The following is a 115343-nucleotide window of genomic DNA, read 5'->3' on the forward strand; positions in this document are numbered from 1 at the left end:
GCGTCGCGTCGAACTGAACGTGCGCCCGGTCTACAAGCGCGTCGACACGTGCGCGGCCGAGTTCGCGACGAAAACCGCCTACATGTACTCGACCTACGAGGAAGAGTGCGAGGCGCAGCCGACCACGAACAAGAAGATCATGGTGCTGGGCGGCGGCCCGAACCGGATCGGCCAGGGCATCGAGTTCGACTACTGCTGCGTGCACGCGGCGCTCGCGATGCGCGAGGACGGCTATGAAACGATCATGGTCAACTGCAACCCGGAAACGGTGTCGACCGACTACGACACGTCCGACCGCCTGTACTTCGAGCCGCTGACGCTCGAGGACGTGCTCGAGATCGTCGACAAGGAAAAGCCGGTCGGCGTGATCGTCCAGTACGGCGGCCAGACGCCGCTGAAGCTTGCGCTCGACCTCGAGGCGCACGGCGTGCCGATCGTCGGCACGTCCCCGGACATGATCGACGCGGCCGAAGACCGCGAACGCTTCCAGAAGCTGCTGCAGGACCTCGGCCTGCGCCAGCCGCCGAACCGCACCGCGCGCGCCGAAGACGAAGCGCTCGCGCTGGCCGACGAAATCGGCTACCCGCTGGTCGTGCGTCCGTCGTACGTGCTCGGCGGCCGCGCGATGGAAATCGTCCACGAGCCGCGCGACCTCGAGCGCTACATGCGCGAGGCCGTGAAGGTGTCGAACGATTCGCCGGTGCTGCTCGACCGCTTCCTGAACGATGCGATCGAGTGCGACGTCGACTGCATCTGCGACGGCGAAGCCGTGTTCATCGGCGGCGTGATGGAGCACATCGAGCAGGCGGGCGTCCACTCGGGCGATTCGGCATGCTCGCTGCCGCCGTACTCGCTGTCGAAGGAAACCGTGGCCGAGCTGAAGCGCCAGACGGGCGCGATGGCGAAGGCGCTGAACGTGGTCGGCCTGATGAACGTGCAGTTCGCGATCCAGCAGGTGCCGCAGGCGGACGGCTCGAAGCAGGACATCATCTACGTGCTGGAAGTGAACCCGCGCGCGTCGCGCACGGTGCCGTACGTGTCGAAGGCGACCAGCCTGCCGCTCGCGAAGATCGCGGCGCGCGCGATGGTCGGCCAGAAGCTCGCGCAGCAGGGCGTGACGAAGGAAGTCGAGCCGCCGTACTTCAGCGTGAAGGAAGCGGTGTTCCCGTTCGTCAAGTTCCCGACCGTCGATCCGGTCCTCGGGCCTGAAATGCGCTCGACCGGCGAAGTGATGGGCGTCGGCCAGACGTTCGGCGAAGCGCTGTTCAAGTCGCAGCTCGCCGCCGGTTCTCGCCTGCCGGAGTCGGGCACGGTGCTGCTGACCGTGATGGACGCGGACAAGCCGAAGGCCGTCGAAGTCGCGCGCATGCTGCACGACCTCGGCTACCCGATCGTCGCGACCAAGGGCACGGCTGCCGCGATCGAAGCGGCCGGCGTGCCGGTGAAGGTCGTGAACAAGGTGAAGGACGGCCGTCCGCACATCGTCGACATGATCAAGAACGGCGAGATCGCACTCGTGTTCACGACGGTCGACGAGACGCGCCAGGCGATCGCCGATTCGCGCTCGATCCGCATGAGCGCGCAGGCGCACAAGGTCACGTACTACACGACGATGTCGGGCGCGCGCGCGGCCGTTGAAGGCTTGCGCTACCTGAAGGATCTGGAAGTCTATGATTTACAAGGTCTTCACGCTCGCCTAAACTAAGCGGTCAGTTACCTGTCGAAGCAACACGTGCCGCGATTAGGCGGTGTTTCCAGTGCATCGGAAGCGCGCTTAATCGCGGTGATTTTTTTTATAGCCGTTTTTAGCGATTGAGCCGTTTATGAGCACCATTCCGTTGACAAAGCGTGGCGCAGAGCAACTGCGCGATGAATTGCAGCGCCTCAAGTCCGTCGAGCGGCCGGCCGTGATCAACGCGATCGCGGAGGCCCGCGCACAGGGCGATCTGTCCGAAAACGCCGAATACGACGCAGCGAAGGAAAAGCAGGGCTTTATCGAGGGCCGCATCGCGGAACTCGAATCCAAGCTGTCCGCCGCGCAAATCATCGATCCCACGGTGCTCGACGCCGATGGCCGCGTGGTGTTCGCCGCGACGGTCGAACTCGAGGATCTCGAGTCGGGCGACACCGTCAAGTACCAGATCGTCGGCGACGACGAAGCCGATATCGATCACGGCCTGATCTCGGTCAGCTCGCCGATCGCACGTGCGCTGATCGGCAAGTCCGAAGGCGACGTCGCGGCCGTGCAGGCGCCGAGCGGCGTGCGCGAGTACGAAATCATCTCGGTCAGCTACATCTGAAGCGGGGCGACGTGATGCCGCATCGCGTGTTCCGTCTGCTGTCGGCCGTATGGGTCGGCAGCCTGCTGACGATCGGGTATGCGGTCGCGCCCGTATTGTTCAAGACGCTGGAACGGATGACGGCCGGTTCGGTCGCCGCCCAGCTGTTCCGTATCGAGGCGATCCTCGGCGTCGTGTGCGGCGTGCTGCTGCTCGCGTTGTCGAATCAGCAGGTGCGGCGCGGCAGCAGCGAGTATCGCCGCGTGCGCTGGATCGTCGCCGCGATGGTCGTATGCGTGCTGGTCGGGTATTTTGCGCTGCAGCCGTTCATGAACGCGCTGCGCGTGGCCGCGATGGATGCGGGCACCGATATCGCGAATTCGCCGTATGCGAGCCGCTTCGGGATGCTGCACGGCGTCTCGAGCGTGTTCTATCTCGTCGAAAGCGTGCTGGGGCTGATGCTGATCTGGCGTCTACCGGCGCGCGACGCCTGAGCGCTCGTCGTTGCGCGTTGCGCAACGATGGGGCAGGGCGGCACGGGAATCCGTGCCGCACCGGCGGGTTACTTGTCCTGGAACGGCCGCTTGGTGCTGGCCTGGCGCTTTTTCGCGCGCTTCACGGTGCCGCCTGCCGTCACGCGTTCGTTGCCGCGCACCGTGACCTTCACCGGCCTCGGACGGCGCACGGGGCTCGCGTTCGGCGACACCTTGACGACCTTGACGGTGCGCGGAGCGCGGCCTTTCTTGTCGTCGGCGGCTTCTGCCGCGCTGGGCAGCGCACCGGCACGACGGCCGCGGGCCGGGGCCGCTGCGGCTTCGGGCCTCCAGATCACCAGCAGCTTGCCGATATGCTGAATCGGGGCCGCGTTCAAGCGGTCGCAGATATCGTCGTAGATCGCGATGCGATCGTCGCGCTCGTCGCCGAACACGCGGATCTTGATCAGCTGGTGTGCGTCGAGGTGCACCTTGATTTCCTTCAGCACGGCGTCGGTCAGCCCTTCGGCGCCGATCAGCACGACGGGCTTGAGCGCATGGGCCTGGGAGCGCAGCGCGGAGCGCTCGGCGGGAGAAAGCGAAAGGGCGGGCATGGAAATGTCGAAATCTAAATAAGGGCGCGCTGACTGAAAAGCGATCGCGGGACGTTCCCGCGTCAGCCGTGCGCCGAAACCACGTAAAATCGCGGCTTGGGCCTGAAAAGGGGCCGCAGCCGCGCGAAGAAGACGCGTATTATCCGCTAAAAGCGCGGCTTCACGAAGCAATTGGCAGCAATCTCTCTCTCGAATGGCAAAAAACCGCTTCAACCAGCACTGGCTGCACGACCACATCAACGACCCGTACGTCAAAATGGCGCAGCGGGAGGGCTATCGCGCGCGCGCCGCGTACAAGCTGAAGGAAATCGACGAACAGGACAAGCTGATCCGTCCCGGCCAGGTGATCGTCGACCTCGGCGCCACGCCGGGCAGCTGGAGCCAGTATGCCCGCAACAAGCTCGCGCAGGGCAAGAAGCGTGACGCGGAGCGCGAAGGCGGCATCGACGGCACGATCGTTGCGCTCGACATCCTGCCGATGGAGCCGATCGCCGACGTCCACTTCCTGCAGGGCGACTTCCGCGAGGACGACGTCCTTCACCAGCTCGAAGAAGTGCTCGAAGGCCGCGCGGTGGACCTTGTTATTTCCGACATGGCCCCCAACCTCTCCGGCGTGGCCTCGGCGGACGCGGCGCGCATCGAGCATCTCTGCGATCTGGCGCTCGAATTCGCGCAGAACCATCTGAAGCCGGACGGTGCGCTGCTCGTGAAGTGCTTTCACGGCAGCGGCTACAGCCAGATCGTCGAGAAGTTCAAACAGCAGTTTAAGGTTGTCGCGCCGCGCAAGCCCAAGGCATCCCGCGACAAATCGTCCGAAACGTTCATTTTGGGTCGGCAGCTGAAGCATCCGCGCTGATGCGGAGTGCGGTGCCGCAAACGGGCTCCGGCCCTTGCCAGACAAGCGAAGCGCTATCGCGGCGGTTGTCAATGCTTATGGCGGGGGTGGTCGGACTGGATTAGAATGATCGAGGGGCGCCGCAAGGAAAATGTAGGCGCTCGTCTACGAGTGAAGGAGTGGTGCTTTGAACAACAATATGTTTTCGAAGGCAGCGGTGTGGCTGGTGATCGCACTGGTGCTGTTTACGGTGTTCAAGCAGTTCGACAAGCCCCGCGTCCAGGAAGGCGTGTCCTATTCGCAGTTCATGGACGACGCCAAGAACGGCAAGGTCAAGAACGTCATCGTTCAGGGGCGCAACCTCACCGTCACTCCGGCTGATGGCCAGAAATACCAGATCGTGTCGCCCGGCGACATCTGGATGGTCGGCGATCTGATGAAGTACGGCGTGCAGGTCAGCGGCAAGGCCGACGACGAGCCGAACGCGCTGATGTCCGCGCTGTACTATCTCGGGCCGACGATCCTGATCATCGTGTTCTGGTTCTACATGATGAGGCAGATGCAGGGAGGCGGCAAAGGCGGCGCATTCTCGTTCGGGAAATCGCGTGCGCGGCTGATCGACGAGAACAACAACGCGGTGAACTTCTCCGACGTCGCGGGCTGCGACGAAGCGAAGGAAGAAGTGTCCGAGCTCGTCGACTTCCTGCGCGATCCGCAGAAATTCCAGAAGCTGGGCGGCCGCATTCCGCGCGGCGTGCTGCTGGTCGGCCCGCCGGGTACCGGCAAGACGCTGCTCGCCCGCGCGATCGCGGGTGAAGCGAAGGTGCCGTTCTTCAGCATCTCGGGTTCGGACTTCGTCGAAATGTTCGTCGGCGTCGGCGCGGCCCGTGTGCGCGACATGTTCGAGCAGGCGAAGAAGCATGCACCGTGCATCGTGTTCATCGACGAAATCGACGCGGTCGGCCGTCATCGCGGCGCCGGCATGGGCGGCGGCAACGACGAGCGCGAACAGACGCTGAACCAGATGCTCGTCGAGATGGACGGCTTCGAGGCGAATTCAGGCGTCATCGTGATCGCCGCGACCAACCGTTCCGACGTGCTCGACAAGGCGCTGCTGCGTCCGGGCCGTTTCGACCGCCAGGTCTATGTCGGCCTGCCGGACATCCGCGGCCGCGAGCAGATCATGCGCGTGCACCTGCGCAAGGTGCCGATCGCGAACGACGTCGACGCGGCGGTTATCGCACGCGGCACGCCGGGCTTCTCGGGCGCCGATCTCGCGAACCTCGTGAACGAGGCTGCGCTGTTCGCCGCCCGTCGCGGCAAGCGCATCGTCGAGATGCAGGATTTCGAGGACGCGAAGGACAAGATCTTCATGGGTCCGGAGCGCAAGTCGGCCGTGATCCGCGAGGAAGCGAAGCGCGCCACCGCTTATCACGAGTCGGGCCACGCGGTGATCGCGAAGCTGTTGCCGAAGGCCGACCCGGTGCACAAGGTCACGATCATCCCGCGCGGTCGCGCGCTGGGCGTCACGTGGCAGTTGCCGGAGCATGACAACGAGACGTATTCGAAGGACTACCTGCTGGACCGCCTCGCGATCCTGTTCGGTGGCCGGGTGGCCGAAGAGCTGTTCATGAACCTGGTCAGCACCGGCGCATCGGACGACTTCAACAAGGCCACGCAGACCGCGCGTGCGATGGTGGCCCGTTTCGGCATGACCGACGCACTGGGGCCGATGGTCTACGTCGACGACGAGAACGATGCGTCGCCGTTCGGCCGTGGCTTCACGCGTACGATCTCGGAAGCGACGCAGCAGAAGGTCGACTCGGAAATCCGCCGCGTGCTGGACGAACAGTACAACCTCGCACGCCGCCTGCTCGAAGACAACCGCGACAAGGTCGAGGCGATGACGGCCGCACTGATGGAGTGGGAGACGATCGACGCCGATCAGATCAACGACATCATGGAAGGCCGTCCGCCGCGCTCGCCGAAGAGCTCGCCGGCTGTCGGCGGCGATTCGTCGGGCGGCGGCAGCGCCGAGGTCAAGCCCGACAGCGCGCCGGCGCCGGCTACGCCGGCGGCATAATCTCCGCTTTAACGCCGTTCACGGGCTGGTGTGGCTTCACACCGGCCCGTTTTGCATTCATCCACGCCCGTTGCTCGTGTCCGATTCCGCTGTGTCCCCGTTCATTCCCGCGCCGCTCCAGTGCGGCCGCTTCGAACTGACGTTCGAACGCCCGCTCGTGATGGGCATCCTCAACGCCACGCCCGATTCGTTCTCCGACGGCGGCCGCTTCCTCGCGCGCGACGATGCGCTGCGCCAGGCCGAGCGGATGATCGCCGACGGCGCGGACCTGCTCGACATCGGCGGCGAATCGACGCGCCCCGGTGCGCCGCCGGTGCCGCTCGACGAGGAGCTCGCGCGCGTGGTTCCGCTCGTCGAGGCGCTGCGGCCGTTCAACGTGCCGCTGTCGATCGATACCTACAAGCCGGCCGTGATGCGCGCGGCGCTGGCCGCCGGCGCGGATCTGATCAACGACATATGGGGGTTCCGCCAGCCGGGCGCGATCGATGCGGTGCGCGACGGCAACAGCGGCCTGTGCGCGATGCACATGCTCGGCGAGCCGCAGACGATGCAGGTCGGCGAGCCCGACTACGGCGACGTCGTGACCGACGTCCGCGATTTTCTCGCTGCGCGCGCCGAGGCGCTGCGCGACGCGGGGGTGGCGGCGGAGCGCATCTGCGTCGACCCCGGCTTCGGGTTCGGCAAGGCGGTCGTCGACGACAACTATGCGCTGCTCGCCGCGTTGCCGGACACGGCGCCCGCGCGCCCCGACGGGAGCGCTTATCCGATTCTCGCGGGCATGTCGCGCAAGTCGATGCTCGGTGCGGTGATCGGCGGCAAGCCGCCGATGGAGCGCGTCGCGGCGAGCGTGGCGGCCGCGGTGTGCGCGGTCGAGCGGGGCGCCGCGATCGTGCGCGTGCACGACGTCGCGGCGACGGTCGATGCGCTAAAAGTATGGAATACCGTGCGCGCAGCCGCACGGCAACGATAAGCAAGTCAGAAAGACGAAGGAGGAAGGACTCATGGGACGTCGATATTTCGGCACGGACGGCATTCGCGGCACGGTGGGCGAAGCGCCCATCACGCCGGACTTCGTATTGCGCCTCGGCTACGCGGCCGGCAAGGTACTGGCCGGCTCGGCCGACGTCGCGGCAGGCTCGCGTCCGACGGTGCTGATCGGCAAGGACACGCGCGTGTCGGGCTACATGCTCGAAGCCGCGCTCGAGGCCGGCTTCTCGGCGGCCGGCGTCGACGTGATGCTGGCCGGCCCGATGCCGACGCCCGGCGTCGCGTACCTGACGCGTGCGCTGCGTCTGTCGGCCGGTGTGGTGATCAGCGCGTCGCACAATCCGTATCACGACAACGGGATCAAGTTTTTCTCGGCTGACGGCAACAAGCTGCCCGACGACACCGAAGCCGCGATCGAAGCGTGGCTCGACAAGCCGCTCGAATGCGCGCCGTCCGACGGGCTCGGCAAGGCGCGTCGCCTCGACGACGCGGCCGGCCGCTACATCGAGTTCTGCAAGAGCACGTTCCCGGCCGCGTTCGACCTGCGCGGCCTGAAGCTCGTGATCGATTGCGCGCACGGCGCCGCGTATCAAATTGCACCGCACGTGTTCCACGAACTCGGCGCTGACGTCATCCCGATCGGTGTCGCGCCGAACGGCTTCAACATCAACGACGGCGTCGGCGCGACCGCGCCGGACGCGCTGGTGCGCGCGGTGCGGGCGAACCATGCCGATCTCGGCATCGCGCTCGACGGCGACGCCGACCGCCTGCAGGTCGTCGACGCGACCGGCCGCCTGTACAACGGCGACGAACTGCTCTACGTGCTCGTGAAGGACCGGATCGCGACCGACGGCAAGGTCGACGGCGCGGTCGGCACGCTGATGACGAACCTCGCGGTCGAAGTCGCGCTGCAGCGCGAGGGCGTGAAGTTCGTCCGTGCGGCGGTCGGCGACCGCTACGTGCTCGAGCAGTTGCGCGAGCACGGCTGGCAGCTCGGCGCGGAAGGGTCGGGCCACATCCTGTCGCTCGACCGGCATTCGACCGGCGACGGCATCGTGTCGGCGCTGCTCGTGCTGGCCGCGCTCAAGCGCAGCGGCCGCACGCTCGCGCAGGTGCTCGACGGCGTCACGCTGTTCCCGCAGAAGCTGATCAACGTGCGGATGAAGCCGGGCGCCGACTGGAAGGGCAGCGCGTCGATTCGCGCCGCGATCGATGCCGCCGAAGCCGCGCTCGCCGGCAGCGGCCGCGTGCTGATCCGCGCATCGGGCACGGAGCCCGTGCTGCGCGTGATGGTCGAAGCGCAGCAGGCGGCCGATGCGGTGCGCCATGCGGAGACGATCGCCGACGCGGTGCGGGCGGCAACGACCTGACCCGCGGCAGGCGCGCGCGGCGGTCCGGCCGCCCGCGCGCCGGCTTTCGGCGAATTCGCATGCGGCGCCTTCGGGCGCCGTCGTTTTTGTCAGACGCAAAGGTTTGCCATACCTATAAGTAACGCACTTCGGCAAACGCATTATTCCGATCTCATCAGGTATCCGACCCCACAACTTCAGCGACCGCGAAACCGGCTTCCTGCCCAGCTGACGCTGCGCTACGATGCGTCAGCACGCCCTCGTAGGCAGGCGTCGTCCCCATCCCTCCGCGCCAGGCAATTCTTGCTGCCACCGCCGCTTCGGCGTCCCGACGCGCCGCCCGATATTCCCTTTCAACCAGTCATGTTACTGTCACGCCAGTTTCATCGATTGTCACATTACCGTCATGAGCAGCCCCTAACCTTCGCGGTGCCGTAGTCATCCGCTCACACACTGGAGGTCTCATGAAATTGATGCAAACCGCGATTGCCGGCCTGGCTGGCGCGCTTTTCGCCGTCGCCGCCCACGCTGCCGACATCACGGGCGCAGGTAGCACGTTCGCGATGCCGATCTATACGAAATGGGCTGCGGACTACCAGCAGTCCGGCGGTTCGAAGGTCAACTACCAGGGCATCGGCTCGTCGGGCGGCCTGAAGCAGATCGTCGCGAAGACGGTCGATTTTGCCGGTTCGGACGCTCCGCTGAAGGATGAAGAACTCGCGAAGGAAGGCCTGTTCCAGTTCCCGACGGTGGTCGGCGGCGTGGTGCCGGTCGTCAACGTGCCGGGCGTGAAGGCCGGCGAACTGACGCTGTCGGGCCCGGTGCTCGGCGACATCTACCTCGGCAAGATCAAGAAGTGGAACGATCCGGCGATCGCCGCGCTGAACCCGAAGGTCAAGCTGCCGGATACGGACATCGCCGTGGTCCGCCGCGCTGACGGCTCGGGCACGAGCTTCATCTGGACGAACTACCTGTCGAAGGTCAACGACGAGTGGAAGTCGAAGATCGGCGAAGGCACGACGGTCAACTGGCCGACGGGCACGGGCGGCAAGGGCAACGACGGCGTCGCGGCCTTCGTGCAGCGTCTGCCGGGCGCGATCGGCTACGTCGAGTGGGCGTACGCGAAGAAGAACAACATGACCTACACTGCGCTGAAGAATTCGACGGGCACGGTGGTCGAGCCGAAGACGGAAACGTTCAAGGCCGCAGCAGCAGGCGCGAACTGGTCGAAGTCGTTCTACCAGATCCTGACGAACCAGCCGGGCAAGGAAGCGTGGCCGGTCGTCGGCGCGACGTTCGTGCTGCTGCACGCGAAGCAGGACAAGCCGGAGCAGGGCGCGGAAACGCTGAAGTTCTTCAGCTGGGCGTTCAAGAACGGCGAGAAGGCTGCCGACAGCCTCGACTACATCTCGCTGCCGGCGACGGTCGAGACGGAAATCCGCAAGCAGTGGAAGACGAAGGTGACGGACGCTTCGGGCAAGCCGGTCGCCGCCGAGTAAGCCATCCAGCGGTTCGCTGCCCGGCCGTGCCGGTCGGGCAGTGTGTGCGGTAAAGCCGGGCGTTACGGCGCCCGGCGATCAAAAGCAGGCACCCATGTCTGATATTTCATACACGTCCTCCCGATCGCCCGACAGCGCGCAGCAGCGCGCGCCGAGCCGTCTCGGGGATGTCCTGTTCGGCGGCCTCGCACGGCTCGCCGCGATCGTGACCCTGCTGCTGCTTGGCGGGATCATCGTTTCCCTGATCATTGCGTCGTTGCCGACCATCCAGAAGTTCGGCCTCGGCTTCCTGTGGCAATCCGAGTGGGACCCCAACTCGGACATCTATGGCGCACTCGTGCCGATCTACGGCACGATCGTGACGTCGCTGATCGCACTCGTCATCGCGGTGCCGGTCAGTTTCGGCATCGCACTGTTCCTCACCGAATTGGCGCCCGTGTGGCTGCGCCGTCCGCTCGGCATCGCGATCGAGCTGCTCGCCGCGATTCCGTCGATCGTGTACGGCATGTGGGGCCTGCTCGTGTTCGCGCCGATCTTCGCCGAATACTTCCAGAAGCCGCTCGGCCGGCTGCTCAAGGACGTGTGGGTGCTCGGCCCGCTGACGTCCGGCGCGCCGATCGGTATCGGCATCCTCGCGGCCGGCGTGATCCTCGCGATCATGATCATCCCGTACATCGCATCGGTGATGCGCGACGTGTTCGAGGTCACGCCGGTGCTGCTGAAGGAATCGGCATACGGGATCGGCTGCACGACGTGGGAAGTGATGTGGAAGGTCGTGCTGCCCTACACGAAGACCGGCGTGATCGGCGGCGTGATGCTCGGCCTCGGCCGCGCGCTCGGCGAAACGATGGCCGTGACCTTCGTGATCGGCAACACCAACCTGCTCGACAGCGTGTCGCTGTTCGCGCCGGGCAACAGCATCACGTCGGCGCTCGCGAACGAATTCGCGGAAGCGCAGCCGGGCCTGCATACGTCCGCGCTGATGGAGCTCGGCCTGATCCTGTTCGTGATCACGTTCATCGTGCTGTCCATCTCCAAACTGTTGCTGCTTCGTCTCGAGAAGGGAGAGGGCAAGAAATGAGCGAGCCCATCATGAATTTCCCGGGGCCGGACGGCGCCGCGCTCGACGCGATGCGCAACCGCCTGCAGCGCAAGCGCAAGGCCGTCAACGCGATCGCGCTCACCGCGTCGCTCGGCGCGATGGCGTTCGGCCTGCTGTGGCTCGTGTGGATTCTCTACACGACGGTGCATCTCGGCGTCGGCGGCCTGTCGCTGCAACTGTTCACCGAATCGACGCCGGCGCCGAACACGGAAGGCGGCGGTCTCGCGAACGCGATCGTCGGCAGCCTGCTGCTGTGCGGCTTCGGCACGCTGGTCGGCACGCCGATCGGCATCCTCGCGGGCGTCTATCTCGCCGAATACGGCCAGAAGAACCTGCTGGCCAGCACGATCCGCTTCATCAACGACATCCTGCTGTCCGCGCCGTCGATCGTCATCGGCCTGTTCGTGTACGCGATCGTCGTCGCGAAGTCGGGGCGCTTTTCGGGCTGGGCCGGCGTGATCGCACTCGCGCTGCTGCAGATCCCGATCGTGATCCGCACGACCGAGAACATGCTGAAGCTCGTGCCGAATGCGCTGCGCGAGGCGGCCGTCGCGCTCGGCACGCCGAAGTGGCGCATGGTGCTGAAGATCACGCTGCGCGCGTCGGTCGGCGGGATCGTGACGGGCGTGCTGCTCGCGGTCGCGCGGATCGCCGGCGAAACGGCGCCGCTGCTGTTCACCGCGCTGTCGAACCAGTTCTTCTCGTGGGACATGAGCCAGCCGATGGCGAACCTGCCGGTCACGATCTACAAGTTCGCGATGAGCCCGTTCGCGGAATGGCAGTCGCTCGCGTGGGCGGGCGTGTTCCTGATTACGCTCGGGGTGCTCGGACTGAACGTCCTGGCGCGCTCGATCTTCTCGAAAAAGTAACGGCGGAGCAATCCGATGAATATGGCAGAAAGCCACCTGAATCCCGTCGAGCGCACCGCTGCGCCCGCCGGCACGCAAGACGCGGCGCACGGCCGTCCGCTCGCGCCGCTGAACGCGAAGATCGAGGTCAACAACCTCAACTTCTTCTACAACAAGTTCCACGCGCTGAAGAACATCAACCTGCGCATTCCCGAAGGGAAGGTGACGGCGTTCATCGGCCCGTCGGGCTGCGGCAAGTCGACGCTGCTGCGCACGTTCAACAAGATGTTCGCGCTCTATCCGGAGCAGCGCGCCGAAGGCGAAATCCTGATGGACGGCGAGAACCTGCTGACGACGAAGCGCGACATCTCGCTGCTGCGCGCGCGGATCGGCATGGTGTTCCAGAAGCCGACCCCGTTCCCGATGTCGATCTACGACAACATCGCGTTCGGCGTGAAGATGTTCGAAAAGCTCACGCGCTCGGAAATGGACGACCGCGTCGAGTGGGCACTCACGAAGGCCGCGCTGTGGAACGAAGTGAAGGACAAGCTGGGCCAGAGCGGCTACGGGCTGTCGGGCGGCCAGCAGCAGCGCCTGTGCATCGCGCGCGGCATCGCGATCCGTCCGGAAGTGCTGCTGCTCGACGAGCCGTGCTCGGCGCTCGACCCGATCTCGACGGGCCGCATCGAAGAGCTGATCGCGGAGCTGAAGAGCGACTACACGGTCGTGATCGTCACGCACAACATGCAGCAGGCCGCACGCTGCTCGGATTACACGGCCTATATGTACCTGGGCGAGCTGATCGAGTTCGGCGAGACCGAAAAGATCTTCATCAAGCCGGTGCGCAAGGAAACGGAAGACTACATCACCGGCCGCTTCGGCTGATGACGGAGAACAACAACCATGTCGGATAAACATCTGTCGAGCCAGTTCGACGCGGACCTGAATGCCGTGTCGTCGAAAGTGCTGGAAATGGGCGGACTCGTGGAGTCGCAGATCGTCGGCGCGATGCGCGCGCTGAACGAATTCGATCGCGATACGGCCGAGAAGGTGATCGCGGCCGAGGAAACGCTGAACGCGATGGAAGTGGACATCGACCAGGAATGCGGCAACATCATCGCGCGGAGACAGCCTGCCGCGCGTGACCTGCGTCTTTTGATGTCGATTTCGAAAACGATTACGAACCTCGAGCGCGCCGGCGACGAGGCCGAGAAGATCGCCAAACGCGTGCGCCGCCTGGTCGACGAGCCGGCCGCGCGTGCGGTCAACATCGCCGAGATCAAGGTGTCGGGCGAGATGGCCGTGACGATCCTGCGCCGCGCGCTCGACGCGTTCGCGCGCCTCGATACGGTGGCCGCCGCGCAGATCGTCAAGGACGACAAGGAAATCGACATGGAATTCCGCGCGTTCGTGCGCAAGCTCGTGTCGTACATGCAGGAAGATCCGCGCACGATCTCGGTCGGCCTCGACTACCTGTTCATCGCGAAGGCGATCGAACGGATCGGCGACCACGCGAAGAACATCGCCGAATTCATCATCTACATCGTGAAGGGCACCGACGTGCGGCACCAGCCGCGCGACACGCTCGATCGCGAAGCCAACAGTTAATCGACTCCATAGGAAGAACAGAGGTGCCGATGCCCAGCAACATTCTCGTCGTTGAAGATGAGCCCGCGATTTCCGAACTGATCTCGGTGAATCTCCAGCACGCCGGTCACTGCCCGATCCGCGCTTACAACGCCGAACAGGCGCAGAACCTGATCAGCGACGTGCTGCCCGATCTCGTGCTGCTCGACTGGATGCTGCCGGGCAAGTCCGGCATCGCGTTCGCGCGCGACCTGCGCAACAACGAACGGACCAAGCACATCCCGATCATCATGCTCACCGCCCGCGGCGACGAGCAGGACAAGGTGCTCGGCCTCGAAATCGGCGCGGACGACTACGTGACGAAGCCGTTCTCGCCGAAGGAGCTGATGGCGCGCATCAAGGCCGTGCTGCGCCGCCGCGCGCCGCAGCTGACCGAGGACGTCGTGTCGATCAACGGGCTGCGCCTCGACCCGGCCACGCATCGCGTCGCCGCGCACGGCGACGGCAGCGAGATCAAGCTCGATCTCGGCCCGACCGAGTTCCGCCTGCTGCATTTCTTCATGACGCATCCGGAGCGCGTGCACAGCCGCACGCAGCTGCTCGACCAGGTGTGGGGCGACCACGTGTTCGTCGAGGAGCGTACCGTCGACGTGCACATCAAACGATTGCGCGCGGCCTTGAAACCGGCCGGCTGCGATGCGATGATCGAAACCGTGCGCGGCAGCGGCTACCGCCTCGCCAAGCACGCGTAACGTATTCGGGCATGCCGCGTGCCGCGGCGTGCCGCTCCTTCTTTCGGACGCTGAATCATGAACATCATCTGGGCGCGCTTTCTGGTGTCGCTCGTGCTGCTCGTGCTGATCGGCGTATTGGTCGGCGTCTTCGCCGGCCCGACCGCGGGCCTCGTGTTCGTGGTCGTGATGCTGGTCGCGCAGGGCTTTTTCAGCACCTTCCATACGCAGCGTCTGTGGCGCCTGCTCGATGCGCCCGTCTACGGCGAGGTGCCGAGCGCGCCGGGCATCTGGGGCGAGATCTACTATCGGCTGCACAAGCTCGCGAAGCAGTGGCATGCGCAGGTGCGGCAGGTCGAACAGCAGCACTCGCGTTTCATCCAGGCGATCCAGGCCTCGCCGAACGGTGTCGCGATGCTCGATGATCACGACCAGATCGAGTGGTGCAATGCGATCGCCGAAGTCCATTTCGGCCTCGATGCGAAGCGCGACCTGCGCCAGCACATCACGAACCTGGTGCGCCATCCCGATTTCGTCCGCTACCTCAATGCGCAGCATTACGACGAGACGCTGTTGATGCGCGGCATGGGCGACTCGCGGCAGAACGTGCTGGCCGTGCAGGTGTTTCCGTACGGCGAGAACCGCAAGCTGCTGCTCACGCAGGACATCACCGAGCTCGAACGCACCGACGCGATGCGGCGTGACTTCGTCGCGAACGTGTCGCACGAGCTGAAGACGCCGCTCACCGTGCTGTCGGGTTTCCTGGAGACGATGCGCGAGCTGCCGCTGAACGAGGAGGACCGCGCGCGCTATCTCGACATGATGGAGCAGCAGGCGTCACGGATGCGGCACATCGTGACCGACCTGCTGGTGCTCGCGAAGCTGGAAGGCGAGAGCAAGCCGCCGGTCGATCATGCGATCGACATGCGGGCGGTGTTCGATCATCTGAAGGAGGATGCGCAGACGCTGTCGAACGGGCATCACGACATCGCGTTCTCGATCGACGAGACGCTCGGCGTCACGGGGGCGCAGACGGAGCTGTTCAGCGCGTTCGCGAATCTCGTCACGAACGCGATCCGCTATACGCCGGACGGCGGCAAGATCGTCGTGTCGTGGCGGCGCGAGGGCGCGCAGGGCGTGTTTTCGGTCACGGACAGCGGCTTCGGGATTCCGGCCGCCGATTTGCCGCGGCTCACCGAGCGCTTCTACCGTGTCGATCGCAGCCGCTCGCGCGATACGGGCGGCACGGGCCTCGGGCTCGCGATCGTCAAGCACGTGCTGCAGCGGCACGATGCGCATCTGTACGTGCAGAGCGAGGAAGGGCGCGGCAGTACGTTCACCGCGCGGTTCCCGGGCTCGCGCGTCATCGCGATCCGGCCGGCTGCTTACGAAGCATGATCGTGTAGCGGCTCGTCGGCGTTCAAAAAAGCAGCCCGCGGGCTGCTTTTTTTCATGGCGATGCGTCGGCGCGATCTGCATCGCGCCGACGGTTCACGAGCAGAACTTCGCGAGCAGCCCGAGCTGAGCGTTGCGGATCGTCTTGCCGGTGCGGCGCCGGCGATAATGGCCGTCGCTGTGCATCTGCCATGCCGACTGGTTGTCGCCGAGGCACACCGACAGCCCCTCGGCGATCACGCGCCGCTTCAGCTTGCGCTCGCGGATCGGGAACGCGACTTCGACGCGGCGGAACAGGTTGCGGTCCATCCAGTCGGCACTCGACAGATAGACGTCCTCGGCGCCGCCCGCATGGAAATAGTAGATGCGGTGGTGTTCGAGGAAGCGGCCGACGATCGAGCGCACCGTGATGTTTTCCGACAGCCCCGGCACACCGGGCTTCAGCGCGCAGACGCCGCGCACGATCAGATCGACCTTGACGCCGGCCTGCGACGCTTCGTACAGCGCGGCGATCACCGACGGCTCCAGCAGCGCGTTCATTTTCGCGACGATGCGCGCGCGCTTGCCGGCCTGCGCATTGTCGATCTCCGCGCGGATCGACTCGATGATGCGCGGATGCAGCGTGAACGGCGACTGCCACAGCTCGTGCAGCGTCAGTTCGCCGCCGATCCCGGTCAGTTGCTGGAACACGTGATGCACGTCCTCGCAGATCTTCTGGTCGGCCGTCATCAGCCCGAAGTCGGTGTAGAGGCGTGCGGTGCGCGGATGGTAGTTGCCGGTGCCGAGATGCACGTAGCGGCGCAGCGACGCCTTGCCGGCCTGCACGACGCGTCGCACGATCAGCATCATCTTCGCGTGGCACTTGTGGCCGACCACGCCGTACACGACATGCGCGCCGACGGCTTCGAGCTGCGACGCCCAGTTGATGTTGGTTTCCTCGTCGAAGCGCGCGAGCAGCTCGACGACGACGGTCACTTCCTTGCCGTTGCGCGCGGCTTCCATCAGCGCGTCCATCAGCGGCGAGTCGGTGCCGGTGCGATAGATCGTCTGCTTGATCGCGACGACGCTCGGGTCTCTCGCGGCCTGCTGCAGCAGTTCGAGCACGGGCTGGAAGCTCTCGTACGGGTGGTGCAGCAGGATGTCGCCGGCGTCGATCGCGTCGAACATCGTCGGCGCGTTGGCGATTACCGCGGGGGTTGATGCGGTGAACGGCGTGAACTTCAGGTCCGGGCGGTCGACGAGATCGGGAATCTGCATCAGGCGCACGAGGTTCACGGACCCGGCCACGCGGTAGCAGTCCTTGTCGCCGAGTTCGCTTTCCTCGAGCAGGCGCCGCACGATGTGCAGCGGCGTGTCGGCCGACACTTCGAGGCGCACCGCGTTGCCGAGGTGGCGCGCGGGCAGTTCGCCCTGCAGCGCGACACGCAGGTTCGTGATTTCGTCTTCGTCGACGAACAGCTCGCTGTTGCGCGTGATGCGGAACTGGTTGCAGCTCTTCACGACGAGTTGCGGGAAGAGTTCGCCGACGAAGCGCTGCATGAACGAGCTCAGCAGCACGAAGCCGTGCTCGAAACCCGACAGCGCATGCGGCATGCGCACGACGCGCGGCAGCGCGCGCGGCGCCTGCACGATGCCCATCACGGCCTGGCGGCCGAACGCGTCGCGGCCTTCGAGCTCGACGACGAAGTTCAGGCTCTTGTTCAGCACGCGCGGGAACGGGTGGGCCGGATCGAGGCCGATCGGCGTCAGCACCGGCAGCAGTTCGTCGAGGAAGTAGCGTCGCGCCCATTCGAGCTGCTCGTCGTTCCACGAGTCACTCGCGTGGAAGTAGATGCCTTCCTGTTCGAGCGCCGGCAGCACGGTTTCGTGCAGCATCGTGTACTGTCGATGCACGAGCCGCTGCGCGCGTTCGACGACGAGATCGTAAGCGTGCTGCAGCGACATGCCGTCGGGCGTCAGCGCGCCGGGGTTGTCGCGGATCTGTTCCTGCAGGCCGGCCATCCGGACTTCGAAGAATTCGTCGAGATTGCTGCTGGTGATGCAGATGAAGCGCAGGCGCTCGAGCAACGGGACTTGCGGATCGGCCGCCTGGGCCAGCACGCGCTCGTTGAAACCGAGGATGCCGAGTTCACGGTTGAGAAGCGGGTAACGGACGGACATCGGCAGAGTAGGAGGTAATTCAGGCGATGATTCGAAAGGACGCTCGGAAACTCTCACGGTACGATGACGTGCTGATGACAATAATGGTTTTATATCGGGAAATTCTACGCCGTAACCCTTTCGTCGCATAAATGTTTCGGCTATATGGAATCGAGCAGTGTGCATGCCCGTGAAGCGTGGCAACGGCAAGCGTTCCACGCTTAAAATGTCGCCTTTGATTGATCGCCCGCGGTTGCCGGAGGAACGGCTGCCGCGGAAGAACGCGCACGGAGCCCCCTTCTGATGGTTACAACTCCCCACTTGCTGGCTGCCGTGGATCTCGGCTCGAACAGCTTCCGGCTGATCGTCGGGCGCGTCGAGGAAACGCCGGCGGGCAGTCAGATCTATCCCGTCGACGCGCTGCGCGAGCCGGTGCGGCTGGCCGCGGGCCTGTCGAGCGACAAGATGCTCGATCGCGCGTCGCAGGAGCGTGGCTGGGAGGCGCTCAAGCGGTTCGGCGAGCGCCTGCGCGATTTCCATCCCGATCATGTGCGCGCGGTCGCGACCAACACGCTGCGCGTCGCGAAGAACGCCGCCGAATTCCTCGGCGAGGCCGAGGCGGCGCTCGGGTTCCCGATCGAAGTGATCGCGGGCCGCGAAGAGGCGCGCCTGATCTATGCGGGCGCCGCGCACTCGGTACCGGCGAGCGCCGGCAAGCGGCTCGTCGTCGACATCGGCGGCGGCTCGACCGAATTCATCATCGGCTCGCACTACACGCCGATCGTGATGGAGAGCCTCTATATCGGTTGCGTGAGCCATAGCCGCACCTTCTTTCCGGCCGGCAACGTCGACGAATACACGATGCGGCAGGCCGAACTCGCGGCCAAGCGCGAGATCCAGATCATTTCGAGCGAATACAAGAAGGCCGGCTGGGACCAGGCGATCGGCTCGTCCGGCACCGCACGCGCGCTCGCCGAGCTCGTCGAGGCGAACGGCTTCAACGATCCGGGCATCACGCACGGCATTTCGCGCGGCGGCCTCGAGCGGCTGAAGCGTGCGCTGATCAAGTCGGAGAACGTCAACCGGCTGAAGCTGATCGCGCTGAAGCCCGACCGCGTGCCGGTACTCGCGGGCGGCCTGGCGATCATGCTGGCGGTGTTCGAGGAACTGGGCGTCGACTACGTCGACACGACCGATGGCGCGCTGCGCCTCGGCGTGCTGTACGACCTGCTCGGCCGGACCCAGCACGAGGACATGCGCGCGGTGACCGTCGAGGGTTTCACACGCCGCTACGGCGTCGATCGCGCACAGGCCGAGCGGATCGGGGCGCTCGCCGCGCGTTTTTACGACGAGCTCGAGGAAGACGACGAGGAAGCGCGCGAGGAAGGGCGGATGTTCCTCGGCTGGGCGGCCGCATTGCACGAGATCGGCCTGTCGATCTCGCACAGCGCGTATCACAAGCATTCGGCCTATATCGCGAGCAATGCGGACATGCCGGGTTTTTCGCGTACCGACCAGGCGCGGCTTGCCGCGCTCGTGCTCGGCCATGCGGGCAAGCTCGGCAAGCTGTCGCAGGCGCGGGAGGTCGAATGGCCGCTGCTGTTCTGCCTGCGGCTCGCGGCGCTGCTGTGCCGGCGCCGGACCGATGCGGGGCTGCCCGACATTTCCGTTTCGCAGATGAAGAAGGGCGGGTACGAGGTGCGTCTGCCGAGTGCCTGGGTCGAGCAGAACCCGTTGACCGACTACAGCCTCAGCCAGGAGGCGGCGGAGTGGGAGAAGGTCGGTATCCCGTATCGCGTGGTTTATACCGGCGCGTGACGGGCCAATAGCGAGCCCGGGAGGTGCTCCGGGCGCCGGGTGGATGGATGTGCGGGTGAGGCGCTCGTCAGGTATCGCCCCGCACGATCGTCAAGGGCCACCCAACGCGGGTACCGACGGTCGGCTCAATCGGACGAGCAGACGATCGCGGTCAGGAACGGGAACGCCTGCTTGACGGTTGCATCGCTGCCGGCCTTGCGCACGGCTTCCTCGACCGCGCTCTTCGTGCCGCGCACGACGACGCCGTAGGCCCAGTCGCCGATCGGCGTGCCGTCGCCCGGCCGGAAGATCGGATCGTTCGCCTGGTAACCGAGCACGACGTAGACGCCGAAGCCGTAGGCCGTCAGCGAGCGGTTCGTGCGGAACGCGTTGACCGAATTCGATTCGACGTGCATCGGCTCGGACTGGATGTCGCCGGCGGCGAGCAGCGGCGCGACGAACTTGTGGCCGGTCGAATGACAGTCGAGCGCGTCGTCGAGCGCTTTCGCCGACGCGGTGCCGGCGGTGGTCGCGAGTACGAGCAGCGACGCGCAGAGGGCTGGCTTGAGAACGTTGTTTTTCATGCGCGGTTGCGGGTTGTTTCACACGTATTATCGCGTGTTCCAGCAAGTTTCGTGCGCGGGACTCGTGGTGGAGGCGTGGGTGCGTCGACGCGGCGGTTGAGCCGGGCTTGGCCCGCATCGCGGCGAGCCCGGAAAACGGCGGGGCGATTCAAGGGCCGGTAAAAAACACCCGTAAACGGAAAAAGGGGCTACGGTGTTCAACCGTAACCCCTTGATTCCTTGGTCGGAGCGATAGGATTCGAACCTACGACCCTCTGATCCCAAATCAGATGCGCTACCAGGCTGCGCTACGCTCCGACGAGCCAAAGATAATAACGTCGAACGGCCGCATCGGTCAATCACGATATGCGGGTAAATGCCGCGGCGGCGAGCGGTCCGCGATTTGCGACAATTCACAGGATGATCGGCCGCCCCCCACGCATGCGCGCGCGGGCGCTCGCCGAAGCAAGGAGAACATCATGATGAACCTGATCCTGTGGCGCCACGCCGAAGCCGAAGACTACGCGACGAGCGATCTCGCGCGCCAATTGACCGTGCGCGGCCGCAAGGATGCGCAGGCGATGGCCAAATGGCTGCGCGGCCGGCTCGAGACGAATACCGTGATTCTCGCGAGCCCGGCGGCGCGCACCGTGCAGACCGTCGAGGCGCTGACCGACCAGTACCGGACCGTCGACGCCCTCGCGCCAGGCGGCAGTGTCGACGACGTGCTGGCGGCGGCCGGTTGGCCGGACGGTATCGCACCGACGGTCGTGATCGTCGGCCATCAGCCGACGCTCGGCAGCGTGGCCGCGCAGCTGGTCGCCGGCGGCGACGACAACTGGAGCATCAAGAAGGGCGGAATCGTGTGGCTGGCGAGCCGCACGCGCGACGGCAGCCGGCAGGCCGTATTGCGGGCGGTTTTGACGCCGGAACTGGTGTAAAGCCCGCCTGAATTGGTTTGAAGGGATTGATCGTACGGTTTCGCAAGCTTTCTGCTAAAGTCAATTCGGCGACACGTCATTGAAAGGACACGGTCGTGCCACATAACGGTCACGGCCGGTTACTACATTGGCGGGCATGTCGTCCTATTCCTTACGACCAGGAAAGCCTAATGCGAGAACTGCCGACGCCTACGCTCCCTTTTGCCTCGCTGCCCCTCGACACGTCGCGACGCCACCTGCCGCGCGCCAGTGAAACCGTCACATCGGAGTATCGCCTGCGCGCCGCATGGGCGCGTACGGAAGACGAATTGCGCGAAGCCCAGCGCCTGCGCTACAGCGTGTTCGCCGAAGAGATGGGCGCGCAGGTCAGCGGCCCGTCCGGTCTCGATGTCGATCCGTTCGACGTGTATTGCGACCACCTGCTGGTCCGCGATCTCGACACGCTGAAAGTCGTCGGTACGTACCGCGTGCTGCCGCCGCACCAGGCGGCGCGTGTCGGCCGCCTGTACGCCGAAGGCGAATTCGACCTGTCGCGCCTCACGCACCTGCGCGGCAAGATGGTCGAGGTCGGCCGCTCGTGCGTGCACAGCGACTACCGCAGCGGCGCCGTCATCATGGCGCTGTGGGGCGGTCTGGGCGCGTACATGATGCAGAACGGCTACGAGACGATGCTCGGCTGCGCGAGCGTGTCGATGGCCGACGGCGGCCACTACGCGGCGAACCTGTACCAGTCGCTGTCGGCGAGCTCGCTGACGGCGCCCGAGTATCGCGCATTCCCGCACACGGCCCTGCCGGTCGATGAACTGCAGACGGGCACCGTCGTCGCACCGCCGCCGCTGATCAAGGGTTACCTGCGTCTCGGCGCGAAGATTTGCGGCGCCCCGGCCTGGGATCCCGACTTCAACTGCGCGGATTTCCTGACGCTGTTCCGTCTGTCGGACATCAACGCGCGCTACGCCCGCCACTTCCTGGGCTGAGCGATCCGAATCGCGCCGCACCTCCGAGGCGGGGCGCACGCAAGCAAACGCCGTCGCGCGGTAGCTGCCGCACGACGGCGTTCGTGTATCCGGTCCGTGTCTGCGTATCGGGCCCCGATAATTTCAGAGACACGCAACGACCACCGTGCCGCAGGGCGGCACGGCTGGGACGGCCCGTGGGAGGGCCGGACGACAGCGGCGCGCTCAGTGCTTGCGCCGCCAGTCGAGCAGGTGGTGTTCCGCCATCCAGTGGTGGATCATCCCTTCGCCTTCGTGGCTGCGCTTGTATTCGCGCGACTCGAAGTACGACAGTGCGACCAGCACCATCAGACCGATGAACAGGCCGATCAGGCCCGCAATTTCCTCAGACGACATGGCAGCCTCCTTTCAACGGCACAGCGCCATGCGTACATAGTAGGACATGCGCGGCGCAACCCCGAAACCGGATTTCCGCTAGACTCGGCGCGGTCCCGGCGTGCGATGGGCGCGCCGTTTTCCGGAGCCCTACGTGATGACCCGTTTCGTGCTGGCCGTGCTGGCCGCATCCCTTCTTGCCGCCTGCAGCAGCGATCCTCGTCAGGCCCGCCGCGGTCACCCGCCGGAAGATCCGGCCGACTATCACGGCGTGCCGACCGACATGACGCCGCCGTCGATGCTCGACGCGCCGCCCCCGAAACCCGTGCAGTAGCAGTAACGGTCGGCCGGGCCCGTAGTCACGCGCGGGCCGCGGGCGCGGCCTGCGGTTCGGCGCCAACGCGCCGCAACAGCGCCGGCAGGTAACGCGCGAGCGTCGCGCCGCGTGCCGCCATGAACAGCAGCAGCGCGAACCAGAGGCCATGATTGCCGAACGTGCCGACGGCGGCGAGCGTGGCCGCGACGAAGATCGACAACGACACGACCATCGCGCGCATCAGCGATTGCGTCTGCGTGGCGCCGATGAACACGCCGTCGAGCAGGAAACCCCAGACCGACACGATAGGCGAGATCGCGGCCCACGGCAGGTAGCGCAGCGCGACGGCGCGGATCTCGGCCTGGTCGGTCAGGCGCGCGACGATCCAGCCGCCCGCCGCCCAGTAAACGAGCGCGAACAGCAGGGCGCCGAGTGCCGACCAGAACAGCGTGACGCGCACGGCTTGCCGGAAGGCGCGGCGATCGCGCGCGCCGGCCGCCGCGCCGACGAGCGCCTCGGCCGCATGCGCGAAGCCATCGAGGCCATACGCCATGAAGGTCTGGAAATTCAGCAGTAGCGCATTCGCGGCGAGCGTCGCGTCGCCTTGTTTCGCGCCGAGATGCGCGAACCAGCCGAACGCGCCGAGCAGGCACAGCGTGCGCAGGAAGATGTCGCGATTGAGCGCGATCAGCCGCTTGAGCGCGACGCGGTCGGCAAGCGCGCGTACCGCGAGCGGTGCAAGGCCGCGCGGCCGCAGCCGCCACAGCATCCACGCACCGAGCGCGAAACCGCACGCGTCCGCGGTGGCGGTGGCGGCGCCGATGCCGGCGATGCCCCAGCCGAAGCCGTACACGTAAAGCAGCACGGCACCGATGTTCACCGCGTTGATGAACACCTGCGTGACGAGTGCGAGCCGGACGCGCTGCACGCCCAGCAGGTAGCCGAGCACCACGTAGTTCGCGAGCGCGAACGGTGCGCTCCAGATCCGTGCGTGGCTGTATGCGAGCGCCGTCGCGCGGACGGCATCGCTGCCGCCGAGCGCGGACAGCGCGAACGACAGCAGCGGCACCTGCAGCGCCAGCACCGCGACGCCGAGCGCGAACGCGACGATCAGCGCGCGCAGCAGGTTCAGGCGGATTCCGGCGGCGTCGCCGGCGCCATGCGCCTGCGCGACGAGGCCGGTCGTCCCCATCCGCAGGAAGCCGAAGCCCCAGAACACGAAATTGAAGAACAGCCCGCCGAGCGCGACACCGCCGAGATATTGCGTCCCGTCAAGGTGGCCGGCGACGGCCGTGTCGACGGCACCGAGGATCGGCTGGGTCAGGTTCGCAAGGACGATCGGGAATGCGAGCGCGAGGACGCGCCGATGCGTGACGGCGGCCGACACGCTGCCGGCCCCGAGCGGTAAGGCGGATTCGGACATGACGGATGCGTCAGGCGCGTTCCTGCACGCAGACCCACGGCGAGACGACGACCGCCCACAGCTCCGGATTGCGCGCCGCGTAGTCGGCGGCGGTTTCGGCCGGCATGCGCGCGACGAGGCCGGACGACAGCCAGCGCGTAACCTGTTCGGCATCGTCGCTGGCAACCGCTTCCGCGACGCTGACGAGATCGAGGTCGCGCGCGATCGACAGCAGCTTGCCCTGCGCGAAGAAGCGTTCGAGATCGCACCAGTCGATCTTGGCGGTTTCGCCGAGGAGTTTGGCGTAGAGCGGGCTGTGCGACGCGCCCGCGGCGGCGTGTTGATCAGAGGACATCGGTTTCTTGGAAAGACTGCGTGGCGCCACTATAAACCATCCGGCCGGGCGGGCCGAGCGGCAGCGGGGGGCGCTCACGCGTCGCGCAGCGCGCGCCGGATGATCTTGCCGGTCGCGGTCATCGGCAGGCCGTCGACGAACGCGATCGCGCGCGGGTACTCGTGGGCGGCGAGCCGCGTGCGCACATGTGCCTGCAGCGCGCCGACGAGCGCGGCGTCGCCGACGTGGCCGGGGTTCAGCACGACGAACGCCTTGACGATCTCGGTGCGCGTCGCGTCGGGCACGCCGACGACGGCGGCCATCCGCACCGCCGGATGCGTGAGCAGGCAGTCCTCGATCGGGCCGGGGCCGATCCGGTAACCGGCGCTCGTGATCACGTCGTCGTCGCGGCCGACGAAGCGCACGAAACCGTCGGCGTCGATCGTGCCCGTATCGCCGGTGAGCAGGTAGTCGCCCGCGAACTTGTCGCGCGTCGCGTCGGGGTTGCGCCAGTATTCGAGAAACATCACCGGGTCGGGGCGGCGCACCGCGATGCGGCCTTCGACGCCGGGCGGCAGCGGCGTGCCGTGCGCATCGACGATCGCGACTGCATGACCGGGCACCGCCTTACCGATCGCGCCGGGCTGCGCATCGAACAGCGCCGCGCACGACGACAGCACCATGTTGCATTCGGTTTGCCCGTAGAACTCGTTGATCGTCACGCCGAGCGCATCGCGGCCCCATGCCGTCAGTTCGGTGCCGAGCGATTCGCCGCCGCTCGCGACCGATTTCAGCGCCAGCGTGTAGCGTTCGCGCGGCGCCACGACGGCGCGCATCAGCTTCAGCGCGGTGGGCGGCAGAAAGGCGTGAGTGACGCCGTGCCGCGCCATCAGCGCGAATGCCGCTTCGCCGTCGAATTTCTCGAAGCGGTGCGCGAGCACCGGCACGCCGTGATGCCATGACGGCAGCAGCACGTCGAGCAAGCCGCCGATCCATGCCCAGTCGGCGGGCGTCCAGAACAGGCGCGCGTCGTGCGGGAAGCACTGCTGCGACATCTCGACGCCCGGCAGGTGGCCCAGCAGCACGCGATGCGCGTGCAGCGCGCCCTTCGGTTTGCCCGTCGTGCCGGACGTGTAGATGATCAGCGCCGGATCGTCGGCGGCCGTATCCACCGGCACGAAATCGGGCGCTTCGGCGGCGAGCGCCGCGTCGTAGCGCAGCACGCCGGGCGCGTCGGGCGCGTCGTCGCCGATGCAGTAGACGGTATGCAGCGCCGGCAGTTGCGCGCGCAGCGGCGCGATCTTCGCGTAACCGGCCGCGTCGGTGACGAGCGCGGCCGCCTCGCTGTTCGCGAGCCGGTACTCGAGTGCATCGACGCCGAACAGCGTGAAGAGCGGTACCGCGATCGCGCCGAACTTGTACGCGGCCAGGTGTGCGATCGCCGTTTCGGGGCCTTGCGCGAGAAAGATGCCGATCCGGTCGCCGCGCCGCAGGCCGGCACGCGCGAAGCTGTTCGCGAGCCGGTTAGAAGCATGCTTCAGGTCGTCGAACGTGAGGCGGGAAACGTTGCCTCGCGCCGTTTCGTGGATCAGCGCGACGCGTCCGCTGCCGTCGGCCCATTTGTCGCACACGTCCACGCCGATGTTGTAGCGCGCCGGAATGTCCCAGCGGAAGCGGGCGAGGAGGTGATCGTAGCGGTCGGCGGCGGGCAGCATCGCGAGGTCTCCTGGTGTCGAGCGTGGCGTCGGGTGAACGGCTTACATCAGGATTTCACGCAGACGAATCCACAATGGTGTTTGCTGATAGGGAATGTTCGGACTCGTCCAATAGGCGAGGCTCAGTGCACGATTCCACAATGACGCATAAGATCAAGACAAAACAGTGGTGTGACCATGGATTTGCTTCTGATAGCTGCGGGGTTCAGCCTGATCGGAATCGGGGTGCTGGTGGCGTTTGCTCGTCACGTCGATCCGTTGTCCGGCCGTTTCACCGGACGTCTGCGCAAGCGCTGACTTGATGTGTTCCGTTTTCGCCGCGACGGCACGCGATGCGTGCCGGCATCGCGTGCCGTCTGTCGTGCGCTCAGCGCGCCGGCAGGTAGCGTGACGGATCGATCGAGCGGCCGCCATAGCGCAGCTCGAAATGCAGCGCGACACGATCGCTGTCGCTGTTACCCATCTCGGCGATCGATTGCCCTTGCGTAACCGACTGGCCTTCCTTCACCAGGAGCGCTCGGTTGTGCGCGTAGGCCGTCAGGTAATCGGCGTTGTGCTTCAGGATGATCAGGTTGCCGTAGCCGCGCAGCCCGTTACCGGCATAGACCACGACACCCGGCGCGGCCGCGACCACCGGCGTGCCCGGCGAATTCGCGATGTCGATGCCCTTCGATTTCGAGCCGTCGAACGTGCGCACCACGTTGCCGGCCGCCGGCCAGATCAGCGCAATGCTCGTGGCCGGCTTCACGGCCGATTCGACCGGGGCGGAAGGCGCCGGGCGTGCACGGCCCGCGCTGCCGGTGCCGGTGGTCGACGGCGTCGATGCGGTGGTCGTGCCGGGCGGAGGCGCGACGCGCAGCACCTGGCCGACTTCGATCGCATCGGGGTTCGTCATCTGGTTCCAGCGCACGATGCTCTGTACCGACGTGCGGTTGTCGCGCGCGATCTTGTAGAGCGTGTCGCCACGCTCGACGCGATAGAACCCGGGGCCGACGGGCGCGGAGCCGCACGCGACGAGCAGCGCGGCGCAGGCGGCTGCGAAGAGTCGCTTCGTTGTTGTTCCGAACATTGAACCTCGCAAGACCCTGCCGCGCGCGACGCGGCAGGCAACACAAAACGTCCGATTTTAACGGGTTCGACCCGCGCACCGCAGTTTCGGCGCTGGCGCGGCTGTCGCGCCCCGCGTCGGTGTGTGTCGAATCAGCCGGCGAGCGGGATCACGCGGATTCGCAGCGTGGCCGTTTCGGTCGCGCCCGGCGCGAGCATGCGCAGGCCGAGGCCGTTGTGGATCGCATCGGGCAGGCCGAGCCACGGCTCGACGCAATAGAAATCCGAATCCGGTTTTTCGGTCCAGGTAGTGACCGCGTACCACGGGATCGAGCCCGGCACGTCCAGCGCGATCTCGATCGTGCGGCGGCGGCCCGGCATCACGATGCGCACCGGCGTGGACGGCGTGCCGTCGAGGCAGTGGAAGCGGTCGAGGATGTCCGGATCGTCGAGGCGGTAGCGGGCTTCACCCGGTTCGGGCGGGCTGATCGAGCCGTCCGCGCGCTGGTGGCAACGGCGGGTCGGCGGCAGCTCGAGGAGGGTGTCGGCCCGCTCGCCGTGCGGCAGCGCGAAGTAGAAGTGGTGGCCGGCGTAGTAGGGCAGCGGCGTGTCGCCGCGATTGGTCGTTGTCAGCGCGACGTCGAGCGTATGCGCGTCGGCCAGCCGGTACGTGGTTTCGAACCGGAAATCGAACGGGTAGCTCGCGCGCAGCGCGTCGTTCGCGTCGAGCGTCATCGACAGCGCGGCGCCATCGGCCGACGGGTGCGCGTCGAACGGCAGATCGCGCGCGAAGCCGTGCATCGGCAGGTCGCGGACCACGCCGGCGGCGTCGCGCCAGCGGCCGATCTCGCCGTCGACGCGGTGGCGGCCGAGGAACGGGAACAGCAGCGGATTGCCGCCGCGCACGCGGGCGAGGTTGCTCCAGTCGGCGGTTTCCGGCCAGAAGATCACCGGTTCGCCATCGACGTGCCAGGACAGCAGGCGGCCGCCGAATTGCGGGGCGACCCGGACGAGCGACGGGCCGGCGTGAAGTTCGTGAATGTCGTGTTGCTGGAAGATCGGCATGGCGAATCGGGTTGGGCGGGTGACGGGAGCAACGGGCGTTCCATTATCGGGCCGTGGCCGCTCGGGGAAAACCCTTCTCGGGAAATTGCGAGTTTTTAACACTGTCAATGGTCGGGATAATGCCTCTAAACCGGTGATGTTGCCGGGTCATGACACTTCGTGGAGGGGGCCATGGATCTGGCAATGGCAATGGGAATCGCACTGTTCGGCATGTTCACCGGCAGCACGGTATTATTTTTCTATCAGCTCGGCCGCTGACGGCAATTTCTGCCGAAGTCGACAGGCCCGCCATGCAAATGGCGGGCTTTTTGCTTTCCGGGTGCTTACAAATTGCAAGCGTTTGTGTGCAGCGCCGCAATATCCTGCCAAATGCCTTGGCGCAGTAATCCTGGCTCGGCATAATCGGGGCGCGTTTTCCAGGACGCGCATCGCGTCGTCCTCCTTCCTTCCCGCTTAATCTTCACTAAAAGGACCGACGCGTGAGCCTCTGGTTTCTGGTATTCCTGAGCGTCCTGCAGGGCGTCACCGAACTCTTCCCCGTCAGCAGCCTTGGCCATACGCTGCTCGTGCCGGCGCTGTTCGGCATGCACATCGACAAGCACGCGCCGCAACTGCTGCCGTTCCTCGTCGCGCTTCACCTCGGCACCGCGCTGGCATTGCTGTGGTACTTCCGCGCGCGCTGGATCGCGCTGATCGGCGGTTTCTTCGCGCAGCTCGGCGGCCGCAAGAACGACGACGGCCACCTGATGTGGGCGCTGATCATTGGCACGATCCCGACCGGCATCGTCGGGCTGCTGCTGGAAAAGCGCATCGAGCGCGTGTTTCACGATCTGCGGATCGTCGCGATCGCGCTGATCGTCAACGGCGTGTTGCTGTGGCTGGGTGATCGCATCCAGCGCAGCCGCGCGCATCAGGCGCCCGAGAAGATGACGTTCAAGCAGGCGTTCTTCGTGGGGCTCGCGCAGATCGGCGCGCTGATTCCGGGCTTCTCGCGCAGCGGGCTGACGATGATTGCCGGCAATGTGGCCGGGCTGACGGCGGAAAAGGCGGCGGAATTCTCGTTTCTGCTCGGCACGCCGATCATCTTTGCCGCGGGCGTGCTCGAACTGCCGAAGCTGTTCCATGCGCGCGACCAGCTCGCGGATGCGCTGCTCGGCGGCGTGCTGACGGCGATCGCCGCGTACCTGAGCGTGCGGTTCCTGATGCGCTATTTCGAAGGGCGCGGCCGGCTCGCGTCGTTCGGCGTGTATTGCGTGATCGCCGGCGTGTTCTGTCTCGGCTGGTTCATGCTGCATCCGCAGCCGGTTTGATGCGCCGGCGCCGGTCTCGCGTGATCTGGCGCGATGATCGGGTATAATTTCGGGCTCGGCTTCGTGTCGGGCCCGTTTTGTTTCGGGGCTTTGAGTTGTTGTTGCTCAAAACCCCGATGCCGAATGCGGTCCGTGTCAGGCCGTGTCTTTTCTCCCCCGACCGCCCTTAGCTCAGTTGGATAGAGCAACGGCCTTCTAAGCCGTAGGTCACACGTTCGAATCGTGTAGGGCGGGCCAGTTTGATCACTGGGCGATCTTCCCGGGGCCACCCCGGATGACGCGAGCGCATCACTCCACCGTCACCGATTTCGCCAGATTCCTCGGCTTGTCGATATCCGCGCCCCGCAAGCACGCGGCGTGATACGCGAGCAACTGCAACGGCACGACGTGCAGAATCGGCGACAACAACCCGTAGTAATCCGGCATTCGCAGCACCGACACGCCTTCGCCGTTGTCGATCCGCGTATCGGCATCCGCGAACACGTAAAGCTGCCCGCCGCGTGCCTGCACCTCCTGCATGTTCGACTTGAGCTTTTCGAGCAGCGCGTCGTTCGGTGCGATCGTGGCAACGGGCATCGTGTGCGTGACGAGCGCAAGCGGCCCGTGTTTCAGCTCGCCCGCCGGGTACGCTTCCGCGTGGATATACGAAATCTCCTTCAGCTTCAACGCGCCTTCGAGCGCGATCGGGTAGTGCAGCCCGCGCCCGAGAAACAGCGCGTTTTCATGCTGCGAGAACTCCGCCGCCCAGCGCGCGATCTGCGACTCCAGCCCCAGCACGTCTTCGAGCGCGCCGGGCAGGCGCCGCAACTGCGTCGTATAGCGCGCGAGTTGCGCATCGTCGACGTAGCCGCGCAGCCGCCCGAGCGTCACCGCGAGAATGAACAGCGCGACGAGCTGCGTCGTGAACGCCTTGGTCGACGCGACGCCGATTTCCGGGCCGGCCCGCGTCAGGAAGCGCAGGCCGGTCTGGCGCATCATCGCGCTGGTCGGCACGTTGCAGATCGCCAGCGTGTCGATGTGGCCGAGCGCCTGCGCGTACTTGAGGGCGGCGAGCGTGTCTGCGGTCTCGCCGGATTGCGACACGCTGACCACCAGCGTATTCGGCGTCGCGAGCGCGTCGCTGTAACGGTATTCGCTCGCGATCTCGACCTGCGCGGGGATGCGTGCGATCGTCTCGAGCCAGCGGCGTGCGGTCAGGCCGGAGTAGTGGCTCGTGCCGCACGCGAGGATCAGCACGTTGTCGATCTGCTCGAACGCGCGCGCGGCGTCCGGGCCGAATACGGCGGGATCGAACAGCCCGGCATCGGGGATCGTCGCGGCCACGGCCTGCGGCTGCTCGAAAATTTCCTTCTGCATGAAGTGCCGGTAGGGGCCGAGCTCGATCACGCCCTGCGCGGACGAAATGGTTTGTATCGCGCGTTCGATCGGCGCGCCGGTGCGATCGAGTACCCGCACGCCGCCCGGCGTCAGCTCCACGATGTCGCCTTCCTCGAGAAAGATGAAGCGGTCGGTGATGCCGGCGAGCGCGAGCGCATCGGACGCGAGAAAGCATTCGCCGTCCTTCACGCCGACGACGAGCGGCGAGCCGGCCCGCGCGCCGATCAGCCGCTGCGGCTCGTGCTTGCTGAACACCGCGATCGCGTAGGCGCCGTGCAGTTGCGAGGTCGCATCGCGCACGGCGGCAAGCAGGTCGCCGCGATACTTGCTGTGGATCAGATGCGCGACTACCTCGGTGTCGGTCTGGCCGTCGAATTCGTAGTGCTCGTCGGACAGTTGCTTGCGCAACGTTTCATGATTCTCGATGATGCCGTTGTGCACCAGCGCGATTTCGTCGCGCGAGAAGATCGGATGCGCGTTGCACGTCGCGGGCGCGCCGTGGGTTGCCCAGCGCGTGTGCGCGATGCCGGTGCTGCCGGCGAGGCCGGCGCTGCGCACGTGGGCGTCGAGATCGGCGACGCGCGACATGCTGCGCTCGCGGCGTGCCTGGCCGTCGACGACGGTCGCCACCCCGCATGAATCGTAGCCGCGATATTCGAGGCGGCGCAAACCTTCGATCAGAATCGGGACGATATCCCGTTGCGCGACCGCGCCGACGATGCCACACATGACACGTCTCCTTCCCTGTAGATTTCCCCGGACCGTGCGCACGCGTGGATCAGCGTGACGCGGTCTCCGTTGTCGCCGCCGTCGTGAAGCCGCATCGAGCGGGTGCGACCGGGTCGGCCATCCGGCTTTCGAATGCCAGGTAAAGCGCCTCCTCGAGTACATTCCAGTGCGCGCCGTGCCGGTAAGGCCCCGATCGTGCATGCCAGCACGCGACCGTGTTCATGTCGTTCATCTTGAATGCGACCAGTGCGATCAAGCCCCACGGATAATCGGAGCTGGCGAGTTGCAGCCAGGTCTTGCCGTACTTCTGCATCCACTGCGCATAGATCGTCTCGTTCGATTGCTGGGGAACCTGAATGCCGGAAAGAAGCGGAAAGACCTGCGCGACTTTCGCCGGATAGAACGTCGTGTCGCTGATGCGCTGCGTGCTCGCGCGAAAGCCGGACTGCGTGCCGCGCCAGAACACCTTCAGGATCGCGGACGCGAGCCGGTCGGCGCGCTGGCTCCACGGGCCGGCGCGCGTGGCGTCGCCATGCCGGACGTAATACGCGGCAAGCGCCTGGAACGCGCTGTGGACCTCGACGTTGTCCATCAGCAGCGCGACGTGCAGCGTCGACGAGATCTGATAGACGCCCGCGGGCTTGCTGAGCAGCGCGTCCAGATGCGCGGCCGCGCGATCGAGGCTGAGTTCCCATGCGGGGGGCAGGCCCTCGGGCGGTGCGAAGCGGGCGAGCAGTTCGATCCAGGTCGCCATCATTGCATCGTCGGCGTCGGCTTCGGCGCATGAGCTGTACTGGCCGCTCTTCACGCAGTAGCGATCGAACCCGCCGTCCGGACGCTGGCGCGGCAGCAGCCACGCGATCCAGGCGAGCGCGGCCTGATGGGCGTCGAGCCCGGCGTCGGCGGCGCCGAGCAGCGCCTTCGCCGCGAAATAAGGATCGATGCCGGCGCCGTTCAGGCGCACGGTGATCGCGCCGTCGGGGCGTTGGTAGAGTCCGTTGAGCTGGAGTTCGGCGGCGCTCGCCTGCAGTGCGACGCCGCACGCGGCGACACAGCAGGCGACGCACCAGAGGCGGCATAGCCGGGCGGTGGCCGCCACGCGTGCGCGTGCGGCCGGGAAAAGCGCGGGCCGGTTCATGATGGGGGGCTCCTGCGCGATGGTCCTGCGCAAATCCCGCCGCGCGCGGCGTTGGCCGCGCCGCGCGCCGGCGGGTGTGTCGATGTCGCGGCTCAGTGCACCTTGGCGCTGGTGAACTTGAGACTGGTGCCGCTGTTCGCGGTCACGAGCCAGTACGTCGAGTCGGTGATGACGACGCTGCCGAAGCCTTGCGTGATGACCGGCAGCGCGAAGCCCTTCTTCGGCAGCAGCCACGTCATGTTCGCGAGGCTGGTCGGATGGCTGGCGGCGAACGTCCAGCCGCTGCCCGTGTCGGTGGCCGACCACGTGACGTTCAGGCGTGCACGATCGAAGGTCGTGATGTCACTCATCGTGTACCACTTGAACTGACCCGTCAGTTTTAGCGTATTGGCTTGCGAGAAGATCGCGGACAACGTCGACGTGTAGGACGACGCGCCCAGCGGATGCGCATAGATCAGCCGGCTCGTGCGGTTCGCGACGACGAAGTTCATCAGGGATGCGTACCAGTTGTTGACGTCGGCCGTCGGCACCGCGTATTGCTGGAACTCCTCGAACGTCGCGTACTTGCCGAACGGCATCACGGGGTACGCCCACAGGCCGGGGTTCAGCAACGCGCCGTTGCGGTATGCGCGGGTCGGTGCCGAGCCGGTGTGGCCGGTGAAGTAGTAGCCGTTGAAGCCGTTGCTTTCGAGCCAGTTGACCGACCAGGTCGGCGTGTTGCCTTCCGGCGCCGCGTACTCGACGTCCGGCTGGCCGGTCGCGGCCTGGACGGCCTGATGGTTCATCACGAGGTACTGCGTGAACGTGCTCGCGTTCGTTTCGCTCGCATTCGCTCCCCAGTAATCGTGAATCCAGCCGCCGTGGCTGCCGACGCGATGGCCCTTGGACACGAAATACCTCAGGAGGCTCTGCGCGGTCGGGTTGTTCGCGAGATTGATGCCGTTGCCGTCGCCGAAGGTTGCTTCATCCGGCCCGGCCGTGATCACGAGCGAGAACGGCCCGTTGTTCCATACGCCGAGGTTCTTCAGTTGCAGCGCCGGCTGGATCTGGTCGCCCGCGCAGAAGTGCCAGTTGAACACGAGCCCGGCCATCGCCTTCGGCAGCGGCGACAGCGACGGCAGGTTCAGCATCTGCGTGCCGAAATAATGCAGGTAGCCGTGAATCAGCATGCCGTCGGTCTGGCCGTCGAGGTAGGCGAGCGGCAGGTTGACGAACAGCACGCCGCCGTTGCCGTACGTGTTGTAGCCGGACACCAGCCCGAAGGTCGGCGAGGTCAGGATCGTCGTGCCGGTGTACGTCCCCTGCGTGACGAAGCTCGGATAGGTGAGGAAGCCGTACACGTAGCCGGAGATGCCTTCGAGCGTGTCGCTGGTGGTGGCCAGCGTCGCCGCGAGCGTGTTGGCCGTCTTGCCGGTCGACGTGCTCAGGAGCGAATTGGCGGTATACGTCGTAGTCTTCTTCAGCTTGCCGGTCACGGTGCCGGTCAGCTTCGGCGTCGTCTGGTTCAGCACGCCGCTGCCCGTGGGCGGCGTCGTGTACTTGAACCATGCGTCGTGGTTGTAATTGGCGAGGCCGCCAGGGTTCGACGGGCTGGCGGCCAGAAACTGCGCGCTGCCCGACGACGTGTTCGTCGACGTGCCCGAGGTGCTCGTCGAGGCGAGCGCGGTCGCGGTCGTGGTGCTCGACGAAGCCGTGGTCCATGCCATCGACTTGCCGGGAGGCACCTGGAGCGTGCGCAGCCAGCTGCTCATGCCGGTCACGTTGCCGAGGCCGATCATGTTGCCGCCGTATTGGTCATACAGCACATAGTCCACACCGACCATGCTGCTGAAGCGCGATTTCGGGCTGACGTAGAAGCCGGCCGAATTCAGCACGCCGAAATCGTAGACGAGCATCACCTTGCCGCCGTTCAACGCGTAGTTCTGGATCGCCGTCACGAGCGCATCGGCGGCTGTCGTATGCACCTGGTCGGGCAGGATCAGGCCCGGATACTGCGACAGCGACGCGCCGGCCGCCATGAACTGGCTGTCGGTCATCACCTTGATCTGCAGCCCTTCTTCCTGCGCACTGTCGAGCCATGCGGACACGCGCGAATCGGGCAGCGTCAGCGTGTCGGGCACCAACAGGAGGAGCTGATTGGTGGCCGCCTGAACGCCGCCCGGACTGAATGCGAACGCGAGCGCGAACAGCGCGAACAGGATCCGCAAGAACTTGCCTGACTTTGCCAACATGGTGTGCTCCTCGCTCAAGGAATGGGGGCGTGCGGCAGCCGGAACGCGCGTGCCGCGAGGTCGACCAATCCAGCCCCGTAGGTGTGTGCGGCTGTCCGGTTCGTCGGGTATCGAGCGGTGCATGTCGACGGCGGACGGATTGCGCCAGGGCGCCGGGGCGCCGCGCAGCCTTCGCCGATGAGAGGACTCGATGCGACGTATTGAAAGAAGCGAACAACGTGCCATTGGCGCAGGAGGCCCGGTCCTGCTGGCTTCCTGTGATGCGGGCCGGGCGGCAGGGCCGGAAACGCGGCGGATTCGTTTCATCGCTGATACGGCGCGTTTGAACGCGCTATCAGCAGACGGAATCGCGATCGTGCGTCAGTGCGCCGGGCCAGCTTGCGCAGTAGGTATAGAGCGTGACCAGCAGGCCGATCAGCAGTGGCCCGCCGAGCAGGAAATAGCAGAACGGCAGGAACAGCAGCGAGCCGTGATGGATGATCGTCGCGTGCAGCAGCATCACGAACGGCAGCGCGAACACGAAGTAGCCGAGCACCAGCAGCGACGCGACGGCTTTTTGCAGCAGCGAGAAATCGAGCGGGTAGTACAGCGCGGCCATCACCAGCGGGATCACTGCGATCGCCGCGCCGTGCAGCACGAACATGTCGCGCAGGTGCAATTGCGGGACATACGGAAACGTGCCGGGCGCAAGCCAGAAGTATGCGCAGATCAGCAGTTGGGTGAAGCTCGCGATACGTAACAGATATGCAACAGGCAACCAGTTCGCCCGCCGGATGAACGATGCGGCGAAGCCGGTCGCGCAGAGCGCGGCGGTGGCGGCCAGCAGCATGCCGCCCGGCATGCGGGCCGCGACGTCGATCGACAGCAGCGGCACGCGCGGTGCGTCGGGCGGGTAACCGATCACGATCACGTGAAGCGCCGGATCGAGCTGGTGTGCGCCCCACGCCATGACCGAGCGCCAGTAGCGCCACGCCAGCGGCAAGCCGAACCACAGCGACGCGTACAGCGCGGGCGTCAGCAGCGCGATCGACGACAGCCAGCGCTGCGGGTACGCGTGGGTGCGCAGCGAACGATCGACGGGAGGACGGACGGGATGCGTGTGCATGGCGCCCGCCCGCTTACCAGCGATAGAAGACGCTGAGCTCGCCGCCGATTCGTGAGTAGTACGGGTTGTGGTAATAGTCGAATTCGAGCTGCGTACCCCACTTGCGCGTGAACCAGTAGCGCCATTTCGCGGTGATCTCGTGGCTGCGGAAATCCGCGATCTGCGTGCCGGACCCGGTGACCTGATACGCCTCGCGGCCGACGCCGCCGCGCAGCACGATCACGCTCTTGCCGACTTCGCCGTAGGTGACGGCGCCGTAGTACGCCGGCGCCTTCACCGATCCGGGTGAATCGACCGTATAGTTCGCGCCCGCCTCGAAAATCCACTTCGGCAATGCATACCAGATCACGCCGGCGTGATACAGCTGATCGCGGTGGCCGCTGCGGTTCCATGCGTAGCCGGCGCCGAGCGACACCACCAGCGAACGATCGGACAATAGCTTGCGGTTGATCGACACGTCGACGCGCGCACTCGGCAGGATCGTGCCCGATGTGGTCCCGGAAAAGCCGATCCCGCCGAACCAGTCGGGGCCGAGGTCCTGCACGTAGGTCAGCGCGCCGAGCTGCGTGTTCTCGCCGAAGCGGTGCAGTTGCGCCAATTCGCCGAGCACGGTGCGGCCGCCATCCTGGTAGACGCCGCGCAGATGCACGCCGTACCAGTCGCCGTAGCCGTGCGTCAGGTGTGCGTTCGAATAGCCGAGCGTCAATTCGGTGTGCGATTCCTGCGGCGCCTGCACATGCGTGACGACTGCATCGGGCAGCGGCGGGCGGTTCGTATCCTCGGGCGTGAACTCGGCGAGCGGCACGCCGTCCGGCAGGCCTTCGGCGTCCACGCGCACGAACATCGACTCGTCGCGCATCCGTGGCGTGATGACGGTCGCGGGGGCCGGAGGCTGCACGGCCGGCGTGGCGGCGGCATCGTCAGGCTGCTCCGCCAGCGCCGCGGGCGCGCCGAAGGCGACGCCGCACAGCATCGCGAGAGTGGCAACCGGCACGCGCGGGTCGCGATGGCTGGGGCGATCGGACATGAGGCGCTCCTTAACGGGATGTGTGGAACCAGCCGCTGCGCCACGCCACGAGATCGCCATGCACGCAGGCATGATTGATGATCGAGACGTCGCGCGCGCACGCGCTGACCGGATGGCCGGCGACGCCGATGCGCGCCCCCGTCAGTCGCAGCAGGCCGCCGGCCGACACGACGCCGTCGATGCAGCTCGCGTGGGCGAGCAACACGTCGTCGCGCGCGAATACCGCACCGTGCAGCAACGCATGACGTTCGAGTTCGACGCGATGCGCCTTGACGCTGCCGCGCAGCACGCAGCCTTCACCGAGGACGAGCGCGCCTTCGACGATCAGGTTGCCCTGCACGACCGTGTGTGCGGGCAGGCGAACGTCGCACGGCAGCAGGTAACGGCCGTGCACGAAGCGATGCGGCAGCGACGCGAAGTGGCGGGTGAGCGAGATCGCGCGGCGCGGGGCGGCCGGTGCGTCAGCGGGTCGCGGGCCGGGCGCCGCGCCGAAGACGAGCGGCTCGCCGTACAGGCACGCGAAGCCGCCGGCGCCGCGCAGGCGCACGGTGTCGCCGACCACGACGCCGCGCAGCACTGCGTCGTCGACGTCGATCAGCGGCGCATGCGCGAGCGTGCCGATCGTCGCGCCGGCATGGATGTCGATGTGCTCGTCGGCGAACGCGTACGCGGCCTGCGCGCCTTCGTCGAGCGTGATCGTGCGATCGGCGTAGAGCACGTCGTCGCGATGCGCGTCACGTGCGACGTGGATCGCGTCCGCGTGCTGCACGGCCAGCCCGAGCGTTTGCCACGGCGGCACGGCCGACGCATCCGCCGGCGGCGTGCCGGCCACGTGGGCACGCAGCGCGTCGTGCCAGCGCGCGGCGAGCAGCGCCTGATCGACGAACGGCCCGTCGCCGATCGGGAGTGCCGCGACGTCGCTGCGCCGGATCAGTTCATGCAGCATCGGCAGGAACGGCAGGGCGAGTACGCTGGCCACCGGCACCATCACATTGAAGGTCGTCATCGCTCATCGCTCCGGTTTCAACTGCCGGCGAAAACGCTCGGTCTTGTCCCATTTCAGTTCGCGGCGAAACGCGGCGTCGAGCGCGAGTCCCCAGAGCGCGGAGACGACCGCCGCGATCGTCACGCAAAAGCCGACGACGTTGACCGGCACGAGCCGCAGGCGCGTCGCGCGACCGTCGAGCCGCGCGGCGACGACGATCTCGAAGAACACGCCGAAGTTGCCGAAGGTGCTGAACGAGAACAGCGCGAACAGCGACAGGAGCAGGCCGAGCGCGGTCGAGTTGACGCCGTTGAACAGGTAGAGCGCGAGCGCGGCGCTCCACGCGATCGCGAGCAGCGCCGGCATCGTGAACACGCCGAGCAACAGTGCGCCGTCGAGCCGGCAGCGCCGCGAGATCAGCGGATTGCGCAGCACCGGCACCAGATAGCGCAGCATCGTCTGGTTGTGGCCCTTCGCCCAGCGGGTCAGTTGCCGGGCGCGGACGGCCCAGCGCTCCGGCACTTCCTCATAACATTCGGCGTGGTTCAGATAGACCGTGCGCCAGTCGCTCAGCAGCAGGCGGTAGGTCATGTCGGTATCTTCGGCGAGCGTGTCGTCGCACCAGCCGCCCACGGCGTCGAGCGCACCCTTGCGGATGCCGCCGACCGTGCCGCCGTACTGCGGCACCAGGTCGAGATTGTTGCGGGCTTGCTGGTTGACCTGATAGCCGCCGGCGCGCTCGAGATCGAGCAGCCGCGCGAGCAGGTTGCTGTCGGCGTTCTGCGGCACGACACGGCCCATCACCGCGCCGACTTCCGGATCGAAGAACGGCGCGACGAGTTCCTTCAGCAGCCCCGGTCGAGGCAGGTAGTCGGCGTCGAATACCACCATGATGTCGCCGCGGATGAACCGCAGCGCATCCTTCAGCGCGGCTGCCTTGCCCGGCTTGCCGGTTTCGCGGTGAAACGGCTGGATCAGCTCGGGCGCGAGTGCCCGGACCTCGTCGATCAACGCGCGCGTGTTGTCGGTCGAGCGGTCGTTGACCGGGATGATCGTGAGCCGGTCGCGCGGGTAGGTCGTGGCCAGCAGCGCCATCAGGCAATCGACGATGACCGTTTCCTCGTTGTGGGCGGCGACGAATACCGTGAGCCGCGGCCAATCGCCGTGGGTCATCGCCCGGTAAGGCGCGTGCTGCGGCTTGAACAGGCGATCGAGGCTGAATACGTAATGCCGCGCGGCATACGCGCACGTCAGCAGCGTGAACAGCCACAGGTACGCCACGCACGGCATCAGCAGCAACTCGGGATCGAACGTGATGCCCGACGTGGCGGCGGGCGGCGGTTCGAGCGACGCGTCCGTGTCGGTCGCGGCCTGTGCGGCGAGCGAAAGCGTCACGCTATCGAGCGCGGTGCGCTCCATCGAGATCGCGAGGTTCGCGGCGTTCGCGGCAGTCGTGATGTTGGCGGCGGGCACGCTGAAGCGGGCCGGTTCGGCGATCGCCCGCGATCCGGTGTCGCGCACGACCAGCGAGCAGGCCAGCACGATCAGCAGCAGGATGCCTTGCTCGCAGAGTGACGCCGTCCGCGTTTTCGTCATGTCCTGGTCCCCGTGCCCGCGACGACGACCGATGAGAGCTGAAGGCGCTCCGTGGATCGCGCGGATGTCAATGGAAGGCGGTGACGCGTTCGTTGCACAGGGGCGGTTGTCGGTTGCCCCGGACGGACGCGTCGCGTCGCCTCCCGGCTTCGTTGCTTTGGCGTCCCCGTCTGTTTGCTGCCGTGCGAGTGCTTCGGGACGCACCTGTCTGACATTAAGCAAGGCGTGCGCCATCTGCCGGCATGCCCCGCGCGACAAGGGGGCGAGCGCCGCAGGCGAATGCGGGCGGCGCGCGGGCGGCGTGTTTTGATTCACTGACGAATCAGCGTGTGCGCGCCGCATTCGACTCCGCAGGGGCGATCGCACGCATTCGAACACGTCGCGCGGCGACCGGGGTGGTCCAACTTGTCGTGCCGCATTGTCGGCGCAGCCTGGCATGGCTGACCGTCGTGTGTCGTGCGTCGTGTGCGAGACGGTCCGGCGCGCTGAACGAACGCCGTTTTCACATGAGACGAATGGACCGGACTCCGATGTATTTGCCGGTTTGGGCGTGGCGTTACACATTCGCAACATTTCCCGCGCACCGATTCGTGTGAGGCAAGCACCGTCGTGTGCGTGGGAAATCCGGTGCGCGCGAGGGTGGACGACGGTCGCGTGCGCGCTGCACGCTGCACAGACGAAAGCGTCGAATCGAGGCGACGCAACGCGCGTCGAAAGATGCATGCGATTCGCCGCGTCACGCGCGCTCGACATGCATGCACGATTCATCGGACGACGTCGTCAGACGGATCGCGCGCGCGTCCGGCTGTTTATCGTTGTCGTGTCGATCCGGCGATGCGTGTGCCCGTAGCAGTTGTGAAACATTCCGCGACGCGCTGTTCGCACGCGATGGTCGCGGAACGAAGCAGGCCGGGAGGCGGGCCGGCTGGTTTGAATATTGCTGTAGTGGGAGGACCTGATGCTCGACGCAGCGAGGAACGGCTCATGACGTGATCGATCCAGTACGACGGGACGCCGGTAGTACGACGATTCGCGCGGCTTCGACCGTGCGAACGAGGTGGCGCGCTCGCCCCGCGACACCGCCGCGTGTTGATCGCGTGCGAGTACGGGATGCGCCGCCCGAATACATGCTTCGCGCCACGTGCCGGATCGCCAGGCGCGAAGTGGCTAAACGAGGATAACGATGAAGAAGATCTTGCTTGTGTTCGGGACTCGGCCGGAGGCCATCAAGATGGCGCCGCTGGTGCGCGCGCTGAAGGCGCAGGCGGATGTCGACGCCCGGGTGTGCGTGACCGCACAGCATCGCGAAATGCTCGACCAGGTGCTGACGCTGTTCGACATCAAGCCCGACTACGATCTCAACCTGATGCGGCAAGGCCAGACGCTGACCGACGTGACGACCGGCATCCTCCAGGCGATCGGCATGGTCTTCGACGAATTGCGACCGGACATCGTGCTGGTGCACGGCGATACGACGACCACGCTCGCGGTGAGCCTGGCGGCGTTCTATCGCTATCTGCCGGTCGGTCACGTGGAAGCCGGCTTGCGCAGCGGCGACATCTGGTCGCCGTGGCCGGAGGAACTGAATCGCCGCGTGACCGATGCGGTGTCGTCATGGCATTTCGCCCCAACCGGGCAGGCGCGCGACAACCTGCTGAGCGAAGGCGTGCCGGGCGGGGCGGTCTCGCTGACCGGCAATACCGTGATCGATGCGTTGCACGAGGTCAAGCGCATGCTGGATCGCACCGCCGCGCTGTCGGACAGGATCGCCGCCTACTTCCCGTTCCTCGAACCGTCGCGGCGCGTCGTGCTGATCACCGGCCATCGCCGTGAAAGTTTCGGCGAACCGTTCCGGCATTTCTGCGACGCGCTGTGCACACTGGCGAGCCGCTATCGCGATGCGCAGTTCGTCTATCCGCTGCATCTGAACCCGAACGTGCGGGAGCCAGCACGCGCACGGCTCGGCGGCGTTCCCAACATCTACCTGATCGAGCCGCAGGAATATCTGTCGTTCGTATTCCTGATGTCGCGCGCGTATTTCATCATCACGGATTCGGGCGGCATTCAGGAAGAAGGGCCGGCGCTCGGCAAGCCGGTGCTCGTCACGCGCGAGACGACCGAGCGGCCCGAAGCGATTCAGGCCGGCACCGCGCGGCTCGTCGGCACCGACCAGGAGCGGATCGTGTGGGAGGCGTCGCGGCTGTTCGACAGCGAGAGCGCTTACGAGGAAATGTCGCGCGCGAGCAATCCGTACGGCGACGGCCATGCGAGCGAGCGGATCGTTCACGCGCTGATGCGCACGCCCGGCGTGCCGACGAAGACGACGAGTTTTGCGATGGGCGCCGCGGAAATGCCGTTCAACGCGCTCACGCTCGGATTGCAGGCGTTGCGCTCGCCGTGAAGAAGGACGCGCGGTAGCGCCTGCCGGCGCGTTCGACGCAGGCGTCAAACATCCGGTCCGGCCGCGAGGTCGGCCGGATGTTTGCCTGTATGCGACCCGGAACCCATTTTCCCGATGCATTCAAAAGTGTTTTCGCGGGAAGCCTCTTTCGCGGAACGGCACCGCGCACGGATACTTCTGCGGATATCCAACCCGCCTCTTCCGAAAATCGCATCGACGGGCGGAACTCCGATGCGGGGTCCGTTGCATTCGCACTTGCACGGGATCGCCGAGCGCCCGTCGCGTGTCACACCATGCCCATCCCCATGACTCAATTCATTCATCAAGCATCATTGCCGGCCCGCTATCGGGCGTGGACCTGGCAAGGCAGCGAGCATCCCGCGCAGTTGCGTCTCGAACAACGCGAAATGCCGGGGCTGAAGCCCGGCCAGGTGCTGGTCCGCAACCACGCGATCGGTCTCAATCCGGTCGACTGGAAAGTGCTTGGCGGCGCGCTCGTGAACTGGCGTCTCGGGCATGTGCCCGGCGTCGATGGCGCGGGCACGGTGGTCGCGGTTGCGGACGACGCGATGCGCTACCTGCTGGGCCGCCGCGTCGCCTATCATCAGGCGCTCGGCGAGCACGGGAGTTTCGCGGAATACACGCCGGTTGCGGCCGGCGTGCTGCTGACGGTGCCCGACACGCTCGATTTCGAAACGGCGGCGAGCGTCCCGTGCCCGGCGCTGACCGCATGGCAGGCGCTCGAGAAGGTACCGTACCGCGTGGCGAGGGAAATCCTCGTCAGCGGCGCGGGTGGCGCGGTCGGCAACTACCTGGTGCAGATCGCCGCCGATCGCGGGTTCGTGGTGTCGGTGTCGAGCCACGAACGACATTGGGAGCGCCTGCGCGAGCGAGGGGCAAGCCATTTCCTGCCGGGCGCCGTCGATGAAACGATCGGCGCGACGCCCGAACTGGCCCGGCGTTTCTATGCGGTGTTCGACAGCATCGATGCGCGGTATGCGGCCCGCTGGGCACCTGCAGTGGCCGCGAACGGGCATATCGTGTGCATCCAGGGGCGCTTCGACACGCCGCCGCTGCCGCCGTTCACGTCGAGCGCGTCGCTTCATGAAGTCGCGCTGAATGCGTTGCACACGTATGGCGACGATGCGGCGTGGCTCGAGACGACCACGGCGGGCAGCATGCTGCTCGCCGGTATCGCGAACGGCCGGATGCAACCCGAAGCACGCGTCACGGGCGACTTCGAGAAGTTGCCCGCACAGCTGGAAGGGCTCCGGCATCGGCGGTTCTCGGGCAAGCCCGTGGTGCTGGTCGACTGACGGGCGCGATCGGCCGTCGACGCATGCCGTTTCCGGCCGAATTCCCGTGCCGTTTGCCTAAAACTCCCGAACCGCGTCGATCCGACGTCAAATCCGAAATGGTTCGATAATGCGGACGGCGATCCATGCGGACGAGCGTCTGGCCGGCGTGACGTTGAAAGGTTGCGCAGGCAACCGGCCGACAGCATCGTTCGCAGCATCAGCCCGACCGTGCTGCACGCGACACGGTCGACGAAACGGTGCCACGCCTGCCTGATCGTTCGGAATGTGCGCCGCGCCGTTCGAATCCCCACCCGATGCCTGCCCGGCGGGCATCGCAACCAGGAGGTGAACGATGATCACGCTGACCGTCAACGGTAGCGAGCAGCATTTCGACGGCAATCCCGACATGCCGTTGCTCTGGTATCTGCGCGATGTGCTCGGCCACACCGGCACCAAGTTCGGCTGCGGGATGGCGCTGTGCGGCGCGTGCACCGTGCATCTCGACGGCGTGGCGATCCGCGCGTGCATCACGCCCGTCGCGGTCGCCGCCGGCAAGCGCGTGACGACGATCGAAGGCTTGTCGACGGACCTCACGCACCCGCTGCAGCAGGCGTGGCAGGAGCTGAACGTCGCGCAATGCGGCTACTGCCAGTCCGGGCAGATCATGCAGGCCGCGTCGCTGCTGAAGACCAATCCCCATCCGACCGACGCCGACATCGACGATGCGATGTCCGGCAACATCTGCCGTTGCGGCACCTATACGCGCATTCGCGCGGCGATCCGGCTGGCCGTGCGGCGCGGAGGTGCCGCATGAGCGCGTCCGAACTCTCCGTGCACAACGCAAGCCGTCGCGCGCTGCTGCTGGGCTTCGCATCGGGCGGGCTGTTGCTCGCGTTCGGCGTGCCGTCGCTCGCGCAGGCGGCCGCGCCGGTGCAGCCGCCCGTCAGCGCGAATCCGCAGTACGGCGGCGCAGGGATGCCGCACGGCTTGCGCGACGATCCGAACCTGTTCGTGGCGATCGCCCCGGACGGCACCGTCACGGTGACCTGCATCCGCTCCGAGATGGGGCAGGGCGTGCGCACGAGCGTGGCGCTCGTGGTGGCCGACGAGCTCGGCGCGGACTGGGCGCGCGTGAAGGTCGCGCAAGCGGTAGGCGACGAGCCGCGCTACGGCAACCAGAACACCGATGGTTCGCGCAGCCTGCGCCAGAGCTTCGCCGCGCTGCGCCGAGCGGGCGCGGCCGCGCGCACGATGCTCGAGCAAGCCGCGGCAGCGACGTGGGGCGTCGACGTGCGCCAGGTGAAGGCGACGGTGCACGAGGTCGTCGACACGAAAACCGGCCGCAAGCTCGGCTTCGGCGAACTGGCCGCGAAAGCCGCCGCGCTGCCGGTGCCCGATACGAAAAGCGTGGCGTTGAAGGCGCCGGCCGAATTCCGCTATATCGGCAAGGGCAAGACGGCGCTGATCGACGGACGCGACATCGTAGGCGGGCGGGCGCAGTACGGGATCGATACGCGGCTCGACGGCATGCTGTACGCGGTCGTCGCGCGCCCGCCGGTCTACGGCGATACGGTGGCGTCGTTCGATGCATCGGCTGCCGGGAAGCTGCCGGGTGTCGTGAAGGTCGTGCAACTGGCGTCGACGCCGCTGCCTTCCGGCTTCCAGCCGCTCGGCGGCGTGGCCGTGATTGCGCACGATACGTGGACGGCCATCCAGGCACGCGCGCAGTTGAAGATCGACTGGAAGCACGGACCCAACGCGGGCTACGACTCGGCCGAATATCGCAAGGCGCTCGAAGCGGCTGCCGCGCAGCCGGGCGACGTGATCCGCAGCGACGGCGACGCGGCGGCGGCACTCGCCGGTGCGGCGAAACGCGTGCGCGCGACGTACTACATTCCGCATCTCGCGCACGCGACGATGGAGCCGCCCGCGGCCGTCGTGCGGGTGGCCGACGGCCGCTGCGAAGTATGGACCTGCACGCAGGCGCCGCAGACCACGCGCGACGAAATCGCGAAGGCGCTCGGCTTGCCGACGGAGCGCGTGACGGTCAACGTGACGCTGCTCGGCGGCGGGTTCGGCCGCAAGTCCAAGCCCGATTACGTGGTGGAAGCCGCGCTGCTGTCGAAGGCGGTCGGCGCACCCGTGAAGCTGACCTTCACGCGCGAGGACGACATCGCGCACGACTACTTCCACGCGGTGTCGCTCGAAGCGTTCGACGGCGGGATCGATGCGTCGGGGAAGGTGGTCGCGTGGCAGCATCGCACGGTCGCGCCATCGATCCAGTCGACGTTCCGGCCCGGCGTCGTGCACGAGCAGCCGGGCGAGCTCGCGCAAGGCATCGCGGATCTGCCGTTCGCGATTCCGAACGTGCGGATCGAGAATCCGGCCGCGCAAGCGCACACGCGGATCGGCTGGTTCCGCTCGGTGTACAACATTCCGCATGCGTTCGGCATCCAGAGTTTCGTATCGGAGCTCGCGCATGCGGCCGGCCGCGATCCGAAGGATTTCCTGCTCGACCTGATCGGGCCCGCGCGGCGTTTCGAGCCGCACATCACGGTGAAAAACGTGAACTACGGCGAGGACCCCGCGCTGTATCCGGTCGATACGGGGCGGCTGCGGCGCGTGGTCGAGACGGTCGCGCGCGAAGCCGGGTGGGGGCGCAAGCTGCCGAAGGGGCACGGGCTCGGGATCGCCGCGCATCGCAGCTTCGTGTCGTACACGGCCGCGGTGTGCGAGGTGCAGGTCGATGCGGACGGCAGGATCTCGGTGCCGCGCGTCGACATCGCGATCGACTGCGGGCCGCAGGTCAATCCGGAGCGCGTGCGTTCGCAACTCGAGGGCGCGGTGGTGATGGGGCTCGGCATCGCGCTGCACGGCGAGATCACGTTCAAGGACGGCCGCCCGGAGCAGAGCAACTTCAACGGCTTCCAGGTGCTGAGAATGAACGAGGCGCCGCGCGAGATCCGCGTGCATCTCGTCGCGCCGGACGATTACGCGACGCCGCTCGGCGGTGTCGGCGAACCGGGCCTGCCGCCCGTCGCGCCGGCGCTGACCAACGCGATCTTCGCGGCGACCGGCACGCGTATCCGCAGCCTGCCGGTGGCCGATCAGCTCGCGAAACCGCAGGCCGGTTGACGCAGCATCTGTCCCGCGCCGGGCCGCATCGTGCGGCCCGGCTCACTTCGAGCCCTGAACAAGGAGCATGACGTGACCTCATCCGATGTCAGTGTGAAACAGACGGTTTCTCCCGCCGAATGGGATGCACGAGTCAACCTGGCGGCCGCGTATCGCCTCACCGCGCTGTTTGGCTGGGACGATCTCGTGTTCACCCATATTTCCGCGCGGGTGCCCGGCCCCGAGCACCACTTCCTGATCAACCCGTACGGGATGATGTTCGACGAGATCACGGCGTCGTCGCTGGTCAAGGTGGATCTCGACGGACGCAAGGTGTCCGAATCGCCGTACGAGATCAACCCGGCCGGCTTCACGATCCACAGCGCGGTGCATGCGGCCCGCGACGATGCGCAATGCGTGATGCACACGCATTCGATCAACGGCGTGGCCGTCTCGGCGCAGGAAGCGGGCTTGCTGCCGCTGTCGCAGCAGTCGCTCGGCGTGCTGGCGTCGCTCGGCTATCACGACTACGAGGGCATCGCGCTCAACGAGGGCGAGAAGGCGCGCCTCGTGCGCGACCTCGGCGGCAACACGAACCTGATGTTGCGCAACCACGGGTTGCTGACCGTCGGTGCGACGCCGGCCGATGCGTTCGTCGCGATGTACTTCTTCGAAGCGGCCTGCATGATCCAGGTGCGCGCGCAGGCGGGCGGCTCGACGCTGCTGCCGATCGCGCAGCCGATTCTCGACGGCATCAAGCAGCAGATCGCCGCGGTCACGCGCGGAATGGGCGCCGGGGCGCTCGTCTGGCCCGGATTGCTGCGCCAGCTCGATCGGCGTAATCCCGGATACGCGGACTAGCTTGCGCGTCGTTGTCGTTTGCGAACGACCGTGCTAAATTCCTGCCAGCGCTTGCAGTCACGCAACCCTTCATTCGGCTGACACGGCCGGCAACCCGGGAGGCAGCACGATGAGTCTGTTGATGTCGCGACGCGATCTCGCGTTCCTGCTGTATGACTGGCTCGACGCCGAAGCGCTCGTCGCGCTGCCGCGCTACGCGGAGCATAGTCGCGAGACCTTCGACGCGGTGCTCGACACCAGCGAGCGGATTGCCGAAGACCTGTTCGCGCCGCACGCGGCGCGCGGCGATCGCGAGGAGCCGCGGTTCGACGGCGAACGCGTGACGCTGATCCCGGAAGTCGAGCCGGCCGTGCGCGCGTTCGCGGACGCCGGGCTGATCGCCGCAGGTCACGACGAAGCGCTCGGCGGCATGCGCTTGCCGAAGCTCGTCGAAGCCGCGTCGTTCCTGTTCTTCCAGGCCGCGAACATCGCGACCGCCGCGTATCCGTTCCTGACCGTCGCCAACGCGAACCTGCTCGTCGCGCACGGCAGCGCCGCGCAGATCGACGCGTTCGCGCGCCCGGAGCTGGAAGGGCGTTTCCTCGGCACGATGTGCCTGTCCGAACCGCAAGCCGGCTCGTCGCTGTCCGACATCGCGACGCGCGCCGATTTCGAAGGCGCTTCCCCGCTCGGCCCGCGCTACCGGCTGACCGGCAACAAGATGTGGATTTCCGGCGGCGAGCACGAGCTGGCGGAAAACATCGTTCACCTCGTGCTCGCGAAGATCCCCGACGAACATGGCCGGCTGCAGCCCGGCACGCGCGGCATCTCGCTGTTCATCGTGCCGAAGTTCCTGACCGGCACCGATGGCGACGCGAGCGGTGAGCACAACGACGTCGTGCTCGCCGGGCTGAACCACAAGATGGGCTATCGCGGCACGACCAACTGTCTGCTGAATTTCGGCGAAGGGACGCGTTATCGGCCGGAAGGGCGCGCGGGTGCGATCGGTTATCTGGTCGGCCAGCCGAATCACGGCCTCGCCTACATGTTCCATATGATGAACGAGGCGCGTATCGGGGTCGGCGCGGGCGCGGTGGCGCTCGGCTACACCGGTTATCTGCACGCGCTCGACTACGCGCGCAACCGCCCGCAAGGCCGCCCGCTCGGGCCTGCGGCCAAGGATGCGGCCGCGCCGCAGGCACCGATCGTCGACCATCCGGACGTGCGGCGCATGCTGCTCGCGCAGAAGGCCTATGTCGAAGGCGGTCTCGCGTTGATCCTGTACTGCGCGAAACTGGTCGACGAAGCGCGCGCGCACGGCGATGCGACGGCGCGCGCCGAGGCTACGCGCCTGCTCGACATCCTGACGCCGATCGCGAAAAGCTGGCCGTCGCAGTGGTGTCTGGCCGCGAACGATCTCGCGATCCAGGTGCACGGCGGCTACGGCTACACGCGCGACTACGCGGTCGAACGGCTCTATCGCGACAACCGCCTGAATCCGATTCACGAAGGCACGCACGGCATCCAGGCGCTCGATCTGCTGGGCCGCAAGGTCACGCAGGACGACGGCGCGTCGCTGCGCGCGCTCGATGCGCGGATCGGCGCGACCGTCGAGCGCGCGCGGGCACTGGATGCCGGCACGCGCGAGCAGGCCGATGCGTTGGCGCAGCGTTGGGCGAGACTGTGCGACGTGACGCATCAGTTGAACGCGATCGGTGATCCGCGGACGCGGCTGGCGAACGCGAGCGTGTATCTCGAAGCGTTCGGCCATCTCGTCGTTGCGTGGCTGTGGCTCGACGTGACGCTCGCCGCGCACGGACACGACGGCGATTTCCACGACGGCAAGCGTGCGGCGGCCCGCTACTTCTTCCGCTGGGAACTGCCGAAGGTGGATGCGCAGCTCGACCTGCTGTCGAGCGTCGACACGACGACGCTCGACATGCGCGACGCGTGGTTCTGAACGTGGTTTCAACGACATTCCGGAATACCGACGATCTTGCCGATGCGATGGTCATCGCATGCACGTCGTGAACTGGCCGCGCGGGGCCATCCCGCACCCCGTACCGATGCCCGGCCACGCCGCGCAAGGAGACAGAAGCGCATGAAAGCCCTGTTGTGTTCCGCATTCGGCCCGATCGACCGCTTGCGTATCGAGGACGTCGCGATTCCCGAACCGGCTGCCGGGCAGGTCCGGATTCAGGTGAAGGCGGCCTCGCTCAATTTTCCCGACGCGCTGATCGTCCAGGGGTTGTATCAGGTGAAACCGGTGCTGCCGTTTTCGCCGGGCGCCGAATTTGCCGGCGTGATCGACGCGGTCGGCGAGGGCGTCACCGCGTGGCGGCCCGGCGATTCGGTGATGGCGTTTACCGGGCACGGCGGGTTCGCGCAGCAGTGCGTGGCCGATGCGCGGCAGCTCGCCGCGCTGCCGCCCGGCATGACGTTCGAGCAGGGCGCGGCGCTCGTGCTCGCCTACGGCACGTCGCTGCACGCGTTGCAGCAGCGTGCGCGCCTGCAGGCGGGCGAGACGCTGCTCGTGCTGGGCGCGGCCGGCGGCGTCGGGATCGCCGCGATCGAGATCGCGAAGGCGCTCGGTGCGCGCGTGATCGCGGCGGCGTCGAGCGCGGACAAGCTCGCGCTGTGCCGCGAAGCGGGCGCCGACGAGACGATCGACTATGCGACCGAAGACCTGCGCCGCCGCGTCGACGAACTGACCGGCGGGCGCGGCGCCGACGTCGTCTACGATCCGGTGGGCGGCGCGTACAGCGAAGCGGCGCTGCGCGCGACCGCGTGGCGCGGCCGGTTCCTCGTGGTCGGTTTCGCGGCCGGCGAGATTCCGAAGATTGCGTTGAACCTTGCGCTGCTGAAGGAGCGCGACATTCTCGGCGTGTTCTGGGGCGATGCGGTGCGGCGCGACCCGGCACAGCATGCCGCGAACATGCGGCTGCTCGCCGAATGGTTCGCAGCCGGCAAGGTGCGGCCCGCGATCACCGAGCGCGTGTCGCTGGACGGCGCGGCCGACGCGATCGCGCGGATGGCCAACCGGCAGGTGAAGGGCAAGGTGGTGATTTTTCCGGACGCTTGATCGGGGCTCGCCGCGCGGCAATTCAATGCTGGCCGGGCGGCGGATTTTTCACGACGTTGGGCGCGGCGCGCGACCTGCTGTAAAGCGCTGCGCTCCGCTACACCGGCGCGCGATTTCGATCGGCGGTGAAACGAACAACGCGCCTGCTTCGTCAGCCCCTTCAATCTTTCGGCAGGCGCAGCGTCTCGAGCGCATGCTGCGAAAACTCGACCCAGAACCGCTCGTTCGCGATGCCGGCCTGCAGCACCAGATGCTGCAGGCGCTTCGTGCGTGAATCGGCGGCCGCCGGATCGCCGGTCGCCGGATCGCCGGGCGCCACAAAATCACGCGCCTCGATCTGCAGATACAAGTCCAGCTTTTCCTGATGCAGCGCGATGCGCCGCCGGATCTCGTGCTCGAGGCCGGCCGGCCCGAGCACGGCTTCCGCGCGCAGGCGCACCATTAACGCTTCGCGCAGCGGCGTCGGATCTTCCGGCTCGGCGATCCAGCGGCGCAATTCCTTCTTGCCGGCCGGCAGGATCCGGTACGCGCGCTTGCGGCCGCGACCGGACTCGGCGGGCAGCGATTCGATCCAGCCCATTTCCTCGAGACGCCCGAGTTCGCGATAAATCTGCTGGTGCGTCGCCTGCCAGAAATAGCCGATCGAACGATCGAAGCGATCGGCGAGCTCGGACCCCGAACCGGGGCGTTCGGCGAGGGCGGTGAGAAGCGCGTGCGGCAGGGACATGTCGAATCGGCGAAGGCTGCGGAATGAACCGCATCTTGCCATATCGGGGCCGCAGCACAAACGACGCGGATGCTTTTATGCAACATGTTGCATAAAAAAACCCGGCGAGCTACTATCAATGCAACTTGTTGCATAAACATGGAGACACCCGATGGCTTCCCGTTATCCGCATTTGACGACCCCGCTCGAACTCGGCTTCACGTCGCTCCGGAACCGCGTGTTGATGGGGTCGATGCACGTCGGCCTCGAGGAGGCGCCGAACGGCTTCGATCGGATGGCCGCGTTCTATGCGGAGCGCGCGCGCGGCGAGGCCGGCCTGATCGTCACGGGCGGCTTCGCGCCGAACGAGCGCGGCCGTCCGGCGCCGGCCGGCGCGATGCTGACGACCGAAGCGGAAGCCGAACGCCATCGTGTCGTGACGCGCGCGGTGCACGCGGAGGGCGGCAGGATCGCGTTGCAGATCCTGCATTTCGGGCGTTATGCGTATCACCCGGCGCTCGCGGCGCCGAGCGCGCTGAAGGCGCCGATCAACCCGTTCACGCCGCATGCGTTGACGAGCGACGAGGTCGACGAGACGATCGCCGATTTCGTGCGATGCGCGGCGCTCGCGCAGCATGCGGGCTACGACGGCGTCGAGATCATGGGGTCCGAGGGCTACCTGATCAACGAATTCATCGCCGCACGCACGAACCATCGCGACGATGCATGGGGCGGCGCGTACGAGAACCGCATCCGCTTCGCGGTCGAGATCGTGCGGCGGGTGCGCGAGCGTGTCGGCACGAACTTCATCGTCATCTACCGGCTGTCGATGCTCGATCTCGTCGAAGGCGGCTCGACGCTCGACGAGGTGATCCGGCTCGCGCAGGCGATCGAGGCGGCCGGCGCGACGATCCTCAATACCGGCATCGGCTGGCACGAGGCGCGCATTCCGACCATCGCGACCAAGGTGCCGCGCGCCGCGTATGCGTGGGTGACGCGGCAACTGATGGGCAAGGTCGGGATCCCGCTTGTCGCGACCAACCGGATCAACACGCCGGAAGTCGCCGAGCAACTGCTCGCCGACGGCTATGGCGACATGGTGTCGATGGCGCGGCCGTTTCTCGCCGATGCCGAGTTCGTCCGCAAGGCGCGGGAAGGGCGCGCGGACGAAATCAACACGTGCATCGGTTGCAACCAGGCGTGCCTCGACCATACGTTCAGCGGCAGGATCACGTCGTGCCTCGTGAATCCGCGTGCGTGTCATGAAACCGAGCTCGTGATCCAGCCCGCGCCGCGCCGCAAGCGGATCGCGGTGGTCGGCGCCGGGCCGGCGGGCCTCGGCTTCGCGGTCACGGCGGCCGAACGCGGTCATGCGGTCACGCTGTACGAAGCGGGCGCCGAGATCGGCGGCCAGTTCAACATCGCGAAGAAGGTGCCGGGCAAGGAAGAGTTCAACGAGACGCTGCGCTATTTCCGCCGGCAGATCGAATTGCGCGGCATCGCGCTGCACGTCAACACGCGTGCGACCGCCGAGATGCTGCTGCAGGGCGAATTCGACGAGGTGGTGATCGCGACGGGCATCGTGCCGCGCACGCCGCCGATCGACGGCATCGGGCATCCGAAAGCGCTCGGCTATCTCGACGTGCTGCGCGACGACAAGGCCGTGGGCCGCAGCGTCGCGATCGTCGGCGCGGGCGGCATCGGCTTCGACGTCGCCGAATATCTCGTTCATCGCGACGCTGGCGAACGTGTCGACGCTGACCGGTTCTTCAGCGAATGGGGTGTCGACCGGTCGTATGCGAATGCCGGCGGGCTGGGTGTCGCGCGGCCCGAGCCGGCGGCGCGGCACGTACATCTGCTGCAGCGCAAGGCGTCGAAGGTCGGCGACGGGCTCGGCAAGACCACCGGATGGATTCACCGTACGGCGCTGAAGGCGCGCGGCGTCGGGATGTCGTCGGCGGTCACGTACCGGCGCATCGACGATGAAGGTCTTCACGTGACGATCGACGGCGTCGAGCAGATGCTGCCGGTGGACAACGTGGTGATCTGCGCGGGGCAGGAGCCGTCGCGCGAGCTGGCGGAGCAACTGCAGGCAGCCGGATGCCGCGTGCATCTGATCGGCGGCGCATGCGAGGCCGCCGAGCTCGATGCGAAGCGCGCGATTCACCAGGGCACGACGCTGGCCGCGACCCTTTGATACCGATTCGTTTCTTCCCCCGTCCAACCACGTTACTGGAGACTGCGATGACGCACTCGCCGCTGAATGTTCATCCTGCCGTCGCGAAATCGCTCGACGCATGGCACGCGATGGTCGAACGCAAGGATTTCGGCACGCTGGAATCGATCGTCCATCCGGACGCCACGTTCCGTTCGCCGATGGCGTTCAAGCCGTACGGGCCGGCACCCGCGCTGCTGATGGCGCTGCGCACGGTGATCACGATCCTCGAGAACTTCACGTATCACCGCCAGTTCGCGACCGACGACGGCAAGAGCGTCGTACTGGAGTTCGGCGCGACCATCGGCGACAAGGCGTTGAAGGGAATCGACATGATCCGCTTCGACGACGACGGCCGGATCGTCGACTTCGAGGTGATGATCCGGCCGTTCAATGCGCTGCAGGCGCTCGGCGCGGAGATGGGCGCGCGGCTCGGGCAGCAGTTGCCGGCGTTCAAGACCGGCGGTTGAGCGGGGTGGCGGCTAGCGTGCAACCGACTTGCGGCCGCGTTGCGGAGCCCCGCGCGCGAGGTTGTGCGCGGCCTCGACGAGGCGCGCGGCGAGCATGCGCGTGCGCGGATGCTCGCATTCGCGGCACGTAACCGGCCGTAGCGCGACAAGTTCGGCTTCCCGCTGTAGCCGCGCGGGGCGATAACTCAAGCTGTCGAAACCCTGACGGATCAAGTTGATATATTGTATCATCTGACGTTTTCGTCGCCGGCCGGCCGGGCTACCCGGGCCGGCCGCGTGCGGCGACACCAACGAAGATCGATACGACGTGACGAGAACCGGACATACCCCGGCGCGCGGGGAGCGGCGCCATGCCGCGCCGCGCCGGACCACGGGCGCCTGGCGCACTCGCGCGGCACGCAGGTGCACGACCTTGCTGGGCTGCGCGATGGCCACCACCGGCGCGCTGGCCGCCGAAGCTGCGGCGTCGGCGCCGGATGACCGGCACGCGCTGCCGGCGATCAACGTCACCGCGTCGTCCGCGCCGGCCGATCCGCTGACGCAACCGCTCGAAACGGGCTCGCGGCTCGGGCTTGCCAGTCTCGACACGCCCGCGAGCGTCGAAACCGTCACGGCCGACACGATCGACGCACGCGGCGATCGCACGGTGCTCGACGCGGTCACGCGCACGGCCGGCTTTGCGAGCGCGATCGCACCGGGCACCGGCGGCACCGCACTGAGCGTGCGCGGCTTCAGCGGGCAGGAATCGGTGATGACGCTGCTCGACGGCGTGCGGCTGATGCCGGCGGCCGGCACGATCACGTTTCCGTTCGACACGTGGTCGGTCGCGCGCATCGAGGTGCTGCGCGGCCCGGCATCGGTGCTGTACGGCGAAGGGGCGATCGGCGGAGTCGTGAACGTGGTGCCGAAGCGGCCGCAGCGCACGCGCGAGACGACGCTGCAGGCGGGCGTCGGCCCCGACGGCGCGAAGCGCTTCGCGTTCGATACGACGGGCGCGCTCGGCCCGCGGCTGTCGTACCGCTTCTACGCAAGCGATGCGCGTGCGAACGGTCTCGCCGAGCGGGCCGACACGCATACGACGGCCATCGGCGGCGCGCTGACGTTCGACGTGAGCCCGCAGCTCACGCTGACGCTCGACTACGACTACGGGCGCCAGATGCCGGCGACCTACTATGGCGTGCCGGCGCCGCACGGCGTGCTCGATCCGTCGCTGCGCAAGCTGAACTACACGGTCGGCGACGCGACGATTTCGTACTACGACCAGTGGACGCGCCTGTCGGCCAGCTACCGGCCCGCGCCCGGCGTGACGATCAGCAACCAGCTCTACTACCTGACATCGAACCGTCACTGGCGTAACGCCGAGTCATATGTGCTCGACCCCGCGACGGGACGCGTCACGCGCGGCGACTATCTCGACATCGGCCATCATCAGCGGCAGATCGGCGACCGGCTGAGCGCGCGTTTCGACGGGATGCTGTTCGGTCGCGCGAACCGTTTCGTCGTCGGCACGGAATTCAGCCAGATCACGTTCAGCGGCGTCAACAATTCGCCGTACGGCGGCGAAACGACGGTGCCCGCGCACGGCTTCGATCCTGGTGTGTTCACGAGCCCCGATCCGACCGTGCCGCAATTCAGCACGCGCGCACGGCAGGCGGCGGTATTCGCGGAGAACCGGCTCGAGGTGCTGCCGCGGCTCGCGTGGGTGAGTGGCCTGCGCTACGACCATATCGCGTTCAGTCGCGAGCAGGCGGAGACCGGCGCGGGCTTCGACAAGCGGTTCGCGAACGTCGGCTGGCGCACCGGTGTCGTGTTCGACATCGCGCCGACGTTCACCGCCTATGCGCAGTACACGACGGGCGCGGAGGGCGTCGGCTCGCTCGTGACGCTGTCCGCGTCGCAGATGAACGTCCGGCTCGCGACCGGCGAACAGTGGGAAGCCGGGCTCAAGCAGACGCTGCTCGACGGGCGCGCGTACTGGACGTTCGCGGTGTACGACATCACGAAGCGCAACCTGCTCAGCACCGATCCGTTCAATCCGGCGCTGCGCCAGCAGGTCGGCCGGCAGTCGTCGCGCGGCGTCGAGCTGACCGGCGGCGCGCGGCTGTCGCACGGCTGGACGATCGATGCGAACGTCGCGTTGCTGCGTGCGCGCTACGACGCATTCAACCAGACGGTCGGCGGCGCGACGGTGTCGCGGGCCGGCAACGTGCCGTCGGGCGTGCCGCAGCAGACCGCGAACCTGTGGCTCGGCTGGGCGTTCGCCGAGCGCTGGCACGTGAATGCGGGCGTGCGTTACGTCGGCGCGACCTACGGCGACGATGCGAATCGCGTGCAGGTGCCGTCGTATACGGTGTTCGATGCGTCGCTGCGCTGGCAGCCGACGTCGCGCACCGAGCTCGCGCTGTATCTGCGCAATCTCGCGAACCGCACGTACGCGGTGACGACGTCGAACGGCGGCGAGCAATGGCTGCTCGGCCCGTCGCGCTCGGCGGAGCTCGTCGCGACGATGCGCTTCTAGGGCGGCACGACATGCGTCCCGTCAAACACATGCTCGACATCGAACGCGTGAGCTGGTCTCCCGGCGGCGCGGTCGACGTGCTCGATTCGGTGACGCTGACGGTGGCCGAAGGCGAGTTCGTCGGGCTGGTCGGCCCGAACGGCAGCGGCAAGACGAGCCTGCTGCGCTGCGTGTTCCGCTACGCGCAGCCCGACGCGGGGCGCGTCGCGCTCGACGCGCAGGACGTGTGGCGCATGCGGCCGCGCGCAGTCGCACAGCGCATCGCGGTGCTGCAGCAGGAAGCGCCCGACGATTTCGGGTTGACGGTCGACGAGCTGGTCGGCATGGGCCGCACGCCGCACAAGCGGGCGTTCGATGCGGAGTCGGCCGACGACCGCCGGATCGTCGAATCCGCGCTGCACGATGTGGGCCTCGTCGAGCGTCGCGCGCAGCGTTTTGCGTCGCTGTCGGGCGGCGAGAAGCAGCGCGCGCTGCTGGCCCGCGCACTCGCGCAGCAACCCGAGCTGCTGTTGCTCGACGAACCGACCAACCATCTCGACCTGCGTCACCAGCTCGAACTGCTCGCGCGCGTGCGCCGCCTCGGCATCGCGACGCTCGCGACGATTCACGACCTCAATCTCGCGGCCGCGTATTGCGACCGGCTCCATGTGCTCGCGCACGGCCGCGTCGTCGCGTCCGGCGCGCCGGACGACGTGCTGACCGAAGCGCTGATGCGCGACGTGTTCGGCGTCGCCGCACTCGTCGATCGCCATCCCGCCACGGGCCGCCCGCGCATCACGCCGCTTCATCCGGAATGACCACCATGCCGTTTCCTCTCCTGTCTTTCGTCGCCCGCCGGCTGGTCGCAGCTGCCGTGCTCGGCGGCGCGGCCGCGCACGCGCTCGCCTATCCCGTCACCGTGCGCAGTTGCGATCGCGACGTGACGTTCGAGCGCGCACCGACGCGCGCGGTGAGCAACGACGTGAACCTGACCGAAATGATGCTCGCGCTCGGCCTGAAGGACCGGCTCGTCGGCTATACGGGCATCGGCGGCTGGAAGACGGGCACCGCGCGCGTGCGCGACGCGTTGCGCGGCGTGCCCGAACTGGCGAGCCAGTATCCGTCGCTGGAAGTGCTGGCCGCCGCGCGCGCCGATTTCTATCTCGCGGGCTGGAACTACGGGATGCACGTCGGCGGGCCGGTGACACCGGCGACGCTCGCGCCGTTCGGCATCCGCACCTACGAACTGACCGAATCGTGTTCGCACGTGATGAAGCAGTCGGCCGCGTCGTTCGACGACGTGTTCCGCGACCTGACCAATCTCGGTCGCATCTTCGGTGTCGATGCGCGCGCCGCGCAGGTCGTCGCCGGGATGCGCGCGCGGCTCGCGGCGGTGTCGCGCGCGATCGGGCGCCCGGCGCCGCTGCGCGTGTTCGTGTACGACAGCGGCACCGACAAGCCGATGACCGCGGGCGGGCTCGCGATGCCGACCGCGTTGCTCGCGGCGGCGGGCGCGCGCAACGTGATGGACGACCTGCCGCGCAGCTGGACGCAGGTGAGCTGGGAAAGCGTGGTCGCGCGCGATCCGCAGGTGATCGTGATCGTCGACTATTCGGCGGTCACGGCCGCGCAGAAGCAGCAGTTCCTGTCGAGCCAGCCGGCGCTCGCGCGCGTGGCCGCGATTCGCGACCGGCGCTTCGTCGTGATTCCGTACGATGCCGCGACGCCCGGCCCGGAGAACGTCGCGGCGGTCGAGACGCTGGCCCGCGCGCTGTATCCGGCCGCATTCGCCGGAGCGGCACGATGAGCGTGCGCGGGCAGGCGGCGCGGCTCGACATGCGCGTGGTGCTGCCGGGGCTGGCCGTGCTGCTGATCGTGTCGATCGTCGTGTCGGCCGCGTTCGGTCCCGCGCCGATCGCGATGCCGGCCGCGGTGCGGATCGTCGCCGCGCACGTCGCGTCGGCGTTCGGCGGCGCCGATGCGTTTGCGGCGGCGCCGGGCGACGACAGCATCGTGTGGTTGATCCGGATGCCGCGTGCGCTGCTGGCCGCGCTCGTCGGCGCGACGCTGGCGACGGTCGGTGTCGCGTTGCAGGCGGCGACCGCGAACCGCCTGGCCGATCCGCACCTGCTCGGCGTGAGCGCGGGCGCAATGCTCGGCGCGATCGCGGTGACGGTGGTGGCCGGCGCGGCGTTCGGTCCGTTCACGCTGTCGGCCGCCGCGTTTGCAGGGGCGCTCGCGGCGACCGCGTGCGTGGTCGCGCTCGCTTACCGGAGCGGCCGGCTCGAATCGGACCGGCTGCTGCTCGCGGGTGTGTCGGTGTCGTTCATGATGGCCGCGTTCGGCAACCTGCTGCTGTATCTCGGCGACCAGCGCGCCGCGTCGTCGGTGCTGTTCTGGATGCTCGGCGGCGTCGGGCTCGCGCGCTGGGACCTGCTGCCGGTGCCGGCCGTATGCGCGGTGCTCGCCGGCGGCGCGCTCCATGCGCGCCGACGCGAACTGAATGCGCTGATGTCGGGCGACGTCGCCGCCGCGTCGCTCGGCGTGCCGAGCGCGCGGATGCGGCGCGAGGTGTTCGTCGTCGCGTCGTTCGCGACGGGCGCGATGGTCGCGGTGAGCGGCGCGATCGGCTTCGTCGGGCTCGTGACGCCGCATCTGTGCCGTCGCGTCGTCGGCGCGGAGCACGGCCGGCTGCTGCCGGTCGCCGCGCTGGCCGGCGCGATCCTGCTCGTGTGGGCCGATGTCGCCGCGCGCACGCTCGCGGCGCCGGAGGACCTGCCGATCGGCATCGTGACCGCGCTGTTCGGCAGCCTGTTCTTCGTCGCGCTGTTGCGCCGGCGCTGAGCGAAGGCACGGTCACGCGGGGGCGGGTAGCCGCCCGCCGCCGTTTTCATCGAAGCGGGACGACCGTGCCCGTGCCGCTGCGGCGGCGCGCATCGGCATGCGTGCTTTCCACGTGCTGCGCGACGTCGAACAGACTGTCCGGCAGCGCACGCACGGGCAGCGTGATCACGAAGCGCGCGCCGCCGAGCGGCGAATCCTCGAGCCGCACGTCGCCGCCGTGCACCTGCGCGACGCGCCGCACGATCGCGAGCCCGAGCCCGAAACCGCCGGTCTGACGGTCGCGGCTCGAATCCAGCCGCTGGAACGGCTCGAACACGCGGGCGCGTTCGGCGGCCGGAATGCCGGGGCCATCGTCGTCGACGCTCAGCACGAGCGCGCCGGACGGGTCGCGGGTCGCGGCCAGCACGACCTTGCGCGACGCATAGCGGGCGCCGTTGCGAATCAGGTTCAGCAGCGCGCGGGCGACGAGCTTAGGATCGCAGACGTGGGTCGCGGGCGCGTCGAACGTCGACACGTCGAGCGCGATGCCGCGATCGGCGATGTCGTCCGCGACGTTGCCGGCGACGCTGTCGATCAGCGCATCGACGACGACTTCCATCGGCGCGAGCTCGCTCGCACCCTGTTCGAGCCGGCCGATCGTCAGCAACTCGGTGACGAGCTCGTCGAGTTCGCGCACGTCGCGTCGCAGCGCGTCGCGGCGCTCGCGCATCCGGCCCGTCTCGTCGGCGTCGGCGAGCAACGCGAGCCCGAATTCGAGCCGGGCGAGCGGCGTTTTCAGTTCATGCGAGATGCCGTGCATCATTTCGCGCTGCTGCTTGATCGACGCCTCGATGCGCGCGGCCATGTCGTTGAACTGCTGCGACAGCTCGTAGATGTTCGACTTGCCCGACAGCTTCACGCGCGTCGACAGCATTCCGGCGCCGAACGCGCGCGCGGCATCCTGCAGCCGGCGAATGTCGCGCCAGTGATAGTGAATCCACAGCACCACCGCGAACAGCGTCGCGAGCGCGAGCAGCATGTACGCATAGATCCGGATGTCGAGGTCGGGCGCCTCGATCGGGCGGGCATGCAGCACCGAGCCGTCCGCGAGCGGCATGTAGTAATCCTTGCCGTTGTAGCTGATCGCGATCCTGCCGGCATCGAGATCGCGCAACGGCGCGCCGCTCAGTTGCGCACGCGCGTCGGCCATCGACATGAAGCCGAACCCTTCGCGGCCATGCAGCGCGAGTTCGCGCAATGCCAGCTCGCGCTGCGCGCCCGGATGGCGTTCGAGGTAGTCGTTCAGCACGAACGAATAGGTCGTCAGCGAATCACGCTGCGCCTGCGCGCCGCGTTCATAGAAGATCCGGTCGAACGACAGCTGGATGAAGATGATCGACGCACCGACGAACAGGATCACGACGAGGTACAACCGGAGCAACGGGCGCAGCATTTACTCGTCCCACGCAGAAGGGCTGAACAGGTAGCCGCGACCCCAGATCGTCTTGATCTTGTGCGGCTCCGATGACGCATCCTCGAAGCGGCGGCGCAGCTTCGAGATGCCGGAATCGACCGAGCGGTCGAGCCCGTCGAATTCGATCCCGCGCAACTGCTTCAGGATGTCGTCGCGGCTCAGCACGGTGCCGGCCGCGCGCGCGAGGATCAGCAGCAGGTTGAATTCGGCGGTCTTCAGCTCGACCGGCTCGCCGCGCCACGTGACGGTGCGGTTCGGCGGCGAAATGGCGAGCTCGCCGAAGACGAGCGCGTCGGGCGCGACCGCGGGTGCTTCCGCCGCGGCCGGCTGCGCGCGGCGCAACAGCGCGCGGGCGCGGGCGACGAGCACGCGCGGCTCGATCGGCTTCGTCACGTAGTCGTCGGCGCCCGTCTCGAGCCCGGCGACCTGGTCGTACACGTCTGCCCGCGCGGTCAGGATCAGCACCGGGACGTTGGTGAACGCGCGGATGCGCCGGCAGACTTCCATGCCGTCGAGATTCGGCAGCATCAGGTCGAGGATCACGAGGGCCGGCTGGTGCTCGCGCACCGCCGCGACGGCGAGATCGCCGCGCCGCACGACCGTCACCGCGAATTCATAGCCGTCGAGGTATTCGCGGACGAGCTGCGCGAGGCGATCGTCGTCCTCGATCAGCAGCACACGGTATTTGAGTGGAACTTCGTTCATGGACTCCTCGGGATGCACGCGCCATCTCCCACCCGGCAGACCGGTACGCGGCGCGGCACGCGAATTCTATCCGGCCGATGGACCGCCGGGGCAGCGGGGCGACAATCTCCAACAATCGAACACAATTGCGCACAGATTCGCCGCACATTCAGGACAGTCTCGGCGCGGGGTGGCACCTAGACTGCGGGCTTCGTCACCCTTATCTCAATATTGTGCGCCCATTACTTCGCCGTTACCGCTATTGCATGCCGCTCGCCGGCCTGACCCTCGCCGCCGCTGCCCACGCGGAAAACCAGTATTCGTTGTCGCTCGGCGGCGGGTTCGCACCGCGCTACCAGGGCAGCAAACAGTATCGCGGCGTGGTTGCGCCGTCGTTTTCCGCGAAGTTCGGCAATGGCTTCTTCGTCGACAGCACGGAGGGGGCCGGCTACCGGCTGGACCTGCCGCACGGGGCGTTCGTGTCGGCGGCGGTGAGCTACGACGCGGGCCGCGCGGACGAGAACCGCTTCGACCTGCCGGGCTCCGACTATCTGAAGGGAATGGGGCGGATTCCGGGCTCGGTGCTGGTCGGCGTGCGTGCCGGCGTGACGCTCTTCGATGCGGCGGAGCTGAGCGTCACGATCGATACTCCAGTGACGCACACGTCGCGCGGCGTGTCGGGGCACGTGGATCTCGCGGTGCCGGTGCTCAAGACGTCGCAGCACGAGATCATCGTGACGGGCACCGTGCACGCGGGCTCGGGACGCTACATGCAGACCTTCTACGGCGTGACCGACGCACAGTCGATGACGAGCCGGTTCCGGCCGTATTCGGTGAGCGGCGGGATCGACAGCGCATCGATGGCGGTCGCGTGGAACTGGACGCTGTCGCGGCACTGGTCGGTGCTCGCGACCGGCGGCGTGACGCGGCTGCTCGGCCGCGCCGGCGACAGCCCGATCGTGCAGTCGCGCAGCAACTACTACGGCATCGCGGGCGTGACGTACAAGTTCTGAACGGATTGCGGGGGCGCGGGGGACGCACGCGATGCGTCGGCGTCGCGCCGTCGCCGCGAACCGCGTGCGGTAACATGCGCTCGGGTTCGGCGTCAGGCCGGGCCTGCGACGCAGGAGCGCCGGGGCGGCTCGGCCGGGTCGCGAAAGGCCGCCATGCGCTGGCCGGCTCCGTCAGGAAACGGCCGGCAGCATGCGGAATCGATCACGCATGCGATGCCCGGCCATGCACGAGTGCCGCACATGGACCGCCGGGCCGCGACAGGGAGAAACCGATGAAGAACACGATCGCGATGCTCGTTGCACTCGTTGCGAGTGCAACTTTTGCAGGATGTGCGGACATGGACACGAAACACCCCAACGCCACCGCGGGCGGCGCGGCCAGGCCCCCTCTGCAGTCGGGCGCCGCGCAGGCATGCAAGGCGGACGCCGCACCGGACGATGCGCTGGTCGGCAAGACCGAGGCCGATGCGACCACGCTGCTCGACGGCTGCCTGTGGCGCGTGCTCGAGCGCGACGGCAAGTCGTTGCCGGGCACGATGGACTACCGGCAGGAGCGCCGCAATCTCGGTATCCGCGACGGGAAAGTGATCTGGGTGCGGCGCGGGTGAGGGCCGTGTGACGATTGCGTCACCGGAATCGTCGACCTCCCGCTATCTGCGCGCGTATGTCATGAAGCGCGGCGCGGCCGCGTCCGAACTGCCGCTGACCGCATCGAAAGGATCGCCGCGATACGCGTGCGATCGGACACGCGTTACTTCGAGATGTACCACAGCGCGTCGGCGCTGGCGCGCGACGGCTGAGCGGCCGCAGCCGGTGCTTGAGCCGGCGCGGGTGGCGGCGTGTTCGACGTGATGGCCGTCGGCAGCGTGGCGGGAATATTCGCGGTCGAAGGCGAGGCCGCCGCCGTTCCCGACGTGGACGGCGTATTCACGTACCACAGCGCATCGGCCGAGGCGGTGCGTTTCGCTGTCGTATTGGCTGCCGTGTTCGTCGCGGCATTTGCTGCCGCACCGGCCGGTTTCTTCGATGCCGGGGCCGATGCGCCGGCCGTCGCCGTGCCCGCCGTCCCGGCCTGCGCGGTCATACCTGCGGCCGCCGAACTGCGCTGCGCGCGCGCTTCGAACGGCCCGAGCTGGAAGATCAACGTTTGCGCGGGACGCGTCACGACGGCATACGGAAACTGCAGCTCCCACGACATCAGCACGCGCCCGGCCGACGTCTCGGTGAAGATCGCCGGCACGTGCTTCATGTCGCTGAACTGCACGTAGACCCGCGCACCGTCGTCGAACACCTGGGTCGGCTTGGCCTGATCGGCGCCGGTGACCGTCCATCCGAAGTTGTACGTACCGGCCGGGCCGGCGGGGCCCCCCTGCGGCGGCGCCGGCGGCGAGGCCGGCGAGATCGTCCGCGCGCGCGTGACGGGCGGCGCCGACACGCTCAGGCTCGCGAACGGGTTGTACGTCTGCGCCTGTTGCGGCGGCGTGAAGGAGGGGGGAAGGATGGGCATGGGAGTATCCGGCGAATCCGGCATGGTCCGGATTGCATCATAGACCTTGCGCGCATAGGCGAGGCGCTTGTCGGGCGACGCGGAGTTGTACGCGCCGATCGCGTTCCAGTTGGGGCCGAGCTGGCGGATGTTCTGCGACAGGATCCACGCCCCGACGTACGCGTTCGTGCACGCATCGAACAGGCTTTCCCGTGTGATGCCTTCGCGGGCGAGCGTCGGCAGCCACGTGCTGTTGATCTGCATCAGCCCGATGTCGACCGTGCCGTTGGTATTCGTGTTGACGGCGTTCGGATTCATCCCCGATTCGACTTGCGCGATGCCGCGCATCAGGGCGACGCTCACGTGCTGGAACGCGGCCGCGTCGTCCAGGCAATCTGCCCGCGCGACGCCGCAGAGCGCGCACGCGAGCGCGATCGTCGAGGCGAAGGGCAGCGAGTGGCGGCCGAACAGGCGAGTGGTATGACGCGGCATGGCAGGATGGGGCGGAATCCGGGCGCCCGGTGCAAGGAAATTACGCAGACGCGAAGTGTGCCATAGCAGCCGGGCAAATGGCTCGCGTCAAACTTTCCTTTGCATTTATCCGCGCGTTCGACGCGCATTTGTATCGCGCCGGATCAGGGTCCGAGGCGTTGCAGGATCGGTAAGAATGGCCGGCATTGGCGCGAATGCCGATGCAATGGCGGCGACCGGAACCTGACGTATTACGTCATTCGCCGGGTGAAACCGGCAATCAAGCGAGCGAAAGAGAAAATCGCGCGCCAGCCGTTCGTGGCGCAAAAGGAAGCGGCAAAAAATCGGCGGCCGAAGCCGCCGTATGTGCAATGCGGGAGTCGACCGGCCACGTGGAGCGCAGTCGGCCGTCTCCGGGTATCGCGATTCGCGATCAGAAGCGGTGACGCAGGCCGAGGTTGACCATCGTCTGCGAGCTCGTGCCCGCATAACCGTACGAGCCGATCGATGCCTGCGCGGCCATCGAGCCGCCGTTGCCGTCGCCGGTCTGGCCGCTTGCGTGCTGATACGCGGCGGTCAGGTAGACGTCGGTGCGCTTCGACAGGCTGTAGTCGGCGCCGGCCGATACCTGGTGATAGGTCGCCGACGTGTCGCCGCCCGAGCGCGTGTAGCTGTAGCCGACACCGACGAGCAGCGCGTTCGTCGCCTGGTAGTTCACGAAGCCTTGCCCCGTGTTGTAGTGCTCGTTCGAGCCGAACACCGAGCTCGCGTCGCGGCGGTATTGCGCATTGCTGTAGCCGACGCCGAACGTGAACGTGCCGGCGACGTACTGGCCCGCGATGCGCGCGATGCCGAACGAGTGCGCGCTGGCATAGCCGCTGTTGATCGGGCCGTCGAACGTGCCGTCCGACGAGCTGGTCCAGCCGTTGCGCACGCCGTTTGACGCGGGGCTGTTGGTCGCGTGGAAGTAGCCGCCGGCGACGCTGAACGGCCCGTTGTTGTACGACACGGCGGCCGAGTACGACTGCGCGGCGCCGGTGCTGCCGGCGATCCCGCCGAACGAATACATCGCCGCGAACTGCAGGCCCGAATAGACGGCCGACGTGTACTTCACCGCGTTGTCGACGCGGAAGCTGTTGTCGTAGTTGTCGACGTCGCCCGGCGTCGCGAACGCGCTGCCCAGGTAGTTGTCGGCGGTGATGCCCTGCACGAGGTCGACGAGCGGGTCGTACTGGCGGCCGAACGTGAGCGTGCCGTAGCGGTCGCTCGTCAGGCCGACGAAGGCCTGACGGCCGAACAGGCGGCCGCCCTGGCCCTGCCGGCCGTTGCTCGGGTCGAAGCCGTTTTCCAGCTGGAACAGTGCCTTCAGCCCGCCGCCGAGATCCTCGGTGCCTTTCACGCCCCAGCGGCTGCCGGCGAGGTTACCCGCGCTGCTGTTGCCGAGCATCCACGCGTTGTCCTTGCCCTGTGCGTGATTCACATAGGTGATCGACGTGTCGATCACGCCATACAGCGTGACGCTCGATTGCGCATGCGCGACGGGCATCGCCGCGAACGACGCGAGCGAAATCAGCGAGAGGGTCGTGCGTTTCATGTCATCTCCTTGGCGCATTGGTGGGGGTTCGTGATCCGGAATGGCAGGAGACTACAGAGCCGCGATAAAACGGCAAAAATGAAATTCTCCGTTGTGGCCTGATGCCGACAGGCGCATTCCCGGAAATTCATTTTTGAGGGATTTGAATTATTGATCGTTGCGTATCAATGGGTTTCTGTTTCGCGTTTTTTTCAGCGCGGTTTGCATGGGGCGTGATAATTCGGCGCGATTTTCGCGTGAATTCCCGCAATCTCAATATTGTTATCGATCCGTCAAATCATTATTTAACGAATCGAATTGGCCGGGCTGGAACGAGTGTGATAACCGCATGCGGTCCGCCATCCGCGGGGCGACACTCACGCGGCTTCGCCATCCTCCGCTTCGCGTCAGCGTCGCCACCGGCGCACCGAAACCGAGGTCGCTATCTTACTTTTGTATATAATAATCATTCTCATTTACAGAATCGTTGACGCTCGCGCACCCGGAACCCGGCCATGTCCGCTGACAAGCTGTCCCTCCATCGAGAAATCGACGCCCTCTATGTCGGCCACCACGCGTGGCTGCGCGGCTGGCTGAGCCGGAAGCTCGGTTGCGCACACCGCGCGGCCGACCTGGCGCACGACACGTTCGTGCGCCTGCTCGCACGCGACGAGCCGATCGGCGCCGACGAGCCGCGTGCGTTCCTGACCACGGTCGCGCAGCGTGTGCTGAGCAACCACTGGCGGCGCGAGCAGATCGAGCGCGCGTATCTCGACGTGCTCGCGCAGCGCCCGGAAGCGGTTGGGCCGTCGCCGGAAGAGCGGGCCGTCATGGTCGAGACGCTGCTCGAGATCGACCGGCTGCTCGACGGCCTGCCGCCCGCGGCGAAGCGTGCGTTCCTGCTCGCACAGCTCGACGGGCTCACGCAGGTCGAGATCGCGCGCCAGCTCGGCGTGTCGCTCGCGACGGTGAAGCGCTATCTCGTGAAGGCCGGCACGCAGTGCTTCTTCGCGATGGCGGCCTGACCGATGGCCGCCCCGGGAGCGCCGGCGGTGCCGCCGCACGTCGCCCGTCGCGCAGTCGAGTGGTGGGTCGACCGGCAGTCCGGCCGCACGGACGACGCGTTCACCGCCGCGCTCGCGCGCTGGCGCGCGGAAGATCCGGCGCACGACGCGGCGTGGCGTCACATCGAAGCGATGCAGGGCCGGTTCGGCCGGCTGGCGGCCGGGCTCGACGCGCAGGCCGCACAGGCCGCGCTGCTGCCGAAGCGGGCCGGCCGCCGCACGGCCGTGAAGACGCTGGCCGTGCTGCTGTTCGCGGGCGGCGCCGCATGGATGGCCGAGCCTTCGCGGCGCGCGACGATCTGGCCGGCGGACCTACGCACGGCGGTCGGGGAGCGGCGCACGGTGACGCTTGCGGATGGCACGGTCGTCGTGCTCGATACCGACACGGCGCTCGACGTGCGCTTCGACGATATGGCGCGGCGCCTGCGCTTGCTGCGCGGCACGATCATGATCACCAGCGGTCACGACGATCGTCTGCCCGCGCGGCCGCTCGTCGTCGCGACCGCGCAGGGCGAGCTGCGACCGCTCGGCACGCGCTTCGCGGTGCGGCAGCGCGACGGCGCGACACGCGTCGAGGTGTTCGCCGGCGCCGTCCAGGTGCAGCCGGTCGATGCGTCGGCCGGCTCGCGCGTGATCGCGGCCGGGACGGGCGCGGATTTCACGCGCGACGCGATCGGGGCGCCTGCGCCGCTCGATCCCTATGCGTCCGCGTGGACGAGCGGCATGCTCGTCGCGTCGCGCATGCGGCTGGCCGATCTCGTTGCCGAGCTCGACCGCTATCGCCGGGGCAACCTGCGCTGCGATCCGGCCGTGGCCGACCTGCGCGTGTCGGGCACCTATCCGCTCGACGATCCGCAGCGCGTGCTCGATACGCTGATGGCGATGCTGCCGATCGACGTCCATTACCTGACGCGTTACTGGGCGACCGTCGTGCCGGCCTATTCGACCCATTCGTGAGCGCGCCGAAAAATTTTTTCGCCGACCTGAGCTGTTTCTCGATCTTCGCGTGACATGGGTAATGAAAGCAGCCCTAGCCCATCGTCCACCGACTCTCCGATCATGGCTTCCATCCGTCTCACGTATCAGCGCCGTCTGGCGCCCGCCCGTCATCTGCCGCGCGCGTCGCGCCCGGCCGCGTCGGGCCGTCTTGCCCGCCGGCTGGCGGGTGCCGTCCTGCTGTCGGCACTGCTGCCGCTGCCCGCGCTGGCCGACACCGACGCCGATGCGGCGCCCGCCACGCAGCGCGCGTCGCGTCGGGCGTTCGACATTCCGGCCGGCCCGCTCGAAGCGGCGCTGAACCGGTTCGGCCGCGACGCGGGCATCCTGCTCGCATTTCCGCCCGAGTTGACGGCCGGTCTCGCGAGCGGCGGCGTGCACGGCCGGTTCGACGTCGACGGCGCGTTCGACCGCCTGCTGGCCGGCACGGGGCTCGTCGCGCTGCGCCAGCCGGGCGGTGGCTACACGCTGATGCGCGCCGATGGCTCGGCGGCCGGCCCTGTGGCGGCCGGCGTCGCGCCAGCCGCCGAGTTGCCGACGATCGACGTGCGCTCCAGCGCCTTGCGCGCCGAAAGCTATCGCGCGCCGAAGGAAGCGGGCGTGCTGCGCTCCGACATTCCGCTGCTCGACACCGCGCAGGCCGTCAACATCGTGCCCGCGCAGGTGCTGCGCGACCAGCGGCCGCGCAATCTCGACGATGCGCTCGGCAACGTGAGCGGCATCACGCAGGGCAACACGCTCGCGGGCACGCAGGACACGATCATGAAGCGCGGCTTCGGCGGCAACCGCGACGGCTCGATCATGCAGAACGGCATGCCGCTCGTGCAGGGCCGCGCGTTCAACGCGGCGACCGACAGCGTCGAGGTGCTGAAGGGGCCGACGTCGTTGCTGTACGGGCTGATGGACCCGGGCGGCGTCGTCAACGTCGTCACCAAGCAGCCGCAGCTCGTGCGCTACAACGTGATCTCGCTCGGCGCGTCGACGTTCGGGCACGGCAAGAACGGCGGCAGCGCGACGTTCGACTCGACCGGGCCGGTCGGCGATTCGCGGCTCGCGTACCGGCTGATCGTCGACCAGTCGAACGAACAGTACTGGCGCAACTTCGGCGAGTACCGGCAGACCTTCGTCGCGCCGTCGCTCGCGTGGTACGGCCGCGATACGCAGGTCGCGGTGTCGTACCAGTACCGCAAGTTCCATTCGCCGTTCGATCGCGGCACCGCGCTCGACCCGCGCACCAATGCGCCGCTCGACATCCCCGCACGGCGGCGCATCGACGAGCCGTTCAACAACATGGACGGCGAATCGCAGCTCGCGCAACTGAGCGTCGATCACCAGTTCAACGCGGACTGGAGCGCGCATTTCGGCTACAGCTACAACCGCGAGACCTACGACGCGAACCAGTTGCGCACGACCGGCGTCGACCCTGTGAAGGGCACGATGACGCGCAGCAACGATGCGACGCACGGCTCGCTCAGCACCGACAGCTACGGGATCGGCTACGTGACCGGCAAGCTGACGCTCGCGGGGATGCGGCACGACGTGCAGGTCGGCTTCGATACCGAATACCGCCGCATCTATCGCAAGGACCTGCTGCGTCAGGCGGTGAAGACGCCGTTCAGTTATATCGATCCGGTGTACGGGCTGCTGCCGCCGTCGAGCACGGTGTCCGCGAGCGACAGCGACCAGACCGACACGCTGCACGATGCATCCGCGTTCTTCCAGGATACGGTCCACCTGACCGACAAGTGGATCGTGTCGGGCGGCCTCCGCTACATCACGTACAACCAGGTGGCGGGGCGCGGCCGGCCGTTCGTCGCGAACACCGATCTCAGCGGCTCGAAGTGGCTGCCGCGCGCGGGCGTCGTCTACAAGTGGACCGATGCGTTCTCGCTGTACGGCAGCTATTCGCAGTCGCTGAAGCCGTCGTCGTCGATCGCGCCGATGACGGGCTACATCATCGACGGCGCGACGCCGCCCGAGGAAGCGACCGCATGGGAAGTGGGCGGCAAGCTCGGCTTGGCCGGCGGGATGACCGGCACGCTCGCGCTGTTCAACATCGACAAGAAGAACGTGCTCGTGTCGCAGTACAACGACGCGACGAAGCTGACCGACTGGCGCACGTCGGGCAAGGCGCGCTCGCGCGGCGTCGAGCTCGACGTCTCCGGCAAGCTCGGCGAGCGCGTGAACGTGATCGCGAGCTACGCGTACATCGACGCGAAGACGACCGAGGACCCGCTGTACGCGGGCAACCAGCTGTGGAACGTCGCGCGTCACACCGCGTCGCTCGCGGCCGTCTACGACTTCGGCACGGTGGCGGGCGGCGACGATCTGCGTATCGGCGCGGACGTGCGTTACGTCGGCGCGCGGCCCGGCGATTCGGCGAACAGCTTCACGCTGCCGTCGTACGTGCTCGCCGACGCGTTCGCGACCTACGACACGCGGATCGGCAAGCAGAAGCTGTCGTTCCAGCTCAACGTGAAGAACCTGTTCAACCGCACGTACTACCCGTCGAGCGCGAACCGCTACTTCGTCGCGGTCGGCGACGCGCGCCAGGTGTCGCTGCTGACCACGCTGCAGTTCTGACCATGCAATCGCCGCGCGGCCTTTGTGTCGGCGCGCGGCTTCGGAGAGGAATCCAGATGAATCTGAAGATGAAGAGCGGTGCGCGCCGCCGCCTGTTGCGCGCGATCGCGGGTTCGGCGCTCGCGTTGTTCGCGGTTGTTGGCGCCGGTGTCTCGGCGTCCGCGTTCGCCGCCGATGCGTCGCCGGCCGTCACGCGCGTCGCGATGCTCGTGCAACTGCACGGCCCGAACCTGAAGGTGGACGAACGCATCGGCCAGCATCTCGGCGAACGCGGCTACGCGGTGCGCCTGATCGACGAGTCGGCCACGCCTGAGGCGGCGCGCGACGCGGATCTCGTCGTGATCTCGTCGACGGTATCGTCGAAGAACGTGCGGCCCGGCTGGCGCATGCTCGACAAGCCGCTCGTGACCTGGGAAAACGACCTGCTCGACGATCTCGCGATGACGGGCAAGCGGCACGACGTCGACTTCGGCGAAACGGGCAAGGAGCGCTACCTGTGGCTCGTCAACGCGCCGCATCCGATCGCGGCCGGGCTGCCGGCCGGCGCGACGAACGCGTACGGCAAGCAGGCGCCGATGAGCTGGGGCAAGCCGGGGCTCGGCGCGATCACGATCGCGACCGTCTACGGTCAACCCGACAAGGCCGCGATCTTCGCGTATGAGAAGGGCGCGACGATGGACTACGAAACGCTCGCGCCGGCGCGCCGCGTGATGTTCTTCCTCGACAACGACACGTTCACGAACCTGTCGCCGGCCGGTGTCGCGCTGTTCGACGCAGCGGTGGACTGGGCGGCCGGGCGGCGCTGAGCCGCCACGCGCCGATCACGCGGCCGGCGGCGGTGAACGCCGCCGCGATGCTGCCTCGATCAGTTGCGCCAGCGCTTGCGCGGGCTCCGACATCGTGCGCCGCGCGCGATGCACGAGCCCGATGTCGCGGTGGAACGTGTGATGCCCGAGGTCGATCGCGCGCACGCCAGCCGGCCAGCGACGATACGCGGCGGTCTGCGGCACGATCGCGACGCCGACGCCGTTCTCGACCAGCTTGACGATCGCGTCGAGCTCGTCGAGTTCGCAGGTGTCGCGCACCGCGATGTGCATCTTGCGCAGGAAGCGGTCGACCTGCCGGCCGCCGAACGACGCGCGGTCGTAGCGCACGAACGGCGCGTTCGCGAGCAGCGCAGCCCAGTCCTTGCCTTTCACGCCGCGCGGCACGATCAGCCGGAACGGCTCCCGCGCGAGCGTCGTCCAGTGCAGGTCGCTCTGCAGCGCGAACGGCGGCCGGATGATCGCGGCCATGTCGATCTCGCCCGCGTCGACCCGGTTGACCAGCTCGATCGACAGCCCCGGGATCACGCGCGTGCGGCACGCGGGTTGGCGGCGATGGAAATCGGCCAGCGCGGCCGGCAGCAGCGCGCTCTGCACCGACGCGATCGCGCCGATCGTCACGCGCACGGCGGCCGGCGAGCCGGGCGCGGTCGAGCTCAGGTTCTCGTACAGGCCGATCAGCGCCTGCGCCTGGTCGAGCACGTGATGGCCGCGCTCGTTGAGCCGCGCCGAACGCCCTTGCCGGTCGAACAGCGCGAAGCCGAGCTCGGCCTCGAGGCGCTGCATCTGCGCGCTCACGGCCGCCTGCGTGAGCCCGATACGATTGCCGGCGGCGGCAAAGGTGCCTTCCCGGGCGACGGCGACGAGGGTTTTCAGTTCGCGGATCATTCATCGATTCCATTTGTGAATCGCAAAACTATATATTGATTTAATTTTTGCTCGGCGTTGTCTACCATGATGCCGTTCTCGCGTCACGCGAGCGTTTCTTCACGAGGCCATCATGAGTCTTTCCCCGTTTCACCTGGCGATTCCGGTCTACGACCTGCCGGCCGCGCGCGATTTCTACGGCCGCGTGTTCGGGCTGGAAGAGGGGCGCTCGAGCGCGCAGTGGGTCGATTTCAACTTTTACGGGCATCAGCTCGTGATCCACGAGCATCCGAAAACCGCATCGGAGGAAGGCGCGCATACGAATGCGGTCGACGGCCACGACGTGCCGGTGCCGCATTTCGGGATCGTGCTCGACTGGGCGAGCTGGGAAGCGCTGGCCGAGCGGCTGCGCGGGTTCGGCGTGACCTTCGTGATCGAGCCGTACGTGCGGTTTCAGGGGCAGGTCGGCGAACAGGCGACGATGTTCCTGTTCGATCCGTGCGGCAATGCGCTCGAATTCAAGGCGTTCCGCGACATCGGCCAGCTGTTCGCGAAGTGACTGGCCGCGGCGCCAGCGCCGATCGACATTGGGTGCGAGAATGCGGCCTTCGGCCCGGCCGCGCGCAGTTGCGGCGACCGGCGCCGCGCCGCACGGCATCCGTCCGTGCGCGCCGTTTTCCAAGGAACCCGTATGGACAGTCACATCGCGCCGGTGGCGCTGAACAAGGCCTACCGTCTCCTCAATCACGGCCCGACCGTGCTCGTATCGGCCCGCCACGACGGCGTCGACAACGTGATGGCCGCCGCCTGGGCGTGCGCGCTCGACTTCCTGCCGCCGAAGCTGACGGTCGTGCTCGACAAATCCGCGAAGACGCGCGAACTCGTCGAGCGCAGCGGCACGTTCGTGATCCAGGTGCCGACGGCCGCGCAACTGCAGCTCACGCATGCGGTCGGCAGCTACAGCCTCGCGGAGCGCCCCGACAAGCTGCGCGAAGCGGGCGTCACGCTGTTCGACGTCGACGGCCACGACCTGCCGTTCGTCGCCGGCTGCTCGGGCTGGCTCGCGTGCAGGCTGATTCCCGAGCCGCACAACCAGCAGACCTACGACCTGTTCATCGGCGAGGTGGTCGCCGCGTGGTCCGACACGCGCGTGTTCCGCGACGGCCACTGGTATTTCGAATCGGCCGATCCCGCGCTGCGCAGCCTGCACTACATCGCGGGCGGCAATTTCTATGCGATCGGCGAATCGCTCCATGTCGACGTCGATCCGGACGCGCAGTAAGCGTCGGACGGTCGGCCATTCCTCACCAGAGCGCGCGTCATGCGCGCTTTTTCAATTCCGCCAGCATGAGGTCGGCGAACGCCTGCGCGACGCGCGGCAGCGTGCGCCCGCGCTTCGCGACGAGCGCGATCGGCCGCACGAACGCGGGATCGTCGATCGGCTTCACGACGAGATCGGGCTCGGCGCGCACCTCGCGCGCGGTCGCGGGCAGGATCGTCACGCCGAGGCCGCCGCGCACCATCGCGACCGCCGTCATCATGTAGGTCGGTTCGCACGCGATGTCGGGCGTGCAGCCGGCCGCTTCCAGCGCGGCATCGACGACGCTGCGCACACTCGTGCCTTGCGCGGTGAGCACGAGCGGCACGCCGGCGACGTCGGCGGTGCCGACACGGCGCTTGCGCGCGAGCGGATGATCCTTCGGGCACACGGCGACGAGCTGGTCGGCGCCCGCATACAGCACTTCCAGCGACGCATCGAACGTATCGCCGCCGGTCAGCCCGAGATCGGCATCCTCGTTGCGCACGAGCGTGGTGACGAGGCTCGCGACGCCGTCGCGGATCTCGAAGCCCGCGCGCGGCACGTCGCGCCGGAACGACTGGATCAGCTCCGGCAGCACGCTCGACGCGAAGGTCGGCAGGCACGCGAGCCGCACCGTGCCGCTCGCGCCTTCGCCGAGCGCGCGCGCATCGCGCAGCACGCGTTCCATGTCGTCGAGCGAGCGCTGCAACAGCGGCAGCAACTCGCGGCCGGTCTGCGTGAGCGCGACGCTGCGGCTGTTGCGGTCGAACAGGCGCGCGCCGACGATGTCCTCGAGCCGGCGAATCTGCACGGTCAGCGCCGGCTGCGACAGATGCAGCCGCGCGGCCGCACGCGTGAAGTTGCCGGCGTGCGCGACGGTGACGAACGCGCGAATGTCGCGAAGATTCAGATCCATAACGATTCATGATTGCTGCGATCAAATCATTTCAATTGTGCTATCGCTGCGCTGACCTTACGCTCGTCTCCAACAAAAGACAAGGTAGGAGACACGGATGCTGCCGTTACTCGGGCTGGGCACGATCGTCGTGCTGCTGGCCGCGATTCTGTCGAAGCGGATGTCGCCGCTCGTCGCGCTGATCATCGTGCCGATCGCCGCGTCGCTGCTCGGCGGCTTCGGGTTGCACACCAGCAAGTTCGTCATCGACGGGCTGAAGGGGCTCGCGCCCGTCGTCGGGATGTTCGTGTTCGCGATCCTCTATTTCGGGACGATCACCGACGCCGGCACGCTCGACCCGATCATCGACCGGATCTTGCGCGCGGTCGGCACGCGGCCGACGCGCATCGTGATGGGCACGACGCTGCTCGCGCTGCTGATTCACCTCGACGGCTCGGGCGCCGTGTGCTTTCTCGTGACGATTCCCGCGGTGCTGCCGCTGTACGACCGGCTGAAGATGGACCGCCGCGTGCTGGCCGCCGCCGTGTCGATGGCCGCGGGCATCAACTTCCTGCCGTGGACGGGCCCGATGATCCGGGCGTCGGCCTCGCTGCACCTGCCGGTGTCGGCGCTGTTCAATCCGCTGATTCCGGTGCAGGCGATCGGGCTCGTGTTCGTGTTCGGCGTCGCGTACTGGCTTGGGCGGCGCGAGGAGAAGCGGCTCGGCCTGTCGCGCGACGATGCGTCGATTCCGCTGCCGAAACGCGAGCTGACGCCTGACGAGCAGGCGCTGCGCAGGCCGCACCTGTTCTGGTTCAACCTCGTGCTGACGCTCTTCGTGCTCGGCACGATGGTCGTGATGGGCGAGAAGATCCCGCCCGCGATCATGTTCATGGTCGGGCTGTGCATCGCGCTAATGGTGAATTACCCCGACGTCGACATGCAGAGAAAGCGCGTCGACGCGCATGCGCGTGCCGCGCTGATGATGGCCGGCATCCTGCTCGCGGCCGGCGTTTTCACCGGGATCATGCAGGGCAGCGGGATGCTGAAGGCGATGGCGCAGGCGGCGGTCGGCTTCGTGCCGCCGTCGATGGCCGGCCACATACCGGTGGCGCTCGGCCTCGCGTCGATGCCGCTCAGCATGCTGTTCGATCCCGATTCGTTCTACTTCGGCGTGCTGCCCGTGATCGCCGAAGTGGCCGGCCAACTGGGCGTGCCGGCCGTGCAGGTCGGGCAGGCGGCGCTGCTCGGCCAGATGACGACGGGCTTTCCGGTCAGCCCGCTCACACCGGCGACGTTCCTCGTCGTCGGGCTGTGCGGGATCGAACTGGCCGAGCACCAGAAGTTCACGTTTCCGCTGCTGTTCGGCGCGTCGATCGTGATGACGATCGCGTGCGTCGTGCTCGGCGTGTTTTGATTTTTGTCGGCGATGCGCTCGCCGGATGACGGTACGGACATGACAGCAAAGCAACCTGAACGGCGCGTGCGCATCGGTGCGGGCGCCGGCTACTCGGGCGACCGGATCGAGCCCGCGGTCGAACTGGCCGAACACGGGCAACTCGACTACCTGGTCTTCGAATGCCTGGCCGAGCGCACGATCGCGATCGCGCAGCAGGCGCGCCGCAACGATCCGGCGCTCGGCTACGATCCGCTGCTCGACGCGCGGATGCAGGCGGTGCTGCCGGTCGCGGCGGTAAAGCGCGTGCGCATCGTGTCGAACATGGGCGCGGCGAATCCGCGCGCGGCCGCACGGCGTACCGCGCAGATCGCGCAATCGCTCGGCATCGCGGGGCTGAAGGTCGCGGCGGTCGAAGGCGACGACGTGCTCGACGTCGTGCTGCGCGGCGCGTTCCGTTTCGAGGAATCGGGCGACGACGTCGCCGCGTATCGCGACCGCATCGTGTCCGCGAACGCGTATCTCGGCGCCGCGCCGATCGTCGACGCGCTCGCGGCCGGCGCGGACGTCGTGCTGACCGGGCGCGTCGCCGATCCGTCGCTGTTCGCCGCGCCGCTGATCCATGCGTTCGGCTGGCGGATGGACGACTGGGACACGCTGGGCGCTGCGACCGTCGTCGGCCATCTGCTCGAATGCGCGGGGCAGGTGACGGGCGGCTATTTCGCCGATCCCGGCTACAAGGACGTGCCGAATCTCGCGCGGCTCGGGTTTCCGATCGGCGAGGTCGCGGCCGACGGCTCGGTCGTGATCACGAAGGTGTCGCACGCGGGCGGCCGCGTGAGCGCGGCGACCTGCAAGGAACAGCTGCTCTACGAGATTCACGACCCGGCGCGGTATCTCCAGCCCGACGTGGTGGCCGATTTCACGGGCGTGACGGTTGCCGAGGAGGCGGCCGATCGCGTGCGCGTGACGGGGGGGCGCGGCACCGCGCGGCCCGATACGCTGAAGGTGTCGGTGGCTTACGTCGACGGCTGGATCGGCGAAGGCCAGATCTCGTACGGCGGCCCGGGCGCGCTCGCGCGTGCACGTCTGGCGCTCGACATCGTTCGCGAGCGGCTCGCGCTGACCGGCGTCGCGGCGAGCGAGCTGCGCTTCGACCTGATCGGCGTCGATGCGCTGTATGGCGACGCGACGCCGGCCGTGCGCGGCGAGCCGAGTGAAGTACGCGTGCGGGTGGCCGGCCGCGCGGCGAACGCCGCCGAAGCCGCGCGGATCGGCAACGAAGTCGAGACGCTCTATACGAACGGGCCGGCCGGCGGCGGCGGCGCGTTCAAGTCGACGCGCGAGGTGATCGCCGTGCAGTCGGTGCTGCTGCCGCGCGCGGCCGTGACGCCGTCGTTTTCATTCGTGGAGGCCTGATGCAACTGCGTGAACTCGCACATGCGCGCACCGGCGACAAGGGCAATACGCTGAACGTGTCGGTCATCTGCCACGATCCGCGTCATTACGATCATCTATGCGCACATCTGGATGCGGCAACGGTGAAGGCGTGGCTCGCGGGCATCGTGCACGGCGACGTCGTGCGCTACGAATTGCCGGCGCTCGGTGCGTTCAACTTCGTGCTGCGCGATGCGCTCGGCGGCGGGGTCACGCGCTCGCTCGCGCTCGACGCGCACGGCAAGTCGGTCAGTTCGGCGTTGCTGGCGATCGAGGTGCCCGATCCGGCGTGAGGCAGGCGTAGTGATCGGGGCGGGGCCGGGCGCTCACGGAATCAGCAGTTCGCGCAGTCCGTCCGCGTGCTCGATGCGCTCCCCGGCGACGTGCAGGCGTTGGTCCGCACGATAGTCGTACACCGCGCGCGACGCGGCGAGCCGATCGAAATCGAGTTCGACCGTGTGGCGCGATTCGCCGTTGCCGGCTTCGAAGATCAGGTTACCGAACGGATCGACCGCGAGGCTGCCGCCCGCGAATACGACGTCTTCGCTGCCGACGCCGACGCGGTTGGCAACTGCCGCGAACACTTGGTTCTCCATCGCGCGCGCCGACACCGACGTGCGGTGGACGTTGCGGTACGGCTCCATGTTGCCGTCGGCCACGAGGATCAGTTGCGCGCCGAGCGCGGCCAGCGCCCGGCCGCTTTCCGGGAATTCGCTGTCGTAGCAGATCAGCAGGCCGATCCGCACGCCGCGCCATTCGATGGTCGCGTAGCGGTCGCCGGGCTGCACGACGTCGCGCTCGCTGACCCACAGGTGCGTCTTGCGATAGCGCAACGCGATGCCGTCCGGCGTGACGAACACGGTGGTGTTGTAGAAGCGGCCGCCATCGTTCTCGATCAGCCCGGCCACGACCGCGACGTCGCGTGCCTGAGCGGCCGCGATTACCGCGCCAACGCTGGGGCCGTCGAGCGGTTCGGCGACGTCGGCGAGATTCGACGGATCGAGGAAGCCGGTGAGCTGCGCTTCCGGAAACATCACGATGTCGGTGCCGGGCGCGCTGGCCGCGATTGCGTCGAGCGTGCGTTGCAGGTTGTAGCGCGTGTCGCCGTCGCGACCGGCGAGCTGGACGATGTCGAGCTTCAGTTTCATGGGTGGTGTCGGTGGCGGTGGCTCGTCGCGCCGTGCGTGTACGCTACGGCCTCGCGGGTCGATTTCCGCGTGTCGAACGGAGCCTGGAGTGAGAGATCGTAACGCCGGCCGGCGCGAATGGCGAGGCCGAGCGTCATGGTTTCGCATCAGGCCGCCGCGGCATCGCCAGTGTCGTTCCAGTGGCCCTGAGCGGGCGAGTCTGCAACGATCCGCCGCACATTTTCCCAATCCGATCGAACCTCGTTATGACTGTCCAGAACCGGAACCGACGTCTCAAGCCGCTTGCGGCTTCGCTCGTTGTACTTGGCGCCCTCACGGCGCTCTCCGCGCTGTCGCCGGTTCATGCCGCCGAGCCGCCCCGGCCCGACCATCAACTAATAACCTTCATCCACGACACGTACGGCAACTGGCGCGCGGACCGCAAGGGCTGGCAGGCGGAAGGGGACGATTTCATCCATTCGCCGTGCGGCGTGCTGCGCGTGGCGACCGCGGACGGCCCGCGCACGCTGCTCGCGATGTGCGGCGAGACCGAGGCGGCGGTGCAGAACGGGATGTCGGGCATGGATTCGGACGCGACGCCGGGCGCGATCGACCTGTACGTGTTGAAGCCGACGCCGGACGGCAGGACGCTCGAGCCGGTCGCGAAGAGAACCGAGGTCGCATCGGGCCAGCGCGGCGAACCGGGGACGGTGCGCATCGAGCGGCTCGGGCCGCACCTGTTCGGGTTCGTCATCGGCGAAAGCGACACGCGGCAAGGCTACACGCAACGCTTTCGTTCGATCTGGCTGCCATACGGCAATGCGCTGGTGCATGCGGCGGCGCGGATCGACGAGGCGCTCGACAATGCGGAGTCGACGGAATGCGCGCATGCCCGGGCGCGCTGCGAGGAACGCCGCTTCGAGATCGCGCCGGACACGGCCGGCATCGGCGATGTCTATCCGCTAACGGTCACCGAAACGGGCACGCGCGGCGACAAGGCCATCCACGCACGCTACACGGTGAAGTTCGACGCCGCGCGCGGCCGCTACGTCGTGCCGAAGGCGCTGCGCGACGGGTACTGATCCTTCGCGCGCAGGAACGGGCGGCGTTGCACCGCCCGCGTATCGCGCAACTGAATCACACGTACAGATAGCGCACCAGGTGAAAGAACACCGGCGCGGCGAAGCAGATCGAGTCGACGCGATCGAGCATCCCGCCGTGGCCGGCGATCATCGAGCCCCAGTCCTTCGTGCCGAGCGAGCGCTTGACGGCCGACAGCACGAGCCCGCCGACGAAGCCAGCGATCACGATCGCGAGCGAGATCCCGAACGCCGCGCCGAAGCTGAACGGCGTCACGCGATACAGCGACGCGCCGCACAGCGTGGCCAGCAGGCCGCCGCCGACGAAGCCCTCGATCGTCTTCGACGGCGACAGCTGCGGCGCGATCTTGCGGCGTCCGAACAGCTTGCCGACCACGTATTGCAGCACGTCGCTGATCTGCACGACGAACAGGAAGAAGAACAGCAGCAGTGCGTTCTGCCCGGCGTAGCGCGGAATGTCGAGGATCAGCACGGCCGGCGCGTGGCTCAGCCCGTACACGCACACCATCAGCGCCCAGTTGATCTTCGCGTTGCGACTCAGGAAGTCGCGCGTGTCCTGCGTGAGCGCCGACACGAGCGACATCGCGAAGAACAGGTGCACGGGCACGAAGATCGAATACATCCCGTACCAGTTGATGCCGAGCAGCAGGTACTGCACGGGGATCGCGATGAAGAACGCGATGAAGAGCGTCGTATGGTCGCTCGCGGTGGTCGGCGTAAGCGTGATGAATTCGCGCAACGTCAGGTACGACAGCAGCGCGAACACCAGGTACGTGACGTTGTTGCCGAGGCCGATCGCGACGGCCATGATCGCGATCATGGCCCACCACGCACGGATGCGCTGGTTCAGGTTGACGATGGTCGCACTGGTGCCGCCGCTGCGCGCGCCGAGGATCGCGCCGATCACGGTCGCGACGACGAGCACGCCCGTGACGCCCGCGACCAGTTCCCAGAAGAGGGTTCGCATGGTTGGTATCCGGAAAAGGGAGAAGGAGGCGCGCCGCGTTCAGCCGGCCGGCCGCTGCGGCGGCGCGAGCGCGATGACCGCGTCGCGCATGCGGGCGAGGAACGTCGGCTTGTCTTCCTGAGCGCCGAGTGCTTCGTTCGCGCCGAAATGCACCTTGCAGATCAGCGGCACGGGCCAGATCGCGCCCTTCGGCATGATGCGCTGCAGGTTCTCGAGGTAGACGGGCGCGAGCGCGACGTCCGGGAACTCGGTCGCGAGATGGAACAGCCCGCTCTTGAACGGCTGCGGCAACACGTCGGCGCCGCGCGTGCCTTCCGGGAAGATGATGATCGAGTGGCCTTGCCGCAGCGCGTCGCGCACCGGCTCCAGCGGATCGCCGCCGTTTTCGCGATGACGGTCGATCAGCACGACGTTCAGCAGCTTCTGCGCGATGTGGCGCTTCAGGTCGCTGCTGTCCCAGTAGTCGCGCGCGGCGACCGGCCGCACGACCGCGCGCACGTCGCGCGGCAGCGCGGCGAGGATCGCGAGCGTGTCGATGTGGCTCGTATGGTTCGAGAAATAGATCTTCTGCGTCGGGGACGGCGGCGCCTGATGCCAGACCGGATACGCACCGGCGACGAGCCGCACGATGGACAGCAGGAAGTCGCGCTGCCAGACGTTGAGGATGTTCATCGGCGCGTGGCCTCCCGCGTGCATGCCCGGCCCGCTGCGCACGCGCGGCGGGCGGAACCCCGGAATGCCGGCGCCGCAGGATGCGCGCCGGACGGCTCTTGTTTAAATTTTTTCAAATTCGTGGCTGCCTGTCGCAGGTCCGCGATAATCGGACGATTCGCCGTCGCACGCTGTCGCGTCGCGGCGAATGCGCCGGTCGGCGGCGTGATAATCGGCTGTTGCACGAGTGCCCGTCTGCAGTTCGAATCGATCTCGCCGCGATCGGGCCAGCGGATTATCGCGAGTTTCGCCGAAAAACGCCAGATTGGCGCCGCGCGGGCGCGCCGGCCCGCAGGCTTGACGCATCGAGGCCGCTCGGCGACGATGAGGGTCGTTCAATCCAGGCCGACGCAGGCCGTTTCGCCGCCCGGGGCATGGCGGCGGGAAACGTATCCGACCGTGCCGCGCGAATAATACGAATACGAAACGATGAGCCTCTACGCACTCAAACCCAAATTCCAGAATCGTCTGCGCCCGTTCGCGGATTCGCTCGCCGAACGCGGCGTCACGGCCAACCAGGTCACGCTGTTCGCGGCCGGCGGCTCGATCGTCGTCGGCGCGCTCGCCGGGCTCGGCGTGTTCGCTCGCGCGCTGTTCCTGCTGATCCCGCTGTGGCTGTTCGCGCGCATGGCGCTCAACGCGATCGACGGGATGCTCGCGCGCGAGCACGGGCAGAAGAGCACGCTCGGCGCCTACCTGAACGAGCTGGGCGACATCGTGTCCGACGTCGCGCTCGTGCTGCCGTTCCTCGCCATTCCCGCGTTCGCTCCGGCGGACGTCTGGCTGTTCGCGCTGACGGCGGTGATCGTCGAATGCGCGGGGCTGATCGGCCCGCTCGTCGGTGCGACGCGCCGCTACGACGGCCCGTTCGGCAAAAGCGACCGGGCGCTGGCCCTCGGCGCGTTCGCCCTGTGGATCGGCTTCGGTCTGCCGGTCGGCAGCGTCGGCGCCTGGCTGTGGCGGCTGCTGATCGTGCTGTCGATCGTGACGGTGGTGCGGCGCGTCCGGGCCGGGATCACCGAAGCGGGCGGCTGACGGGCCGGGCGCCGGAGGGCGGCGCCACACGATACGTATAACGAAACGAGAGAGATCGCATGAGCGCACGCACGGCCCGCGAGGCCGACTTCATCACGCACGACGGCGAAACGCTGTTCTATCGTCACTGGCCCGCGACGGGCGCACGCTGCCGCGGCGCCATCGTGCTGCTGCATCGCGGGCACGAACACTCGGCGCGCGTCGCGCACCTCGTCGACGAGCTCGACCTGCCGGATTTCGCGTTTTTTGCGTGGGACGCACGCGGCCACGGCCGCTCGCCGGGCGCGCGCGGCTACAGCCCGAGCGCGGCCGCATCGGTGCGCGACCTGCAGACCTTCGTCGAGCATATCCGCGACACGCACGGCATCGCGATCGAGGAGATGGCGGTAGTCGGCCAGAGCGTCGGCGCGGTGCTCGCGGCGACCTGGGTACACGACTACGCGCCGCCGATCCGCGCGCTCGTGGTCGCGTCGCCGGCGTTCCACATCAAGCTCTACGTGCCGTTCGCGCGGCCCGGGCTGCGGCTGATGCACAAGCTGCGCGGGCTGTTCTACGTGAACAGCTACGTGAAGCCGAAATTCCTCACGCACGATCCCGAACGGATCGCGAGCTACGCGTCCGATCCGCTGATCACGCGGCCGATCGCGGTCAACATGCTGCTCGACCTGCACGATACCGCGCGGCGCATCGTCGCCGACGCGGCCGCGATCACCGTGCCGACGCTGTTGCTGATCTCGGGCGCCGACTGGGTCGTGCATCGCGGCCCGCAGGACCGTTTCTTCGAGCGGCTCGGCGCGGCGCGCAAGGAGCGCATCGTGCTGCCGGGCTTCTATCACGACACGCTCGGCGAGCGCGACCGCGCGCAGGCGCTCGCGCCGCTGCGGGCGTTCGTGCTGCGCGAGTTCGATGCGCCGAGCCCGCGCGTGTCGCTCGCCGATGCCGACCGGCGCGGCGCGTTCCATGACGAATACGCGGCGCTCTCCCGGCCGCCGGCGAACGTGTTCGCACGGGCGTACTGGGCGCTCACGCGCGCCGGCCTGAAAGCCGGCGGCGCGCTGTCGGACGGCATCGCGCTCGGGTTGCGGCTCGGCTTCGATTCGGGCTCGACGCTCGACTACGTGTACCGCAACCGTGCGCAGGGGCGGCTGGGCATCGGCGCGCTGATTGACCGCACGTATCTCGATTCGCCGGGCTGGGTCGGCATCCGTCAGCGCAAGGTGCATCTGCAGGAACTGATCGGTGCGGCGATCGGCCGGCTGCGCGGGAACGGCACGCCGGTGCGGATCGTCGACATCGCCGCCGGCCACGGGCGCTACGTGCTCGATGCGATCGCGCTGGCCGCGGAACGCGATGGCGCGGCGCCCGACGACATCACGCTGCGCGACTACAGTCCGCCGAACGTCGAGGCCGGGCGCGTGCTGATCGCGCAGCGCGGTCTCGAGCCGATCGCGCGCTTCGAGCGCGGCGACGCGTTCGACGAGACGTCGCTCGCGACGCTCGAGCCGCGGCCTACGCTGGCGATCGTGTCGGGCCTGTACGAGCTGTTCGGCGAGAACGCGCTGATCGAGCGCTCGCTGCGCGGGCTCGCGCAGGCCGTGCCGCCGGGCGGCTATCTCGTCTATACGGGGCAGCCGTGGCATCCGCAGCTCGAATTCATCGCGCGTGCGCTGAACAATCATCGCGGCGAGTCGACCTGGGTGATGCGTCGCCGTTCGCAGGCCGAAATGGACGAGCTCGTCGCGCGGGCGGGATTCCGCAAGCTCGACCAGCGGATCGACGAGATGGGCATCTTCACGGTCAGCCTCGCGCAGCGGGTCGACGCGTCATGAGCGTGCTCGGCGGCGGCGCGGGCGCGGAGGCGAGTGACGGGCTGGCCGAACCGGCGGCCGGCGCGCGCGACGCGTCGTTCGTGCTGCGCTTCGGCTGGCTCGCGGCGATGGGCGCCGTGTTCTTCTCGACGTACGGCTTCGCGAACTGGCTCGCCGCGCGCCGCGCGGCGGTGCCGACCTTCGCGTTCGGCTGGGAGCATGCGATCCCGTTCGTGCCGTGGACGATCGTGCCGTACTGGTCGATCGACCTGCTGTATGCGTTGTCGTTCTTCTTCTGGACGCGCCGCGACGATCTGCTCGATCACGTGAAGCGGCTGCTGACCGTGCAGCTGATGTCGGTTGCGTGCTTCATCGCGTGGCCGCTGCGCTTCGGCTTCGAGCGGCCCGACGCGGGCGGCATGGCCGGTGCGCTGTTCACGCTGCTGATGGGTTTCGACAAGCCGTTCAACCAGGCACCGTCGCTGCATATCGGCTTGCTGGTCGTGCTGTGGGCCGTCTATGCAAGGCATCTGCGCGGCACGTTCGTGCGCGTCGTGCTGCATCTGTGGTTCGCGGCGATCGGCGTGTCGGTGCTGACGACTTACCAGCATCACGCGATCGACGTGCCGACCGGGGCGGCCGTCGGCTGTCTCGCGCTATTCCTGTTTCCGCTGCGCGATGCCGCGGGCCGGCTGCCGGGCGCCGATGCGTCGCCGTCCGCGGCCGGTCGCGCGCTCGCGCTCCGCTATGCGTTCGGCGCCGCGCTGGTCGCACTCGTGGCGCTGGCGTGCGTGCCGCGCGCGCCGGGCTGGGCGCTGGCGGCTGGATGGGTCGCACTGGCGCTCGCCTGCGTTGCGTGGGCCTACCGGCGCGGCGCGCCCGGCGTATTTCAGAAGGATGCGCGCGGGCGGTTTCCGGTCTTCGTCGGCGGGCTGCTCGCGCCGACGATCGCCGGCGCATTCGTCAATTCGCGGCTGTGGACGCGCCGGCAGCCCGCGCCGGTGCGGATCGACGAGCGCGTGTCGATCGGCCGGACGCCGACCACGCGCGACATCCGGCGCCACGGCTTCACCGCGCTGGTCGACCTGACCGCCGAGATGCCGCGCTGGGCGGCGGCCGACGCATCGCTCGCGTATGCGTCGGTGCCGCAACTCGATCTCGTCGCACCGACGGCGGTGCAGCTCGCGCAGGCCGTCGCGGCGCTCGAACGCCTGCACGGCGAAGGGCGCGACGTGCTGGTGTGCTGCGCACTCGGCTACGGGCGCAGCGTGCTGTGCGCGGCCGCGTGGGTCGCCGCGCGGCGCGGGTTGGCCGATGCGCGCGACGCGCTGGCCGCGGTGCGTGCGGTGCGGCCGCACGCGGTATGGTCGGATGAAAGCGTGGCCGTGCTGCAGCAGTGGATCGATCGCCGGCGCGACGCGGGGCAGGGATGATGCACGATCCGTCCGTTCCGTTCAGGATTGCCGCCGCGCGCGGCGCGCTCGATGCGGGCGCATGGGCGCTCGCGGCAGCGCTGGTCGCGGCCGGCGCGGGCGGGTGGATCGCGGCGGGCTGGGCGGCGCCGACGCTTGCCCGCGTGCTGCTGGCCGTCGTCAGCACGGGGGCGGGGATCGCGGCGCTGTGGTACGCGGTGCGCATCGCGATCGATCGGCGGCTGTTTGCCACGCTCGCGCGGGCGGTGGACGGCGACGGGGCGGTCGACGGCCCGCTCGCGGCGCTCGACCGCGCGCTCGCCGACCTGGGCTGGATCGATGCGGCGAAGGTCGGGCGCACGCTCGACGCGCGCGTGCGCGGCGCGGTCGGGCTGTGCCGGGCCGCCGTGCTCGTGGCGATCGTGCAGTGGCTCGTCGTCGGGATCGCGGTCGCGGTGTCGCCCATCGGCTAGCGCCGGCGCAAGCCGGCTATCGGTGGGAACAGCCCGGCCGGCGCGCGCCAGCCGTCATGCGTGCGTGGTGCGCCGCGATCGCGTGCGCTTGGCTTCGTACATCGCCTGGTCCGCATGCTCGATCAGCGCGTTCATGTCGGTGCCGTCGTCCGGCAGCATCGCGATGCCGACGCTGACGCCGAGCCGCAGCGCATGCCCGTCGAATTCGAACGGCTCGCCGACCCGCCGCGCGAGCCGCATGCTTTGCACCTGGGCGTCGTCGCGGGTGCCGAGGTTCGGCAGGATCACCGCGAATTCGTCGCCGCCGATGCGCGCGACCGTGTCCGAGCGCCGCACCGCGGCCTGCATCCGCGTGGCGACCTCGCGCAGCGCGGCGTCGCCCGCGCGGTGGCCGAACCCGTCGTTGATCGGCTTCAGGCCGTCCATGTCGATGTTGAGAATGCCGAGTCGGCCGCTCGCGCGCAGCGCCGTGTGCATCGACTGGCGCAGGCGGTCGTAGAACAGCGCACGGTTCGGCAGGCCCGTGAGCGCGTCGTGCGTCGCGCGCAGGTACAGCTCGTTCGCTTCGTTGCGCGCCGCGTGGAACATCGCGGCGGCGATCAGTTCGGCCATCAGCCGCAGCGTGCCGGCGTCGGCCGGTGAGAAACCGTCGACGTCCGGCGACATCACCTTCAGCACGCCGACCGTCGTGTCGGCGTGCGTGAGCGGCATCACGAGCATCGAGCGCAGGCCGACCCGGCGGCATGCGTCGCGATCGACGCGCGGGTCGGTTTCCGAATCGATACAGTGCAGCAACTCGCCCTGCTGCACGCACAGGCCCGACAGGCTGCCCGAGCGCCGCAACCGCAGGCCGAGCATCCCGGCGGCCGTGCCCGACGCGGCGCGGTACACCATGTCGTCGCCTTCGGCGAATTCGACCGCGGCGGCGCTCGCGCCGGTGAGCTGCGGCACCTGTTCGGCCACGTAGGCCATCACGCTGCCGAGGTCGAGGCCGAGTTTCGCGATTTCGGCTTGCGCGGCGATGATGCGCAACAACGTGTCGGGGGACGGCGTGGCGGCGTCGGCGGTTTGATTCAAGTCAGTTTTCCGTGAAAAAGTGCATCGCTCGGCGCGCGCTTGCGGTAGCATACGCGCCGCTCGCGGCAGCGCGTGCCGGGTGGTTCGCAACGCAACGGTGCCGGTGCCCGGCCAGCCGTACCGCGCCGGCAGTATGCCGTTCCAGCCATCCGGCGGCAACGGCGCAATTCTTGCCATTCACTCTTCCTGTGCGGCATTTCCGACCGAATTGAGATTTTTTCGCTTCTCAGTCGCGAATCACGGTGAGTTTTGTTCTATTTTTGAGATAGTGTGACAAATGGGCGGCCGCCGGTGCCAGGCGTTCCCCAGCGCGACGAACCGGTCGTTGAATGATCCGCCGCGTCGTTCCGATAAATGCAATCAGGCCATAAATGAGGGGAAGCAGAGGGGATGTGCACTCACGGGCATAGCTGCTTTGCGCGCGTCGGTTTCGACGCGCAGGATGACCGGACGATCGTGACGAAGCGGAGCGGCGCATGAAGCCGGCCGTGTCGCTGTTCGTTCTGGCTGCCGCGATGACCGGCGCTTTCCACACGGCCGCGCTGTCGGCCGCGCCGCTGCCGGCGGTGCCGGCCGCCGCTTCGACGGCCGCCGCCGATCACGCGGCGGCGCCGGATGCAGCGCCAGCGGCGGTGCTCGCGACCGCTCCGGCCGCGCCGACTGGGGCCAGCGCGCCGGCCGCCGGCCTGCCGGCGACGACCGTGCGCATGCCGTTCGCATCGCTCGGCGCGTTCGATCCGCTGCGCCTGCGCGGCGCCGACGACGCACGCACGATCAACGCCGGCGTGCGGCTCGACCGCGTGATCACGGGCGCGCGCTTGCGCCTGACCTACGCGTATTCGCCGTCGCTGGTCTTTCCGCTGTCGCACCTGAAGGTGTCGGTGAACGGCGAGGTGATCGCGACCGTCCCGTTCGATGCCGCGCGTGCGGGCCGCACGGTGACGCAAGAGATTCCGATCGATCCGCGCTACTTTTCGGATTTCAACCAGATCGGCCTGCGCCTGATCGCGCATTACACGCTCGACCACTGCGAGGACCCGACGAATTCGGCGTTGTGGGCCGACGTGAGCCCGACGAGCGAACTGATCCTAGACGAATCGCCGGTGCGCCTGCCGAACGATCTCGCGCTGCTGCCCGCGCCGTTTTTCGACCGGCGCGACAACGGCCGCCTGCGGCTGCCGTTCGTGCTGCCCGCCACGCCCGATTCGGCCACCCTGCGCAGCGCGGGGGTGCTCGCATCGTGGTTCGGCGCGCTGGCCGACTACCGGCATGCGCGCTTCCCGGTATCGACCACGCTGCCGGCCGACGATCAGGCCGTCGTGGTCGGCACGGCCGCGACGCTGCCGGCCGGTCTCGCGCTGCCGCCGATCAATGGCCCGCTGCTCGCGGTCGCGGACAACCCGGCCGCGCCGGGCCGCAAGCTGCTGGTCGTCACGGGCCGCACGGCGGCCGAGGTCGACGACGCGGTCGCGACGCTCGTGCTCGGCCGCGCGGCGCTGTCGGGGCAGGCGGCGACGGTCGCGCACGTCGATCTGGGCGCGCCGCGCAAGCCGTACGACGCGCCGCGCTGGCTGCCGGTGAACCGGCCGATCGCGTTCCGCGAACTCGTGAACGATCCGCGTCAGCTGGAGGTGCGCGGCACGACGCCCGACGCGATCCGGCTGAACCTGCGCGTGCCGGCCGATCTGCATTCATGGAACGGCGCGGGCGTGCCGATCACGCTGCGCTACCGCTACACGGCGCCGACCGTGCAGGACAATTCGACGCTCGCGGTCGAGATCAACGATCAGCTCGTGAAGTCGTACCGGCTCGGGCCGGCCCATGCCGAAGATGCGCACGGCCGCATGCAGCTGCCGCTGCTGGCGGTGCCGGAAGGGCGCGTGACGAGCGACGTCGACATTCCCGCGTTTCGCGTCGGCAGCGGCAACCAGCTGCAGTTCCGCTTCACGCTCGATTCGCAGAAGACGGGCCTGTGTTCGAGCACGGCCACCGAGCCGCAACGCGCGGCGATCGATCCCGATTCGACGATCGACTTCTCGCACTTCGTCCATTACGCGCAATTGCCGAACCTCGCGTTCTTCGCGAACAGCGGCTTCCCGTTCACGCGCTTCGCCGACCTGTCGCAGACGGCCGTCGTGCTGCCCGACCGGCCGTCGCCGCAGGAACTCGAGGCCTACCTGACGATGCTCGGCCACATGGGTGAATGGACCGGCTTCCCGGCGCTGCGCGTGCAGGTGGCGCGGCCCGGCGACGTCGCCGCGCTGTCGGGGCACAAGGATCTGCTCGTGATCGACGGCTCGCCGGCGTCGCCGCTGCTCGCGCAATGGCGCGCGGCGCTGCCGCTCGCGATCGGCGAGCAGGGCGGCGCGGGCGCCGGTGGCGCGACGCGCGTCGCATTCACGGTGAAGGAGCGCTGGCGCAACGGCGTGGGCCTCGCCGACGGCGGCGCGCATATCGAACAGACGGGCCCGCTCGCGGCGCTCGCCGGGTTCGAGCTGCCCGGTAGCCGCGGCCGCAGCGTCGTCGCGCTGACGGCGACCGACCAGCCGCGCCTCGGCGATCTGCTCGACGTGTTCGAGAGCGGCGGGCTCGTGTCGCAGTTGCAGGGCGACCTCGCGCTGGTTCGGCCGGGGCAGGTCGACAGCCTGCGGGTCGGCGAGCCTTACGTGGTCGGCTTCGTGCCGTGGTATGCGCGCGTGTGGACGGAGGCGGCGCGGCATCCGGTGCTGCTCGGCGCGGTCGGCGTCGTCGCAGGGCTGCTGCTCGCGCTCGGCGTGTTCAGCGTGCTGCAGCGAATCGCCGCGCGTCGCCGGGGGATGTAACGGATGGCGCGGGCAATGACGAAGCGACGGGCAACGCAGCCGGCGCGACGTGTCGGCGCGACGCTCGCGCTGGCGGTCGCGGTGACGTGCGCGGCGGCCGGCATGGCCACGCGCACGCACGCGGCGGCGGCCGGTGCAGCCGATGCGGCGAGCACGGGATGCAGCGCGGCGTGGCCGCGCTGGGACGCGTTCAAGCGTGATTTCATCTCGGCCGACGGCCGCGTGATCGACGTCGGCTCGGCCGATTCGCGCACGGTATCGGAGGGACAGGCGTATGGACTTTTCTTCGCGCTGGTCGCGAACGACCGGCGCATGTTCGACACGATCCTCGCATGGACCGAGAACAACCTCGCGCAGGGCGACCTGAGCGCGCACCTGCCGGCGTGGCTGTGGGGCCGCGCGCCCGACGGCGCGTGGCGCGTGCTCGACGCGAACCCGGCGTCGGACGCCGACCTGTGGATCGCGTATGCGCTCGTCGAGGCCGGGCGGCTGTGGCACGAGCGCAGCTATACGGCGCGCGGCGCGCTGCTCGCGAAGCGCGTGCTCGACGCCGAGACGGCGACCGTGCCGGGCCTCGGCCTCACGCTGCTGCCGGGCCCGACCGGGTTCAAGCTGGCCAACGGCCAATGGCGCGTGAATCCGAGCTATTCGCCGCCGCAGGTGATTCGCGCGCTCGGCGCACGGCTGCCCGACGACCGTCGCTGGGCCGCGCTGGCGTCCAGCACCGCTCGCGTGCTGCTCGACACCGCGCCGAAAGGTTTTTCGCCCGACTGGGCGCTGTATCGCGCGGGCAACGGTTTCGGGCCCGATCCGCAGACCCATGCGGAAAGCGCGTACAACGCGATCCGCGTGTACCTGTGGGCCGGCATGCTGGACCACGCCGATCCGCTCGCCGCGCCGCTGCTCGCGAAGTTCGCGCCGTTCGCCGACCATGTCGCCGCGCACGGCGCGCCGCCGGAGAAGGTCGATACGACGACGGGCGTCGCCGGGCCGAACGATGGCAACGGCGGCTTCTCCGCGGCCGCCGTGCCGTTTCTCGACGCACGCGGCCAGCACGCGCTCGCGGATGCCCAGGCGGCCCGCGTCGATACGCTCGCGCGCCAGTCGGCGCCCGGCTATTACACGAGCGTGCTGACGCTGTTCGGCCTCGGCTGGCGCGACGGCCGCTACCGGTTCGGGGCGGACGGCACGCTCGACACCCGCTGGGGAGGCCGTTCGTGCGCCGCCCGCTGAAGTGCGCGGCGCCGCACGTCGCGGGATTCGCGTGGCTCGCGTCGTCGGTGTGCGCGGCGGCGCCAGGCGCCGCCTCCGGCGCGGCGATCGCGAACCCGGCGAACCCAGCGACTCCGGCGACCTCGGCCGCCGCCGATGCGCGGCGCGAGCTTGACACCGCGCGGATGTGGGGCATCAAGCATCGCGACGACCTCGCGCGGGATGCGCTGCGCAAGGGCTTGCTGATCGCGCCGGGCGATCCCGAGCTGCTGGCCGAACAGGTGCGTGTGCTGCTGCGGCTCGGCGACGCGAAAGGCGCGCAGGCGTCGCTGGCGCGGCTGCAGGCGCAGTCGCCGAATGCGCCTGCCACGCAACGGGTGGCTGACGAATACCGCGTCGCGACGAGCGGGCGCGGCGAGATGGCGCAGATCCGGCTGCTCGCGCGCAGCGGCCGCGCCGATGAGGCGGCCCGACGGATCGTCGCGCTGTTTCCGAACGGCGCGCCGTCGGGCGCGCTCGGCGCCGAGTATTACCAGATCGTGTCGAATGCGCCGGGCGGGCGCCAGCCGGCGATCGCCGCGCTGCGCCGCGCGGTCGCCGCCGATCCGCGGGACACGAGCGCATCGATGGCGCTCGCGCGGCTGTTGAACCAGCGCGACGACACGCGCGCGGAAGCGAACCGGATCGCATGGTCGCTCGCGAAGCGCGCCGACGCGGACCATACGGAAGCGATGGCGCTGTGGCGGCGCGTGCTGCAGTCGGCCGGCAGCGATCCCGCGTATCTCGATGCGCTGCACGCGTATCTCGCGCTCGCGCCGGACGACACCGAATTCCGCGATCGCGCCGCCGGCCTCGACCAGCAGCGCGACGCGCAACGCCGGCTCGAACGCGATCCCGACTACATCGCGCAGCAGCGCGGGTTGCAGGCGCTGGCGCGCGGCGACCTGGCCGCCGCCGACCCGCTGCTCGCGCGCGCCGCGCGGGCGCGAGCCGACGACGCCGATGCGCTGGGCGGGCTCGGCCTGCTGCGTCTGCGCGAAGGGCGGCACGACGAAGCGCGCGCGCTGTTTACGCGGGCCGCGGCGCGTGCGACCGACCAGCGCGGCAAATGGCAAGGCCTCGCGCGTACCGCGCAGTTCTGGGGGCTGCTCGCCCAAGGCCGCGAAGCGGCCAGTGCGGGCCGCCCGCGTGATGCCGAGCGCGCCGCGCGTGCGGCGCTCGCGATGCAGCCGGACAACCCGGACGCGAAGCTGCAGCTCGCCGATGCGCTGCTCGCGCAGCGCGACTGGACACAGGCGGAGCCGTTGCTGCGCGGCTTGCTGGCCGCGCGCTCGCCGAGCCTGTCGGCCGTGCGCGATACGGCCACGCTGTATGAAAACACCGGCCGCGCGGACCGGATCGGCCCATTGCTCGATGCGCTGCAAGGGCGCGTGACGGGCGCCGACGATCGCCGCGCGCTCGACGGCCTGCGTGGCGACGTGCTCGCGAACGAGGCACGCGCGCTGGCCGACAAGGGCGCGCGCGGGCCGGCCGCGCAACGCTACGAGGCGGCTGTGCGCGCGGCGCCCGATGCGCCGTGGACGCGTTTCGCGCTTGCACGCCTGTATCGCGACATGGGGTTGCCGCAGCTCGGCCGCACGGTGATGGACGACGGGCTGGCGCTGAGCGATACGCCGGAGATGCGCTACGCGAGCGCGCTGTACCGTAATTCGCTCGACGATGTCGCCGGCGCGCAGGCCGTGCTCGCACCGGTCGACGACGCGCACCGTTCGGACGGGATGCGCGCGCTGGCGCGCAAGCTCGATGCCGAAAGCGCGCTGGCCGACGCGCGCGGCGCACATGCCCGCGGCGACCGCGCGGCCTTCGCCGCCACGCTCGCGCATGCGCAGGCGAGCGCGCCGGACGATCCCGACATGCTCGCCGCGATCGGCACGCAGTGGATCGACGCGGGCGAACCGGAGCGCGGCCTCGCGCCGCTGCGCGACTGGATCGCCGCGCATCCGCGCGACGCCGACGCGGACGTGCGGCTGCGCTACGGCGATCTGCTCGGCCGCGCGGGGCGCGACGACGCGCTCGCCGCGTGGCTCGATACGCTGCGCGGCGATCCTTCGCTGACGCCCGCGCAGACGGCGCGACTGGAGGATCAGTCGCTGCGGCTCGTGCTGCGGCAGACCGACGACGCGATCGCGCGACAGGACTATGCGCAGGCGCGCACGCTGCTCGACCGCGCGAGCCCGGCCGGCCGCGCGGACAAGCGTTATGCGCTCGAACTCGCCGATCTCGAACGCGCGCAGGGCCATTACGATGCCGCACGCGATGCGCTCGCACCGGTCGTGGCGCGCACGCCGGACGACGCCGATACGCAGCTCGCGCTGGCCCGGATCGACGAGGACAGCGGCAACCGTGCCGGCGCGCGCGAGCGCGTGCAGGCTGTGCTGGCCCGCACACCGGACGACGATGTCGACACGCAACTGTCGGCCGTGCGTCGCCTGAACGCGCTGCGCCGGCCGGACGAAGCCGCGCAGGTGACCGAGCGGCTGCAGGCCGCGTATCCGGCCCGCGCCGACGTGACGGTCGCGGCCGGGCGCGTGGCCGAGGCGCAGGGCCGCTATGACGACGCGGCGTCGCTGTACCGGTTGTCGCAGTCGCAGGAACGCGCGACGGGCGTGAGCCCGGGCCGCGACGGGCTGACGCCCGCGCAGGCCGCGTTCGCGGATCTGCAGCAGCGGCGCAATCCCGAGATCGAGACCGGCTGGATACCCGCGTACAAGTCGGGCGACGAAGGCATCTCGTCGTATCGCGCGCAGCAGGTGCCGATCTACATGCAACTGCCGATCCGCTACGACGGGCACGTGTTCGCGCAGGTCGACACCGTGCACCTCGATCCGGGCACGCTCGATACGAGCGTGCCGGACGCGTATTCGCTCAAGACGTTCGGCACGTACGCGGGGCTCAGGGCGTCGAACGGGCTGCCGCCGCCGTTCCAGCAGAATCCGCAGGCCGCCGCGCTGATCGCGAATCCGCCGGGCTCGCTGCACCAGTCGACGACGGGCGTCGCGCTCGGCGCCGGCTATCTGTCCGATGCATGGCGCGTCGATCTCGGCACGTCGCCGCTCGGCTTCCCGGTGCATTACCTCGTCGGCGGCGTGCGCTATCGCTTCGACGCGGGCCTGGCGAGCTTCTCCGTGAATGCGTCGCGGCGGCCGGAAACGAGCAGCGTGCTGTCGTACGCGGGGATGCGCGACCCGTGGACGGGCGCGGTGTGGGGCGGCGTGCGCCGCGACGGCGTGAACCTGCGCGCGTCGGTCGACGTCGGCCGCACGAACCTGTTCGCGGAGCTCGGCGCGGGCGTGCTGTCGGGCCGTAACGTCGAACGCAACGCGGAAGTCACGCTGCGCACCGGCTTCACGGTGCCCGTGTACGAGCGCGCGGCGATGAAGGTCAGCACGGGGCTGGTCGGCAATGCGTGGCACTACGCGCAGAACCTGCGCTACTACACGTACGGGCAGGGCGGTTACTACAGTCCGCAGCGCTATCTGTCGCTCGGCGTGCCGATCGAATGGGCGGGGCGGCACGATGCGCTGTCGTGGGACCTGACCGTCACGGGCGGGATCTCGAACAGCTACGAGAAGGATTCGCTGTATTACCCGACGCTTTCCGGCCAGCGCGCCGAACAGGTGGCGGCCGGCTTCGTGTACGCGGGCAGCTCGACGCGCGGCGTGTCGTTCTCGTACGGCGTGAACGGCATCGCGGAATATCGTGTGAACCCGCACCTGAGCGTCGGCGCGCAATTGCACATCGACCGGTCGCACGACTATGCGCCGAGCTCGGCGCTCGTGTATCTGCGTTATGCGTTCGACGCGCGTGCGTCGCGCAGCTGGCTCGTCACGCCGACGCCCGTGCGGCTTTATTCGGATTACTAGGGGAACGCCGTGACTACGGAATTCGATGCCACCCGCTCCGCGCCCGGCGCCGCCAGCCTGGCCGATCGCCTGCGCGCGCTGCTGCGCATGAGGCCGGCGGGCGGCCGTGCCGGCGCCTTGAGCCGGCTCGCGATCGACGGCCTGCCCGATACCTGGACGCAACTGGAAGCCGGCGGCCTTTACGCGATCTACGCGGCCGGCGGTACGCCGGCCTGCGATACGCTCGTCTGGGAAAGCGCGCGTCAGGCGCGCACGCGCGACGTCACGATCGTGCTGGCGCGCGATCCGGCGCGCGTCGCCGCGCAGATGGCGTCGCTCGGCTTCGCGGGCGGCGTGCAGCCGGCCGGCTGGCCGCGCAACCTGAACGTGCTGGCGATGCCGGCTGCGGTCGAGCCGGCCGACGACGGTGCCGACGCCGGCGCAGCTGGCAACGCACCGCGCCGCGCGGCGCCGGGCCCGTTCGCGCGGCTGACCGGCGGCTTGCGCGCGATGAAGCGCTATGGATTTCACGCGCGTTCGCTGTATTTCGTCGAAGGCGCCCAGCGCTGGTTCAGCTGGGACAATCCGGTCGCGCTCGCGGACGAAGCGCACGCGCTGGCCGACTGGTGCCGCACGCGCCGGATTGCGCTCGTGCTGCTGCTCGACCCTGAAGCGACCCGCGCGGGCGGCGACGCGCGCGCCGACGATGCGCCGCTCGTGCGCGATGCCGATCGCACGCCGCGCAGCGGCTTCCACGGAATCTGTTCGGGCGTCGCGCAGTTGCAGCGCACGCATGGCGAACTGCTGTGGGTGGTCGATTTCTGGCGCGCGGGCGACACGCTCGCGGCCGGCGAGGTGCGGCCGCTGCGCTTCGCACCGGGCGGCCGGCTGTCGGCGAGCGTCGATGGCGGCGCGACCGAGCCGGCACGCCGGATGAAGCTCGCGAGCGACGAGGATCGCGTGGTGGTCAGCCGCGCGGTGCTCGACGGCGCAAGCCGCGTGCCGGACGGCTGGGAGATCGTCGACGACAACGCGGCCGTCGTCGCCGCGTGCGCGAGTGCGCAGGCCGCGACCGCGGTGCTCGTGTTCCGCTCGCACGCGCAGCTCGAAGCGCTGTGCGCGGACGTGCACGCGCTGCGCCGGCAGTGCGGCGGCGCGCTGAAGATCGCGGTCGTCGAGCGCGGCGAGGTGCTGCGCCAGCAGTTCGAGATGCTCGTGCTGAGCGTCGGCGCGAACCGGGTCGTCGCGCGCGACCTGCCTGTCTCGCGGATGCAGGCCGCCGTGCACGCGCTGCACGGCCAGCTCTACGCACGGCCCGTCGCGGCCGACTACCGCGCGGCGCTCGCGGCTGCGCTCGGCGATTCGGTGCTCGGTTATCTGCCGGTCGGCGCGTTCTGCCAGCGGATTCGCGCGGTGCTCGATCGCGGCGCGGTGCTCGCGCTACCGCACACGCTCGCGAAGCTCACGCTGTTGCCGGGCGTATCGCACGTCGACGCGCTGCGGCACTGCCGGCCGCGCCGCGCGGGCGACGTCGTGACGGCCGATGCCGGGCACCTGTTCGTGTTCCTGTTCGCCTGCGAGCCGGTCGACGCCGAGGACGCGCTCGCGCGGATCTTCGAGGTGCCGGTCGATACGCTGTCCGACCGCGTCGTGTGCCTCGGGCAGGGCAGCATCGACACCGAGCTCGACGCGCTGAAGGCCGAGAACCGGCGCGCGCCGATCGCCGACTACAGCGACCTGTTCGCGGCGACGCGGCCGGCGGGCGCCGCACGCGCAGCAGCCGCGCCCGTCGAACCCGGCGCAGCCTTGCCCGATGCGGGCGAGGTGAGCGACGCGATCGACGCGATCGATACCGTCGTCGCGCTCGACGCGATCGGTGTGCCGCAGGCGTCCGTGCCCATCGCCGTCGACGCGTCGCCGCCGGACCCCGTCATTTCCGCCGCGCGGGCGCGCGGCGCCGTCCGCAGCGCGATGCCGTTGCGCAAGCAGGAGGACGCATGATCGCCGAACTCGTCATCGGTTTCCTCGTCGGTATCGTGATTGCGGTACCGGTGTGGATCGTCGCGCAGCACCTCGGCATTGGCCGCGGCTTCCATGCGCCGCGCGGCATCGACCGGCGCGACGCGGTACCGTGCGAGCTCGTGCCGGTCGCGCTGCGCGGCCGTCTGCTGCCGGGCTTCGGCGGCGCCGACGCCGACGAAACCGACACTCGCGACAGCAAGGTGGCACGATGAAGACGATCGCCCTCACGTCGACGACGGGCGGCGCGGGCCGCACGACGCTCGCCGCCGCGCTCGCGGTGCTGCTCGCGCGCCGCGGCCGGCCGGTCGTGGCCGTCGAATTCGATGCCCAGAACCTGATGGGCGCGACGCTCGGCCTCGATACGCTGGCCGAGCACGGTCTGGCGCACAGCCTGCTGGGCGGCGCCGAACCGTGGCACGCGCACACGTGGCGCAACGCCGACGGCGTGCTGTTCGTGCCGTACGGGCAAGTCGATGCGGCCGGCGCCGCCGCGTGCGATGCGCGGCTCGTGGCCGATCCGGCCTGGCTGTCGCGCGCGCTCGGCGAAATCGCGTTGCCGGCCGACGGCGTCGTGCTGGTCGACACCGCGCGCTATCCGTCGCCGCAGGCCGAACAGGCGATCCGGTGCGCTGACCTGGCGCTCGTCGTCGTGCCGCCGGAGCCGGTCGCGTGCGCGACGACGGCCGCGCGGCTCGGCGCGCTGCGAGCCGGCCGCGGCGCGCTGCAGATCGTCGTGAACCGGCTGAACCCGGCGCGCGACATGCAGCGCGACGCGCTGGCGATGCTGCGCGCGGTCGCGGGGCCGGCGTCGATGCTCGAGCAACGCATCCACGTCGACGCGGCGGTGCCCGAAGCGCTTGCACGCGGCAGCTGGATCTTCGACGACGCGCCGTATTCGCAGGCGTCGCACGACCTGAACGGCGTCGCGAACTGGGTCGATACGTGGCTGACGGCGGCCGTCGCCGGCCGCGCCGGAGCCATGCGATGAACGCCACGCTCGCGTCGCGACTGCGTGCGTTCGGCCGTCGCGCGGCCGACTGGTGCGCGCGCGGCATCGGGCTGCCGGCGCAACGCACGCGGGTCGACTGGTTCGTGCGGCTGTTCTTCCACGCACCGCCGCCCGGCCGGCCCGATCATGTGCGCCTTTGGGTGCGCGTCGCGTTCCTGCGGCTCGCGCACGACTGGGGCGTGCTGCAGCCGCTCAGCATGCGCGAATGGCTGTGGCGCGCGATCGTGCGCGCGCCGCGCGCGGCCGACGGACGGCCCGCGCGCGATCCGCTCGCGTGGTTCGACACGTTCGTGGTGCCCGTCTACGTGGCCGGGCGCGCGGTCGGCCGGCGCATCAACGCGATGCTCGAGCGTTTGCCGTGGGTGCGCTGGGGCGGCTGGCTCGATGCGCGCGCGAACGGCGTCGGCCGGCGCCGCTGGCTCACGCCGCTGCTGCTCGTGGCCGGCGCGATGCTGTGGGCCGCGGCCGGGATGTCGCCGCTGATGCCCGGCGCGCAGTTCGCGTTCTTCGCGATCGTCGCGGTGCTCGCGCTCGCGCTGCGCCGCCTGCCTGGCCATCTGCCGACCCTCGCGCTCGCGTCGCTCGCGCTGCTCGCGACGGTGCGTTACGTGTGGTGGCGCACGACCCAGACGCTCGACTTCCGCAGCCCGGTCGAAGCCGTCGCCGGCTACCTGCTGTACGGCGCCGAAGCCTATACGTGGATGATCCTGCTGCTCGGCTTCGTGCAGACCGCGTGGCCGCTCGACCGGCCGATCGTGCCGCTGCCCGACGATCCGGACACGTGGCCGACCGTCGACGTCTATATCCCGACCTACAACGAGCCGCTGTCGGTCGTGAAGCCGACCGTGTTCGCCGCGCAGAGCATCGACTGGCCGAGCGCGAAGCTGCGCGTATACCTGCTCGACGACGGCCGGCGCCCCGAGTTCGCGGCATTCGCGGCCGAGGCCGGCATCGACTACCTGACGCGCGACGACAATCTCCACGCGAAGGCCGGCAACATCAACCGCGCGCTGCCGAAGACGCACGGCGAGTACATCGCGATCTTCGATTGCGATCACGTGCCGACGCGCTCGTTCCTGCAGACGACGATGGGCGTGTTCCTGCGCGACCCGAAGTGCGCGCTGGTGCAGACGCCGCACCATTTCTTCTCGCCCGATCCGTTCGAGCGCAACCTCGGCACGTTCCGGGAGATCCCGAACGAGGGCAACCTGTTCTACGGCCTCGTGCAGTCGGGCAACGACCTGTGGAACGCGACGTTCTTCTGCGGCTCGTGCGCGGTGCTCAAGCGCAGTGCGCTGGAGGAGGTCGGCGGCGTCGCGGTCGAGACCGTGACCGAGGACGCGCACACGGCGCTCAAGCTGCATCGGCGCGGCTATACGTCGGCGTACCTGCCGACCGTGCAGGCGGCCGGCCTCGCGACCGAAAGCCTCGCGGGCCACGTGAAGCAGCGCACGCGCTGGGCGCGCGGGATGGCGCAGATCTTCCGCATCGACAACCCGTTCCTCGGGCGCGGGCTCGGCCTGATCCAGCGGATCTGCTACGGCAACGCGATGCTGCATTTCTTCTACGGGATTCCGCGGCTGATCTTCCTGACGATCCCGCTCGCGTACCTGTTCTTCCATCTGTACTTCATCAACGCGTCGTCGCTCGCGCTCGCGAGCTACGTGATCCCGTACCTCGTGCTCGCGAACGTCGCGAACTCGCGGATGCAGGGGCGCTACCGGCATTCGTTCTGGGCCGAGGTCTACGAATCGGTGCTCGCGTGGTACATCGCATTGCCGACCACCGTCGCGTTCTTCAGCCCGAAGCACGGCAAGTTCAACGTGACCGACAAGGGCGGCAAGATCGACGAAGGCTACGTCGACTGGTCGACGTCGAAGCCGTATCTGGTGCTGTTCGCGCTGAACGTGCTCGCGATCGTCGCCGGCCTGTGGCGGCTCGTGGCCGACCAGGGCGACGAGGCATCGACGATCCTGATCACGCTCGGCTGGACCGTGTACAACCTCGCGATGCTCGGTGCGGCGCTGGCCGTCGCGCGCGAGACCAAGCAGGTGCGCGTCACGCACCGGATCGCGATGCGCGTGCCGGCGATGCTGCTGCTCGCCGACGGCTCGACGGCCGCATGCTTCACGAGCGACTATTCGACGGGCGGCCTCGGGCTCGAAGCGGTGCCGGGGCTGCCGCTCGCCGCCGGCGACACGCTGACGGTGTGCGTGACGCGCGGCGACCGGGCGTTCCCGTTCCCGGTGCGCGTGACGCGGGTGACGCCGACTCATGTCGGCGTCAGCTTCGAGGAACTGACGCTCGAACAGGAACGTCAGCTCGTGCAATGCACGTTCGGCCGCGCGGACGCATGGCTCGACTGGCACGAAGGCGCGCGGCCCGACACGCCGCTCGGTGGGCTCAAGGAAGTGCTGCGGATCGGGCTGGACGGCTATGTACGAATGTGGAAGGGTGCGGCGCGCGGCGTGCAGGCGATGCTCGCGCCGAAACTCGATCGCGCGCGCGACTGACGCGGTGCGCATCATGGAGTGGGTTAGATGACGTTCTGGAATCTGTATTTCATCCTGAAGTTCGCGCTGTTCGCGACCGGGCGCCTGCAGCCGTTCTGGCTCGCGAACCTCGCGTTCGCGGTGGTGCTCGTGGCGAGTGCGCCGATCCGGTCGCGCGCATGGCGCATCGTCCGGCAGGTCGTGGCGGTCGCGATCGCGGTGCCGTTGCTCGCGCGGGAGCTGCATGCGCCGTCGCTCGCCCGTCTCGCGGAGGCCGCGCGCGAAGTCAGCACGTTCCGCCTCGACTACTGGATGGAGCTGCTGCCGCGCCTGTTGCCGCCGGTGCTGGCGCTGACGATCGTCGGCGTGCTGATCGTCTATTTCATCGTCAATCGCTGGCTGCGCGTCGCGACGTTCGTGGTGGCCGTGCTGGTGGTGATGCCGCTGTGGCAGGCCGGCAGCGGGCTGATGGCGCGCGTCGTCGCGCCGGCCCAGCCGCAGGCGAACGTGGCGGGCGCCACGCGCGTCGACCAGCCCGAGGATCACAACGCGGCGCTCGCGACGTTCCGCGCGCAGGAGTCGCAGCGGCAGGTCGCGTTCGGCCATCTCGGCAGCGATCCGGCCGCGCAGTTCGACGTGATCGTGCTGCACATCTGCTCGCTGTCGTGGGACGATCTCGATGCGGCGAAGGTGCGCAATCACCCGATGCTGAGCCACTTCGACTACCTGTTCACGAACTTCAGCACGGCCGCGAGCTACAGCGGGCCGGCCGCGATCCGCGTGCTGCGCGCGAGCTGCGGGCAGGAAGCGCATGCGGACCTGTACAAGCCCGCACCGCAGCAGTGCCACCTGTTCTCGCAACTGGCGGGCGCCGGCTATACGGTGCAGTCGCTGCTGAACCACGACGGCCATTTCGACAACTTCCTGCAGGTGATCCACGACAACATCGGCGTGGCCGATGCGCCGATGATCTCGAACGCGGCCGCGCCGGTCGCGATGCATGCGTTCGACGGCTCGGCGATCAAGGACGACTATGCGACGCTCGCGAACTGGTACGCGCAGCGCGCGTCGGTGCCGGGGCCGGTCGCGCTGTACTACAACACGATCAGTCTGCACGACGGCAACCGCGTCGTCGGCAGCGCGCTGACGAGCATCGACTCGTATCCGCAGCGCGCGACGAAAATGATGACCGACTTCGACCGTCTCGCCGACCTGATCGCGCAATCGGGCCGCCGCGCGGTGATCGTGTTCGTGCCCGAGCACGGCGCCGCGTTGCGCGGCGACAAGAACCAGATCGCGGGGCTGCGCGAGATTCCGACGCCACGCATCGTGCACGGGCCGGTCGGCGTGCGTCTCGTCGGCTTCACCGGCAACCACGGCGCGACGACCGTGATCGAGCAGCCGACCAGCTTCCTCGCGCTCGCGCAGTTGCTGTCGAATCTCGTGTCGAACAGCCCGTTCAAGCCCGGTGCGACGCTCGCGCAATACGCGGCCGATTTGCCGCGCACGCGGATGATCGGCGAGAACGAGGGCACGGTGACGATGCAGACGGCCGCGGGTTACGCGGTGAAAACGCCGGACGGTGTATGGATCGACGAACAGTGACGATAGCTGGCGAAGGCGACGACGATCGCCTGTCTCAACCGAACGACGTGATCGGCCTCGCGCGGCATCTGCCCGCGCTCGACCCCGAGCGCTACGTCGACGAACAGGCGCGCCGCGCGTTCGACGCGTTGCTCGATCGCTGGCCGACGCTCGCGAAGCTGATGGGATTGAAGGCCTGAAGGAACGGCGGCCGGGTAGGGGATGCCGGATTTTAATCAGGCGCGGTTGACATGAAACTAGACCGGTCTATATCATTTGGCGCAGTCCGTCGGGCATAGGCTTCTGGCGATTCCGGCCATTCCGTCGGATAGTCCCCGCGAGCGGTGCATCGGTTTTATTTGGAAAACCACCGCCGTACTGAAGGGCGCATACCTTCGTCAACCTGAAAGCCAGGGACGGCAACGAGTTTGCGTGCACGATCGAGGGCAGACAATCTGCTGTCTTTCGGCATGACGAACCTGCCGGTTTGCAACCGGAAGGGGCAGCCGCGACCAAGGCGGGCCCGTTCTCTCGAACCTGAAGGTCGGGCTGCCTGTCCGTTGACCGGCGCCATCGCTCGGGGTCCAGCGGTCCAGCGGCGCGGCTGCCGACGGCGGACACCGCATTGATTCATTGGGCGTTTGTCTTGTGTCGGGGTGCTGCCATGTCGTATCACATTCGGATCGCGTTTCGAACGGTAGGGGTGTGCACGGCCGTGGTCGCCGCGCTGTCAGGGTGCGCAGGGATGCTGACCGCATCGTCCGGTCCGCAGCCGGAACGCGTGGCGGCGCAGAAGGAAGAAGGCGCCCGCTATACCCAGACGCTGACGTCGTTCATCGCGCTGGTGTCGAACGCCCAGGCCTCCACGCCCGACAGTCGCGCCAGAATACTCGACGCTTACCAGCGCGTCCTGTATCAGTACTCGGTGGCTGCCGTGAGCTGGGTGCGGCTCGTCCATCCGGCGCTGCAGCCGCTGCCGCCGTCCCTGCAGCCGCTTCCCGCGCCGACGGGCACGCCCACGACGGCCGAGATCGATCGCGGCTATGAACACGCGATCGAGATGCGGGTGGCGATGTGGGATATCGGCGAGGCGGCGATCTGGGGGAAGACCTCGAAGATGTCGATCCCCCGCTACCGCGGCACCGCGCCTGCCGTGCCGATGCCGCCGCCGCTGCCGCCATTCCAAGACGCGCGGGATTCCCGGTATGCGAGGCTGGTTGCGCTGACGAAGCAGGCGGACGATGCGCAGCGTGCGTCGATCGAGCAACAGCGGCAGGTCGAGGCCAAGGAGTTGGCCAAGGCGCTTGCCATGGCGAGGGCCGTGCCGTACTCGCCGCCGCAAGCGCAGGGCCAGCCTCAGCAGGAACAGCGCTGGTGTACGCAGTCGGGTGGCGGAGTCGTGGGCCGCGTGCCGTGCTGAGCCTGCATCGCCGGGCGGCCTCGGTCGCCCGTTGCGCGTTGCGTTATGCCTTGCGTGCCGGCTGGCGCGTCCATTCGTTTTCTTCGCCCGGCACCTTGCCGAACGTCTGATCGGCCCATGCGGCACGCGCCGCGTCGATCTTCGCGCGCTCGCTCGACACGAAATTCCATTCGATGAACCGCTCGCCCGGCAGGTGCGCACCGCCGAGCAGCATCACACGCGCGCCGTTCGTACTCGCCAGCGCGACGCTCGCGCCCGGTTCGAGCACGGCCATCGTCGCGGGGGCGAGCGGCGTGCCGTCGAGGGTGAGGTCGCCATCGACGAGATACACGCCGCGTTCGTCGTGCTCCGCATCGAGCACGAGCTGCCCGCCCGACGCGAATTCCGCAGCCGCATAGAGCGTCGGCGAGAACACGGCGACCGGCGACACGAGCCCGAACGCGGTGCCCGCGATCACGCGCACGGTCACGCCGTCGCGCGTGAACGACGGCAGCGTGTCGGCCGCATGGTGAACGAACGCGGGTGTGGTGTCTTCATGCTCGACCGGCAGCGCGACCCAGGTCTGGATGCCGTGCACCGGCTGCTCGCGCGGCCGGTCCTCGTCGGGCGAGCGCTCCGAATGCACGATGCCGCGGCCGGCCGTCATCCAGTTCACGTCGCCCGGCACGATCTTCTGCCGGAAGCCGAGACTGTCGTGATGCATCAGCGAGCCGTCGAACAGGTAGGTGACGGTCGCGAGCCCGATGTGCGGATGCGGCAGTACGTCGATGCCGCGCCCGGCCGGCAACACGGCCGGCCCCATCTCGTCGAAGAAGATGAACGGGCCGACGAGGCGCGCGGCGCGCGCGGGCAGCACGCGGCGCACGACGAGGTTGCCGATGTCGCTTTCGCGCGGCGTGAGCAGGGTCTTGATCGAGGCGGACATGAACGGAAATCTCGTGACGGTGGCGGTGACGGGCGGTGGCGGGAAATGCTCAGGCGATCGCCGTGTCGATCGTGATCGGGTGCGTGAGGATCTTGTGCACCGGGCACGCATTCGCGATCTGCAGCAGGCGTTCGCGCTGCTCGTCGGTCAGGTCGCCGTCGAGCGAGATGCGGCGCACGATCGTGCTGCCCGCGCTGCCCGATTCGTGCGCGAGCTTCACGTGCACTTCGTCGAGCGGCCAGCCTTTTCGTTGCGCATACATCTTCAGCGTGATCGCGGTGCACGCGCCGAGGCTCGACAGCAGCAGCGCGACGGGCGTCGGCGCCGCATCGCCGCCGCCGAGCGCCGCGGGTTCGTCGGCGCGCCACTGGTGGACGCCATCGGTGAAGTGGACGAGGTAATCGACCGGGCCGATGCTCGCTTCGACGGTGAGTTCGCTCATTGCGGTTCCAGGTGGGAAAGGGGACGGGCTGGGCAGGCCAGACGTTAAGGTTCGAGCAGGCGCTGCAGCCGCAGCTCCTCGAAATCCAGCTCGGATTCTATGCGGTGCAGTACCGCGTCGTCGACCCGGCCGTCGCGATGCAGGTCGAGCAACGCATCTCGCGACACGCCGACCAGCTCGAGCTCGACGCGCAGCATCCGTGCGCGCACGTCCGCAGGCTCCGCGCCGTCGCGATGTGCGTGCTCGTTGAACGCGACGCGGCTCCGGTATTCGGTCAGCAGCCGGTCGAGCGACGCGCGTTCGAGGCCCGCGCCGCGCTGCTCGCGCGCATCGAGCTCGGCGAGCGCCGCGCCGAACGTGTGCGCACGCACCGCATGTTCGGACATCGTGCGGCGCGCGGCCGGGCGCAGCTTCAGCACGCGGATCAGCGGCGCGAGCGTGCCGCCCTGCACGACGAGCGTCGCGATGATCAGCAGGAACGTGCTGAACAGGATCAGGTCGCGGCCGGGGAAGTTGGCCGGGAGCGCAATCGCGGCCGCGAGGCTCACGACGCCGCGCATGCCCGACCAGCCGAGGACGACGGCTTCGCGCCACGACCACGCCGCGTGGCCCGCGCGCCGCGCGCGCAGGCGGCCCGGCAGCCACATCGCGACGAATACCCACACCACGCGCGCGCCGATCGCGGCGGCCGTCGCCGGCAGCGCGACCCGCAGGCCGGCCATCAGCACCGCGCCTTCGTGGTTCACGCCGGCGAGGATCGCGTGCAGCGCGAGGCCGATCAGGATGAACACGAGCGCGTCGAGCACGAACACGATCGCTTCCCACGTCGCCTTCGCCTTGATCCGCATGTCGGCGCCGAACACGCGGTGCTGGCGCACGCCGAGCACGAGGCCGCAGGTGACGACCGACAGCACACCCGAGCCGTCGACGGCTTCCGCGATCCCGTAGCTGCCCCATGCCATCGCGAACGTCACAACGATGCCGAGCATCGGTTCGCGCAGGCGCTGCAGCACCCAGCACATCGCATGGCCGCATGCGAGGCCGACCGCGATGCCGATCAGCGTGAGCGAGAAGAACAGGCCGGTCGCGCTCGCGGTCGTGATCGTGGCGGCGAGCGCGGCCGATACGGCCATCTGGTACAGCAGCAGGCCCGACGCATCGTTGACGAGGCTTTCGCCTTCGAGCACCGCGACGAGCCGCACGGGCAGCGGGTGACGCTGCAGGATCGCCTTCGCGGCGACCGCGTCGGGCGGCGACACGATTGCACCGAGCGTGAAGCACGCGGCCCACGGCAGCGCGGGATTCGCCGCATGCACGGCGAGCGCGACCGCGACGGTCGTGAACGCCACGGCCCCGAGTGCGAGCGACGCGATCGACGCGAGCTCCTGCCGGAATTCCTTCCACGCGGTGTAGAACCCGCTCGACATCAACAGCGGCGGCAGCACGGCCGCGAGCAGCAGCGCCGGGTCCATGTCGGGCACGCGCTTGCCGGCGACGGCGACCACGCAGCCGCCGAGCAGCAGCACGACGGCCGGCGGAATCGACACGCGCTCGGCGAGCCAGGTGAGGGCGCCCGCGCCGCAGATCAACAGCAACAGGTAATGGAACAGCTCGACGTTGGTCATGCGCGGCCGGCGGCGATGGGGTGGATCAAGAAGGCTTGCGGTCGTTCGCGGCGCCGCCCGGCAGCGCGCCGAACATGTGCTGGCTGCACTGCGCGTCGCGCCATGCGGTGTTCAGCCGATGGCCGGACAGCATCCGGCGCGCGACGGGCAGGATCTGTTCGCCGGCGAGCATGCCGAGCAGGCCGGTGAGCGCGATGATCGGCGGTGCGGGCGAATTCACGCCGATCGCGCCGTAGATCACGCCGGCGAGGATGCCGGCGAGCAGCGAGAAGACATACGGTTTCATGGTGGTGCGCCTCGTGATGGCCGAGCGGCGCCGGAACGGCGCCGTCAGAGTCTTGAAAGCGTAGCGGGTTTGCGTGAAGAAAAAAAGGGCGGGCAGCCCCGAACGGGCATTCGTTCAGGAATCGGATCGATTCCATTCCTTGGGTGTTCGCGCCGCGCGTTTGGGGCTTAAATATTTCGGCCCGGATGACGATCCGGCACCGACGCATTTCAGGCTCCTCCCGTTTTCACGGTCGAGGCAGGCCCCCCTTTTTTCGTTCACAGGACACCTTGCGCCATGAGCAACCCGAAACTTGAAGTACTGACGCCGCAGAACAGCCAGCTGATCTTCATCGACCAGCAGCCGCAGATGGCGTTCGGCGTGCAGTCGATCGATCGGCAGACGCTGAAGAACAACGTCGTCGGGCTCGCGAAGGCCGCGAAGGTCTTCAACATCCCGACCACGATCACGACCGTCGAAAGCGACAGCTTCTCGGGCCACACCTATCCCGAACTGCTCGACGTGTTCCCGAACCAGAAGACGCTCGAACGCACGTCGATGAACTCGTGGGACGACCAGAAGGTGCGCGACGCGCTGGCCGCGAACGGCCGCAAGAAGGTGGTCGTGTCGGGCCTGTGGACCGAGGTCTGCAATACGACGTTCGCGCTGTGCGCGATGCTCGAAGGCGACTACGAGATCTACATGGTCGCCGACGCATCGGGCGGCACGACGCAGGCCGCGCACGATTTCGCGATGCAGCGGATGGTGCAGGCTGGCGTGGTGCCGGTCACGTGGCAGCAGGTCCTGCTGGAATGGCAGCGCGACTGGGCGCGCCGCGACTCGTACGACGCGGTGATGGCGATCGCGAAGGAGCATTCGGGCGCATACGGGATGGGCGTCGACTACGCGTACACGATGGTCCACAACGCACCGCAGCGTACCGCGACGCCGCACGAGTCGATTCCGGCCGTACCGGCGAAGTAACGGTCACCGGCCGCGATCGCCGCGTGGGCTGCGGCGATCGCCTGCCGTCGGCCATCACGCGTTCAGGCGGCGGGCAGCGCCCACGGCGCGTGCGAGAAATGTTCCGCGAGGAAATCGAGTAGCACCGTCACGCGCGCGGCGCGCAGCATGCCGGGCGGCGTGACGAGGTTCACGTTGATGTCCGCGATCTTCCAGTCGCTCATCACTTCCTCGAGCGCGCCGCGCTGCAGTTCGTCCCACACGAGGAACTCGGGCTGCAGCGCGAGGCCGTGACCGCCGACGAGCGCCGGGAGGATCACGTCCGCGTTGTTGGTGCGGATGCGCCCGTGCACGGACACGCCGACTTCTTCTCCCGACGCCGGGTGACGGAAGCGCCAGTGCTCGGGCGTCGGCAGGTTGGTGTACGTGAGGCACACGTGCTGTTCGAGGTCGCGCGGATGCGTCGGGCGGCCGCGCCGATCGAGATACGCGGGCGACGCGACGAGCGGCCGGCGCACCGCGCACAGGCGGCGCGAGCGCAGCGTCGAATCGCTCAGTTCGGCGATGCGGATCGCGACGTCGAAGCCGCCCGACACGATGTCGACGATGTGATCGGTGAGCACGAGATCGATGTCGACGCGCGGATAGCGCTCGAGAAACGCGGGCAGCACCGGCGACAGATGGTGCAGCCCGAACGACATCGGCGCATTCACGCGCACGAGGCCGTGCGGCTCGAGTGCCTGCGCGGACGCTTCGTTCTCGATCAGCTCCGCATCGGCGAGCAGGCGGATCGCGCGGTCGCGCAGCAGTTCGCCGGTCGGCGTGAGCGACAGCTTGCGCGACGTGCGGTACAGCAGCATCGCGCCGAGGCGTTTTTCGAGGCGTGCGATCGCCTTCGACACGGTGGGTTGCGAGATGCCGAGCAGGTCGGCCGCTTTCGCGAACGAACCGGTCTCCGCGACGCGCGCGAAGATGGCCCAGGCTTCGAGATCAGGAAGATGTTGCATGGTCGGCATGGATGGCAGGGAAGCGAAACGGATGCGATGCGCCGCGCGGGCGGCCTCGCGATGCCGGTGATTTTAATCCGGTCGTGAGAAAAAACATTATGGAATCTTATTTAATTTCATTGGGCGCCGGTGTATTGATCGGCGTCGTGTACAGCGTGATCAAGGTGCGCTCGCCGGCGCCGCCGCTGATCGCGCTGGTCGGCCTCGCCGGCATGCTGGTCGGCGCGCAGGCCATCGCGCCGGTTCGTCACTGGCTCGGCTTCTGAGCACATCGAGGACATTCATGAGCGCAACCGATACCCCACCCGATCTCATCCTGCATAACGGACGATTCACGACGCTCGATCGCGCGAACCCCGTCGCGACGGCGGTCGCGATTGCCGCCGGACGCTTCGTCGCGGTCGGCAGCGAAGCCGACGTGATGCCGCTCGCGGGCCGCGCGACGAAGGTGGTCGATCTCGGCGGCCGCGGCGTGCTGCCGGGTCTGATCGACAACCACTGCCACGTGATTCGTGGCGGCCTGAACTACAACATGGAACTGCGCTGGGACGGCGTGCCGTCGCTTGCGCTCGCGATGGAGATGCTCAAGCAGCAGGTCGCGATCACGCCGGCGCCGCAGTGGGTGCGCGTGGTCGGCGGCTTCACCGAACATCAGTTCGTGGAGAAACGGCTGCCGACGATCGAAGAACTGAACGCAGTCGCACCCGATACGCCGGTGTTCATCCTGCACCTGTACGATCGCGCGCTGCTGAACGCGGCGGCGCTGCGGGTGGTCGGCTATACAAAGGACACGCCGGAGCCGCCGGGCGGCACGATCCTGCGCGACGCGGCAGGCAACCCGACCGGCCTGCTGCTCGCGAACCCGAACGCGACGATCCTCTATGCGACGCTCGCGAAAGGCCCGAAGCTGCCGTTCGAGTATCAGTACAACTCGACGCGCCACTTCATGCGCGAGCTGAACCGGCTGGGCGTGACGGGCGTGATCGACGCGGGCGGCGGTTCACAGAATTATCCGGACGATTACGAAGTGATCCGCAAGCTGCACGACACGGGCGAGATGACGATCCGGATCGCGTACAACCTGTTCACGCAGAAGCCGAACGCGGAGAAGGAAGACTTCGTGAACTGGACGAAGAGCGTCAAGTATCACGACGGCACCGACTACTTCCGCAACAACGGCGCGGGCGAGATGCTGGCGTTTTCCGCGGCCGACTTCGAGGACTTCCGCGTGGCGCGGCCGGACCTGCCCGCGCAGATGGAAGACGACCTCGAAGGCGTCGTGCGCGTGCTCGCGGAAAACCGTTGGCCGTGGCGCATGCACGCGACCTATGACGAAACAATCAGCCGCGCGCTCGACGTGTTCGAGAAGGTCAACGAGGACATCCCGCTCGAAGGGCTGAACTGGTTCTTCGATCACGCGGAAACGATCACCGAGCAATCGATGGACCGGATCGCCGCGCTCGGCGGCGGTATCGCGGTGCAGCACCGGATGGCGTACCAGGGCGAGTACTTCGTCGAGCGCTACGGCGCGCAAGCCGCGGAGGCGACGCCGCCTGTCGCGAAGATGCTCGGCAAGGGGCTCAAGGTGTCGGCCGGCACGGACGCGACGCGCGTCGCGTCGTACAACCCGTGGGTGTCGCTCGCGTGGCTCGTGACCGGCAAGACGGTCGGCGGCCTGAGGATGTATCCGCAGCGCAACCTGCTCGATCGCGAAACCGCGCTGCGGATGTGGACCGAGTACGTGACGTGGTTCTCGAACGAAGAGGGCAAGAAAGGACGCGTCGCGGTGGGGCAGCTCGCTGACCTGATCGTCCCGGATCGCGATTTCTTCGGGTGCGCGGAGGACGATATCGCCGCCACGACCGCGTTGCTGACGGTGGTCGACGGGAAGATCGTATGGGGCGCGGGGCCGTTCGCGTCGCACGACGCGCCGATCCCGCCGGCGATGCCCGACTGGTCGCCGGTGCGCGAGTTCGGGGGCTATGGCGGCTGGGGCGCGACGCAGCGCAACGGCGCGCCGTTGCAGCGCGCGGCGGCCGCCGCGATGTGCGCCTGCGCGAACGAATGCAACGTTCACCAGCATGCGCACGCGGGCGCATGGGGCCGCACGTTGCCGACGTCCGACGCGAAGGGCTTCTGGGGCGCGTTCGGCTGTTCGTGCTGGGCCGTCTGACATGACGACGCGCTCCGTCTACGGCACCCCCGCGTGGGTCCGCGCGCTGCTGTCGCAGCCGTGGGTGCTGCCGCTCGCGCGCCTCGCGCTGGTATCCGCCTATCTGCTCGGCGGCGTCGCGAAGGCGCTCGACTTCCCCGGCGCGGTCGCGGAGCAGGCGCATTTCGGCCTGCAGCCGGCCGCGCTGTGGGCGGCCCTCGCGATCGCGGTCGAGATCATTGGCTCGCTGTGCGTGGTGTTTCGCCGCTTCACGTGGCTCGGCGCCGGCAGTCTCGGCATGCTGACGCTCGTCGCGATGGTCGTGGCGAACGATTTCTGGAACCGTTCGGGCGCCGAACATTTCATGGCGCTCAACAGCTTTTTCGAGCATCTCGGGCTGATCGCGGCACTCGTGCTCGCGACCATGCTCGACGATGCGCGGCAATCGGCCGATGATGGCCGTTCCATTCGATGACGATGCAACAACCAGGAAATCCTGTGATGAAATCTCTTCGTTCCGTGCTGCTCGCCGCGATGCTCGCGGGCGGCCTCGCCGTTGCCCCCGTGACGTTCGCAAAACCGCCCGTGCCGCCCGCGGCGGTGCCGACGGTGGCGGTCGGTCCGCAGTACGACACGACGCACGTGTGCGTCGCCCCCGAAGACTTCGATCGCTTCACCGACAGCTTCGTCGCGACCTTCGGCGGCAAGAAGTCGAAGCAGGGCGTGTTCCAGGTTACGCCCACGCCGAGCCAGACGATGTCGCAACTGGTGCTCACGCCGGTCGGCACGATCTCGGTGTTCGGCTTCAAGACGCCGATCCCGTATCCGTTCTGCGCCGAGCGCACCGGCTATCTCGTGACCGACATGGACGTTGCCGTGAAGTCGGCGCGCGAGCACGGCGCCGACGTGCTCGTCGACACGTTCCCCGATCCGATCGGCCGCGACGCGATCATCACGTGGGCGGGCGGCGTGAACATGCAGCTGTACTGGCACACGCAGGCACCGAATTACGATGCACTGCAGACCATCCCCGAGAATCGCGTCTACGTGTCGCCGCAAAGCGTGCGCAAGTTCGTGCACGACTTCGTCAAGTTCTCGAAGGGCAAGGTGGTGTCCGATAACTTGAAGGCGCCGGGCATCGAGATCGGCCGGCCGGACGATACGTACCGCCGGATTCGCATCGAATCGGGCTTCGGCAAGATGACCGTGCTGGTGACCGACGGCCATCTGCCTTACCCGTTCGGCCGCGAGATGACCGGCTACGACGTGCCCGATCTCGCCGCGACGCTGAAGCAGGCGGAAGCCGCGGGCGTGACGGTGCTCGTGCCGCCGTTCAAGTCGGACGGCAGCGATGCGGCGCTCGTGCAGTTTCCGGGCGGCTACGTCGCCGAGATCCACGCGAGCGCGGCGCGATGAAGCACGAGGATACGATCCTTGCCGCGGTGGCCGGCTTCGTCGACACGCTGAGCTTCGTCGCGCTGTTCGGGCTGTTCACCGCGCACGTGACCGGCAACTTCGTGCTGATCGGCGCGGGCATCGCGGGCTTCGGCCAGGGCGTCATACTGAAGCTCAGCGTGTTTCCGGCGTTCGTGTGCGGCGTGATCGCGAGCAGCCTGATCGCGCGGTCGATGGTCGCGCGACCGGCCTGGCAGGGCACGCGCGTGCTGCACACGGTGCAGGCCGTGCTGCTGCTCGGCTTCTGTGCGGCCGGCGTGTGGGCGACGCCCGTCACGCAGCCTGATAGCCTGGCGGCGCTCGTGGCCGGCATCGTCGGCACGTTCGCGATGGGCGTGCAGAACGCGCATCCGCGCGTGATCGCCCGCGCGGGCGGCGTGCCGAACACGGTGATGACCGGCAACGTCACGCAGGCGATCCTGGATGCGGTCGACATCCTGTCGCCCGGCACGGCGGACAGCGTGCGCGCCACCGCGCGCGCACGCTTCGCGAAGATGCTGCCGGCGATCGTCGCGTTCGCGCTCGGCGCGGCGGGCGGTGCGCTCGGGTTTCGCTATGTCGGGTTCCTGGCGCTGTTGGTGCCCGTCGGCGCGCTCGCGACGCTCGCGCTGTGCGCGGCGCGAGCGGCCGGCACCACCACGCAGGAGCGCGCATGATCGAGCGACGTAGGCGACGCCATGGCCGCCGCGTCGAGCGGGCCGCGCGCGTGTCGATCGTCGCGGGGCTGTTGTTCGCGGGCGCCGACGCGATGTGCGCGGAAACGGCAACTGCGTCGACTTCGACTTCGACGCAAGAACCGGCGCCGGCATCGACCGCGTCATCGGCTTCGGCGCCGGCCTCGACGTCGGCAGCGACCACGGCTTCGACGTGCACCGCCAAACGCCCGACGGTCTTGTTCAACCGCTGGCAGGAAGACTGGTCGATGCTCGCGAATCCGTGCGTGCCGCGCGCGCCGCTCGACGGGTTGAAATACCTTCCCCTCGGCAACGATCCGCGATCCTATCTGTCACTCGGCGTGAACCTGCGCGAGCGTCTCGAGACCAACGACGCGCCTCTGTTCGGCATCGGCTCCGCGCAATCGGATACGTACCTGATCCAGCGCGTCGAAGTGCACGCCGATGCGCATCTCGGCCCGCACTGGCAGTTTTTCGCGCAATTGCAGGACGCACGCGCATTCGGCAAGAACACGGTGTCGCCGGTCGACAGGAACCCGCTCGATCTCGAACAGGCGTTCGCGACCTACACGGGCGCGCTCGGCGGCGGCACGGTCAAGTTCCGCGTCGGCCGGCAGGAGATGGCGTTCGACCTGCAGCGCTTCATTGCCGCGCGCGACGGCCCGAACGTGCGGCTGGCGTTCGATGCGGTGTGGGCCGACTACGAATACGGCAAGTGGCGCTTCATCGGCTATGCGACGCAGCCGGTGCAGAACCGCAACGCGTCCGATTTCGACGACGTGTCGAATCGCGATCTCACGTTCAGCGGCGTGCGCTTCGAGCGGCAGTCGGTGGGGCCGGGCGACCTGTCCGGCTACTGGTCGCGCTACAACCGCAGCAGCGCGCGTTTTCTCGATGCGAGCGGCCCCGAGCATCGCGACGTATGGGACGTTCGCTACACGGGCACGCACGGGCGCTTCGACTGGGATCTCGAAACGATGCTACAGACCGGCACGGTCGGCAACACCACGATCGGCGCGTGGGCCGTCGGTTCGATCGCCGGCTACAAGCTGGATGCGCCATGGTCGCCGCGCATCGCGCTGCAGGTCGACGCGGCATCGGGCGACCGGCATCCGCACGACGGCCGCGTCGGCACCTTCAATCCGCTGTTTCCGAACGGCTATTACTTCACGCTGGCCGGCTATACGAGTTACGCGAACCTGATTCACGTGAAGCCGTCGGTGACGCTGAAACCGTTGGCGAACCTGTCGCTGCTCGGCGCGCTGGGCTTCCAGTGGCGTGAGACGACCGGCGACGCCGTCTATCAGCAGCCGAGCATCCCGGTGCCGGGCACGGCAGGCAAGGGCGGGTTGTGGACGGGCATGTACGTGCAACTGCGCGCGGACTGGACGATCGCCGCGAACCTGATCGGCGCGATCGAGGCCGTGCATTTCCAGGTCGGCGACGCGATCCGGCAGGCAGGCGGGCACAACGCGGATTACGTCGGTGTCGAGCTGAAGTACGGCTGGTGACGGCGGCGCGCGGCAACCCGCACGCGACATGAAAAAGGGCAGCCCCGCGGGGCTGCCCTTCGTTCGGCCGGGCCGGCGGGGTGGCCGGCCCGTTCGCGGTGATGGCGATGCCGTTACAGGTTCGGCGACAGCGCGAGCGCGTTCGTCAGGTCACCCATCGGCTGCGCGCCGTTCGCCTTCAGCGCGTCGTCGCGCTGCTGCAGGCCCGCGAGGCGGGGCAGCGAGAAGCGGCGCGTGATGAAGCGCAGGATCGAACCCGTGTCGTACTGCGTGTGGTCGACGAAGCCCTTCTTCGCATACGGCGACACGATCAGCGCGGGAATGCGGGTGCCCGGGCCCCAGCGGTCGGCGTTCGGCGGCGTCGCATGATCCCAGAAGCCGCCGTTTTCGTCGTACGTGACGACCACGACCATGTTCTTCCACTGCGGGCTGGCCTGCAGGTGTGCGATCACGTCGGCGATGTGCTGGTCGCCGGACGTGACGTCCGTGTAACCCGGGTGCTCGTTCAGGTTGCCTTGCGGCTTGTAGAACGTGACCTGCGGCAGCGTGCCCGCGTCGATCGCCTTGATGAACTCGGCGCCGTTCGCGCCGCCGTCGAGCAGGTGCTGCGCGCGGCTCGCGGTGCCCGGCGCCTGGTTCGCGAAGTAGTTGAACGGCTGGTGGTGCGGCTGGAAGTTCGGCGTCGACAGGTCGGCGCCGTAGATCACGTTCG

At 68.1% G+C, this 115343-nt stretch carries 100 protein-coding genes and 2 tRNA genes (2 of these 102 only partly in view); 66 read left to right on the forward strand and 36 right to left on the reverse strand.

From position 1 onward, the window contains the following. The 3 genes from carB to AP428_RS03725 form a co-directional block, all read left to right on the forward strand. Positions 1 to 1705, forward strand: the 3' portion of a protein-coding gene (gene carB, locus AP428_RS03715) for a carbamoyl-phosphate synthase large subunit (RefSeq protein WP_011545085.1). 1550 nt of this gene lie to the left of the window's left edge; 1705 of the gene's 3255 nt are visible here — the last part of the coding sequence; the start codon falls outside the window, past its left edge; the stop codon is at positions 1703 to 1705. A 118-nt stretch (positions 1706 to 1823) separates the two neighbouring features. Then, positions 1824 to 2300: a transcription elongation factor GreA gene (gene greA, locus AP428_RS03720; RefSeq protein ID WP_006476345.1), complete on the forward strand. Its 477-nt coding sequence runs from the start codon at positions 1824 to 1826 to the stop codon at positions 2298 to 2300. Positions 2301 to 2314: 14 nt separating this feature from the next. Further along, positions 2315 to 2773: a DUF4149 domain-containing protein gene (locus AP428_RS03725; RefSeq protein ID WP_006497614.1), complete on the forward strand. Its 459-nt coding sequence runs from the start codon at positions 2315 to 2317 to the stop codon at positions 2771 to 2773. A 68-nt stretch (positions 2774 to 2841) separates the two neighbouring features. On the opposite strand, the gene AP428_RS03730 is transcribed toward AP428_RS03725, so the two are convergent. Then, entirely contained in the window at positions 2842 to 3366 is a 525-nt protein-coding gene (locus AP428_RS03730; protein WP_011545086.1) for a YhbY family RNA-binding protein, read from the reverse strand. 193 nt (positions 3367 to 3559) lie between these two features. Between AP428_RS03730 and AP428_RS03735 the strand changes: the two genes are divergently transcribed. The 11 genes from AP428_RS03735 to phoR all read left to right on the forward strand — a co-directional run bounded on the left by AP428_RS03735 (position 3560) and on the right by phoR (position 15785). Continuing rightward, positions 3560 to 4222: an RlmE family RNA methyltransferase gene (locus AP428_RS03735; RefSeq protein WP_006476343.1), complete on the forward strand. Its 663-nt coding sequence runs from the start codon at positions 3560 to 3562 to the stop codon at positions 4220 to 4222. A gap of 166 nt (positions 4223 to 4388) precedes the next feature. Continuing rightward, a complete protein-coding gene (gene ftsH, locus AP428_RS03740; RefSeq protein WP_054927581.1) occupies positions 4389 to 6284 on the forward strand; it encodes an ATP-dependent zinc metalloprotease FtsH in 1896 nt (631 codons plus the stop codon). A gap of 28 nt (positions 6285 to 6312) precedes the next feature. After that, positions 6313 to 7254 carry a dihydropteroate synthase gene (gene folP, locus AP428_RS03745; protein ID WP_050768784.1) on the forward strand — a complete coding sequence of 314 codons (942 nt, stop codon included), beginning with the start codon at positions 6313 to 6315 and terminating at the stop codon, positions 7252 to 7254. A 31-nt stretch (positions 7255 to 7285) separates the two neighbouring features. Continuing rightward, positions 7286 to 8641 carry a phosphoglucosamine mutase gene (glmM, locus tag AP428_RS03750; RefSeq protein WP_011545088.1) on the forward strand — a complete coding sequence of 452 codons (1356 nt, stop codon included), beginning with the start codon at positions 7286 to 7288 and terminating at the stop codon, positions 8639 to 8641. Positions 8642 to 9084: 443 nt separating this feature from the next. Beyond that, positions 9085 to 10119: a phosphate ABC transporter substrate-binding protein PstS gene (gene pstS, locus AP428_RS03755; protein WP_006490565.1), complete on the forward strand. Its 1035-nt coding sequence runs from the start codon at positions 9085 to 9087 to the stop codon at positions 10117 to 10119. Positions 10120 to 10213: 94 nt separating this feature from the next. Further along, positions 10214 to 11200 (forward strand): phosphate ABC transporter permease PstC, encoded by a 987-nt coding sequence (pstC, locus tag AP428_RS03760; RefSeq protein ID WP_011545090.1) that lies wholly within the window; start codon positions 10214 to 10216, stop codon positions 11198 to 11200. Continuing rightward, positions 11197 to 12090 carry a phosphate ABC transporter permease PstA gene (gene pstA / locus AP428_RS03765; RefSeq protein WP_011545091.1) on the forward strand — a complete coding sequence of 298 codons (894 nt, stop codon included), beginning with the start codon at positions 11197 to 11199 and terminating at the stop codon, positions 12088 to 12090. The genes pstC and pstA overlap by 4 nt, the downstream gene beginning before the upstream one ends. A gap of 15 nt (positions 12091 to 12105) precedes the next feature. Continuing rightward, a complete protein-coding gene (pstB, locus tag AP428_RS03770) occupies positions 12106 to 12954 on the forward strand; it encodes a phosphate ABC transporter ATP-binding protein PstB (RefSeq protein ID WP_006490515.1) in 849 nt (282 codons plus the stop codon). A gap of 18 nt (positions 12955 to 12972) precedes the next feature. After that, a complete protein-coding gene (gene phoU / locus AP428_RS03775) occupies positions 12973 to 13677 on the forward strand; it encodes a phosphate signaling complex protein PhoU (protein WP_006476334.1) in 705 nt (234 codons plus the stop codon). A gap of 29 nt (positions 13678 to 13706) precedes the next feature. Beyond that, positions 13707 to 14408, forward strand: a complete 702-nt coding sequence (gene phoB / locus AP428_RS03780) for a phosphate regulon transcriptional regulator PhoB (protein ID WP_006750313.1) — start codon at positions 13707 to 13709, stop codon at positions 14406 to 14408. Between the two features lie 57 nt (positions 14409 to 14465). Further along, a complete protein-coding gene (gene phoR / locus AP428_RS03785; protein ID WP_006476332.1) occupies positions 14466 to 15785 on the forward strand; it encodes a phosphate regulon sensor histidine kinase PhoR in 1320 nt (439 codons plus the stop codon). Between the two features lie 93 nt (positions 15786 to 15878). On the opposite strand, the gene ppk1 is transcribed toward phoR, so the two are convergent. Further along, on the reverse strand, positions 15879 to 17942 hold the full coding sequence (gene ppk1 / locus AP428_RS03790; RefSeq protein WP_006476331.1) for a polyphosphate kinase 1: 2064 nt from the start codon (positions 17940 to 17942) through the stop codon (positions 15879 to 15881). Between the two features lie 282 nt (positions 17943 to 18224). Here ppk1 and ppx point away from each other — a divergent pair, with 282 nt between their 5' ends. Then, positions 18225 to 19739 carry an exopolyphosphatase gene (ppx, locus tag AP428_RS03795; protein ID WP_011545094.1) on the forward strand — a complete coding sequence of 505 codons (1515 nt, stop codon included), beginning with the start codon at positions 18225 to 18227 and terminating at the stop codon, positions 19737 to 19739. Between the two features lie 125 nt (positions 19740 to 19864). Here the strand turns inward: ppx and AP428_RS03800 are convergent, their stop codons facing one another. Then, the gene (locus AP428_RS03800; RefSeq protein ID WP_011545095.1) at positions 19865 to 20302 is read right to left on the reverse strand and encodes a hypothetical protein; all 438 of its coding nucleotides are present in this window, start codon (positions 20300 to 20302) and stop codon (positions 19865 to 19867) included. Positions 20303 to 20522: 220 nt separating this feature from the next. Further along, positions 20523 to 20599 (reverse strand) — tRNA-Pro (locus AP428_RS03805). A 161-nt stretch (positions 20600 to 20760) separates the two neighbouring features. Here AP428_RS03805 and sixA point away from each other — a divergent pair. Both sixA and AP428_RS03815 read left to right on the forward strand, forming a co-directional pair. After that, positions 20761 to 21222 (forward strand): phosphohistidine phosphatase SixA, encoded by a 462-nt coding sequence (gene sixA, locus AP428_RS03810; protein ID WP_011545096.1) that lies wholly within the window; start codon positions 20761 to 20763, stop codon positions 21220 to 21222. 170 nt (positions 21223 to 21392) lie between these two features. Further along, positions 21393 to 22199, forward strand: coding sequence for a GNAT family N-acetyltransferase (locus tag AP428_RS03815; protein WP_011694249.1), 807 nt, complete (start codon positions 21393 to 21395; stop codon positions 22197 to 22199). A 204-nt stretch (positions 22200 to 22403) separates the two neighbouring features. Here the strand turns inward: AP428_RS03815 and AP428_RS37095 are convergent, their stop codons facing one another. After that, entirely contained in the window at positions 22404 to 22574 is a 171-nt protein-coding gene (locus AP428_RS37095; RefSeq protein WP_006476323.1) for a hypothetical protein, read from the reverse strand. Between the two features lie 133 nt (positions 22575 to 22707). On the opposite strand from AP428_RS37095, the gene AP428_RS36590 reads away from it, so the two are divergent. Next, positions 22708 to 22887, forward strand: coding sequence for a hypothetical protein (locus AP428_RS36590; RefSeq protein WP_124466961.1), 180 nt, complete (start codon positions 22708 to 22710; stop codon positions 22885 to 22887). A gap of 25 nt (positions 22888 to 22912) precedes the next feature. On the opposite strand, the gene AP428_RS03820 is transcribed toward AP428_RS36590, so the two are convergent. The 5 genes from AP428_RS03820 to AP428_RS03840 form a co-directional block, all read right to left on the reverse strand. After that, positions 22913 to 24292 carry an MATE family efflux transporter gene (locus tag AP428_RS03820; RefSeq protein WP_054927582.1) on the reverse strand — a complete coding sequence of 460 codons (1380 nt, stop codon included), beginning with the start codon at positions 24290 to 24292 and terminating at the stop codon, positions 22913 to 22915. 10 nt (positions 24293 to 24302) lie between these two features. Further along, positions 24303 to 24626 carry a DUF2288 domain-containing protein gene (locus AP428_RS03825; RefSeq protein WP_050013661.1) on the reverse strand — a complete coding sequence of 108 codons (324 nt, stop codon included), beginning with the start codon at positions 24624 to 24626 and terminating at the stop codon, positions 24303 to 24305. A 74-nt stretch (positions 24627 to 24700) separates the two neighbouring features. After that, positions 24701 to 26320 (reverse strand): acyl-CoA synthetase, encoded by a 1620-nt coding sequence (locus AP428_RS03830; protein WP_054927583.1) that lies wholly within the window; start codon positions 26318 to 26320, stop codon positions 24701 to 24703. Between the two features lie 367 nt (positions 26321 to 26687). Next, positions 26688 to 27389, reverse strand: a complete 702-nt coding sequence (locus AP428_RS03835) for a peptidoglycan DD-metalloendopeptidase family protein (RefSeq protein ID WP_006476318.1) — start codon at positions 27387 to 27389, stop codon at positions 26688 to 26690. Between the two features lie 131 nt (positions 27390 to 27520). Next, on the reverse strand, positions 27521 to 28432 hold the full coding sequence (locus tag AP428_RS03840) for an aldose epimerase (RefSeq protein WP_054927584.1): 912 nt from the start codon (positions 28430 to 28432) through the stop codon (positions 27521 to 27523). A gap of 479 nt (positions 28433 to 28911) precedes the next feature. Between AP428_RS03840 and AP428_RS03845 the strand changes: the two genes are divergently transcribed. After that, complete coding sequence (locus AP428_RS03845; protein ID WP_011545102.1) at positions 28912 to 29742, forward strand: undecaprenyl-diphosphate phosphatase; 831 nt, start codon at positions 28912 to 28914, stop codon at positions 29740 to 29742. Between the two features lie 160 nt (positions 29743 to 29902). Further along, positions 29903 to 29979 (forward strand) — tRNA-Arg (locus tag AP428_RS03850). A gap of 51 nt (positions 29980 to 30030) precedes the next feature. Here AP428_RS03850 and glmS read toward each other — a convergent pair. From glmS to AP428_RS03885, 7 genes are all read right to left on the reverse strand, one after another. Further along, on the reverse strand, positions 30031 to 31848 hold the full coding sequence (gene glmS, locus AP428_RS03855; protein WP_054927585.1) for a glutamine--fructose-6-phosphate transaminase (isomerizing): 1818 nt from the start codon (positions 31846 to 31848) through the stop codon (positions 30031 to 30033). A 49-nt stretch (positions 31849 to 31897) separates the two neighbouring features. Then, positions 31898 to 32986 (reverse strand): hypothetical protein, encoded by a 1089-nt coding sequence (locus AP428_RS03860; RefSeq protein ID WP_054927586.1) that lies wholly within the window; start codon positions 32984 to 32986, stop codon positions 31898 to 31900. A 92-nt stretch (positions 32987 to 33078) separates the two neighbouring features. Further along, positions 33079 to 35217 (reverse strand): polysaccharide deacetylase family protein, encoded by a 2139-nt coding sequence (locus AP428_RS03865; protein WP_054927587.1) that lies wholly within the window; start codon positions 35215 to 35217, stop codon positions 33079 to 33081. A 334-nt stretch (positions 35218 to 35551) separates the two neighbouring features. Beyond that, positions 35552 to 36322 carry a hypothetical protein gene (locus AP428_RS03870; RefSeq protein WP_054927588.1) on the reverse strand — a complete coding sequence of 257 codons (771 nt, stop codon included), beginning with the start codon at positions 36320 to 36322 and terminating at the stop codon, positions 35552 to 35554. Positions 36323 to 36335: 13 nt separating this feature from the next. Then, positions 36336 to 37349 carry a YaiO family outer membrane beta-barrel protein gene (locus AP428_RS03875; protein ID WP_011545114.1) on the reverse strand — a complete coding sequence of 338 codons (1014 nt, stop codon included), beginning with the start codon at positions 37347 to 37349 and terminating at the stop codon, positions 36336 to 36338. Positions 37350 to 37359: 10 nt separating this feature from the next. After that, complete coding sequence (locus tag AP428_RS03880) at positions 37360 to 38355, reverse strand: polymer-forming cytoskeletal protein (protein WP_011545115.1); 996 nt, start codon at positions 38353 to 38355, stop codon at positions 37360 to 37362. A 3-nt stretch (positions 38356 to 38358) separates the two neighbouring features. Further along, on the reverse strand, positions 38359 to 39930 hold the full coding sequence (locus AP428_RS03885; protein ID WP_054927589.1) for a glycosyltransferase family 2 protein: 1572 nt from the start codon (positions 39928 to 39930) through the stop codon (positions 38359 to 38361). Between the two features lie 1183 nt (positions 39931 to 41113). On the opposite strand from AP428_RS03885, the gene wecB reads away from it, so the two are divergent. From wecB to AP428_RS03920, 7 genes are all read left to right on the forward strand, one after another. Beyond that, positions 41114 to 42331, forward strand: coding sequence for a non-hydrolyzing UDP-N-acetylglucosamine 2-epimerase (gene wecB, locus AP428_RS03890; protein WP_011545118.1), 1218 nt, complete (start codon positions 41114 to 41116; stop codon positions 42329 to 42331). 305 nt (positions 42332 to 42636) lie between these two features. Beyond that, complete coding sequence (locus AP428_RS03895) at positions 42637 to 43647, forward strand: zinc-binding dehydrogenase (protein ID WP_054927590.1); 1011 nt, start codon at positions 42637 to 42639, stop codon at positions 43645 to 43647. Positions 43648 to 43981: 334 nt separating this feature from the next. Further along, positions 43982 to 44443 (forward strand): (2Fe-2S)-binding protein, encoded by a 462-nt coding sequence (locus tag AP428_RS03900; RefSeq protein ID WP_011545121.1) that lies wholly within the window; start codon positions 43982 to 43984, stop codon positions 44441 to 44443. Continuing rightward, positions 44440 to 46764: a xanthine dehydrogenase family protein molybdopterin-binding subunit gene (locus tag AP428_RS03905; protein ID WP_011545122.1), complete on the forward strand. Its 2325-nt coding sequence runs from the start codon at positions 44440 to 44442 to the stop codon at positions 46762 to 46764. Before AP428_RS03900 ends, AP428_RS03905 begins: the two co-directional genes overlap by 4 nt. A gap of 72 nt (positions 46765 to 46836) precedes the next feature. Continuing rightward, positions 46837 to 47604 carry a class II aldolase/adducin family protein gene (locus tag AP428_RS03910; RefSeq protein WP_011545123.1) on the forward strand — a complete coding sequence of 256 codons (768 nt, stop codon included), beginning with the start codon at positions 46837 to 46839 and terminating at the stop codon, positions 47602 to 47604. A 109-nt stretch (positions 47605 to 47713) separates the two neighbouring features. Beyond that, the gene (locus tag AP428_RS03915) at positions 47714 to 49543 is read left to right on the forward strand and encodes an acyl-CoA dehydrogenase (protein WP_054927591.1); all 1830 of its coding nucleotides are present in this window, start codon (positions 47714 to 47716) and stop codon (positions 49541 to 49543) included. 141 nt (positions 49544 to 49684) lie between these two features. Further along, positions 49685 to 50665 (forward strand): NADPH:quinone oxidoreductase family protein, encoded by a 981-nt coding sequence (locus AP428_RS03920; RefSeq protein ID WP_054927592.1) that lies wholly within the window; start codon positions 49685 to 49687, stop codon positions 50663 to 50665. Positions 50666 to 50825: 160 nt separating this feature from the next. On the opposite strand, the gene AP428_RS03925 is transcribed toward AP428_RS03920, so the two are convergent. Further along, the gene (locus AP428_RS03925; RefSeq protein ID WP_043887067.1) at positions 50826 to 51392 is read right to left on the reverse strand and encodes a PadR family transcriptional regulator; all 567 of its coding nucleotides are present in this window, start codon (positions 51390 to 51392) and stop codon (positions 50826 to 50828) included. 151 nt (positions 51393 to 51543) lie between these two features. Between AP428_RS03925 and AP428_RS03930 the strand changes: the two genes are divergently transcribed. Together AP428_RS03930 and AP428_RS03935 are read left to right on the forward strand one after the other, a co-directional pair. After that, entirely contained in the window at positions 51544 to 53568 is a 2025-nt protein-coding gene (locus AP428_RS03930) for an FAD-dependent oxidoreductase (protein WP_054927593.1), read from the forward strand. A gap of 47 nt (positions 53569 to 53615) precedes the next feature. Beyond that, entirely contained in the window at positions 53616 to 54056 is a 441-nt protein-coding gene (locus tag AP428_RS03935) for a nuclear transport factor 2 family protein (protein ID WP_011545128.1), read from the forward strand. Positions 54057 to 54068: 12 nt separating this feature from the next. Here the strand turns inward: AP428_RS03935 and AP428_RS03940 are convergent, their stop codons facing one another. Then, positions 54069 to 54287 carry a hypothetical protein gene (locus AP428_RS03940; RefSeq protein WP_077216045.1) on the reverse strand — a complete coding sequence of 73 codons (219 nt, stop codon included), beginning with the start codon at positions 54285 to 54287 and terminating at the stop codon, positions 54069 to 54071. 196 nt (positions 54288 to 54483) lie between these two features. Here AP428_RS03940 and AP428_RS03945 point away from each other — a divergent pair, with 196 nt between their 5' ends. The 4 genes from AP428_RS03945 to AP428_RS03960 are packed head-to-tail and all read left to right on the forward strand — an operon-like array spanning position 54484 to position 59397. Further along, positions 54484 to 56574 (forward strand): TonB-dependent siderophore receptor, encoded by a 2091-nt coding sequence (locus AP428_RS03945; protein ID WP_054927595.1) that lies wholly within the window; start codon positions 54484 to 54486, stop codon positions 56572 to 56574. Positions 56575 to 56585: 11 nt separating this feature from the next. After that, positions 56586 to 57371: an ABC transporter ATP-binding protein gene (locus AP428_RS03950; RefSeq protein ID WP_054927596.1), complete on the forward strand. Its 786-nt coding sequence runs from the start codon at positions 56586 to 56588 to the stop codon at positions 57369 to 57371. Further along, positions 57368 to 58360 (forward strand): ABC transporter substrate-binding protein, encoded by a 993-nt coding sequence (locus tag AP428_RS03955; RefSeq protein ID WP_054927597.1) that lies wholly within the window; start codon positions 57368 to 57370, stop codon positions 58358 to 58360. The genes AP428_RS03950 and AP428_RS03955 overlap by 4 nt, the downstream gene beginning before the upstream one ends. Continuing rightward, a complete protein-coding gene (locus AP428_RS03960) occupies positions 58357 to 59397 on the forward strand; it encodes an iron ABC transporter permease (RefSeq protein WP_023475538.1) in 1041 nt (346 codons plus the stop codon). Before AP428_RS03955 ends, AP428_RS03960 begins: the two co-directional genes overlap by 4 nt. A gap of 46 nt (positions 59398 to 59443) precedes the next feature. Here the strand turns inward: AP428_RS03960 and AP428_RS03965 are convergent, their stop codons facing one another. Then, on the reverse strand, positions 59444 to 60829 hold the full coding sequence (locus tag AP428_RS03965) for an ATP-binding protein (RefSeq protein WP_011694270.1): 1386 nt from the start codon (positions 60827 to 60829) through the stop codon (positions 59444 to 59446). After that, the gene (locus AP428_RS03970; protein WP_011545135.1) at positions 60830 to 61555 is read right to left on the reverse strand and encodes a response regulator; all 726 of its coding nucleotides are present in this window, start codon (positions 61553 to 61555) and stop codon (positions 60830 to 60832) included. Positions 61556 to 61800: 245 nt separating this feature from the next. On the opposite strand from AP428_RS03970, the gene AP428_RS03975 reads away from it, so the two are divergent. Beyond that, on the forward strand, positions 61801 to 62547 hold the full coding sequence (locus tag AP428_RS03975; RefSeq protein WP_011694253.1) for a MipA/OmpV family protein: 747 nt from the start codon (positions 61801 to 61803) through the stop codon (positions 62545 to 62547). 272 nt (positions 62548 to 62819) lie between these two features. Further along, positions 62820 to 63155 carry a hypothetical protein gene (locus tag AP428_RS03980; protein WP_054927598.1) on the forward strand — a complete coding sequence of 112 codons (336 nt, stop codon included), beginning with the start codon at positions 62820 to 62822 and terminating at the stop codon, positions 63153 to 63155. Between the two features lie 143 nt (positions 63156 to 63298). On the opposite strand, the gene AP428_RS03985 is transcribed toward AP428_RS03980, so the two are convergent. Both AP428_RS03985 and AP428_RS03990 read right to left on the reverse strand, forming a co-directional pair. After that, positions 63299 to 64525, reverse strand: a complete 1227-nt coding sequence (locus AP428_RS03985; RefSeq protein WP_054927599.1) for a transglycosylase SLT domain-containing protein — start codon at positions 64523 to 64525, stop codon at positions 63299 to 63301. A gap of 412 nt (positions 64526 to 64937) precedes the next feature. Next, positions 64938 to 66098, reverse strand: coding sequence for a porin (locus AP428_RS03990; RefSeq protein ID WP_054927600.1), 1161 nt, complete (start codon positions 66096 to 66098; stop codon positions 64938 to 64940). 494 nt (positions 66099 to 66592) lie between these two features. Here AP428_RS03990 and AP428_RS03995 point away from each other — a divergent pair, with 494 nt between their 5' ends. From AP428_RS03995 to AP428_RS04010, 4 genes are read left to right on the forward strand one after another with little or no spacing between them, the layout of a single operon-like run. Further along, positions 66593 to 67102: a sigma-70 family RNA polymerase sigma factor gene (locus AP428_RS03995; RefSeq protein ID WP_011545141.1), complete on the forward strand. Its 510-nt coding sequence runs from the start codon at positions 66593 to 66595 to the stop codon at positions 67100 to 67102. A 3-nt stretch (positions 67103 to 67105) separates the two neighbouring features. After that, positions 67106 to 68098: a FecR domain-containing protein gene (locus AP428_RS04000; RefSeq protein ID WP_054927601.1), complete on the forward strand. Its 993-nt coding sequence runs from the start codon at positions 67106 to 67108 to the stop codon at positions 68096 to 68098. A 54-nt stretch (positions 68099 to 68152) separates the two neighbouring features. Then, positions 68153 to 70720: a TonB-dependent receptor gene (locus AP428_RS04005; protein ID WP_054927602.1), complete on the forward strand. Its 2568-nt coding sequence runs from the start codon at positions 68153 to 68155 to the stop codon at positions 70718 to 70720. Between the two features lie 56 nt (positions 70721 to 70776). Then, a complete protein-coding gene (locus AP428_RS04010; RefSeq protein WP_041489187.1) occupies positions 70777 to 71526 on the forward strand; it encodes a hypothetical protein in 750 nt (249 codons plus the stop codon). A gap of 15 nt (positions 71527 to 71541) precedes the next feature. On the opposite strand, the gene AP428_RS04015 is transcribed toward AP428_RS04010, so the two are convergent. Beyond that, on the reverse strand, positions 71542 to 72432 hold the full coding sequence (locus tag AP428_RS04015; protein ID WP_011545145.1) for a LysR family transcriptional regulator: 891 nt from the start codon (positions 72430 to 72432) through the stop codon (positions 71542 to 71544). Positions 72433 to 72544: 112 nt separating this feature from the next. Between AP428_RS04015 and AP428_RS04020 the strand changes: the two genes are divergently transcribed. Both AP428_RS04020 and AP428_RS04025 read left to right on the forward strand, forming a co-directional pair. Beyond that, positions 72545 to 72970, forward strand: a complete 426-nt coding sequence (locus tag AP428_RS04020) for a VOC family protein (protein WP_011545146.1) — start codon at positions 72545 to 72547, stop codon at positions 72968 to 72970. Between the two features lie 132 nt (positions 72971 to 73102). Then, a complete protein-coding gene (locus AP428_RS04025) occupies positions 73103 to 73693 on the forward strand; it encodes a flavin reductase family protein (protein WP_011545147.1) in 591 nt (196 codons plus the stop codon). Positions 73694 to 73730: 37 nt separating this feature from the next. Here the strand turns inward: AP428_RS04025 and AP428_RS04030 are convergent, their stop codons facing one another. Then, positions 73731 to 74627 (reverse strand): LysR family transcriptional regulator, encoded by an 897-nt coding sequence (locus AP428_RS04030; RefSeq protein WP_011545148.1) that lies wholly within the window; start codon positions 74625 to 74627, stop codon positions 73731 to 73733. Between the two features lie 97 nt (positions 74628 to 74724). Between AP428_RS04030 and AP428_RS04035 the strand changes: the two genes are divergently transcribed. Genes AP428_RS04035 through AP428_RS04045 form a run of 3 tightly spaced genes read left to right on the forward strand, consistent with a single transcriptional unit; the run spans position 74725 to position 77732 of the window. Next, positions 74725 to 76023: a CitMHS family transporter gene (locus AP428_RS04035; protein WP_011545149.1), complete on the forward strand. Its 1299-nt coding sequence runs from the start codon at positions 74725 to 74727 to the stop codon at positions 76021 to 76023. Between the two features lie 39 nt (positions 76024 to 76062). Then, entirely contained in the window at positions 76063 to 77421 is a 1359-nt protein-coding gene (locus AP428_RS04040) for an acyclic terpene utilization AtuA family protein (RefSeq protein WP_054927628.1), read from the forward strand. After that, the gene (locus AP428_RS04045) at positions 77421 to 77732 is read left to right on the forward strand and encodes a hypothetical protein (protein ID WP_054927603.1); all 312 of its coding nucleotides are present in this window, start codon (positions 77421 to 77423) and stop codon (positions 77730 to 77732) included. The genes AP428_RS04040 and AP428_RS04045 overlap by 1 nt, the downstream gene beginning before the upstream one ends. 33 nt (positions 77733 to 77765) lie before the next feature. Here AP428_RS04045 and AP428_RS04050 read toward each other — a convergent pair whose 3' ends face one another. After that, complete coding sequence (locus AP428_RS04050; RefSeq protein ID WP_054927604.1) at positions 77766 to 78587, reverse strand: carbon-nitrogen hydrolase family protein; 822 nt, start codon at positions 78585 to 78587, stop codon at positions 77766 to 77768. A 245-nt stretch (positions 78588 to 78832) separates the two neighbouring features. On the opposite strand from AP428_RS04050, the gene AP428_RS04055 reads away from it, so the two are divergent. Beyond that, a complete protein-coding gene (locus tag AP428_RS04055) occupies positions 78833 to 79648 on the forward strand; it encodes a hypothetical protein (RefSeq protein WP_054927605.1) in 816 nt (271 codons plus the stop codon). A 55-nt stretch (positions 79649 to 79703) separates the two neighbouring features. Here AP428_RS04055 and AP428_RS04060 read toward each other — a convergent pair whose 3' ends face one another. From AP428_RS04060 to AP428_RS37365, 3 genes are all read right to left on the reverse strand, one after another. Further along, positions 79704 to 80633: a phosphatidate cytidylyltransferase gene (locus AP428_RS04060; protein WP_012328300.1), complete on the reverse strand. Its 930-nt coding sequence runs from the start codon at positions 80631 to 80633 to the stop codon at positions 79704 to 79706. A 39-nt stretch (positions 80634 to 80672) separates the two neighbouring features. Further along, a complete protein-coding gene (locus tag AP428_RS04065; protein ID WP_012328301.1) occupies positions 80673 to 81305 on the reverse strand; it encodes a lysophospholipid acyltransferase family protein in 633 nt (210 codons plus the stop codon). Between the two features lie 102 nt (positions 81306 to 81407). Further along, entirely contained in the window at positions 81408 to 81650 is a 243-nt protein-coding gene (locus AP428_RS37365; protein ID WP_226141478.1) for a hypothetical protein, read from the reverse strand. Between the two features lie 123 nt (positions 81651 to 81773). Between AP428_RS37365 and AP428_RS04070 the strand changes: the two genes are divergently transcribed. From AP428_RS04070 to AP428_RS04085, 4 genes are read left to right on the forward strand one after another with little or no spacing between them, the layout of a single operon-like run. Further along, positions 81774 to 82379, forward strand: a complete 606-nt coding sequence (locus AP428_RS04070; RefSeq protein ID WP_011545156.1) for a CDP-alcohol phosphatidyltransferase family protein — start codon at positions 81774 to 81776, stop codon at positions 82377 to 82379. Between the two features lie 59 nt (positions 82380 to 82438). Then, positions 82439 to 84208 carry a bifunctional alpha/beta hydrolase/class I SAM-dependent methyltransferase gene (locus AP428_RS04075; protein ID WP_054927606.1) on the forward strand — a complete coding sequence of 590 codons (1770 nt, stop codon included), beginning with the start codon at positions 82439 to 82441 and terminating at the stop codon, positions 84206 to 84208. Beyond that, on the forward strand, positions 84205 to 85620 hold the full coding sequence (locus tag AP428_RS04080) for a phosphatase PAP2/dual specificity phosphatase family protein (RefSeq protein ID WP_054927607.1): 1416 nt from the start codon (positions 84205 to 84207) through the stop codon (positions 85618 to 85620). Before AP428_RS04075 ends, AP428_RS04080 begins: the two co-directional genes overlap by 4 nt. Continuing rightward, positions 85620 to 86072, forward strand: a complete 453-nt coding sequence (locus AP428_RS04085) for a hypothetical protein (protein WP_054927629.1) — start codon at positions 85620 to 85622, stop codon at positions 86070 to 86072. The genes AP428_RS04080 and AP428_RS04085 overlap by 1 nt, the downstream gene beginning before the upstream one ends. Positions 86073 to 86126: 54 nt before the next feature. Here the strand turns inward: AP428_RS04085 and AP428_RS04090 are convergent, their stop codons facing one another. Then, positions 86127 to 87326 (reverse strand): sensor domain-containing diguanylate cyclase, encoded by a 1200-nt coding sequence (locus AP428_RS04090; protein ID WP_054927608.1) that lies wholly within the window; start codon positions 87324 to 87326, stop codon positions 86127 to 86129. Positions 87327 to 87625: 299 nt separating this feature from the next. Between AP428_RS04090 and bcsB the strand changes: the two genes are divergently transcribed. From bcsB to AP428_RS04140, 10 genes are all read left to right on the forward strand, one after another. After that, positions 87626 to 89971, forward strand: a complete 2346-nt coding sequence (gene bcsB / locus AP428_RS04095; RefSeq protein ID WP_054927609.1) for a cellulose biosynthesis cyclic di-GMP-binding regulatory protein BcsB — start codon at positions 87626 to 87628, stop codon at positions 89969 to 89971. Between the two features lie 3 nt (positions 89972 to 89974). Next, positions 89975 to 91204 (forward strand): cellulose synthase complex periplasmic endoglucanase BcsZ, encoded by a 1230-nt coding sequence (gene bcsZ, locus AP428_RS04100; protein ID WP_043888683.1) that lies wholly within the window; start codon positions 89975 to 89977, stop codon positions 91202 to 91204. After that, on the forward strand, positions 91189 to 95106 hold the full coding sequence (locus tag AP428_RS04105) for a cellulose synthase subunit BcsC-related outer membrane protein (protein WP_054927610.1): 3918 nt from the start codon (positions 91189 to 91191) through the stop codon (positions 95104 to 95106). The genes bcsZ and AP428_RS04105 overlap by 16 nt, the downstream gene beginning before the upstream one ends. A gap of 9 nt (positions 95107 to 95115) precedes the next feature. Next, positions 95116 to 97086 carry a cellulose biosynthesis protein BcsE gene (gene bcsE / locus AP428_RS04110; RefSeq protein WP_054927611.1) on the forward strand — a complete coding sequence of 657 codons (1971 nt, stop codon included), beginning with the start codon at positions 95116 to 95118 and terminating at the stop codon, positions 97084 to 97086. Beyond that, positions 97083 to 97319 carry a hypothetical protein gene (locus AP428_RS04115; RefSeq protein ID WP_054927612.1) on the forward strand — a complete coding sequence of 79 codons (237 nt, stop codon included), beginning with the start codon at positions 97083 to 97085 and terminating at the stop codon, positions 97317 to 97319. Before bcsE ends, AP428_RS04115 begins: the two co-directional genes overlap by 4 nt. Then, complete coding sequence (gene bcsQ, locus AP428_RS04120) at positions 97316 to 98095, forward strand: cellulose biosynthesis protein BcsQ (RefSeq protein ID WP_011545166.1); 780 nt, start codon at positions 97316 to 97318, stop codon at positions 98093 to 98095. The genes AP428_RS04115 and bcsQ overlap by 4 nt, the downstream gene beginning before the upstream one ends. Continuing rightward, positions 98092 to 100629, forward strand: a complete 2538-nt coding sequence (bcsA, locus tag AP428_RS04125) for a UDP-forming cellulose synthase catalytic subunit (RefSeq protein WP_054927630.1) — start codon at positions 98092 to 98094, stop codon at positions 100627 to 100629. The genes bcsQ and bcsA overlap by 4 nt, the downstream gene beginning before the upstream one ends. A 27-nt stretch (positions 100630 to 100656) precedes the next feature. Beyond that, the gene (gene bcsG / locus AP428_RS04130; RefSeq protein WP_054927613.1) at positions 100657 to 102213 is read left to right on the forward strand and encodes a cellulose biosynthesis protein BcsG; all 1557 of its coding nucleotides are present in this window, start codon (positions 100657 to 100659) and stop codon (positions 102211 to 102213) included. Further along, positions 102195 to 102392: a hypothetical protein gene (locus AP428_RS04135; protein WP_054927614.1), complete on the forward strand. Its 198-nt coding sequence runs from the start codon at positions 102195 to 102197 to the stop codon at positions 102390 to 102392. The genes bcsG and AP428_RS04135 overlap by 19 nt, the downstream gene beginning before the upstream one ends. 545 nt (positions 102393 to 102937) lie before the next feature. Next, entirely contained in the window at positions 102938 to 103612 is a 675-nt protein-coding gene (locus AP428_RS04140) for a hypothetical protein (protein WP_231691677.1), read from the forward strand. Between the two features lie 43 nt (positions 103613 to 103655). Here the strand turns inward: AP428_RS04140 and AP428_RS04145 are convergent, their stop codons facing one another. Genes AP428_RS04145 through AP428_RS04160 form a run of 4 tightly spaced genes read right to left on the reverse strand, consistent with a single transcriptional unit; the run spans position 103656 to position 106890 of the window. Further along, complete coding sequence (locus AP428_RS04145) at positions 103656 to 104537, reverse strand: pirin family protein (protein ID WP_054927616.1); 882 nt, start codon at positions 104535 to 104537, stop codon at positions 103656 to 103658. 49 nt (positions 104538 to 104586) lie between these two features. Continuing rightward, positions 104587 to 104979 (reverse strand): OsmC family protein, encoded by a 393-nt coding sequence (locus AP428_RS04150; protein ID WP_054927617.1) that lies wholly within the window; start codon positions 104977 to 104979, stop codon positions 104587 to 104589. A gap of 44 nt (positions 104980 to 105023) precedes the next feature. Continuing rightward, on the reverse strand, positions 105024 to 106604 hold the full coding sequence (locus tag AP428_RS04155; RefSeq protein ID WP_054927618.1) for a sodium:proton antiporter: 1581 nt from the start codon (positions 106602 to 106604) through the stop codon (positions 105024 to 105026). A 25-nt stretch (positions 106605 to 106629) separates the two neighbouring features. Continuing rightward, positions 106630 to 106890 carry a XapX domain-containing protein gene (locus AP428_RS04160; protein WP_054927619.1) on the reverse strand — a complete coding sequence of 87 codons (261 nt, stop codon included), beginning with the start codon at positions 106888 to 106890 and terminating at the stop codon, positions 106630 to 106632. A 276-nt stretch (positions 106891 to 107166) separates the two neighbouring features. Between AP428_RS04160 and AP428_RS04165 the strand changes: the two genes are divergently transcribed. Further along, a complete protein-coding gene (locus AP428_RS04165) occupies positions 107167 to 107853 on the forward strand; it encodes a hydrolase (RefSeq protein ID WP_054927620.1) in 687 nt (228 codons plus the stop codon). A 62-nt stretch (positions 107854 to 107915) separates the two neighbouring features. Here AP428_RS04165 and AP428_RS04170 read toward each other — a convergent pair whose 3' ends face one another. Further along, complete coding sequence (locus AP428_RS04170) at positions 107916 to 108839, reverse strand: LysR family transcriptional regulator (RefSeq protein WP_054927631.1); 924 nt, start codon at positions 108837 to 108839, stop codon at positions 107916 to 107918. Between the two features lie 98 nt (positions 108840 to 108937). Between AP428_RS04170 and AP428_RS04175 the strand changes: the two genes are divergently transcribed. The 6 genes from AP428_RS04175 to AP428_RS04200 are packed head-to-tail and all read left to right on the forward strand — an operon-like array spanning position 108938 to position 114631. Then, positions 108938 to 109105 carry a DUF1427 family protein gene (locus AP428_RS04175; RefSeq protein WP_011545177.1) on the forward strand — a complete coding sequence of 56 codons (168 nt, stop codon included), beginning with the start codon at positions 108938 to 108940 and terminating at the stop codon, positions 109103 to 109105. A gap of 17 nt (positions 109106 to 109122) precedes the next feature. Next, complete coding sequence (locus tag AP428_RS04180; protein WP_054927621.1) at positions 109123 to 111012, forward strand: amidohydrolase; 1890 nt, start codon at positions 109123 to 109125, stop codon at positions 111010 to 111012. Position 111013: 1 nt separating this feature from the next. Continuing rightward, positions 111014 to 111466 (forward strand): DoxX family protein, encoded by a 453-nt coding sequence (locus AP428_RS04185; RefSeq protein ID WP_054927622.1) that lies wholly within the window; start codon positions 111014 to 111016, stop codon positions 111464 to 111466. A gap of 26 nt (positions 111467 to 111492) precedes the next feature. After that, positions 111493 to 112407: a hypothetical protein gene (locus tag AP428_RS04190; protein WP_054927623.1), complete on the forward strand. Its 915-nt coding sequence runs from the start codon at positions 111493 to 111495 to the stop codon at positions 112405 to 112407. Then, positions 112404 to 113102, forward strand: a complete 699-nt coding sequence (locus AP428_RS04195; RefSeq protein WP_054927624.1) for a YoaK family protein — start codon at positions 112404 to 112406, stop codon at positions 113100 to 113102. The genes AP428_RS04190 and AP428_RS04195 overlap by 4 nt, the downstream gene beginning before the upstream one ends. Beyond that, a complete protein-coding gene (locus tag AP428_RS04200) occupies positions 113099 to 114631 on the forward strand; it encodes an alginate export family protein (RefSeq protein WP_054927632.1) in 1533 nt (510 codons plus the stop codon). The genes AP428_RS04195 and AP428_RS04200 overlap by 4 nt, the downstream gene beginning before the upstream one ends. A gap of 113 nt (positions 114632 to 114744) precedes the next feature. On the opposite strand, the gene AP428_RS04205 is transcribed toward AP428_RS04200, so the two are convergent. After that, positions 114745 to 115343 carry the 3' portion of an acid phosphatase gene (locus AP428_RS04205; protein ID WP_011694259.1) on the reverse strand. 988 nt of this gene lie beyond the right edge of the window, so only the last 599 of its 1587 coding nucleotides appear in the window; the start codon falls outside the window, past its right edge; it ends in the stop codon at positions 114745 to 114747.

This window comes from Burkholderia sp. E168m22, assembly GCF_001319805.1.
Lineage (GTDB): Bacteria > Pseudomonadota > Gammaproteobacteria > Burkholderiales > Burkholderiaceae > Burkholderia > Burkholderia orbicola.

Coding starts and splice junctions, on each gene's coding strand:
- greA (WP_006476345.1), top strand. CDS start 1,824: ATGAGCACCATTCCGTTGACAAAGCGTGGCGCAGAGCAACTGCGCGAT.
- AP428_RS03725 (WP_006497614.1), top strand. CDS start 2,315: ATGCCGCATCGCGTGTTCCGTCTGCTGTCGGCCGTATGGGTCGGCAGC.
- AP428_RS03730 (WP_011545086.1), bottom strand. CDS start 3,366: ATGCCCGCCCTTTCGCTTTCTCCCGCCGAGCGCTCCGCGCTGCGCTCC.
- AP428_RS03735 (WP_006476343.1), top strand. CDS start 3,560: ATGGCAAAAAACCGCTTCAACCAGCACTGGCTGCACGACCACATCAAC.
- glmM (WP_011545088.1), top strand. CDS start 7,286: ATGGGACGTCGATATTTCGGCACGGACGGCATTCGCGGCACGGTGGGC.
- pstS (WP_006490565.1), top strand. CDS start 9,085: ATGAAATTGATGCAAACCGCGATTGCCGGCCTGGCTGGCGCGCTTTTC.
- pstC (WP_011545090.1), top strand. CDS start 10,214: ATGTCTGATATTTCATACACGTCCTCCCGATCGCCCGACAGCGCGCAG.
- pstA (WP_011545091.1), top strand. CDS start 11,197: ATGAGCGAGCCCATCATGAATTTCCCGGGGCCGGACGGCGCCGCGCTC.
- pstB (WP_006490515.1), top strand. CDS start 12,106: ATGAATATGGCAGAAAGCCACCTGAATCCCGTCGAGCGCACCGCTGCG.
- phoU (WP_006476334.1), top strand. CDS start 12,973: ATGTCGGATAAACATCTGTCGAGCCAGTTCGACGCGGACCTGAATGCC.
- phoB (WP_006750313.1), top strand. CDS start 13,707: ATGCCCAGCAACATTCTCGTCGTTGAAGATGAGCCCGCGATTTCCGAA.
- phoR (WP_006476332.1), top strand. CDS start 14,466: ATGAACATCATCTGGGCGCGCTTTCTGGTGTCGCTCGTGCTGCTCGTG.
- ppk1 (WP_006476331.1), bottom strand. CDS start 17,942: ATGTCCGTCCGTTACCCGCTTCTCAACCGTGAACTCGGCATCCTCGGT.
- ppx (WP_011545094.1), top strand. CDS start 18,225: ATGGTTACAACTCCCCACTTGCTGGCTGCCGTGGATCTCGGCTCGAAC.
- AP428_RS03800 (WP_011545095.1), bottom strand. CDS start 20,302: ATGAAAAACAACGTTCTCAAGCCAGCCCTCTGCGCGTCGCTGCTCGTA.
- sixA (WP_011545096.1), top strand. CDS start 20,761: ATGATGAACCTGATCCTGTGGCGCCACGCCGAAGCCGAAGACTACGCG.
- AP428_RS03815 (WP_011694249.1), top strand. CDS start 21,393: ATGCGAGAACTGCCGACGCCTACGCTCCCTTTTGCCTCGCTGCCCCTC.
- AP428_RS37095 (WP_006476323.1), bottom strand. CDS start 22,574: ATGTCGTCTGAGGAAATTGCGGGCCTGATCGGCCTGTTCATCGGTCTG.
- AP428_RS03820 (WP_054927582.1), bottom strand. CDS start 24,292: ATGTCCGAATCCGCCTTACCGCTCGGGGCCGGCAGCGTGTCGGCCGCC.
- AP428_RS03825 (WP_050013661.1), bottom strand. CDS start 24,626: ATGTCCTCTGATCAACACGCCGCCGCGGGCGCGTCGCACAGCCCGCTC.
- AP428_RS03830 (WP_054927583.1), bottom strand. CDS start 26,320: ATGCTGCCCGCCGCCGACCGCTACGATCACCTCCTCGCCCGCTTCCGC.
- AP428_RS03835 (WP_006476318.1), bottom strand. CDS start 27,389: ATGTTCGGAACAACAACGAAGCGACTCTTCGCAGCCGCCTGCGCCGCG.
- AP428_RS03840 (WP_054927584.1), bottom strand. CDS start 28,432: ATGCCGATCTTCCAGCAACACGACATTCACGAACTTCACGCCGGCCCG.
- glmS (WP_054927585.1), bottom strand. CDS start 31,848: ATGTGTGGCATCGTCGGCGCGGTCGCGCAACGGGATATCGTCCCGATT.
- AP428_RS03860 (WP_054927586.1), bottom strand. CDS start 32,986: ATGAACCGGCCCGCGCTTTTCCCGGCCGCACGCGCACGCGTGGCGGCC.
- AP428_RS03865 (WP_054927587.1), bottom strand. CDS start 35,217: ATGTTGGCAAAGTCAGGCAAGTTCTTGCGGATCCTGTTCGCGCTGTTC.
- AP428_RS03870 (WP_054927588.1), bottom strand. CDS start 36,322: ATGCACACGCATCCCGTCCGTCCTCCCGTCGATCGTTCGCTGCGCACC.
- AP428_RS03875 (WP_011545114.1), bottom strand. CDS start 37,349: ATGTCCGATCGCCCCAGCCATCGCGACCCGCGCGTGCCGGTTGCCACT.
- AP428_RS03880 (WP_011545115.1), bottom strand. CDS start 38,355: ATGACGACCTTCAATGTGATGGTGCCGGTGGCCAGCGTACTCGCCCTG.
- AP428_RS03885 (WP_054927589.1), bottom strand. CDS start 39,930: ATGACGAAAACGCGGACGGCGTCACTCTGCGAGCAAGGCATCCTGCTG.
- wecB (WP_011545118.1), top strand. CDS start 41,114: ATGAAGAAGATCTTGCTTGTGTTCGGGACTCGGCCGGAGGCCATCAAG.
- AP428_RS03895 (WP_054927590.1), top strand. CDS start 42,637: ATGACTCAATTCATTCATCAAGCATCATTGCCGGCCCGCTATCGGGCG.
- AP428_RS03900 (WP_011545121.1), top strand. CDS start 43,982: ATGATCACGCTGACCGTCAACGGTAGCGAGCAGCATTTCGACGGCAAT.
- AP428_RS03905 (WP_011545122.1), top strand. CDS start 44,440: ATGAGCGCGTCCGAACTCTCCGTGCACAACGCAAGCCGTCGCGCGCTG.
- AP428_RS03915 (WP_054927591.1), top strand. CDS start 47,714: ATGAGTCTGTTGATGTCGCGACGCGATCTCGCGTTCCTGCTGTATGAC.
- AP428_RS03920 (WP_054927592.1), top strand. CDS start 49,685: ATGAAAGCCCTGTTGTGTTCCGCATTCGGCCCGATCGACCGCTTGCGT.
- AP428_RS03925 (WP_043887067.1), bottom strand. CDS start 51,392: ATGTCCCTGCCGCACGCGCTTCTCACCGCCCTCGCCGAACGCCCCGGT.
- AP428_RS03930 (WP_054927593.1), top strand. CDS start 51,544: ATGGCTTCCCGTTATCCGCATTTGACGACCCCGCTCGAACTCGGCTTC.
- AP428_RS03935 (WP_011545128.1), top strand. CDS start 53,616: ATGACGCACTCGCCGCTGAATGTTCATCCTGCCGTCGCGAAATCGCTC.
- AP428_RS03940 (WP_077216045.1), bottom strand. CDS start 54,287: ATGATACAATATATCAACTTGATCCGTCAGGGTTTCGACAGCTTGAGT.
- AP428_RS03945 (WP_054927595.1), top strand. CDS start 54,484: ATGGCCACCACCGGCGCGCTGGCCGCCGAAGCTGCGGCGTCGGCGCCG.
- AP428_RS03950 (WP_054927596.1), top strand. CDS start 56,586: ATGCGTCCCGTCAAACACATGCTCGACATCGAACGCGTGAGCTGGTCT.
- AP428_RS03955 (WP_054927597.1), top strand. CDS start 57,368: ATGACCACCATGCCGTTTCCTCTCCTGTCTTTCGTCGCCCGCCGGCTG.
- AP428_RS03960 (WP_023475538.1), top strand. CDS start 58,357: ATGAGCGTGCGCGGGCAGGCGGCGCGGCTCGACATGCGCGTGGTGCTG.
- AP428_RS03965 (WP_011694270.1), bottom strand. CDS start 60,829: ATGCTGCGCCCGTTGCTCCGGTTGTACCTCGTCGTGATCCTGTTCGTC.
- AP428_RS03970 (WP_011545135.1), bottom strand. CDS start 61,555: ATGAACGAAGTTCCACTCAAATACCGTGTGCTGCTGATCGAGGACGAC.
- AP428_RS03975 (WP_011694253.1), top strand. CDS start 61,801: ATGCCGCTCGCCGGCCTGACCCTCGCCGCCGCTGCCCACGCGGAAAAC.
- AP428_RS03980 (WP_054927598.1), top strand. CDS start 62,820: ATGAAGAACACGATCGCGATGCTCGTTGCACTCGTTGCGAGTGCAACT.
- AP428_RS03985 (WP_054927599.1), bottom strand. CDS start 64,525: ATGCCGCGTCATACCACTCGCCTGTTCGGCCGCCACTCGCTGCCCTTC.
- AP428_RS03990 (WP_054927600.1), bottom strand. CDS start 66,098: ATGAAACGCACGACCCTCTCGCTGATTTCGCTCGCGTCGTTCGCGGCG.
- AP428_RS03995 (WP_011545141.1), top strand. CDS start 66,593: ATGTCCGCTGACAAGCTGTCCCTCCATCGAGAAATCGACGCCCTCTAT.
- AP428_RS04000 (WP_054927601.1), top strand. CDS start 67,106: ATGGCCGCCCCGGGAGCGCCGGCGGTGCCGCCGCACGTCGCCCGTCGC.
- AP428_RS04005 (WP_054927602.1), top strand. CDS start 68,153: ATGGGTAATGAAAGCAGCCCTAGCCCATCGTCCACCGACTCTCCGATC.
- AP428_RS04010 (WP_041489187.1), top strand. CDS start 70,777: ATGAATCTGAAGATGAAGAGCGGTGCGCGCCGCCGCCTGTTGCGCGCG.
- AP428_RS04015 (WP_011545145.1), bottom strand. CDS start 72,432: ATGATCCGCGAACTGAAAACCCTCGTCGCCGTCGCCCGGGAAGGCACC.
- AP428_RS04020 (WP_011545146.1), top strand. CDS start 72,545: ATGAGTCTTTCCCCGTTTCACCTGGCGATTCCGGTCTACGACCTGCCG.
- AP428_RS04025 (WP_011545147.1), top strand. CDS start 73,103: ATGGACAGTCACATCGCGCCGGTGGCGCTGAACAAGGCCTACCGTCTC.
- AP428_RS04030 (WP_011545148.1), bottom strand. CDS start 74,627: ATGGATCTGAATCTTCGCGACATTCGCGCGTTCGTCACCGTCGCGCAC.
- AP428_RS04035 (WP_011545149.1), top strand. CDS start 74,725: ATGCTGCCGTTACTCGGGCTGGGCACGATCGTCGTGCTGCTGGCCGCG.
- AP428_RS04040 (WP_054927628.1), top strand. CDS start 76,063: ATGACAGCAAAGCAACCTGAACGGCGCGTGCGCATCGGTGCGGGCGCC.
- AP428_RS04045 (WP_054927603.1), top strand. CDS start 77,421: ATGCAACTGCGTGAACTCGCACATGCGCGCACCGGCGACAAGGGCAAT.
- AP428_RS04050 (WP_054927604.1), bottom strand. CDS start 78,587: ATGAAACTGAAGCTCGACATCGTCCAGCTCGCCGGTCGCGACGGCGAC.
- AP428_RS04055 (WP_054927605.1), top strand. CDS start 78,833: ATGACTGTCCAGAACCGGAACCGACGTCTCAAGCCGCTTGCGGCTTCG.
- AP428_RS04060 (WP_012328300.1), bottom strand. CDS start 80,633: ATGCGAACCCTCTTCTGGGAACTGGTCGCGGGCGTCACGGGCGTGCTC.
- AP428_RS04065 (WP_012328301.1), bottom strand. CDS start 81,305: ATGAACATCCTCAACGTCTGGCAGCGCGACTTCCTGCTGTCCATCGTG.
- AP428_RS37365 (WP_226141478.1), bottom strand. CDS start 81,650: ATGCGTCAAGCCTGCGGGCCGGCGCGCCCGCGCGGCGCCAATCTGGCG.
- AP428_RS04070 (WP_011545156.1), top strand. CDS start 81,774: ATGAGCCTCTACGCACTCAAACCCAAATTCCAGAATCGTCTGCGCCCG.
- AP428_RS04075 (WP_054927606.1), top strand. CDS start 82,439: ATGAGCGCACGCACGGCCCGCGAGGCCGACTTCATCACGCACGACGGC.
- AP428_RS04080 (WP_054927607.1), top strand. CDS start 84,205: ATGAGCGTGCTCGGCGGCGGCGCGGGCGCGGAGGCGAGTGACGGGCTG.
- AP428_RS04085 (WP_054927629.1), top strand. CDS start 85,620: ATGCACGATCCGTCCGTTCCGTTCAGGATTGCCGCCGCGCGCGGCGCG.
- AP428_RS04090 (WP_054927608.1), bottom strand. CDS start 87,326: ATGGCAAGAATTGCGCCGTTGCCGCCGGATGGCTGGAACGGCATACTG.
- bcsB (WP_054927609.1), top strand. CDS start 87,626: ATGAAGCCGGCCGTGTCGCTGTTCGTTCTGGCTGCCGCGATGACCGGC.
- bcsZ (WP_043888683.1), top strand. CDS start 89,975: ATGGCGCGGGCAATGACGAAGCGACGGGCAACGCAGCCGGCGCGACGT.
- AP428_RS04115 (WP_054927612.1), top strand. CDS start 97,083: ATGATCGCCGAACTCGTCATCGGTTTCCTCGTCGGTATCGTGATTGCG.
- bcsQ (WP_011545166.1), top strand. CDS start 97,316: ATGAAGACGATCGCCCTCACGTCGACGACGGGCGGCGCGGGCCGCACG.
- bcsA (WP_054927630.1), top strand. CDS start 98,092: ATGAACGCCACGCTCGCGTCGCGACTGCGTGCGTTCGGCCGTCGCGCG.
- bcsG (WP_054927613.1), top strand. CDS start 100,657: ATGACGTTCTGGAATCTGTATTTCATCCTGAAGTTCGCGCTGTTCGCG.
- AP428_RS04135 (WP_054927614.1), top strand. CDS start 102,195: ATGGATCGACGAACAGTGACGATAGCTGGCGAAGGCGACGACGATCGC.
- AP428_RS04140 (WP_231691677.1), top strand. CDS start 102,938: ATGCTGACCGCATCGTCCGGTCCGCAGCCGGAACGCGTGGCGGCGCAG.
- AP428_RS04145 (WP_054927616.1), bottom strand. CDS start 104,537: ATGTCCGCCTCGATCAAGACCCTGCTCACGCCGCGCGAAAGCGACATC.
- AP428_RS04150 (WP_054927617.1), bottom strand. CDS start 104,979: ATGAGCGAACTCACCGTCGAAGCGAGCATCGGCCCGGTCGATTACCTC.
- AP428_RS04155 (WP_054927618.1), bottom strand. CDS start 106,604: ATGACCAACGTCGAGCTGTTCCATTACCTGTTGCTGTTGATCTGCGGC.
- AP428_RS04160 (WP_054927619.1), bottom strand. CDS start 106,890: ATGAAACCGTATGTCTTCTCGCTGCTCGCCGGCATCCTCGCCGGCGTG.
- AP428_RS04165 (WP_054927620.1), top strand. CDS start 107,167: ATGAGCAACCCGAAACTTGAAGTACTGACGCCGCAGAACAGCCAGCTG.
- AP428_RS04170 (WP_054927631.1), bottom strand. CDS start 108,839: ATGCAACATCTTCCTGATCTCGAAGCCTGGGCCATCTTCGCGCGCGTC.
- AP428_RS04175 (WP_011545177.1), top strand. CDS start 108,938: ATGGAATCTTATTTAATTTCATTGGGCGCCGGTGTATTGATCGGCGTC.
- AP428_RS04180 (WP_054927621.1), top strand. CDS start 109,123: ATGAGCGCAACCGATACCCCACCCGATCTCATCCTGCATAACGGACGA.
- AP428_RS04185 (WP_054927622.1), top strand. CDS start 111,014: ATGACGACGCGCTCCGTCTACGGCACCCCCGCGTGGGTCCGCGCGCTG.
- AP428_RS04190 (WP_054927623.1), top strand. CDS start 111,493: ATGAAATCTCTTCGTTCCGTGCTGCTCGCCGCGATGCTCGCGGGCGGC.
- AP428_RS04195 (WP_054927624.1), top strand. CDS start 112,404: ATGAAGCACGAGGATACGATCCTTGCCGCGGTGGCCGGCTTCGTCGAC.
- AP428_RS04200 (WP_054927632.1), top strand. CDS start 113,099: ATGATCGAGCGACGTAGGCGACGCCATGGCCGCCGCGTCGAGCGGGCC.